A 111,110-nucleotide genomic window follows, 5' to 3' on the forward strand; every position below is an offset into this window, starting at 1 on the left:
CTCGCGCGGTGAGATGCGATCCATTCGGACACATCGTCCGCCTCGTTGCTGCTCGCGCGGCGGTGCCGGCGGCCTGTCGGCGGAGTCGCGGCCATGGCCTGCAGCAGGGCGGCGCGCTGCTGGCGCAGCACGGGCCAGAGTGTGCGAGCCACGTCGGCATGGTCCGAGTCGCCCACATGCACGCTGCTATAGATGCGCACCAGCGCGCGGCAGACCCGCAGATTGGCGACGTCTTCTGACCGCCGCGAACTCGGGCGCCATTCGGTGTTCCTAAATCCCAAGTGCATCTCCATCGAATCCAAAGTGGAGAGTGTCGGCACCGATGCGACAACACGTGTCGCAGCCGTCACCGGGATCTACGGGGATGCAGCATGCGCACATGCGACACACGTTGTCGCATGCGTTCCTAGTATCGGCTGCTTCCAAGCAAGGAGCAGAGCATGAGTACTGAGACCATCAAGGATGTGCACTACCGCATCGTGGGCTACATCGAGACGCGTGCCGATCGCACACAGGTCGCGAAGGACGCGCATTACAGGATCGTGGGCTACTTCGACCCGAGGCGAAACGAAACAAAGGATGCCCACTATCGACTGGTGGGGCGCGGGAACTTTCTGTCTTCTCTGATCACCGCGGCGCATTGATTGCTGATGAAGCGTGCATCTCGGGCGACTAACCCGTGTTCATGGAGTGACCCGATGCTGTGGATCCTTCTCGGCCTGTTCGCACTCGTGTGCCTGAATCGATGGCGACTCACCGTCTTGTGCATTGCCTCCGCCGTGGTCTCGGTGCTTCTCATGGTGTTCGCCTTCCTTATGGCATCGCTGATGCTATTCCTGTATCGTCCTGACGTTCTGCGCGCATGGACCTTGCCGCACCTGTGGTGGGACGACCTCCTGGCGCAGGACAGTTTGCTGGTGCTCTTCGCCGGCGCTCCCTTCCTCGTGGTTGCGGACGTCCTGCGAGCGGTGCTGCACATCCTGTTCCGTCATCCGCATCCACTGCTCTGGACCTGCATGATCTCGGCAGGCGTGCTGGTGGTTCGTCTGTGGTTGAATGCTGCGGCTGCCGTCGCGGCGCGCTCTTCTGAAGACTGACCATGCCCCTTTTTCGCTGTGCTTCCGACGCCGAGTTTGCAGGCGTGAATCTGCCGCGCCCGACCCCGCGTACGCCAGGTAACGTGCCCTATGTCGTAGATAACATCTGGGAGTGGTTGCGGCCGCCCTCCATGCCGTCGCGCCGTTTTGCCATCTATGCCAGTCCCAGTGTCCAGCTCGCCCGGGCGGGCGCAGCGGCGCCTGGTCGCGACATAAGCGCCTTGCGCGTCGGCCGCGTGGTCGCCGTGGGGGCAATACATGCGGTGCAGTGCCCTCAGCAAGATGCACGTGACCATCCGGATGTGCGCGCGATTCCTGAATCAATCCTGAAGTATCTTGGAAGCGCCTGGCCGGCGCTTCCCCCTGAAGCGAAGCTGCCGCTTGGCTTGCTTTTCCTGCCAGGCCTGGGCGCGAGCGAGGTCAACGGTTTCCTCACGAAGGATCCCGTGCTTGCCGCGGCGCTGCATTCCGCCAGCACCTTCTGGTCTGACGTGCGCCCTGTCTCGGTGGAGGATCTGCTCCAGTTCCAGGACGGTGAGGTCTTCTTCTCGGCCTCCGAGGGTTATCGGCTCGAAGAGTGGAACGTGGAGCAGCCGGTGCCTGACCAAAATGCGAAACTCCCCACGGACCACGATCTATGTTGAACGATCCGCCTGAAGGCAGTTGCCCTGATTTCGCCTCTGTCGTCAGGGCTGCTCTGCAAGTGAGCAGTTCCTCGCAAGGGCCCGGCGTGCGTGGCCAATTTCTTCGCGACCTGGACCGTGTCCGCAGGAACCGGGTCTCCAAAATTGACATCCTGGACATGGAAGTGGTGTTTCGCGACGCGCGATCTCCGGTGCTCGGTGTCGGCATTGCCTCAGGCGACGGCAGGTCACTGAGGGCTGCGGAGCAAGTCGTGCGGGCAACCGGCGGCAGATGCGCCGCTCACACACTGATCGTTGTCGCGTTTGCGCCGGGCGACATGCGAAATAGCGAGGGCAAGATGGCAGCCAGACCTATCTATCAGCGTATGGACACGGACTGCTTCGTGTGCGTCGGAGTCATCGAGGACGAGCAGCTTGAGCGCGGCACGATTCGAGTGAGCGCTCTCATTGGCTAGCACCCACATCCGCACCCCGGCAACCGCAGAAAGCACCGCGCTGCCATTGCACACGAGGTCTTTCAGCTTTCGCACCGGTGCGCTCCTTCCGGGACAGAAGCCGGTCGACCTGGTGCAGAAGGTCGCCGATTGCGTCCCGACTGATTCGGGGCGTACTGTGGTCGCCACTGACTAGGGCGTCGTGCTAGAGGACACCCCTGCCTCGCGCTGAGCATCACGGGCCATTCTTCGCTCGCGACCGAATCGGTGGTCGACGAATGGAAAGTCGTCGCTTGCGCAGGAGCTAAAGGCGGGGCTCGAGGGGAACGGGTAGGGCGCCCGGAGCACAGCTGCATCATCGTGCTTTGAGATGATTGGGATCCAGGGCTAACCTCCGAAGTAGGGCCCTCAAGATCCGGCCCGGTTGGTTGATAGGATGTGGAAGCTGCCAAAGTTTCCGGACTCGGTGCACGCAGGCCATAAAAACATGCGGCGAAGGATGTAGCCAGGACGCTACACTCGCCGAGCGTTTTTTGGCGACGTTCGAACCTGATGCAGACGTTTTGCCAGCAAGTCACCAATGGATTCACGACCGGGGAACAAGCCGGGGAACAAAAAATTTCCCGAAGTCAAAAAAGCCAGAATTCATGCGCCTTCCAGGCGATCATTAGGTCGGTTTCACACCCAAAATCGTTAGATAGATCAACGGGTTACGCTCACAAGGCGTGACCCGTTTCTCTTTGCGCGTGACAAATTCGGGGTGTCCGTGACAAACCCGGCCCGAATCAGCCCTTTCCACGCCCCCCAACGCGCGGAACGACAAGGAGTTGAGACTCACTTGCAAGCCCGTTCCTACTGCGTTTGTCGGCTTGCACCGAATCGCTCCTCACCAACAAAGCGCGAAGGTAGTCACCCGAGTCCTTCTTCCAGACTCTTCAAAGAGGTGAAATCATGACGAGCACCATCGGCGGAAACCAAGAGCGCAACGACTGAGCGCTTGCGCGTCGCGCTGTTGCCATGCCCGTATTCATCCCCGAGCCGCGAAACCTGCCTGAGCTTCCGCCGAGCCCCAAGGTCAGCATCGCGATCACCTCGTACAACTACGGCAGCTTCCTGGCCGAGTGCCTGGACAGTTGTCTGGCCCAGACGGTGCGCGCCGACGAGATCGTGGTCGTCGACGACGGATCGACCGACGACACCCAGCGGATCCTGCAGGACTACATGGCGCGCTTCCCGAGCGTCATCGGCATCCACCAGGTCAATCGCGGCATCGTCGGCGCAACCAACACGGCGCTGACGAATTGCACTGGCGATGTAGTCCTCCTTCTCGATGCCGACGACATTCTGCTTCCTCAACGGGTCGAAAAGGTCGTGCGCGCCTTGCGCGAGACCATCGACGGGCATCGGCCGGGGTGGGTGCACCACTATCTGCTGCGCTTCACGCGCGAGCAACCCGAACTGGGGCCGGTGCCGCGCTACGCCGACGCGGCGCCACAAGGCCTGCTCGCTGCCCAGGTGCTCGCCGCCGGCGACAGCCCGGTGGCCACCCCCACCTCCGGGCTCGCCTTCAGGCGCGAACTGCTTGCGGCGATGCTGCCCTTGGACGATGGGCGCCATATGCTGCAGGACCTGCAGCTGCGCACCGGCGCCGCGCTGTTGAGTCCGCTCGCCTGGATTCCCGAGCCGCTGACGCGCTATCGGATCCACGCGACGAACAGAACGGCGGGCCTGATGGTGAATGTCGATCAGATCGGCCGCGCGCGCCGGGGCCATGCCGACCTCGACGCCTGGGTCAGGCGGGTGCTGGACAGGCACCAGCCGGGCCTCACCTCGTCCTTGCCGCCGCTGGACCAGCAGCCAGGCTATCTGTGGTTGTGCTACCTGCACCGCTGGCTGTCCGGGGAACGACGTGACTACGGCCTTCTGCACAAGGTGCTGAAGCACCCGGCCACGCGCCGCGCGTCGAGCCAGCTGCGCCTTTACTACTACAGCGGCCTGGTCTTGCCGAGGCGCGAGTTCGTTGCCTTTTCGGACCTTCTGTTTGGATTCAGCCCCATCAAGTCCTTCCTGCGCAAGGCACTGGGCCGGGCTTGAGCCGGTGGACCTGCCGTCGCCGGCCCTGGTAGAGGATGCCGCGGCAACCCGCTCGTTGCGAGTGGGCCCTCGATGCCTGTGGCCCTTCATCGCGCGACATCGATACGTCGCTTTTGCAGGCACTCCGCGGCACCGTTCGGCCTCCTGGTCGGAAATTGGCTGGCCCGGACATGCCGTGTCCGAACGTGCTGCGCGCTCGCCGGCCCGGAAAAAGACGGACACGGCGCGGGGGACTGAGTAATATCTAAGTTGTAAATTTGTCTTGCAGCTAGGAACCATGATGCTCGACGCCAGCGGAGTCACGTCTTTACGGCTCGCAAGGGTCTTGTTTGGGTTCCTGCTGCTGTGCGTCGCGAGCCTGTTCGCGTCGCCATTTGCTTGTGCGCAAGCCACCGGCGCCTCGCCGGCCCCGGCGCGATCCGGCAGCATCGTCGGCATCGTCGAAGGCGAGGTCTCGCTGATCCGCCAGACCACGCGCTACGCGCTCGCCGAGGGCGTGTTGTTGAATGACCAGGACATCATCGAGACGGCGCCCGGCGCATTCGCCCAGATCGAGCTTCCCGGGGGCGTCCTCGTCGGCATCGGTGAATCCACGCGGCTGATGCTGGCGCCTCGCGTCGGCAAGGGGCTGACGGCGCCGCCGCTTTATCTGCTCGAGGGCTGGCTCAAGACCACCGCCCCCGGCGCCTTCGGCTACATCGGCCCCGGCGTCGAGGTGGCGACGCAGGCCGGCGCTGCCGTCATCCACACCAAGGGGGCGCAGTACGAGTTGTTCGTCGAATCCGGCTCCGCCAGGCTGACGCTGCGCGACGGCTCGCAGACGGTCATGCAACTGGCCGGCGGCGACTTCGCACAGCGGCGCGAAGGCACCACGCCAACGGTCGGGCAGCGTGCCACGCCCGAGTTCGTGAGCAAGGTGCCGAGCCAGTTTCGCGATCAACTGCCCGCGCGTGGCGAGCAGCGCGCCAAGCGCAACGTCGCACCCAAGGCGCGCGGCGAAATCAGCTACGCCGATGTGGCCGCCTGGCTGCGCACCGAACCGGCGCTGCGACTGCCGCTGCTGCCGCTGTGGCAGTCGCGTGCGGCCGACCCGGACTTCCGGGCCGGGGCCAAGGCCGATCTGGCGCAACACCCCGAGTGGGAGCGCTATGCCGACCCCGAGGGGTATGCGCGCCGCCTGGCCGAAGAGGCCGAGCGTCGCCGGGCGCGGGAGGCCGCGGCCGCAGCGGCACGGGCCCGGGCGGCTGCCGCTGCTGCTGCTGCCGCCGCCGCCGCTGCCGCCGCAACCGCACCCGCGCCTGGATCCATCCCCGCAGCCTCGGGCACCAGCACCGGGCGCGGCACGTCTCAGTGAACCGTTCCCTGGCGTGGCGCAACCCAGCGACTACCACGACCAGGACTGGAGAATTTCATGAGCCTTCTACTCAAGTTCAATCTGATCTTTCTGGTTGTCTTCGTCACGGGCGTGGCCGGCACGGGCAAGATTTCCTACGACCTGCTGCAAGGCAACGCCAAGCAGGAAGTGCTCAACCATGCGCGCCTGACCATGGAAAAGGCGATGGCGGTACGCGCCTACACCAATGACCAGATCCGCCCGTTGCTCGAAACGCAGATGAAGTACACCTTCCTGCCCCAGACCGTGCCGGCCTATTCCGCCACTGAAGTCCTGGCGACACTGGCCAAGAGCTTCCCGGACTACACCTACAAGGAAGCGACCCTGAATCCGACCAACCCGCGCGATCGGGCCGTCGATTGGGAAGCCGACATCGTGAATCGCTTTCGCACCCAGGCCGATCAGAAGGAGTTCATTGGCGAGCGCGAGTCGGGTACCGGGCGGGCGCTCTACATCGCACGCCCGATCCGTATCACGAACGCCGCCTGCCTGAGCTGCCACAGCACGGTCGAGGCGGCGCCGCGCACGGTGATCGAGAAGTACGGGCCGGCCAACGGCTTCGGCTGGCATTTGAACGAGGTGATCGGCGCGCAGGTCGTTTCGGTGCCGATGTCGGTGCCGCTGGCGCGCGCCGAACAGACGTTCAAGATCTTCATGACTTCGCTTGTCGGCATTTTCCTGGCCATCGGCATCGTGTTGAACGTGATGCTCTACCTGCTCGTGATCCGGCCGGTGACGGCGCTGTCGAGGGTGGCCAACCGGGTCAGCCTGGGCGAACCCGATGTGCCGGAGTTCGCGACGGATGGTCGTGACGAGATCGGGACCCTGGCGAAATCGTTCACGCGCATGCGCCGCAGCCTCGATCAGGCCATCAAGATGATCGATTCCTGAGGCCCGTACCCGCATGTCGCCGCCCACCCACGTCGGTCCGTACCCGCTCCGCGGCGTGATCGGCTCGGGCGGGATGGGCATCGTGTACCTGGCGCACGATCCGGCGATCGATCGTGCGGTGGCGATCAAGACGATTCACCGCCGCCTGCTCGAATCGGGGGGCGACGACATGAGCGTGGCGGCGCGCTTTCGGGTGGAAGCCAAGGCGGCGGGGCGGCTGACCCACCGCAACATCGTCTCGATCTACCAGTTCGGCGAAGACAACGACTTCGCCTACATCGTGATGGAGTACGTCGCCGGACGCAACCTGCGCGACTATGTCCAGCCACCGCGCAAGCTCGAGGTGCCGCAGGTGCTGTGCGTGATGATGCAACTGCTCGACGGCTTGCACTATGCGCACGAGCGCGGCATCGTGCACCGGGACATCAAGCCGGCGAATCTGCTGATTGCCGATGATGGGCGCCTGAAGATCACCGATTTCGGCATCGCGCGAACCGAATCATCGAATCTGACCCGCGCCAATTCGGTCGTCGGGTCCCCCGGCTACATCGCGCCCGAGCAGTACACCAACCGCGAGATCGACCGCCGCGTCGATGTCTTCTCGGCGGGCGTGCTGCTCTATCGAATGCTGAGCGGGACGACGCCATTCGTCGGCACGGACGACGCGATCATGTACAAGATCGTCTACGAGCCTCACAAGCCGCTGAGCGAAGTGACGAACGACGCCAGCCTCAAGCCGTTCGATGCGGTGCTGGACCGCGCGCTGGCCAAGGATCCGGCGCAGCGCTATCCGAACGCGATGGCGATGCGATCGGCGCTGCAGGCGCTCGCCACCGAGACCTTGCCGGAGGTGCTGCCGGCCGACATCGTGTTGGCGCCTGTCGTCGAGAGCCTCGAGCCGAGCCTGCCCGTCCCGACGCTGCGCCACCTGTCCGACATGCCCGGGCCGAGCGCGCCGATCGTGCCGACGGTGCCCGACACGGAGCGGAACGCCGCGGCGCACCCGAAGTCGCTGCCCGTCACCGTCCCGCCTTCGATTCCCACTCCCACCGGATGGGACACCGCCGCGCTGGCCGAGGTCGAGCGCGAACTGGCCCAGCACGTGGGCGCGGTGGCGCGCGTGATGGTGCGCCGCGCCGCGCGTGGGTTGTCCACGCTGGCGGAAGTGCGCCATGCCGTCGCCAGCGCTATCACCGACATCGAAGCGCGCGAGCGCTTCCTGGCCAGGGCCGGCGTGCCGCCAACCCAGAGTGCGGTGTCGGCAGGACGAGGCTCTGGTTCCCAGGTCTCGAGAGCGGAGGGCGCGGCATCGAGCGGCGTGCCCATGCGCGAAGGCGATGTCGACAAGGCGGCCGCTGCACTCCTTTCCTCGCTCGGGCCGATTGCGCGGGTGGTCGCGAAGCGCTGCGCCGCGAAATCGAACACCCGCGAGCAGTTCGTTGCCAGCGTCATGGAACAGCTCGCGCCCACCGTCGATGCCCGCCGTGTGCAGGCCGACTTGTGGCGAGCCCTGGGTTGATCCGAACGGGCCCACCGTGATCGCGCTGCATGTCATGCGCCGCCCCGGCGCCACCGAGCCCGATGCGACGGCGCTTCCGCTTTCTCCGGAGGGCATCATCATCGGCCGCGCTCCCGAATGCGACCTGGTGCTGGCCGATCCGCTGCGCGGGGTGTCGCGCCAACACGCGCAAGTCGTCATGGCCGGCCAGGACGTGCTCGTGCGCTGCATCAGCGTCACCACCCCCTTGTGGGTGAACGACACGCAGCTCGCCCCGGGTGACCAACTGGGCCTGTCGGTCGGCGACTGCCTGCGCATCGGCGGGTTCGAGCTCGCTGTCGAGTGCATTGCGGCGCCGGCGGCTCCGCGGGCGCGTCTGGATCGCTGGTTCGACCTGGACGGCGCGCTCGATCCGCTCGCCGCGCAATCGCCGCTGCCGGCCCTGGCGCCGGCGCCCGAAGCGGCATCGGCGCCCGAGGCGGTGTCAGCGAGCGCGGTGGTGTCCTGGAAGACGGATCCGCTGGTCGTGCGGACCGGCACGCCGGTGATGCACAGCGCGCCCTCGTTGCCACCGCCTTCGGCGGAGCTGCCGCGGCCCGCCAGCGCAGCGGCTGCCGCATCGACCGCGCCCGCGGGCGGATCGCCGGATCTGGCCGAGCTTGCAGCGGCGTTCGGTCGCGGCGCCGAACTGGGCTGCGCCCAGGTGCCGCCGTTGACGCCGGAGTTGATGGAACACCTGGGCGCACTGCTGCGGGCAACCGCCGAGGGCACGCTCGCGCTGCTGAAAAGCCGCGCGGTCGCGAAACGCCACATGCGCGCCGAGGGCACGGTGATCGCGCCGCGTCAGAACAATCCCCTGAAGTTCTCGCCGGACGCGACCGAAGCCTTGACCCGGATGCTGCAGCGTGTCCCGAGCCCCGGCTTTCTCGACCCCGTGGCGGCGCTGCGCGATGCGAATCGGGACCTGCTGGTCCACCAGGTGGCGATGGTCGCCGGCATGCGCGCGGCGGTGTTCGAGCTCTTCTCCCGCCTGGGGCCCGAGGCCGCCGAGAACGCGGAAGGACCGCCGCGCGATCTTCTTGCGCGCCTTCCCAAGCGCCGCGCCGCGGCCCTCTGGGAGCGCCATCGGCTGCAGCACGCCCACCTGCTCGCGCACCTGGATGACGACTTCGAGACCATCTTCGGACGGGAATTCCTGCGCGCCTACGAAGCCCAGTCGCGCGTGAACGCCGATGCCGATGTCCCACCGCCGGAGCCGCCATGGCCCAACGCGCGTTGAACTACTCGGTCGCCGCGCTGTCGCGAACCGGGCGGCGCGAGTCCAACGAAGACGCCTTCGGCTATTGGCAGGGCGCTGACGCCCTTGTCGCCGTCCTGTGCGACGGTGCGGGTGGACACGGCGGCGGCCAGACGGCCTCGCGCGCGGCCGTGACGCATGTGCTCGAAGCCTTCGCGCTTCGACCCGAGGTCAGCCCGATCGCGCTGAAGCGCCTTGTCCAGGGGGCCAACGACGCGGTGGTCGCGCAGCAGGTCGCGGGCACGACCACGGCCGACATGCGCACCACCATCGTCGTGCTGCTGATCGACCTGCGCAGTGGCGCGGCGATCTGGGCCCATGCCGGCGACTCGCGGCTGTACCGATGGCATGACGCCCGGTTGCTCGGGCGCACGCGCGATCAAAGCCTCGCGCAGAGCTTGCGCGATGCCGGGCTGAACGCGAGCGACGCCGCCCCGGGGCAGCTGACTTCGGCGCTCGGCTCGCCCGAAGGCTTCGACGTCGAGATCCTGGAAACGCCGCAGCTGCTCGCTGCCCGCGACGCCCTGCTGCTGTGCAGCGACGGCCTCTGGTCGGCGTTCGACGATCTGGCGATGGAGCGCAGCCTGGCCGGCTGCAGCGGCATCCAGGCCTGGCTCGATCGACTCGAAGCGGGTGTGCGGCGAGCCGATCGCAGCGACCAGGACAACTATTCCGCGCTCGCGATCTGGTGCGAGCCGGGTTGAACACCGAGCAGTTCGAGCAGAAGTGCCGGCTCCGGCGGCCAGGCCGCGGGCCGCGCAACGACATCGTGTGCGGCGGCGAGCGGCCACCAGAGGCTGGCCGGCGCCGGCGGCCAGGTCGCGGCCGGTTTGAAGTCCTGCTCCGGACGGGGCGGCAAGGCGGCGATCGCGGCCTCGAGCGCCTCGGGCCCTTGTGCGGCTGCGTCGAGCAGCGACGCGAGCCGTGCGGCGCCTTCGCCCGGCGAGGGCGGGGTGTTGAAGCGTTCGGCCAGCGTCAGCGGAAAGGCGCGTCCGACACGATCGTGCGACGCCGTGAAGATTCCGCACCAGATCTCGCCGGACGTCGGCAGCGCCAGATAGCGCCACGGCGCGAAGGTGCTCAGGCGTTCACGCAGCGCGGCGGCGCCCAGCGTCGTCGCGGCGAGGGCGAGGCCGCGTTGCAGCCATCCATCCCAGTCGCTGCGCCAGCGTGCGGGCAGGCCGCGGCCGACGAAGTCGCCACGCGCGGGCAACTTTCCGTACCAGGAGACGCGACGCGAGGGCGACTTCACCATGATGCCTCCGGGCAATGAAAACGTGCCAGTTCCCGGAGGGTCCAGACATCGGCGTCTGGTGTCCCGGCTGCGCTCGCCTCGACGTCGAGGGTGCGGGTGTCGACGACGAAGCTCAGCTGCGCCGGCGCGCCGTGCTCGCCCTTCCAGTCGCCGCGCAGCAGCACCCGGAGCCAGGCGAACGCACCTTCATGGACTTCGGCGCCGACGCCGGTCGGGCCGGGCGGCAGCACGCGCAGCAGCACTTTTTGCGTCGAGGCCGGTCCGGGCCAGACCAGTTCCTTGGTGCGTGGCGGGCCGTTCTCGAAGCGCAAGAGCTGGCCATCGACATCGATGCTGAACTGCAGCAACTCGGCATCCATGTGCCGTGGCGTGATGCGCAGTTTGAGCTCGGGCAGCGGCGCACCCTGGGGAAAGAACAGGCTGCCGATGGCCGCCGCCCGCTCGAATGCGTCCGAATTGCTCGAGGCACTCGAATCGGCCCCTGCGCTGCGCGCCTTCCACGGCCGGGTCGACGTGTCGACTCTTTCGGTCAACTGGTTGCGCCGGAATTCGTCGAACAGGCCACCGGGTCCGAACAGGCGCGCGAAGTCGGACGGCGCCATGTCCCGCGTCGCGGTGGCACTGAACGGAAAGCGCTCGCGCGTCAACGTACTGCAGGCCTGCGCGAGTTCGACCAGCGCGGCGTCGAAGCCCGGCTTGGCGCGGCCGCGCGAGCGGATCAAGGTCCCGAGGTCGGCATAGAGCCTGCGCAGCGGCGCTGGCGCAGCGGCCGCCTCGGTGCGCAAGGTCGCGTCGAGTTCGGCGCGTCGGGTCTCGTCGCGCTTGCCGGCGACCAGGGCGTGAAGGCGGTCGAGCGTTTGCGGTCCGGGACCGGCCGCGTAGTCGCCGAGCGCACCGAAGCGTGCCCGCAGCGTGCCATCGAAGGCGCTCTCGGCGGCGCTTGCGCCTTGTGAGGTCGCGCTGAAGTCGTCGGCCAGGCGTGTCAGGAGGCGGCGCAGCGGCGAATCGGGCGCCGTGAGTTCAGTGGCCTGGCGCGAGGCATCCATTGCGTCACTGCCGGGTGCCAGCACAAGGGCATCGAGTTGGCGCGACCAGGTGGCGATCACGCGTTCGGCCTGGCGCTTGCCGACCTGGGTGGCGATTTCGTCGCGCCAGGCGCGGTCCTTCTGCAGGCGTCGCACTTCGCCGCCGGTGTCGCCGAGCACCCAGTCCGCCTCGTTCGCGAGTTCGTCGAAGGTCGTCTCGAGCGCTGGCGCCAGATTGCGCCGCCAGTCGCTGGCGCTCGAATGCGCCGGCATCGGCCCGGCGCTCGACGCCGCGAACAGAAGGGCACTGGCCGCGCCGAGGCGCGTCGGCATATCCTGCGGCGGCTCGGGATCGGGAACGCGTCGCAGCAGGCGTTCGTGCACGCGTTGCGCCAGCGGCAGCGCCGCGAGGGCGCTGCGCGCCGCGCCCACGCCGGCGTCGTCGGGGCGCATGGCCTCGGGCAGCCCGCTGCGTTCGAGCAGGTTCCCGGCATGGCGCGCCACCTCGCCACGCTCGCCGGCGCCGCTCGCCTGTGCCAGCGTCTGCTCGACCCAGCCGCGCAACTCGCCGCGGTTCAGCCGTGGCGGGTCGGTGAGCATCAGTGCGGTGCGCAGCGCCTCGTAGCGTGTCGCGCTGTCCCCGGCCTCGCGCAGGTCGCGCCGCAATCGCTCGATGAGCAGCGGCGCCAGGCTCCGGTCCAGCATCTCGCGATAGACCTGTTCCGCCGAGCGCGCCAGCCGCGGTCCCTGGAACAGCCCGAAGCCGAAGCCCGCCGGCGGCGCGTCAGGATCGATGCCGTCGTTCGCGGCCAGGTGGTCGAGCACCGAATAGAGCGGCAACACCTGTTCGAGACTGGCCGATTCCAGGGGGCCGATGCGCCGGGTCAACTGCTCGACACGGGTGCGCACGGCGTCGACATAGTCGAGGTTGCGCCGCCAGCTCTGCCACCACAGGGCGGAGGCGGCGAGCAGCGCGGCACCGGCGAAGGCGGCGCCGAACATGCCGAGGCGCCGACGCCGCTGCAGCCGCTGCAGCCGCTGGCCCGCCAGCGGCGCTTCGACGATCACCAGGCGCTTGAGCAGCGCATGCAGGAAGAACGACTTGCCACCGGCATCGGGGCGCGGCAGCGGCTTCAGCGCCAGGCCGTGGCTGCGCGCGAGTTCGCCGATCACCCGGTCGATCGGATTGCCCTCCTGCGTGCCACTCGTCAGCGCGATCGACCGCAGGCGCTGCGCCGGCGCGGCGGCAACGTCGGCGAAGGCCTCGCGCACGAATCCTTCGAGGGGCGCGAGCAGGGTCTTGAACTGTGCCGCGAAGGCGTAGATCGGCAGGCGGCGCTGCGGCATCCGCTCTTGCTGCAGCAACTCGGGCGTGCGTTGCGCCAGGCGCTGCGCGAGGTCGTCGAGGCGTGCGCCGAGATCGGCCGGGAGGCCTGCGACATCGGCGCCGAACACAAGGCCCCAGAGCTGCTCGCGTTGCGCAGCGTCGAGATCGCCGAAAGTCTCGACGAAGCCGGCGAGCAGGTCGGCCTTGGTCACCAGCAGGTAGACCGGAAAGGCGAGATCGAGTTCGCGGCGCAGTTCCGCCAGTCGCGATGCGACGGCTGCCGACTGGCGCGCGAGTTCCGCGCCGCCTTGCAGCAGGTCGGGCACGCTGACGCTGACGATCACGCCGTTGATCGGCTGCACCGGCCGGTGCCGGCGCAGGAGCGCCAGGAACTGCTGCCATTCCCCGGCGTCGGCCACGGCGTCGCTGTCCTGCGTCGTGTAGCGTCCAGCCGTGTCGATGAACACGGCGTCCTCGCTGAACCACCAGTCGCACTGGCGCGTTCCGCCGATACCCGCGAGAGGGTCGCGTCCGAGCTTTTCGGCGAGCGGAAAGCGCAGGCCCGAATGCCATATCGCGGTGGTCTTGCCGCCCCCGGGCGCCCCGATGATGAGGTACCAGGGCAATTGCTGCACCTGTCGCCGGCGCTGCCACCAGCGATGCGCGCCTTGCGCTCCGACACCCTGGCGCAGCAGCGCGAGCGCTTCGCGGAAGCGCTGGCTCAGCTCGACGGTGGCGTCGCCGGATTCGAGGCCCTTCAGCAATTGCTCGTTGCGCCGCCGGGCCAGCCACCCGCGCAGTCCCCGCAGGCCGACCAGCAGGAGCGCCGCCAGCGCCAGCAAGGCCACGCGTGCGCGCGGGCCGTCGAAGGGATGCCAGCTGCCGAAGGCCAGCAGCGGTGCCGCGAACCACAACAAGGCGCCTGCCGCGCCGAGGTTGACGGCGCGTTGCACGAAGCGTGGCGAGGCCGTCATTCCGGGAACAGGACGATCTCGACGCGTCGAAGTGGCGCGCCGGCCGCGGCGTCGACGCGGGCCTCGACCGCCAGCCGCTCATCGCCGAGTTGTGGACGCAGGACGTCGGCGGCGCCGCGCGCCCATTCCATCGCCTGATGCCAGGCCGAGGGCGTGCGCGCCGTCGGGGGATCGCTGCCGTCGGTGTAGCCGACGACGAGCACCTTGCCCGGCATCTTTTTCAGCGCCGAGCCCAGGCGCGTCAACGGGCCGGTGGCGTCGTCAAGCGCGTTGGCGCCGATGACGACCACGCTGCGCAGCGCTTCATCGCGCACCGACAGCCGGCCCGCATCGATGTCGTCGCGCAGGCTCGAGGCCAGCCGCGGCGGCCCCTTCGCGGTGGCCACCACCGGCTGCGCGGCGACGGCGGGTGCCGGTACGAGTCGCTGCAAGGACGCCAGCACGCCGTCGACGCGCGCTGCAAGCTGAAGCTGGCTGGCGGTGTAGATGCCGACGGCAAGCACGCCGAGCAGCAGCACCGCCGGCAACGCGACACGTGACGCCCGCGGTGGGTTGGCCGCAGCGGGCGCGCAGTGCCACGGCGCCACCAGCGCCGGAACCGGGGACGCCTGTTCGAGCGCGAGGTGCACGCGCGTGCGCAGGATTTCATGGTCTCGGCTGTCGGGCGCCATGCCCGCACGCAGCCCGAGACTCAGGCAGGTATGGAAGAGCTCGAGCAGCGCGCGATGCTCGCGCGGCTTTTCGGCCAGCCGCGACAGCAGGCGCAGGAGCTTGTCGCCGCCGTCGGCCTCCCCGTGAAAGCGCTGCAGCAGTCCGCCGGCTCCGGCGCCGAACTGCTCATCGCCCCAGGCGCAGAGCACATAGCTCGCGGCCGCGACGCTGGCCTCATCGACACCTGCGACGCGCGCATTGGCCTCGAAATGGGCCACCGCCGCTGACAGCGTCCGGCGCAATTCGGCCGGATCGACGGGCGCCGAGTCGCGCAGGCGTGACAGCAGGGCAACGAGGGGGAGGGCTTCGACGCGAAGTGCGCGCGCGGCGGCCGGCTCGTCGATGCCGCTGCCCATCACTTGGCCCACCCCAGTTGCAGCCGGCGCGCCTGCGCGTCGAGGCGCGCGCGCGCAAGCGATCCACCCGGCAAGGGCAGGACGGCACGCCACTGAGAGCTCTCGATTTCCCGAAACGCACCGAACACCGCGACGGCACGCGCGTCGCCGCGCAGTTCGAGGTCCAGCTCGCGGGCCTCGCCGGGGCGCAGGAACAGACTCTGGCGCGCAAGCATGTTCGACCCGAGGGTGGCTTCGTCATCGTCGTAGAGGCTGTCGAAGCTCGCCTTCTCGAACCCGCTCGCATCGCTCAGTACATAGACCCGCAGCGCCAACGAGGCCGATGCATCGCGCGCATCGGTGTTCAGGCTGCGTTGCGCCTGCACGAGCAGCTGCAGGTTGCGTTTCGGCCCGGCCAGCGTCGGTGCCGGCGCGGGGTTGAACATGAAATTCACGACCATCGACGTGTTGACCCAGGGGATCTGGCGTTCCTGGGTGTCGCGCAGCACCTTGATGCGAACGGTCTTCATCATCTCCTCGACATCCACCCCCGGGGTCCGCATCTCGGAGGCGAGGTAGCGCGTGTAGATGCTGTTGCCGCCGACCGGGCCGTCCTCGGCGACGCGACCGGGCGCCGCGGAGAAGGCAATGAGGGCACCCGGCGCCGCCATCTCGGCCAGGCCGTTGGCGTTGCGCGAGGCAGCACGGCGTGACGCGAAGGGGTCGTTGCGACAGGCGTCGATGATGAAGATGCGCGCGCGCGGACGCACCCGGTCGACATGCGTGAGCAGCGCCTCCTGCATGTCGATGGCCTCGTCGCGCACTTCGGCCTCGTCGCGCAATGCGATGTCGACCGGCAGCAGGAAGTTGCGCCCGCCGATCTGTATGCCGTGGCCGGCGTAGTAGAAGACCGACGCGACCTGATCGTCGTCCATCCGGCGAGCGAATTCCCGCAGCACGCGCTTGAAGTCGCGGGCATTGAGATTCAGATGCTCGCCGACCTCGAAGTTGAGGCTGCGCAAAGTCTGCGCGACCAGGCGAGCGTCATGCTCGGGATTGTTCAGCGGGATTTCGGGGTACCGGCCGTTGCCGATCACGAGTGCGACACGGCGTTGCCCTGGCGAGTCGACCGGGGCCTGCTGCGCTTGCGCGAGGCCGGCCCGGCTCAAGCCGAAACCGAGGCCAAGGCAGGCGAGCAGGCGACGGCGATTCATGGTGACGGCCGAAAGAATGGATGCTGCGGACCTCGAGGACTCCACGGGCGATCGCATGCCATTCTCGGGCGAGCGCTGCGGCGGCACAAGGGGAGGGCGGGCCGCCGCGATCCGGTCCGCCTCGGGCATTGCGCGGCGAACGCTCAGGCGCCGCGGAACTGCACGCGACGGTTGATGGCCGAGTACGGATCGGTGTCTTCGATCGGCTGGCTGGGGCCGTACCCGACCGTCTTCAGGCGTGCGGCGTCGATGCCGTGTTCGTGAACGAGATAGTCACGCACGGCGCGGGCCCGGTTGCGCGAGAGCTCGAGGTTGTAGGCCGGGCTGCCCTTGGCGTCGGTGTGGCCTTCGACCGTGACGATGCTTCCTGGTGCCAGCAGCTTGATGCCCTTGGCGAGTGCGTCGAGCTGGATCCGTGCGGCCGGAAGGATCTCGGCGGAATCGAAAGCGAACCGTACCGGCAGGGACAGCGCCGAGGCGGGCGCTTTCGAGTCATTGCGCGCGGCACGGGTGGATTCCGAGGGACGTGCCGATGCATTCACCCGGGAGCCCGTCGCCACCGCGGTGGCCTTCGCCGGGGCGGCGGGCGCATCGTCGAGCAGGCGGATCGAACGGGTATTGCCGAGCACGTCCGCCACGTCCTGCGGGAGCACGAGCTGGCCTTCGCGGTAGACCATGACCTTCTCGGCCTTCACGAGGGGGGTGACCAGTGCGGCGGCGATGGCGAGGGCGAGGGTGCTGAGGTAGCGGATCATGGGAGGGCTCCTTGGGTGTGGGGTTCGTCGATGCCCATGGGTTGCGTGCGCCGCCTGCCCGGTTCACTCTTTCTCGACCGAGCCGATGCCGCGGATGGAACGTGTCACCGCCGGGTCGCCGTGGTAGCGCACGTTGCCGACACCGCCAATGCGCACCGCCAGCGTGGTGCTGGCGGCGAGTTGCACTTCACCGTTGCCATCGATGGCCACGTCGGCGCGCTCGCTGGCGAGCCTGGGTGCGGAATAGGTGCCGATGCCGGCGATGGCGAGCTGCTGCGCCGCCACCTTGCCGCCGCCGACGGCGACATCGCCGGCACCGGTGATTCGCACGTCGAGACTGCGCGCGTTGTCCAGGCGCTCGAGGCGGATCGAGCCGCTGCCCGCCAGTACCAGTGCGAGCGTGTCGCTGCGCAGCGGTCCGATGCTGATCTCGCCGGCGGCGCGCGACTCGAAGGCGCGCAAGCTCTGGACGCCGAGTTTCATCCGAATCGGCTGCCTCGTCTCGACCCGACCCGGCCCAAGGCCGATGAGCAGTCGCCGATCGCGGACCTCGGTCGTGATCTTGCGCAGCACCGCAGGCTCGGCCTCCAGGGTCAGCGACTCGCGCAGGCCCTGTTCGATGCGGACGTCGCCGGCGACGGCAAGCACGACCTCGTCGAAGTCGGCGACGCCGCGGGTTTCGGTGGCTGCCCGTGCGGTCCCGGAAGGAGTCGCGGCAAGAAACGCAGCGCAGCTGGCGGCAAGGGCCGCAGCCCGGAGCGACGGCGGTTGCGGGAAGGCTTGGGTGAACCAGTTCATGTCGGGGCTCCAGGTGACGGCGGAATGGGCCTCAGCGCGGCAGCCAGAGGGCGGGCGGGGGCGGGTAGGGGCGCGCCATGCAGGTGGTTCCGCCGAGATCGGCGGTGACGAACAGGGCCCCGCCACGGCGGTCGGTCGCCACCATCCTTGTGCCCTGCCGTGCTTCGGCGCTCAGCGTGACCGGCCCTTCTTCGAACAGCAGCCGGCCGTTCTGCCAGCAGCGGAGCTGGTAGGTGGCGGGTGCCTTGCCGCCCGCTGCCGGCGGCGTTGGCCCCATCGGGGGTGCGACACGGTCGTCGCCACCGATGATGGCCGCGACAGCCGCAGTCGCGCCGCGGGGCCACTGCAGGACGACGCCGGTCACGGCGACGACGGCCACCAGGGAAAGCGCTGCCAGGCGTGCGCCGCGCCGTTCCCGACGATCAGAGAGGAAATCACTTGGCTTGTACATGGAAGTTCTCCTGGGCGAGCGTGCCGCCGCTGGCTTTGTCGAAGGCGGCGCTGATCATCGCGAGCGTGGCGCCGGGCAGGGGTTCGAAGTCGATCCCGACCACCGCCTGGGGCAGCGAGGGCAGCACGTCGCGCGGCGTTGCGAAGCAGGTCACTGTCTCGGGCACGCCCTTCGCATTCATCGAGAGCTGGAAGCGCATCGAGCCGGGCAATGTCAGAGGCTTGGCCGAAGCGATGCGCGAGTCCCGCGTGAACCGGTTGGGGAAGAAGCGGATGACCTTGGCCTCCTCGTCCCGCAGGTAGCAGTAGACGTGGGCATCCTGCGACGGCGCCAGGGAGAGGCTGATCGACTCCCCGGGGGCAAACCGGGTCTGCTGGTTCGGGGCCGAGACGGACAGCTTCAGGGGCGTCGCCGTGGGTGCGGGGGCCGTCGTCGGTGCGGTGGCTTCAGCCGTCCGTGATCCGGGCGGGGTGGCAGGCGTGCCGGGCGCAACGTAGCGTGCCGGTTGTGCCGGGCGCTTGATCTTGCTGTGGTCTGCAGCGAGGAAGGCGCTGAAGAATTTGTCGTCGAGCACTGCCGCGCGGCTCAGGCCGAGCTGCTCGCGATAGTTGGAGATCGCCTCGTCGATGGCAGGATTGAATTCGCCGTCGATCGGGCCGTCGTAGAACCCGCGATGGCGGAGCTGGTTCTGGAAGTAGGCGATCAGCTCGATGCGCGTCGAAGCSATCGCGCTGTACCAATCCAGCAGCTCGAGACGCGTTTCCTCGTTCGCCTTCGGGTCGCTGACGCCCAGGCAGGACCAGTAGGGGGTCTTCGTCAGCTTGCCGATGAGTTCCACCACCGCCAGTTCGACCAGGCCGCGCAGCGCCTGCGAGTTGCCTTCCGAACGTGCCAGGTTCATGCTGTAGTTGATGCCGAACTTCTGGTAGGCGGCATCGCCGTCGATGCCCTTGCCCTGCTTCATGATCACCACGGCATTGCGCGACGTGACCCCCGGCAGCACCCCCATGTCGCTGGTCGACAGCACGCTCAGGTCGAGCGCCAGCATGCTGGTGGACGCGTCTTTGGCAACGCCGAGGTTGAAGTACGGGAAGTAGCCGATGCCCATGTCCTTCTGGTTCTTGATCAGGTTCTCGTCGAACTGCGACACGGAGCCCTTGATGTCGTAGCGCGGAATCGCCTGGTAGACCGCTGTGGTCTGCGCTGCCGACAAGAAGCTGACCACGTTCAATGTGTCCTTGCCGAACGCGACCAGGCGCACCGCGCGGCTGCGCCGCGACATGTCCGACACCGCCGAGATCAGCATGTCACGCGTTCCGGCGTTCAGCTTCTTCGTTTCGTCGTTGATTTCCTCGGTCAGCATCGTCACGTCGTGCACGCCGAAGTCGAGCATCAGCGTGTCCATGCAGCGCAGCGCCTGCGAAAAGCCCGTGATCGAGCGCTGGGGCTTTTGCTCGGGGCCGATGCGGATCTCGGCGGTTTGTTCGATGGTTTGCTGCTTGACCTCGAGCGTCTGGCAGCCGGCGAGTGCCGCGATGGCTGCAAGGGCCAGGAAGCGCACGATACGGGGCGGTTTCATGACATCTCCGTTCTGAGGGATTTCGGGTCACTGGCAACTGCCGCGGCCGACGATGTTGATCGCATTGGGTGCGAACACGAACACCTCGCGCGGAGCGGCTCCGATGCGCCCGCCGGTGTCGATGTTGCCGATGCTCTGGCTCCCGCAGGTGCCCTGGTTCGGGTCCAGGGACTTCCCTTGTTCTTCCGCCTTGCGCTCCTGTGCGCCGATGCGGATCTTCTCCTTCGCGATCTTCGCGCGGAACCGCGAGTCGACCTCCAGCAGTTCCTGCCCCGCGAATGCACTGGCGCATGCGCCCAGCGTGATGGCGACGAGGATGATGCGGGAGGTGCGGGCGAGGGGGGCATTCATGGGGGGTCTCCTTGCTGGAAAGCCGCCAGCGCGGTTGGCGCTGGCGGATGAGCGACGAAAGCGCAGCGCTGGTTACTTGGCGACTCCGATGCTTTGGGCGGCGGTGGACAGGAAGCCGCTTGCGCTGTTGTTCGAGCCGGAGGCGATGACGGTCGAGTTCGTCAGCTTGCCGTTGCCTTGCGCGCCGCCGATCTGCTGGCTGGCCGTGGACAGGAAGCCGGATGCGGTGTTGGTTGCCCCATTGGCGATAACGGTCGAGTTGCTCACCTTGCCGTTGCCCTTGGCGAAGCCCACTTCCTGCGTGGCGGTGCTGAGGAAGCCCGAAGCCCTGTTGTTCAGGTTCGTGCCGATGACCGTGCTGTTGGTGAGCTCGCCGTTGTCCCGTGCACGGCCGACGTCTTGGTTCGCCGTCGACAGGAAGCCCGAGGCGGAGTTGTTGGCGCCGTTGGCGATCACCGTGCTGTTGGTGATCTTGGAGTTCCCCTCGGACACGCCGATGTTCTGACGCGCCGTGGCCAGGAAGCCGGACGAGGTGTTGTTGGCGTTGGTGGACAACACCGTCGAGCCGGCGATTTCGCCGGCCATCGCGCCACCGAAGGCGAAACCGAGGGCGATGACGAGGGATGCTTTGCGAACGATTTGCATGATGATCTCCAGGGAGTGATGACAGGGTTTGAGGTTGGGCTTGCCGAATTGCTTGCCTTCCCGCCCATGGGTTGCGGACCTTCCGGATTCGGTTCAAGGAGATTTCGGGCAAACCCCGCACCGGCGTAGGATCGCCAGCGATGCCCGACAGCGCGCCGCCTGATCCGCCGCCGAACCCCGCACGCCTGACGGGCGTGCGCGGTGCCTTCGACGCGCTGCGCAACTTCGGATTGATGGGTTTCGGCTCGCGCGGTGCGAGCGAATACGACACGTTCACTGCCACCGATGGCCACGTTGTTCCCGTGTGTGTGCTCGGCCGCGGGTCGCCGCTGGTGCTGGTGCACGGCTTCGGATGCACGCATCGCGATTGGCTGCCGGTGGCCCGGAGGCTGGCAAGGCGCCATTGCGTGCTGAGCTGGGACGCACGCGGCCATGGCAGCTGCCGGTCGGCGAGCGGCAGCATCACGCTGGCGCGGCTTGCGAACGACCTGGCCGAGGCACTCGACCACTTCGGGCTGCAGCGCTCGATCCTGGTCGGGCATTCCATGGGCGCGCTGACGTTGATGCAATACCTGCACCTGCATGGCACGCAGCGGGTTGCAGCGGTGGCGCTGGTCGACCAGTCGCCGCGCATCGTGACGGACGACAGCTGGCGACTGGGGCTGTTCGGCGGCTGCAGCGCGGCGATGCTGTCGGGGCTGATCGCCGGCGCGCGCCGGGATTTGGCCGAGATGCTGTTGAACGAGGTCGGAGCACTCGGGGGCGCCTGGTTGCAGCGCCAACTGGCTGTCGAAGCGCCGCTCGGACGGATGCTGCGTCGCCGTCTGGGGCGGATCGATGTCAAGCCGCTGCTCGACCTGGCCGAGTCAATGGCGAAGGCCGACTTCCGCGCTTCGCTGTCGCGCCTCGACGCGCCGCTGTTCGTCGTGCTCGGGGCCCGCAGCCCGCACTACGCCGGTGTGCCGCTCGACGCCTGGTATCGCGACACGGTGAAGCACGCGCAGGTCTCGGTCTATCCGCATGCCGGCCATTCGCCGCATGTCAGTGAGCCACTGCGCTTCGCGCGCGAGCTCGAGCGCTTCATTGAAGACCACGCGTGAGGGGTGGCTCAGCTGCCGCAGCGCCCGTTGGCGTTCGATTTGAAGCAGAAGTCAGCGGTCAGGCTCGAGGACTCCCAGGGTACCTGTACGCGGCCGGTGTCTTCGGCCACACCGATACGCACCCGCTTGAAGAGTTGCTCGATCTGCAGCCCCGGCATCGACATGTTGGCGAGCAGGTGGCGTGCATAGACGCTGTGCTCGCTGCTGGCGCTGTCGAGCGCCACGCCGTTCGGCGCGGTCGAAAAGGCCACGAGCGTGCCCACCGGCGCATCGAGCGATGCCAGGCCGCCCGGCGTCGCGCCGCGGAATTTCAGGCGCCGTCCATCGGGACCCACGATGACGCCGCCGGCGAACGGGTTCACTCGGCAGGCATCGAGCACCACGATGTTGGCCCCGGTGCCGATCGCACTGAGTCGGTCGACGAACTCGCCGACGTCCGCGCTCTGCCGCTGGATGTCATCTTCGGACTGCGGGTCGGCATCGATCGGCACGAGGTAGTTGCGACCCTTCACCTGAACCCCATGGCCGGCATAGAACACCACGCGAACCGCCGCCTTGGGCGCACGGATCGAAAACTCGCGCAGCGATTCGATCAGTTCCGGCAGTCGCGTGTTCTGACGCAGGGTCACCTCGTAGCCCAGGCCGCGCAGCGCCGCCGCGACGGCGATGGCGTCGCCCGGCGGGTTCTTCAGCGGTGCAGTGCGGTAGGCGCCGTTGCCGATCACCAATGCGATGCGCGACCCGGCGGCGCTGGCGTCGGCCGGGGCGCTCATGGCGGGACCGAAGGGCAGGGCTGCGGCACCCAGTGCGCCGCGCAGCAGCAGACGACGGGTCAGCAGTGCGGCCATGTCGGCTACTCCCGGGGCGGCACGCCGGCTGCGAGCGAGGCGGCCTGAACGATCGGGGCGGCCTTGACCTGTGCGAGCGCCGCCGCTTCGCTGCCGGCCGGTACGCGCAGGTAGTAGTCGCCGAGTTGGCCAGGGCCGCCGGCCAGTTCGCCGTGAACCTGGACCACCAGCATGCGGATGTCGCTCTCCTTGGCGTCGGGCGCGAAGCTGATCTTCAGCATCGGGCCCTCTTCGACCCGAACCGCGTGCAGCGCGCGGATTTCGTCGGCGCTCTCGCGAGCGCTGCCGAGCATGTTCACGATGACGCCACCTTGCACTGCCATGACCGCCAGCGCGGCCAGCGCGTAGCTCGGGCGCATGCCGAAGTTGCCGAAAAAGGCGCCGATGCGTTCGGCCAGGGTCGGACGGTCGCCCTGGATCAGGCGCATGGTGCGGGCCAGGCCGATCGTTGCCGGCACGGCCGGGGCGTTTTCCTGCACGCGCGCCTGCAATGAGCGATACCAGTCCAGCTCGCTGCGGGACTCGGGATGCTGTGCCATGTAGGCCTCGACCCAGGCGCGGTCTTCGGCGCCCAGCGAGCCGTTGGCATACCAGGGGAGGAGTTCTTCGAAGCGTTCTTTCATGATGATCATTCCTGCACGGGACATGCCGTGTCAGCCCCTTGGTTGCACGAGCCCGGCGGACGGTTCAAATTAATTCGCGCAATTGCCAAATACGCCACGAGCATCTTCAGGATGCAAGAGCGCCCCTGGCGTCAGGGGCACTCCCCTCGCTGCGCAGCAGCGACTGCAGGCAATTCTTGATCTTCTGGCGGGCGTGGAACAGGCGCGTCTTGACGGTGCCCTCGGGGCAGTTCTGTACCTCCGCCACGTCAGCCAGGCTCATGCCCTCGTAGAACACCAGGTGCAGGCATTCGCGATGCTCGTCCGACAGCTTGCCCATGCAATGTTGCACGCCTTCACGCCGTTGCTTGCCAGCCAACTCCGCGTAGCCGTCAGGCGTGTCGGAGGCGGTGGTCTCGGCGATGTCGTCGAGATCGCCATGCACCTCGTCAGGCCGCCGCGCACGGTAGACCATCAGCGCCTTTCTGCGCGCAATCCCGATGAGCCAGGTGGAGAACTGAGAATCGCCGCGAAAGCGATCGGGGTGGCGCCAGACCTCGTAGAACGAGTCCGCCAGGACTTCCTCGGCTCGCGCGTGGTCGCTCAGCATGTTGAGGACATACGCGTACACCTTGCGGCTGAACGCCTTGTACAGCTGACGAAACGCTTCCTGGTCTTCGCGGCCGATGCGTGCCAGCAGCTTGTTGACCTCGTCGTTGTCCATGCGGGCGGGAGCGGTGCGGTGGCGGTGACGAAATATAACGCGCCAAATATCTGTCAGGTATGAGAAAAGTCGAGTGCCTGTGGGTCGCCGGGCTATCCCTCAACGCCTGTCGGGTTTGACGAGGATCACAGCAGGAATTAGGGAAAACCCTTATTCTTCAGGTTTCTCCAAAAACTGACATGACACTCCTCTACCGTGCGTTCACCGCGCTCGCATCGCTGCAACGACGCTTCCCGAACTCGCGCGAGGCCGAAGAAACCTATCTCGCCGGGGCGGTCGACATCTATGACCTCGAGCGCCGGATGCGACAACTCGACAAGCGCGACACCCAGCAGCCGTTCCATCTTCGGCATTCGGCCTGAGGGGCGACGCCCCGCCGGTCTCGAAGGCCGGACTATGTGGCGCCCACCACCTTCTCGACGCGCCGCGCCAGTCCGTCAAGCCCGTCGAGTGCCCGAAACCGCTCGTCTGCTTGCGCGTCCGGCCGGTCCGAGCCCAGGTAATCCGAGAGGCTTTCCAGGCAGCGCCGCTCCATGACCGGAAACGCGAGGCGCCGTGCCGATTCCACGGCCCGACGCAGCATCGCTTCGGTCACCGCCGGGTCGTCCGCCAGCTCCGCGTTGACCAGGGCGGCAATCCGCAGCACCTCGGGCTCGAGCCATCGGCTGCCCTCGGGCACCAGTGCGAGCGCTCGGCTTGCCGATGCCTGCGCCTGCTGCAGCCGGCCGAGGCGCCGCTGCGCATCCGCGAGGTTGGCATAGTGGCCCGCGAGGGCGAGATGGAACGACACCGCTTCGAAGGCCGCGACCGCCTGCTCGATCGCCGCAATGCCTTGCGCCAGGTGCCCGCTCTGGCACAGCGCCCAGCCGAAGAAACCCATGCCGTGGGCGCGAAAGCCCGCCAATCGATGTTGTTCCGCGAGCTGCAGCAGCCGGCGCGCTTCCCGGCGCATGGGCTCGGTCGCCTCGCAAAGGCCGAAGACCCATCCGCCCACGTACACCAGGGGGATGGCGGTCGAATGCGGATGCCGCAGCGCGTCGGCGGTACGCAGGGCGTCGACGCCCACGGCGAGCGCGGCATCGACCTCGCCGAGGCAGAACAGCGTCAGGCTCAGCAATGACTTGCTGTGAACTTCGGTGTTCTGGCCGAACATGCGCGTCGTCGCCGCATCGCGCTCGGGCGAGTAGAGCGCCAGCGAGGCTTCGATCTGCGCCCGTGCTTCGATGCCCTTGCCCTGTGACAGCAACGCCATGCCGAGCATGCGATGGCCGATCACCCGGCCGGACTCGAAGCCGTTGCGCTCCGACAGCGACAGGAACATGCCGGCGAGACGCTCGGCCTCCTCGCCCTTGCCGCAGCAGTTCACGTAGGTGAATTCGCCGAAGGCGAACGGAAAGACCAGCGGCGTGGCATCGCCCTGCGCACACAGCTGCAAGCCGCGTTCGCAGCAGGCGTGCAATGCTGTCGACGTCGCGCTCTGCGTCGCAAGCACCGACCCCATCATCGAGACCTGCAGGTTGAGTTCGAGCTGCCTTCGCTGCTTGGGGTCGTCGATCTCCGCCAGCAAGCCGAGGCCCTTTTGCAGGTGGTCGACCGCCTCGACGTGCGCCGAATTGGTGGCGGCCTTGACACCGGCCTGCAGCCACGCCTCGATGGCCTGCGGCGTGCGGCCGGCCTCCGTCAGGTGGTGCGCCATCACCTCCGGCAAGACCGGCAGCGAGGACTCCCGTTGGCGCATGACGTCGACGATGCGGCCATGGACCGCGCGCCGCTCGGTCTGCACCATCGACTCGTAGGCCATGCGCTGCAGCAGCGAATGACGGAACTCGTATTGAATCTCCGCGCCGTGGCGCTTCGGCCAGAGTATCTCGGCCGCGACCAGCACTTCGAGCGGCTTGGCGACCTGCGTCGCGTCCTCTTCGAGCACCGCCAGCAGAAAGTCGGGCACGAAAGACCGGCCGATGCATGCAGCTGCCTGCACGATGCGGCGTCCGCCGGGCAGTCGGTCGAGCTGCTCCGACAGCAACTCGGCGAGCATCAAGGGCACGCCGCCGAGCCGCCGGTTTCGGAGGCTCCCATGCACGCGCTCGTCGAGCAGGCCCATGACCAGTTGCTCCACGAAAAGCGGCACGCCTTCGGCAGCCTCCACCGCCTGGTCGAGGATGTCGGCCGTCAGCACTTCCGCGCCTGGAATCGAGCGTGCGATCTCCAGGCAATGGCGATCGTCCATCTGCTCGAGCTGGACAACCTCGTCCGTCTCCGGCAGCGCAGGGCCCGGCGGAAACGATCGCATCGTCAGCAATACAAGGATGGTCTCGTTCTTGACCGCAGCGAGCAGTTCCTGCAAGACCTCCGCCGACGACGGATCCAGCCAATGCATGTCCTCGATCCACAACACGGTCGGTTGGCCGCCGGCCAGCTTCTTGAAGTAGTCGACGATGAACTCGGCTTGCCGGCGCCTGAAGAGTTGCGGCGTCGGGGTTGGCGTGGCGGCGGGATCGACCGCGCCCAGGCCGAGCAGCGCCAGCATCAGCTCGCGGTGCCCGGTCTCGTTCGCGCCGACCTCGTCGAGCAGCCGCGACACCTTGAGCGACGCCTCGGCCGGGCTGTCCTCCGTCGACAGCCCGGCGCGGGCCCAGAAGAAGTTGGTGAAGGTGTAGAGCGGCGTTCTGGTGAAGATCTCGTGGCAGCCGGCCTTGAGCACCTGGGCCTCCGCGAACTCGGGCCGGTTCAGCAATTCGAGCACCAGTCGCGTCTTGCCGGCGCCGGCTTCGGCCACCACTGCGACGGTCTGGCTGCGCGGTGCCGTGGTGGCCGCCATCCACCGCGCCAGCAGCCGCTCGATCGAACCCTGCCTGCCGACCATGCGCGTGGCGCCGCGCTGAAAGCCGAGTGCGGCGCGCCGCGCACCGGGCATCAGGTTGCGCACGCTGAAGACGTTGACTTCGCGCGACAGCCCCTTGTAGTGCCGCGTGCCCAGCGCCTCGATGTCCATCAGGCCGTCGACCAGGTCGAGCGTGTCGCCGCTGATGAGAATGCCGCCGGGCGGGGCATCGGTCTGCAGACGGGCCGCCAGGTTCGCGGCCTCGCCGACGATGCCCGGCATGCTGGCACCCGCGCTCATCAGCTCGTGTGCGACGACCACCAGCCCGGAGTGGATGCCGATTCGCGCATTGAAGGCCGGGACCGTGTGGCCCTTGACCGTGGTGTCCATGAGGCGCAGTTGCCGCAGCAACTCGAGCGCCGCGCGCACGGCGCGTTCGGCGTCGCGTTCGTGCGCGCGTGGGTAGCCGAAATAGACCAGCACGCCATCGCCGATGAAGCGCGCGACGAAGCCGCCATAGCGCTCCATCGTCGCCAGCGCCAGCATCTGGTAGCGGCGCTGGAGGCTGCCGAGGTCTTCAGGGTCCAGTGTTTCGGACAGCTCCGTGTAGCCGATCAGATCAATGAAGGCGATCGTGAGGAATCGGCGTTCGGCGCTCTCGCGCCCGGGCTCCATCGTGTCCGTGGCAAGCATTGGATGTGCCTTCCGAACTCCGTCAAGTTGGATTTTTCGATGCGCAAGCGTATCATTTGTGAGAACTTTCGTGCGCAATTTGCCAATTGCTGTCAGGCATAGGCGGATTGTTCTAAGAACCACGGAGGAGGAATGATCCGCTTCGCCATTGCACCGTCAGGCGCGGGATGACTGCGCCGTCGCGAGACCGCGTCTCCTCCAGGCGAAAGGCGCTGGTGGTCTGCACGCACTTGCGCCCGAGTCGCGACAAGCGGCGATCCAACTACTACATGCAGCCGATCACGGGCCTTCACATCGGCTCGCTGATCGACCCCGGACGCTTTGACGTCCGGCTGCACCACGAAGACTGGCACGGCCCCTTCGAGCCTCGCGACTGCGGTGGCTACGACATCGTCTTCCTCACCGGCCTGCAACCCGACTTCGACCGGATGCGCCAGCTCGCCTACTTCTTTCGCTCGGCCGGCGCCATCGTCGTCGGGGGCGGCAGCATCTGCAGCAACTTTCCGGAGTTCGCGACACGTTTCTTCGACGTCGTGTGCGCCGGTGGCGTCGACACCGTTCCGGAGGTCGTCGAGGGCTTCCTGCGCGGCTCGCTCAAGCCGATCTATCGCTCCGCAGCGGCGAAGATCTCTTCGTACCGGGTGGACTACGGCCTCTTCCTGCGCAGCGGCATCAGCCCGATGCTCCACCTCATCGAATCGTCGCGTGGCTGCAGCTTCAAGTGCAGCTTCTGCGTGATGCCGAACGAGGTCGGCGCCCATGCGACCTACAGCCTCGATCACTTCGCGGATGCGCTCGAGAGCACGCTGGCGGCGAGCGCGCGCTGGAGCTTCAGGCGCTGGTACCCGCTGGTCATGCTGCTCGACAACAACTTCTCCGACGATGCCGCGCACATGCTGCGCGTGGCGAAGCTGCTCGGCTCGCATCCGAAGGTGCGCGGCTGGGCGGCCCTCGTGACGCAGAACATCCTGCACGATCGCGAACTCATCGTGCACCTTGCCAGGTCGAATTGCATCCTGCTCTTTGCTGGCGTCGAGTCGCTCGACCGCGAGATGCTCGCCCGCTACAACAAGAAGCAGAACCTCGGCCGGCGCTACAACGTCATCGAGGACATCGCCTTTGCCGAGTCGCAGGGCATCGCGATCTGCTACGGCTACATGTTCGACCAGCGCCACCAGACCGCGGCCGAGATGGAGCGGCAGATCGACGCCCTCGCGCGCAACCCTCTGATGCCGATGCCGGTGTACCTGAGTCTGGTCGCGCCGCTGGCTGGCACCGCGAGCTTCTGGGATGACCTGCGCATGGGGCATCTCGCGCCGAACCTGCGCCTGCGCGACCTCGATGGCGAGACCATCGGCCACAAGCAACTGGCCGACGACCGGGACGCGGTCGTGGACTTCATCGAGCGAATGTTCAGGCGACCGTGGACGGTGGTGTCGCGCATGCGCATCCTGGTGAAGACGCTGCGCCGCATCGTGCGCGCGGGGTCGTTCAATCCCGTGCGGTGGTACGTGATCGCGTCGGCCAACTTCCATTGCTTCATCTGGTCGAGCGCCACGCCGACCCGGCCGCGTACGTATCTTGCGGGCACGGACATGCTCGATCCACAGTACTTCGAGCGGCCGGACGATCTCACGGAAGAGGACCGGGTGCGCTATTTCGACCCGGTGGTCCTGACGGACGCGCAGGGCGGTCCCGCGGAGTGGCTCAAGCCGTATGTGCCCACCAACGTTCGGCACACCGTGCATCCCATCGTGGCGGACGTGGAAGGAGCGACGCGATGACCTACCTGGAGGCCCGGGACCAAGCCCAACTGAAGGAACTCGAACGCGCCGTCTCCGAATTCATCCGGCTGCGGAATCAATACGCTTCGCCGGAGAAGCGAAAGACGGTGATCCTGTTCCCGGGTGGTTGCGGTTCGGAACTGAAGCGATCGCGCGCTGCCTATTCGGGCGGGGCGAGCCCGGACCCGACGCTGTTCCAGACCGTCTGCCTCAACATCTACACCCTCATCGGCGCTGCGCTGATGCTGAAGATGAAGCGCGACGCTGCAGGCCATTGGGTCGACGCGGACCGGCACATCGTGATCGCCGGCGGATCGGTCCAGGCATTCGGCTACACGCCGTACGACTCGTTTGCCGATTGGTGCGCCCAGCGCGGCATCGACGTCTTCTTCTACGGGTACGACTGGCGGCGGCCGATCCCGGAAGTCAGCGATTTCTTTGCGAAGAAGTTCCTGCCGTCCTTCTGCAAGCGGTTGCGCGATGAGTACAAGGTGGATCCACTCGCGCAGATGACGCTGATCGGTCATTGCCTGGGCGGCATGCTCGTCAACTGGATCCTGCGCAAACACCCCAAGGCGCTGCCCGAACCGAACAAGGCGATCACCGTCGCGACGCCGTTCTACGGCTATTCGGGGCAGATCGGTCGCTGGTTCGTCGGAGAACCACTGCTGAATCATCTGGGCCAGGATGAAATGGTCCGCGTCATCTCGTCGTTCCCGGCGCTTTACACCGTCAACCTGCTGGAGGAAAGGATCTACCTCGCGAACGCGTGCGCCTTCAAGGACGACGCCTATCCGCTTGCGGCCTATCCATGCGTCGATTCAAAGACGAAAAAGCCGGCGGACCCTTATCGCCCTGTCGAGGTCCCGCCCAATTTCCGGTATCCGCAAGCCGAGATCACGGGCTTCTGCCGCACGGAACTCGAAGCAGCGAGACAGGTAGCCGAGACGTTGACCGGCCCGCTCGACAAGGCGCTGTCTTCCAGGTTCTACAACATCAGGGGCGTACGCCCGAAGAACCGGACCCGTACCCCTTTCACCTGGGACTGGATCACTCGCGAGTTCGATCCGGCGAAGAACGTGTCACCGATCCACCTGGGGCTGCGTGTTCCCGGGGACGATACGCAGCCGGCGTGGACGACGCGACTGCTCCGGACTTGTACGTCTAGATCTGGCGCCGCATCCTGATCGCCTTGCAGAAGCCTCCTGCTGCACCCCGCGGCCAGAAAGGAAAGCGATGAACTACGAGACCAATCGCGACCTCGAGCAGCTCAGGATGCTCGACCACCTGATCGATGATTTCGTCGACCGCTACTTTCTGATCGGCGGGCCCGCCAACGGCCAGCGGCACACCGTGTTCCTCTTCCCGGGCGGCCTCGGCAGCCAGCTCAAGCGCGCCACCAAGCCCTATGTGCAAGGCGGACCGTCGAACCAGACCTTTGCCTACGAGAGGAAGTGGCTCGACATCTGGAGCATGATGGGCACCGTGCTGGAAGTCGAGATGGTCAAGGTGGGCGGCAAGCATCGTGACAAGGGAAACCGCTTCGTCCTCGCGGATGGGCCGGTCAAGGTCGCAGGCCGCACGCCCTACGACGGCTTCACGGCCTGGTGCGAGGCGAAAAAGATCGACTACTTCGTCTTCGGCTGGGATTGGCGCCGTACCACCAACGACATCGGCAAGTTCTTCGTCAAGAAGTTCCTGCCGTATTTCCAGGAGCGGGTGAAGGACGAATGCAACAACGCCGACGTGCTGCAGGACTACTCGCTCGTCGGGCACAGCGCCGGCGGCATGATCGTCAACTGGATCCTGCGCAAGCACGACACGCCGGCCCTGAGGGCGGCAGTGACCGTGGCCACCCCGTTCTACGGCTATGGCGGCCAGATCCATCGCTTCTTCGAAGGCGAGCCGCTGCTGGCGCTGCTCGACCAGAAGAAGGTTCGCAAGGTACTGACGTCGATGCCGGCGCTCTACGCCTTTCAGTTCCTCGACGCCAAGAAGACCTTTGCGAAGTACGGGGCGGCGCTGGCCGCCGATCCGAACTTTCCGTTGGCGGCATATCCCAGCACCGACATGAACACGGGGGATGTCGCCGATCCCTACTACCCGCTGACCAACGGCGCCTTGCATCGCTATCCCACTCCGAGCCAGACGGGGTTCGACCTCGCGGAAGTGAAGAAGGCGAGGAAGCTCGTCCAGCTTCTCGCCTCGGACCTCGACCCCCTGATCGCGGGCAAGTTCTTCAACATCCGTTGCGTGAGCGGGCCGCAGAACACCCTCGGCAGCACCACCTGGCAATGGGTGCCACCGATCGCACCGAGTCCCATCGGAAACGTAGCCCAGGTGCCGGGAGACGACACGCAACCCGCATGGACCGCGCGACACATCGGGCTGGCCGCTTCGAACCCTGCCAACGTGATGACGCTGGCCGGCTTCAACCTCGGACACCTCCTCACCATGAGCCAGCCGCAGACCATCGCCGCCGTTGCGACCGCGCTCAACCTCTAGGGGACTGCCATGGCCAAGAGAATCTCCCCGACAGACATTGAAGTCGTCAGTTCCGCCGAGACGCTGAGGTTCGTCAGGGATCTTCAGAAGGATTTCGCCAACAAGGCCCGGACACCCAAGCTCAGGAGGCGGATGCGCGAAAGACTGGCGAAAGCGGGCGACGAGAAGCTGGTCGGTATCGGGTTCCGGATTCTCGCGGACCTGCTGCGGCCGCCGCAGGAGGAGCCGCGCCGCCGGAAAACCAAGCCATCCAAGCCATGAGTGCCGGACCGGAACCCGCCTGGGCGACCGACGGCATCGCGCCGATGGAGCGGCCGGGCTGGGCGAGCCGTCTCTTCATGCGCGTGGTCGCGTTGGCCGAATCCCTCAATCGGCGGCAGGCGATCCTGGGCAATCGCCGCATCTTCGATACGACGGATTTTCCATGGGCTGCCGAACTCGAGCGGGACTGGCGATCGGTGCGAGCCGAACTCGACGTCGTGATGGCGCGCAAGCGCGAGCTGCCGAACGTCCAGGACATCAGCGTCGATGCGGCATCGATCAACGACGACGATCGCTGGAAGGTCTTCGTCTTCACGGCCTATGGCGTCCGTTCCCCGCGCAATTGCGCTCGGTGCCCCGAGACCTGGCGGCTGGTGCAACGTATCCCGGGCCTGCAGACGGCGATGTTCTCGGTGTTCGAGCCGGGCAAGCACACGCCGCCGCATCGCGGGCCATACAACGGCGTACTCCGGCTGCACCTCGGGCTTGTCGTTCCCGAGCCGCGCGAGCGCAGCGCGATCCGGATCGATCAGGCGCTGCAGCACTGGGAAGAGGGCCGGACGCTGATCTTCGACGACGCCTACGAGCACGAAGCCTGGAACCACACGGCGCAATCGCGGGTCGTGCTGTTCGTGGATTTCGTCAAGCCGCTGCGTTTCCCCGCCCGGGCGCTGAATGCCCTGCTGCTCAGGCTCGCGGTGTTCACGCCGTTCCTGCGCGAGGGCGAGGCGAATCTCAGGCGCTGGGAGGAACGCTTCTATCGATAGGCCGGTGCCGCCCGCTGTCGACGAAGCGGCGATGGTGGCGATGCGGCAGATTGTCGAAGCGCATCAGCATCGGGAAGTCGGCGGTGTCGAAGTCCGGGTCGAAGCCGGGCGGACCCAGCACCTCGGCGCCGCATCGAAGGTAGCCCTTGATCAACGGCGGCAGCGCGGCATCGATGGCATCGCACGAGGCCGGCAAGGTCGCAGGATGAAGCGGCACCGCGCGCCGCTCGACCGGTGCGAGATGGTGCAGGGACACATGGCGCCAGACGCTGGCGGCGCGGTGCCCGCCATCCGAGGCCGACACGCTCGCGCAACCGAAAGCGATGTCGAGGCGGTGGCGAACCATGAAGTCGCCCAGGGCGGCCCACAACGACAGGATCGTCCCGCCGGTCCGCCATGCCGGATCCACGCACGATCGGCCCAGTTCGGCCATGCGCCTGCGCAAGGGCCGCAACCGTGCCAGGTCGAACTCGGTTTCGCTGTAGTACCCGCCAGCGCGCAGCGCGGCTTCCGGGGTGAGGACGCGGTAAGTGCCGACGACGCGCGGCGGGGCACCGTCGTTCGCCGCGTGCGCGCGAATCAGCAGATGGGCGCAGAAGTCGTCGAAGCGGTCGATGTCGTGGCCTTCGAGCGTGGCGCGTCCCGGCGCCAGGCGCGCGCCCATCTCTCCGGCAAAGATCCTGAAACGCAAACGCTGCGCCTCGCGAACCTCGTCGACGCTCGTCGCCCAGGTTGCCGCCAGCTTGACCCCGGCGCGTCCGGTTGAAATGCGATCGACGGTCTCACGCATGTTGGCCTCCGAATCTTCATGATCGAATCAGCGCTGCGTAGGCGGCAAGATTGACTGCGGCAAGCAGGAGCGCCAGGGAAGCTTGAGCGCCGCGCGGCAATCCATTCGCATGAACCAGGCGCCCGACATGGTGGTCGATGAACCCCCCCTCGTAGGTCGACTCTCCGGCCGCGCGCCGAATCTTGAGTTCGAGCAGCGTCAACGGACATGCCCATCCGGTGACGCCCACCGTCACCGACCAGGCCAGCAGCGGCAGATGGACCCAGGCCAGGCGGGGCCAGAGCCATGCGAATGCACAACCAGTCAACGCGAATGCCGTGACCAGTCCGTGGACCACCAGTACGACGTCCGCGAAGATGGTTTTTGGCATTTGCGACGTTCTAACGGATTCAGGCATTTTTGACCAATCCGCGGCGCGATACGGGACATCGCCTCTGCCGCTACAGTCATGGTCCACCCGCGTACGACCCCATCACCTTCGGACAAAGCATGAGCGCAGACCCGGTTGACTGGACCCAGAACGCCCAGGTGGGCGCCATGGCCTACCTTCTTCATACCCTGCTGCAGGAAGCCGAGCGGCAGAACCGCGGCTTCATCGACAAGGTCATCGAGGGCGCCGTCGACGACCACAAGGGCATCCCAGCGGGTACCCCCAACAAGCCCTTCGTCGACGCCGTCTTCGCCGAGACCCTCCAGATCCTCAGGCGATCGCAGGCCTCGACCCAACTCCCCGAACTGCCCGAACTGCCCCCGGCGCCGCGGCCGCGCGAGCTCGGCGCGCCGGCGCCGGTCAGCGACGACTGGCTGCAGTGGATCGCCGAGAACCGCCTGCGCGAATGCACGCCCGACTCGATGCTCTCGACGATGACGGCCGCCGGAATCGATGCGGTGCAATCGAAGGCGGCCATCGCCCGGATCGAGACCGATCCGGCCTTTCGCGCCGCCCGCCGCATGCAGAAGGTCGAGCGCAAGCTCGAATCTGTGGTCGCGAACCTGCAGAAGCTATGGGCGTCGTCGCCACGCTACGGCGTGGTCGAGAAGCGCAAGTCGCCGTCGCGCGACGAGTTCGTCGAGCGCTACGTGCGGGGCTGCCGTCCGGTGGTCCTGACCGACGTCACCAAGGACTGGGGCGCCATGAAGCGCTGGTCGCCCGAGGACCTGAAGCGGCGTTTCGGCCATCTGGACGTCGAGATCCAGGACGGCCGCGATGCCGATCCGAACTACGAGGAGAACAAGCTCGCGCATCGCAAGATCGTGCAGCTGGGTCCGTTCGTCGACCGGGTGCTCGCCGGAGGGCCGACCAACGACTACTACCTGACGGCCAACAACGAGGCCTTGCGCAGCCCCGGGTTTGCGCCGCTGCTGGAAGACATCGGCCGCCTGCCGCCCGCCTGCGACCGCTCGCAGCTCGGCCACCGCTCGTCGTTCTGGTTCGGGCCGGCCGGCACCACGACGCCCTTGCACCACGACACCCTGATGCTGTTCCACACGCAGGTGGTCGGACGCAAGCGCTGGCGCCTCGTGTCGCCCCTGGAGACCCCGAAGGTCTACAACTACAACGGCGTCTTCAGCCCGGTCGACGTCGACAACCCGGACCTCGCCCGCTATCCGCTCTTCGGCGAGGTGACGGTGCTGGACGTGATCGTGGAGCCCGGCGAGACGATGTTCCTGCCGCTCGCCTGGTGGCACCAGGTGCTGTCGATGGACATCAGCCTGTCCTTCTCATACTCCAACCTCGACCTGCCGAACGATTTCGTCTACCAGAACCCCGACATCGGGAATTGGTAACAATCGAGCGTCGGCGAGCGGAAAAACGATGCCGCCGCGCCACGCCACGCCCCTGGTTTGAAACCTAATTTCTGACCGGAACTGGTATCAGTCAGTAATCTTCGGTAAAGTCTATTTATGCACCTCCTGCGACAACCAGGGAGGGACTTCCGGGGCGGCATGCCGTTCTCTCGTTCGCCTGTCGTGCATGAACCTGCCTGCGCGGCGCCTTGCGGACTGCGGGATCGGGCCAGTGCCGCCGCGGCTGCTCCCGAGGCCCTTTGCACCGATCCGGGCGATCTCGTCGCGCGTGCCTATGCGCTGCTCGAGCAAGAGGCGCAAGCCTGGCAGCAACGACAGCGGGCCGACCTGTTGCCGGGGGGTGGACGTTGATTTGCCCCTCGTGCGCTTTCGCCAATTCCGAGAGTGCGCGCTTTTGCGGCGGCTGCGGGGTGCTTCTGGACTTCGCCGTCCAGCGCGCCGATGGCGAGCGGCGCCAGATCACGGTGCTGACCTGCGACGTCGTCGGATCGACCGCGCTATCGCAGACGCTCGACCCCGAAGACCTGCATGAAATGCTGGGCGACTTCCAGCGGGTCTGCCAGGAGACGGCCGAACGGTACGACGGCTACATCTCCCAGTTCCTGGGCGATGGCGTCCAGATCTATTTCGGCTTTCCACGGGCGCACGAGGACGACGCCCGACGGGCCGTCAGCTGCGGCCTCGAAATCCTCCAGGGCACCGAGCAACTGAACCAGGCCTCGGCGCGGCCTTCGGGCGCCAGGCTGAGGATCCGGGTCGGTGCCGACACCGGGCGCGTCGTGGTCAGTCCGGTCGGCACCGGTGCCCGGCGCGAGAACATCGCGATGGGCGACGCGCCCAACATCGCATCGCGGGTGCAGGCGCTCGCGGAGCCCGACACGCTGTGGGTCACCGAAGCCACCTGGCGCATCGCCCACGAGCATTTCCAGGGCGAGCCGCGGGGCGAATTCGAGCTCAAGGGCGTGGCTTCGGCGGTCCGCCTCTGGCGCGTGACACGCGCCGACGGCGTCGTCCCGGGCCTGGAGCGGGTCGACCTGCTGACCCTCTACGTCGGCCGGGCGCACGAGCATGCGCTCTTGGCGGCGCACTGGACGGCGGCGCGATCCGGTGCGGCGCGCTTCGTCACCGTGCGCGGCGAGCCGGGGATCGGCAAGTCGCGGCTGGTCGCCGAGTTCAGGGGCCAGGTGGCGAGCGCGGACACCACCGTGCTCGCCGTGCGCTGCACCCAGTTCGCGAAGAACAGCGCGTTCCTGCCGGTCATCGAACTGCTGGAGCGCGTGCTGGGCCTGGTCGGTGCCACCGAGCCGCAGGAGCGCCTCGGCCGCATCGACCAGCAGTTGGCGGCACTGGGGATCAGGGCCCCCGATGCGGCACCGCTGCTGGCGGCGCTGCTGTCGATACCGGTCGCCGAGCGCTATCCCTCCGTGGAGCTGTCGCCCACTCGCCGCCGCGTGCGCACCATCGAGACGCTGGTCGCCATCATCGAGGCCATCGCATCGCGCAACCCGACCATCCTGGTGGCGGAGGACCTGCATTGGGCCGATCCGTCCACGCTCGAAGTGCTCGAAGCGCTGGTGTCGCGCGCGCGCCGGTTGCCGCTGCTCGGTCTCTTCACGGCCCGGCCCGAGTTCGACGCGGCATGGCCGGACGACGAGGCGACGCCGCTGGTCGAGGTGTCGCGCCTCGACCATGCCGAGGTCGAGGCGGTGGTTCGCCATGTCGCCCACGGCAAGCCGGTGCCGGGCGACGTGATCCGCGAGATCACCCAGCGCTGCGACGGCGTGCCGCTGTTCATCGAGGAGGTGGCGCGGGCGGTGATCGAGGCGGGCGTGCTGCAGGAGAACGAATATTCCTGGGCGCTCACGGGCGCGCTGCCGTCGGACCTGATCCCGGCCAGCGTCGACGCGTCTCTGATGGCGCGCATCGACCGGCTCGGCGAAGCGCGCGGCACCGCGCAGCTCGCGGCCACGATCGGGCGCGAGTTCACCTACGCGCAGCTGCGCGCCGTCAGCGAGCGCAGCGACAAGGACCTGGCGGACGACCTCCAGCGCATCCTGTCCGCGGGCCTGGCCTGGCAGGTGTCCGCCGCTGCCCCGACCACCTTCGTCTTCAAGCACGCGCTGGTCCAGACGGCGGCCTACGAGTCGCTGCTGCGCTCGACGCGCCAGCGCTTCCACGAACGGATCGCAAGGGTGCTGCTGTCCGATTTCGGCGGCGAAGTGGCGCTGCGCCCGGAGATCGTCGCGCGCCACCTGTCGGGTGCCGGCCATCACGCGGAAAGCAGCGACCACTGGTTCGCCGCCGGGCAACGGGCGCTGACGCGCATGGCCATCCCCGAGGCGCATGGGCACTTCACGCGGGCGCTCGAAGGCCTGGCCAAGCTGCCGACCTCGGACGAGGTGCTGACCAAGGAGCTCGAGCTCCAGATCGCGATCGCGCCGACGCTGATGACGCTCTATGGCTGGGCCTCGCCGACGGTGGCGCTGGCGTGCGAGCGGGCGCGCAGCCTGAGCCATCTGCTGCAGCGGCCCGACCGGCTCTATGAGCCGATCTGGGGGCTGTGGACGAATCTCTTCGTCGGTGGCCAGCTGGACCGGGCGCTCGACACGGCGAACGAGGCGCTGTCGATGGCGCTGGCCAGCGGCGTCCCGATGCTGGAGGTGACCGGCCGCCATGCGGTCGCCTACACGCACTACTACCGCGGGGAGTGGGCCGAGTGCATCGCGCATGCGCAAGCCGGCATCGCGCTCTACGCGCTGGAGCAGGAGCGCACGCTCACCAACACCTTCCAGATCAGCTCCACGGTCAACATGGTCGCCGGACTCGCCAGCAGCCTGTGGATGATGGGCCACCAGGACCAGGGTCTGGCGGAGCTCGACCACATGATCGCGATGGCGCGCGACCTGGACCACCCGTCGGCATTGAGCAATGCACTCGGCGTCGCCTGCTACATGTTGACCTTCCACCACGACCCGCAGCGCATGCTCGGCCACGCCTCGGAGGTCAAGAGCTTCGCCCGCGCGGAAGGGTGGGAGCTCTGGTATGCCGTCGGCGTCATGAGCAGCGGGTGGGCCCGCCTGCGCCTCGGCGACCGCAGCGACGGCCTGAGGGAACTGTTCGAAGGCGTGGCGCTGTTCCGGGCCACGCGCTCCGACCTCATGGGGCCGACGGTGGCCGTGATCCATGCCGAAGGCCTGCGGGCGGCCGGCCGCGACGACGAGGCGCTCGAGATGCTCGCGGCCACGGCCGAGACGGCCCGCCGCGGCCATGTCGGCGTGCTGCTGCCGGACGTCTTCCGGCTGATGGGCGAGATCCACCTGCAGGCCGGCGCGCTGCCGCAGGCGGAGGCGGCCTTCGACCAGGCCCTGGCGACCGCCCGGGCCCAGCAGGCCTTGTCGCTCGAACTGCGCGCCGCGATGTCGCGCCAGGCGCTGCTCGCGCGCACCGGCCGCGCGGCCGAGGGTCTGGCGCTCGTCAGGCGCTGCTACGAGCGATTCAGCGACAGCTTCGATCAACCCGAGTTGCGCGCCGCCCGCGCCTTGCTCGAAGGCGGCGGGCGCTAGATGAAGCCGGCACCGGCCCCGGTGGCGTTCGACGCTTTGCGCCCGGAGGTGGAGGCCGGCACGCCGCTCGATGTCTGGTGGCAGGTCTCGCCGGCCCATCCGAGCCATAGCTTGGTGGTCGAGCGGCGCGTCAATGGGGTGCAGCGGCCCTCGCTGCGGGCCTGGCCCGATGGCCGCCAGGCCGACGCCGGCGCCCAGCGCTTCCGGGCCCAGCTGCCGCCCTGCGAAGCCGGCGACCGGGTGGACTACGCACCGATCCTCTATCGGGCCGCCCAGGTGGTGGCCGAACTCCCGGTCCGCAGCGTGCTCGGCGTGCCGGCCGCCGCCCCGGCCGGCGCCGCGCCGCCTGCGCCGCTRCCGGCCACGGGCACCGTGCCGCGCTACGACTGGGGCACGGACTTCCTGGGTGCCTTCACCGTCCAGCTGGCGAAGCCGCCGGAGTCCTTCGGGCCGGCACCCGACGGGCTGCACATCACCTTCTACATCGCCTCGGGCGAGATCCACGGGCCGAAGATCAACGCCAGGATCCGCGGCGAGGGCGGCGACTGGATGCTGGTGCGCCGCGACGGCGTGGGCGTCGCCGACGTCCGCATCACCTACGAGACCGACGACGGTGCGCTGCTGCTGTCGCGCTACTACGGCATCTTCGACCTCGGGCCGGACGGCTACGAGCGCGCGCTGCGCAACGACTACGACCCGCTGCCGCCGCTGGTGCTGGCGCCGCAGTTCGTCACTTCGCACCCCGATTGGCTGTGGCTGAACCGGCTGCAGTGCATCGCGGTCGGCCGGGTGACGATGGCCGACCTGCTGGTTCGGTTCGATCTTTATGCGATTCGAGTCGGGCAGCCGCTGCCGTCCTCGGGGCTGCCGCGCGCCCCCGAGGGTGGCCGCGGCGCTTCCTGAGCGGAACGGGTTATCGAGGTCAAACACACAAAAGAGGAGTTGAGATGGCGGACAACAACCAGCAGGTTCCATGGACCGACGAGCAGTGGGCGCGGGTGCGCAAGGTGATCCAGGAGGAGGCGGCGAGGGCGCGGGTTGCGGCCAACTTCCTGCCCCTGGTGGGGCCCTTGCCGGCCAGCACCGACTACGTGGCGAACGACACGATCAGCTACGGGAGCGGGGAGGGGGCGAGGCTCCAGATCCAGGACAGGACGACGATCCAGCTGCCGACGCTGCAGGTGCGGGTGTTCCTGCGCGGCGCGCAGATGGCGGACCCCGACATGGACAGCGCGCTGCAGCTCTTCCGGCGGGCGGCCAACATGCTGGCGCGGCTGGAGGACAGCGTGGTGTTCACCGGGCTGGCAAAGGAGAGCGCGCGGCCCTGGAACGCGCCTCCGGTGGCGCAGGTGCTTGGCGGCGAGTACACCAGGGGCCTGGTGCAGGCCAATGGCGACCGGTCGCGCGACGTTGAGCGAGACCCTTCGGAAAGCCTGGGCAACCGTCTGGTGACTGCCGTGTCCGCGTGCATTGGCGATCTCGAGGCGGCGGCTCATTTCGGCCCCTTTGCCGTCGTCTTCGGCCATGATTTCTTCACCGCGGTGCAGTCGCCCGACAAGTCATCGCTGGTGCTGCCGCAGGACCGCATCATTCCGTTCCTCGGCGGCGGGCCGTTGCTGCGCTCGTCCACGCTGCCCAAGGACGCCGGCGTGGTGGTTGCGCTGGGCGCGGCGCCGGTCGAACTGGTCGTGGCGACCGACGTGTCGCTCAATTTCCTCCAGGTCACGGCGGATCCGCAATTCGTCTTCCGGGTCTACGAGAAGCTGGTCCTGCGGATCAAGGAGGAAGCGGCCATCAAGGTCATCAGGGTCAAGGGAGACAAGACCCCCTACAAACCAGGAGAGGTCGGCGAGAAGCCGAAGGATTCGGACACCAACAAGACCTCCTGAGATGAAGCCTGCAAGGGTCGTCATCCTCGGCGGTGGCGTGGCGGGCATGAGCGCCGCCCATGAGCTGATCGAGCGCGGCTTCGAGGTGGTCGTGCTCGAGCGCCGCGACATCGCCGGCGGCAAGGCGCGCAGCATCCCGGTGAGCGACAACGAGGACGGCGGCGCCGGCCACGAACTGGCCGACCGCGGCGTCGCCGCCATCGAACACCAGCTGCCGGGCGAGCATGGCTTTCGCTTCTTTCCGGGCTTCTACAAGCACGTGGTCGACACCATGCGGCGCATCCCGTCCTTCGACGGCCGGCCGGTGGCGGACCATCTGGTGGCGACCACGCGGGTCGGCTTCACGCAGTACGACCAGCCGGCCTTCGAGGTGCCGGCCAACTTTCCGCAGACACCCGGCGACGCCGGCACGGTGCTGCGCGACATCCTGCTCGCCTTCGGTCCGGTGACCGGTCTCACGCCCGACGACCTGGCCTTCTTCGGCTCCCGGATCTGGCAGATCCTGACCTCGTGCGAGCAGCGCCGGCTCGACGAGTACGAGAGCATCAGCTGGTGGGATTTCATCGGCGCCGAAGGGCGCTCGCCGGCCTACCAGAAGTTCCTCGGCGACGGCATCACGCGCTCGCTGGTGGCGGCCAAGGCGCGGCGGGCCAGCGCGCGCACCATCGGCGACATCTTCGCGCAGCTGATGCTGACGATCGTCAATCCGACCGGCGGCTCGACCGACCGGGTGCTCGACGGCCCGACCAACCTGATCTGGATCGATCCGTGGCTGAGCTGGCTGCAGGCGCGCGGCGTGCAGTACCACTTCAATGCCGAGGTCGAGCAGATCCTGTGCGCCGGCGACAAGGTGAGCGGCATCGTGGTGATGGAGCAAGGGGTGCGCACCGTGGTGCAGGGCGATCACTACATCGCCGCCGTGCCGCTCGAGCGCATGGCGGTGCTGGTCAACGACGACCTGCTGGCTGCCGACCCGTCGCTGGCCAACCTGGGCACGCTGGCACCCAATGTCGAATGGATGAACGGCGTGCAGTACTACCTGTACCGCGACGTGCCCGAGGTGCATGGGCACGTGATCCACATCGACTCCGAATGGGCCCTGACCAGCATCTCGCAGTTTCCTTTCTGGCGCAGCGTGGTGCCGACGATGCTGGCCTGCGGCGAGGTCAAGGACATCATCTCGGTCGATGTCTCCGACTGGACCGCGCCGGGCCCGGACGGGCGGCCGGCGATGCAGTGCTCGCGCGACGAGGTCGCGCGCGAGACCTGGCGGCAACTCAAGCGCTCGCTCAACGCCACGCAGGAAATCCTGCGCGACGAGGACCTGCATTCCTGGTTCCTCGACTCCGACACCGCGCCCGATCCCACCCGTCCCGGCTTCCTCGCGAACGCCGAGCCGCTGCTGGTGAACCTGGTCAATACCTGGGCGTTGCGGCCCGAGGCGGCGACCGCTGTGTCGAACCTCTTCCTGGCGTCCGACTACGTGCGCACGCACACCGACCTGGCGACGATGGAGGGGGCCAACGAGGCGGCGCGGCGGGCGGTGAACGCGCTGCTCGACGCAGCGGCATTCGCCGGCCCGCGCTGCGAGGTCTGGCCGCTGCAGGAAGTCGAGGTGCTGACGCCCTGGCGGCTGCACGACGCGGCGCGCCACCGGGCCGGCCAGCCGTGGGACCCTTCGCTGACCCAGGTGGCGCTGCAGGCGCTGGGCGCGGCATCGCCGCTGCTCGACCAGGTGCGCCCGCTGATGGCGGCGATCAGCCCCTATGCGTCGCCGGTGGCCGATGCGCTGGATGCGATGGACCAGGCGATCGACGGTGCCGGCACCGGGCTCGGTGCCGATCCCGCGGTGCGCCATGGCTCCGCCTACGTGCCGACGCCCCTGGACAACGTGCTGCGGGTCACCGATCGCGTGCCCGGCATCGGCGGCGTCACGGGGCCGGGCGGCTTCGTCGAACGGATGGCGTGGTACCGCGGCATGGTCACCCAGACGCTCGAGTCCGGCGTGCCCGACTGGGAGCCGCAGACCCACCTCTACGCGCTGGTGAAGGACTTCATGTCGCGCTCGGGCAAGGGCTTGCGGCCCGCCCTGTGCCTGGCGACGACGCGCGCGCTGGGCGGTCGGGTCGAGCACGCGCTGCCCGCCGCGGCCGGCATCGAGATGCTGCACAACGCCTTCCTGGTCCACGACGACATCGAGGACGGCAGCGAGTTCCGGCGCGGCGTGCCCACCATGCACCGGCGCGCCGGCATTCCGCTGGCCGTGAACACGGGCGACGCGATGAACGCGCTGGCCATGCGGCTGGTGCGCCGCAGCGGCGAGTTCCTTGGGCCGGCCGGCGCGCTGCGCATCCTCGACGAGATCGACCACATGCTGATGGAGACGCTCGAAGGCCAGGCGATGGAACTGGGCTGGGTGCGCGACAACGACCTCTCGGTCGGCACCGACGACTACCTGCGTCTGGCATTGAAGAAGACGGCCTGGTACAGCTTCATCCATCCCTTGCGGATCGGCGCGCTGGTGGCCAACCCCGAGGACCCGGATCTCGGCCGCTTCGATCGCTTCGGCTATCTGCTGGGCCTGGCCTTCCAGATCACGGACGACGTGCTCAACCTGAGCGGCGACGAGGCGCGCTATGGCAAGGAGATCGACGGCGACCTGTGGGAGGGCAAGCGCACGCTGGTGCTGACGCATGCGCTGTCCCACGCGAGCCGGGCCGAACGCGACTGGATGGGCAACTTCCTGTCGCGTCCGCGCGAACGCCGGCTGCCGCGCGAAGTGTTCCGCATGCACGACATCGTGGCGGGCACCGGCAGCATCGACTGGGCGCGGCAATCGGCGCTGGCGCTGGCCGACGCGGCGGCCAAGGAGTTCGACCTGTCGGCCTTCGCAGGGGTTGCTCCAAGCCCGGACCTGGACTGGCTGCGGGCCAGCGTGGGCTACCTGGTGCAGCGCGACTCCTAGCGCGGCGGCCCTGCGGCGCTCATTCCCGGCTCATTCTTGGCGCCTAGAGTGCGTGCAAGCCCTCCGTGGCGCCGCGTCGGCGTGCACGGGGCAGGGCCTGAAGGAGAGTTGCATGCATGCTTTGATCAAGGGTCTCGCCGTGGGCGTCTTCGGCGCCATCGCCACGCTCGGCGCGCTCAGCGCCAACGCCCAGTCGGATGGATCGGACTACCACCCGCTGCAGATGAACTCGCCCGCCAAACCGGAGGTCGACGCCGACGCGATCGCAGCATCGCATGCACAGGGCACCGAGGCCATCGGCCAGTCGACCGCCGCGCCGATGGTGAACTCGCAGGGCGTGTCGCGCGAAGCGGTCTACCGTGAAGCCGTCGCGGCCTCGCATGGGACCGGCACCGAGGCGATCGGCCAGTCGACCGGCATGGCCGGCATCACCGGCGGCGTCCCGCACTGAAGGCCGGGCTCAGAGGGCTTCGGCGAGCGCATCGACGGCGCCGAAGTCCGCCGGCGCGAGCAGCACCGCCACTTCGGGCCGCAGCGCGTAACGCGCCAGGGCCTTGGCCTCGATGAGGCCGAAGTTCGCCTGGCAGGCGGAGATCAGGCTGGCTTCATTCGTCTCGGCGCCGAAGCGCTCGCACAGGGCGCGTTCCGAGATGCGGGCGATGATGCGAGGTCCGTCAAAACCATCAGGATAGATCGCGAACCTGACGGTGCCCGAATCGGGGCAATGGATCGCTTCGCAGTTCATCGGGGGCTCCTTGTTGTTTGCTGCATATTGGACGCGAGCGCGACGAAAGAAAGTCCCGGCGAACTTCGCCTTGCGAAGACGGAAGGCGCCTACAACGCGAGCAGGTCAGCGCAGGGTGCCGTTCAGGTAGGGCTCGGGGTCGACCGCCACGCCCTGCTTGCGGATCTCGAAGTGCAGTTTCACGCGATCGGCGTCGCTGTTGCCGATCTCCGCGATCTTCTGGCCCTGGCGCACCACGTCTTTCTCCTTGACCAGGATGGTCTTGGCGTTGGCGTAGGCGGTCAGGAAGGTGTCGTTGTGCTGGACGATGACCATGTTGCCGTAGCCCCGCAGTTCGCCGCCCACGTACACGACCCGGCCGTCGGCCGCGGCGACCACCGGGTCGCCCAGGTTGCCCGCGATGTCCATGCCCTTGTTGCGGGTGCCGTCGAAGCCGGACAGGGTGCGCCCGGGCGCCGGGCGGATGAAGATGGCCTGCGGCTTCGGCGCCGGCGGCGTCGCGGCGGGCGGCGCCGCCTGGCCCGAGGGCGGCAACGGGTAGAAGGGCGGGCTCGTGCTCTGCGGCGGGGTCGAACAGGCCGTCAAGGCGGCGATCGCGGCGACGCCGGCCGCGATGGCGGTGGCGCGAGAAAGTGAATTCTGGATGTGCATGGCTTGGATGGAACGTGATCGCGGCGAAGGGTTCCCTGGCGCGTGGCCGGACCGCAGTTTTAGCATGCGGCGGCCGGGGCAGGTGAGACCATGCGTTGCAGCAGCGGCTGGCGCGCCAGGACCGCTGCGCGCGGGCCGGCGTCGACCACCTTGCCGGCCTCCATGAGCACCACCGTGTCGAAGCGCTCCAGCAGGCTGAGGCGGTGGATCGACGCGATCATGCAGGCGTCGGGAAAGGCGGCCGCGATGCGTTCGAGCACCCTCGCTTCTGTGGCCGCGTCCAGCGCGCTGGTCGGTTCGTCGAGCAGCAGCAGGGAACTGCCCCGGGCCGCCAGCACGCCGCGCGCAAGGCACAGGCGCTGGCGCTGGCCGCCCGACAGGTTGAAGCCGCGCTCCGACAGCGGCGTGTCGAGGTCGCCGTGCGTGGCCTGCAGCACCTCGTCGAAGGTGCTGGCGTGCATCGCCGCGCGCAGCGCGTCGTCGCTCGCCGGCTGGCCGAAGCCGAGGTTCTCGCGCACGCTGGCCTCGAACACCTCGGTCTCTTGCGGGATCAGCGTCGCCAGGCTGCGCAGCCGCGGCCATGGCTGCGGCTGGCCGTCGATCGCCAGCGTGCCCTGCTGCGGCGCATAGAGGCCGGCCAGCACCCGCAGTAGCGTGCTCTTGCCGCCGCCGCTCGGGCCGACCAGCGCGATGCGCTGGCCGCGGCCGAGTGCCAGCGAGACGTCGTGCAGCCCGCTGCGCGCGGGCTCTGCCGTGGCCGCCGGCGTGCCGCGCGGGTCGTAGCGCCAGACCAGGTGCTCGACCGCGATCGTGCGCCAGGCGGCATCGCTGTCGATGGCTTCCTCGGCCAGGTCCCGCACCCGCGAGGGCGCCTGCCAGATCGGTGCGGYACTGGTGTAGTCGGTGTGCATGCGGGCGAAGAACTGGAAGTTGGCGGCCATCGAGGAGACCACGCTCGCGGCCTGCTGGGCGTACTGGTAGATCATGAACACCCCGCCCAGCAGCACCGCCTGGCCCGGCGCCCGCGACTGCCAGACGTAGACCACCACCAGCCCCCAGGTCAGCGCCAGGCCGAGGATGTCGACCGCGAACCACTTGCCTTCGTTGAGCACCACGGTGCGCTTCAGCGGCACCGAGATCGCGGCCATGCGCCGGCCCAGCAGCAGGCGCGATGGGGCCGACAGGCGCAGGCCGATCACGGTCGCGGCGTTGCCGAGGAAGTCGAGCAGGGCGGCCACGTAGCGGCGGTCGGCGTCGTTCTCGGCGCGGGCCAGCCGCATCAGCGCCTGGTCGAAACGCAGCACCAGGATGGCGATCACCACGTAGCCGGTGATGGCGATCGCGCCGCTGGCGCGCGACAACAGGGTCAGGGCCACCAGCGGCCCGATGAAGTTGACGATGTTCGTGAGGTAGACGAACTGGTTCTGCGCGAAGTCCGACAGGGCCTTGCTGGCCTGGTGCACGCGGTGCTGCATCTCGCCCGAATGGTGGCCGTCCTGCCAGGCCAGCGGGGCGGCGGCGATCCGGGCATAGAGCGTGTCGGCCAGGCGTTCGCGCACCCGCAGGCCGACGTTGCGTTCGAGGATCCGGCCCGGCCCGTGCACCAGCCAGGAGGCGACGTAGACCGCCGTGAGCGCCCCGATCCAGCGGCCGGAGCCGGCGAAGTCGCCGGTCTGCAGCGCGTTGATGGCTTGGGCCGCCAGCCAGGGCATCGTGAGCCGCAGCAGCTGCGAGCCGGTCAGCAGCGCGGTCGCGGCCAGCAGTTGCGGCCGGGCGCCTTCGGCGTAGTGCCAGAGCGCACCGTAGAGGGCGCGAATGGCATTGCCGGGGGCGTTGTCGCTCATCCGCCGGCGCCTCGCACTACTTCATCGGGATCGGCGTTGCCCGATCGATGGCCACCGCGGTGACGCTGTTCTTCGGCGAGCCATCGACCAGCAGGTCGGAATAGGTCAGGTAGACCAGCGTGTTGCGCTTGCTGTCGACCAGCCGCACCACGCGCAGCCGCTTGAACAGGATCGACAGCCGCTCGCTGTAGACCTCCTCGCGCTTGGGCAGCGGCTGCGTCACGCTTACCGGGCCCACCTGCCGGCAGGCGATCGAGGCCTCGGACTTGTCCTCGGCCAGGCCGAGCGCGCCGGAGACGCCACCGGTCTTGGCGCGCGAGACATAGCAGGTCACGCCGTTGACCTTGGGGTCGTCGTAGGCCTCGACCACGATCTTGTGGTCGGGGCCGATGAGTTTGAAGGCGGTGTCGACCTCGCCCACCGGCTCGGCCGGAGCGCGCGCCGCCGCCGTCATCGCCAGGCCGAGCAGCAGGGCCGGCATCCAGCCGCGGCGCGTCGTCATGCGATGTCCACCGTGTGGACGCGATCGAAGCTGCCCCGGCGGCGGTCCTCGAAGTAGCGCTGAAGCGCCTCGCGCACGGTGCGGAAGGCGATCTCCTCCCACGGGATCTCTTCTTCGGTGAAGAGCCGGGCCTCGATGGTCTCGTGGCCCGGGTCGAAGCGCTCGCTCAGCAGCCGCGCCCGATAGAACAGGTGGACCTGGCCGACCCGCACCACGCTCATCACGGCGAACAGGCCCTCCATCTCGTACTCGGCGCCGGCTTCTTCGTCGGTCTCGCGCGCCGCCCCCTGTTCGGTGGTCTCGCCGAGTTCCATGAAGCCGGCCGGCAGGGTCCACTTGCCCCAGCGCGGCTCGATGTTGCGCTTGCACAGCAGCACCCGATCGCCGAGGACCGGGATCGTGCCGACCACGTTGAGCGGGTTCTCGTAGTGGACCGTGCTGCAGGCCGGGCAGATCGCGCGCTCCTTGGTGTCGCCATCGTCCGGCAGACGGTAGACGACGGCGGTGCCGCAGTTCTTGCAGTGCTTGATGGGGACGCGCAGGATCATGGGCGTGGCTAGACGATCTGGACGGTCAGCGACGGCAGGCCGGTGATCTCGCCGACCAGCGTATCGCCGGCGACCACCGCCGCCACGCCCTCGGGCGTGCCGGTGAAGATCAGGTCGCCGGGCTGCAGTTCCCAGGCCGCCGACAGGTGTTCGATGGTCTCGGCCAGGTTCCAGATCAGTTTGCTCACGTTGCTGCGCTGGCGGTCGGTGCCGCCGACCTGCACCGAGATCTCGGCGTGCTCGATGTCGCCGGCCTGGGCCGCCGGCACGATCGGGCCGATCGGCGCGCTCTGCTCGAAGCTCTTGCCGATGTCCCAGGGCCGGCCCTGCTTCTTCATGTCGTTCTGCAGGTCGCGGCGCGTCATGTCGAGGCCGACGGCATAGCCGTAGATGTGCTTCATCGCGTCCGCGGCGGCGATGTTCCGGCCGCCGGTGCCGATGGCCGCGACCAGCTCGATCTCGTGGTGCAGGTTCTTGGTCAGCGTGGGGTAGTCCATGCGGCCGGTCGCACCGGCGTCGACCACCACCACGGCATCGGCCGGCTTCATGAAGAAGAAGGGCGGTTCGCGCCCGGTGAAACCCATTTCCTTGGCATGCTCTTCGTAGTTGCGGCCGACGCAGTAGATGCGGTGGACCGGAAAACGCGCGGCCTGGCCGACCACCGGGATCGACACGACCGGATGGGGGGTGAAAACAAACTCGGCAGTCATGGGGAAAGCGTCCTTTTTCAGCGAAACGGGAAGTGTGCCAGAGGGCAGCGCCGGTTGTCCGCGGTGGGACTGGGGGCAGGCGGCACGGCTATGCTTGCCGGATGATGAAGCTGCACAACTATTTCCGCTCCTCCGCGTCCTTCCGGGTGCGCATCGCGCTGAACCTCAAGGGCCTCGACTACGAGTACATCCCGGTGCACATCGCCCGCGGCGAGCACAAGACCGGCCCGTTCGCGGCGATCTCGCCCGACATGCTGGTGCCCCTGCTCGAGGACGACGGCGAGCGCTTCACGCAGTCGATGGCGATCATCGAATACCTGGACGAAATCCAGCCCGAGCCGCCGCTGCTGCCGCACGACCCGGTCGGCCGGGCCCGCGTCCGGGCGCTGTCGGAGTCGATCGCCTGCGAGATCCATCCGCTCAACAACCTGCGCGTGCTCAAGTACCTGGTGCGCGAACTCAAGCTCGACGACGACGCCAAGAACGGCTGGTACCGCCACTGGGTGCGCGAAGGCATGCTGGCCTTCGAGCGCCAGCTGGCCCTGCACCCCGCGAGCACCTACTGCTTCGGCGACACCCCCACCATGGCCGACTGCTGCCTGGTGCCGCAGGTCTTCAACGGCCAGCGCTTCGACTGCGACTTCAGCGGCCTGCCGCGCACCATGGCGGCCTTCGAGGCCTGCATGCAGCTCGATGCCTTCCAGCGGGCCCAGCCTTCGCGCTGTCCCGACGCCGAAGCGTGAGCATGTCCGATTGGCTGGTGCCCGACTGGCCTCTGCCCGCCGGCGTGCGGGCGCTCTGCACCACGCGCGAGGGCGGGGTCTCGGCGGGTGCCTGCCAGAGCCTCAACCTGGGCGACCATGTCGGCGACGATCCGGCCAGCGTGCGGACCAACCGGGCCCGGCTCGAGGCAGCGCTCGGCGCGCACCCGGTGTTCCTGCAGCAGGTGCACGGTACCGAGTTGCTAACGCTCGACGGCCGGACGGCCGACGGCGCTGCCGCCGACGCCTGCACCACGGTCGAGCCCGGCGTCGCCTGCACGATCATGGTCGCCGATTGCCTGCCGGTGCTGTTCACCGATGCGGCGGGCCGTCGCGTGGCGGCCGCGCATGCGGGCTGGCGCGGACTGGCCGCGGGAGTGCTCGAACGGACGGTCGCCGCCTTCGAGGGCGAGGGCGGCGCGCCGGCGCTCATGGCCTGGCTCGGGCCCTGCATCGGCCCGGACGCCTTCGAGGTCGGCGATGACGTGCGCGCGGCCTTCGTCGCCGGTTCACCGGCGGGGAGCCGGTGCTTCCGCCCCGCCGGAACCCCGGGCAAGTGGATGGCCGACCTGGCCGGCCTTGCGCGCCAGCGGCTGCAGGCGGCCGGCGTCGCGCGGCTTCACGGCAACGACGGCAGCGAAGCCTGGTGCACGGTGCACAACCCGTTACGTTTTTTCTCGCACCGGCGCGACCGGGCCAGCGGCCGCTTCGCCGCCTGCATCTGGCGCCTCTGAATGGCCCCTGGCTGCCTCTGCGTGCGCTCGTACGGCTGCCTCTCCCTCGGCCGCCTCGCGGGCCTTGAGCGCCCTGCGACGGGCCGGCGTAGCCATCAGGTAAACCACCAGTGCCACCGGCAAAAGGCCGTAGAGTACAAAGGTAACGATCGCGCCGAGCACGGTGCCGGTGGTGTTGGTGGCTTCCGCAACGGCCATCATCAGGGCCACGTAGAGCCAGGCGATCACGACGAGGTGCATAGATGATGTTTTCAGGCAGGTATGGCGGGCCGCGCTGGTGGGGCCCTGGCGAATACAGCATACTCAAAACCCGTATGCACGAGGCGAGGCAGAAGGAGACATCATGAAACACGCACAGGCCACCGGGGCCGAGACTTTCGCGCCCTTCCAGCAGGCGCTCACGCAGGGGTGGGAAAAAGCCCTCGAGTCCTTCCAGTCGCTCGGTGCCCAGGGCACGGCCTCGGCCGGCGCCCCCTGGGGCCAGATGCCCAAGCTGTCGTTCTCGGGCGAGAAGCTGCGCCAGCTGCAGGAGCAGTACGTCAGCGAAGCCAGCGCGCTCTGGCAGAACGGCTTCGCGGCCCAGGCCGGCGCCGACAAGCGCTTCGCCGGCGCGGCCTGGGGCGGCAATCCGGTCTCGTCTTTCTCGGCCGCCATCTACCTGCTGAACGCCCGCACCCTCATGGGCATGGCGGACGCGGTCGAAGCCGACGCCAAGACCCGCTCGCGCCTTCGCTTCGCGGTCGAGCAATGGATGGCGGCTTCGGCGCCGAGCAACTACCTGGCCTTCAACGCCGAAGCCCAGAAGAAGGCGCTCGAGACCCAGGGGGAGAGCATCGCCAAGGGCATTCAGAACCTGCTGCACGACCTGCAGCAGGGCCATGTCAGCATGACCGACGAAAGCGCCTTCGAGGTCGGCCGCAACGTCGGCACCACCGAAGGCGCGGTGGTGTTCGAGAACGACCTGTTCCAGCTGCTCGAATACAAGCCGCTGACCGCCAAGGTCTACGAGCGGCCGCTGCTGCTGGTGCCGCCGTGCATCAACAAGTTCTACATCCTCGACCTGCAGCCCGAGAATTCGCTGATCCGCTATGCGGTCGAGCAGGGGCACCGCGTCTTCGTCGTGAGCTGGCGCAACCCCGATGCGTCCATGGCGCACTACACCTGGGACCAGTACATCGAGGACGCCGCCATCAAGGCGATCCATGTCACCCAGGAGATCACCGGCCAGGACAAGGCGGGCGGCAAGATCGACACCCTCGGCTTCTGCGTCGGCGGCACCATCCTGAGCACCGCGCTGGCCGTGCTGGCGGCGCGCGGCGAGCAGCCGGCGGCCTCGGTCACCTTGCTGACCACCCTGCTCAACTTCACCGACACCGGGGTGCTCGACATCTTCATCGACGAGAACTTCGTCAAGTTCCGCGAAATGCAGATGGGGCAGGGCGGGCTGCTGCAGGGCGGCGAGCTGGCCTCCACCTTCAGCTTCCTGCGGCCCAACGACCTGGTCTGGAACTACGTGGTGGGCAACTACCTGAAGGGCGAGACGCCTCCGCCCTTCGACCTGCTCTACTGGAACAGCGACGCCACCAACCTGCCGGGGCCGATGTACTGCTGGTACTTGCGCAACACCTACCACGAGAACAAGCTCGCGGTGCCGGGCGCGCTCACGGTGGCGGGCGAGCAGGTCGACCTCGGCGCCATCGAGGCGCCGGTCTACATCTACGGCTCGCGCGAGGACCACATCGTGCCGATCGGCGGCGCCTATGCCTCGACCCAGGTGCTCAAGGGCAAGAAGCGCTTCGTCATGGGCGCCTCGGGCCACATCGCCGGCGTGATCAATCCGCCGGCGAAGAAAAAGCGCAGCCACTGGATCCGCGCCGACGGCAAGCTGCCGGCGACGCAGGCCGAGTGGCTGGCCGGCGCGACCGAGCATCCCGGCAGCTGGTGGACCGACTGGTCCGACTGGCTGAAGACCCACGCGGGCAAGCAGATCGCTGCCCCCAAGGCTTATGGCAAAGGCAGCGCCTACAAGGCGAGCGAGCCGGCGCCGGGCCGCTATGTCAAGGCGAAAGCCTGACCCTCACTTTTCCCGTCATATTTCAATCCACGCATCGGAGCACACCATGGAAGACATCGTCATCGTTTCAGCCGCACGTACCGCCGTGGGCAAATTCGGCGGATCGCTGGGCAGCATCCCGGCCACCGAACTCGGTGCCATCGTGATCAAGGAATTGCTGGCGCGCGCCAAGGTCGGCAGCGACCAGATCGGCGAAGTCATCATGGGCCAGGTGCTGACCGCGGGCAGCGGCCAGAATCCGGCGCGTCAGGCGCTGCTCAAGAGCGGCATCGCCAAGGAGACGCCGGCGCTGACCATCAACGCCGTCTGCGGCTCGGGCCTCAAGGCCGTGATGCTGGCGGCGCAGGCCGTGGCCACGGGCGACAGCGAGATCGTGATCGCCGGCGGCCAGGAGAGCATGAGCATGGCGCCGCACGTGCTGCCGAACTCGCGCAACGGCCAGCGCATGGGCGACTGGAAGCTGGTCGACTCGATGATCATCGACGGCCTGTGGGACGTCTACAACCAGTACCACATGGGCATCACGGCCGAGAACGTGGCCAAGAAGTACGACATCAGCCGTGCCGCGCAGGACGAGCTCGCGCTCGGCAGCCAGACCAAGGCCGCGGCGGCGCAGGACGCCGGCAAGTTCAAGGACGAGATCGTCGCCGTCAACATTCCGCAGAAGAAGGGCGACCCGATCGTCTTCGACAAGGACGAGTTCATCAACCGCAAGAGCACGGCCGAAGGCCTGGCTGCGCTGCGCCCGGCCTTCGACAAGGCCGGCGGCGTGACGGCCGGCAATGCCTCGGGCCTGAACGACGGCGCCGCCGCCGTGATGGTCATGACCGCCAAGAAGGCGGCCGCGCTGGGCCTGAAGCCGCTGGGCCGCATCGCCAGCTATGCCAGCACCGGCCTCGACCCGGCCTTCATGGGCATGGGCCCGGTGCCGGCGTCGCAGAAGGCGCTGCAGCGCGCCGGCTGGAAGCCGCAGGACCTCGACGTGCTCGAGATCAACGAGGCCTTCGCGGCCCAGGCCTGCGCGGTGAACCGCGAGATGGGCTGGGACATCAACAAGGTCAACGTGAACGGCGGTGCGATCGCCATCGGCCATCCGATCGGCGCGTCCGGCTGCCGCATCCTGGTGACGCTGCTGCACGAGATGCAGCGGCAGAACGCCAAGAAGGGCATCGCCTCGCTGTGCATCGGCGGCGGCATGGGCGTGGCCCTGACGATCGAGCGCTGAGCGTCTTGGACGACGCGCAGCTCTTTCGCCAGATCCGCGACGAGCTGTTCGTCGCCGCGGTGGGCGACGTGCTGGACACCATGGGTTTCCAGCACCAGTTCCTGCCGGCCGGCATCGCGCCGCTCGAGAAATCGATGCGCATCGTCGGCCGTGCCATGCCGGTGCTCGAGGCCGATGTCGTCAACGACGGCACGCGCTCGGCCGGGCCCCTGTCGGGCAAGCCCTTCGGCCTGATGCTGGAGGCGCTCGACGACCTGAAGCCGGGCGAGATCTACATCGCCACCGGTGCCTCGCTGCGCTATGCCCTGTGGGGCGGCCTGATGTCGACCCGGGCGCAGCACCTGAAGGCGGCCGGTGCCATCCTGGACGGCTACGTGCGGGACGCCGGCGAGATCGAGCGGCTCGGCTTCGACGTCTTCTGCCGCGGCACCTATGCGCAGGACCAGGGCGTGCGCGGCCAGGTCATCGACTACCGCTGCACGATCGAGATCGAGGGCGTGCGCATCGCGCCCGGTGACCTGCTGTTCGGCGACCGCGAGGGCGTGCTGGTGATCCCGCGCGCGGTCGAGCGCGAGGCGGTGGCCAAGGCCCTGGACAAGGTCCGCACCGAAAACAAGGTGGCCGACGCGATCCGCGGCGGCATGAGCGCCTGCGAGGCGCTGGCGACTTTCGGCGTGATGTGAGCGCCGGGCAGGGTGCGATCTGCGCATTCCTGCACAGGGTTTCCGAAAACCGAAGCCCGCCTTCCGAATTCGCCGATTGCGCGATCCCGGCGCAGCACCGACCATGCCCGTTCCACTCGGGAGACAACATGGAAACAAAGCTGAAGGCGCTGACCGGCGTCATCCTGGGCGCTGCCCTGGCCACCCTCCAGGCACCGGCCGCCGCGCAGGCCCCCTGGCCCGACAAGCCCGTCACGATGGTGGTGCCCTATTCGGCCGGCGGGCCCACCGACGTGGTCGCGCGCATGCTGGCGATCCCCATGGGCAAGTCGCTGGGCCAGACCGTCATCGTCGAGAACACGGTCGGCGCCGGCGGCACCATCGCGCCCGCGCGCGTGGCGCGGGCGGCACCGAACGGCTACACCATCCTGATCCATCACATGGGCATGGCGACCGCGCCGGCGCTCTACAAGAAGCTGTCGTACGACCCGCTGAAGGATTTCGAGTACGTCGGGCAGGTGCTCGACGTGCCGATGACGCTGCTGTCGCGCAAGGACTTTCCGGCCAACAACTTTCAGGAACTGCTGGCCTACGTCAAGGCCAACAAGGACAAGGTGTCGCTCGCCAACGCCGGCATCGGCGCGGTCTCGCAGCTCTGCGGCCTGCTGTTCACGAGCCAGATCGGGGTCGAGCTGACCACCGTGCCCTACAAGGGCGCCGGGCCGGCGCTCAACGACCTGATGGGCGGCCAGGTCGACCTGCTGTGCGACCAGACCACGCAAACCGCCCCGGTGATCAAGGAGGGCAACCGGGTCAAGGTGTTCGGCGTGACCACGCCCCAGCGCCTGTCGAGCCTGCCGAACATCCCGACGCTCGACGAGCAGGGCCTGAAGGGCTTCGACGTACGCGTCTGGCACGGCGTCTATGCGCCGAAGGGCACGCCGCCGGCGGTGATCGACAAGATCAATGCCGCGCTGCGCGTGGCGCTGCAGGACCCGGTGGTCAAGCAGCGCCTGGCCGACTTGAGCTCGGAGATCGTGCCGATGGACAAGGTCACGCCCGAGGCGCTGCGCAGCCATCTGACGGCCGAGGTCGCCAAGTGGGGCAAGGTGATCCGGGCCGCGGGCATCCAGGGGGAGTGATCAGTCCCCGAGTTCGATCATGACCGGCTGATGGTCGGAGGCCTGCGTCTGCAGGTCGACCTCGACCTTGCGCACCCGCGGCGCCAGCGAATCGCTCACGAAGACGAAGTCGCAGGCGACCGGGTCGGGCCCATAAGTGCGGTCGAAGAGGCGGAAGGTCGGGTCCTGCGGCCGCTCCGGGTGGGCCAGCGGCCAGGCATCCTGCAGGCGTCTTGCGGGCGTGCCCCCGGCCGGCAGCGCCGGGTCGACGAAGGCCTGCACGATCTCGTCGTAGGCCGGGTCGCTCGCCGCCATGTTGAAGTCGCCGCACAGGATCGCCTGCGGCGTGTGCGTCTTTGCTTGGAAAGGCGAGACTTCGCGCGGGTCGACGGGTGGCGCCGCGGCCTGCTCGCAGGCCTCCAGATGCAGCGCGCGCAAAGCCCGGGCCTGGGCCAGGCGCTGGCTCGGCGAGTAGTACTCCAGGTGGGTGGTCATCACGCGCAGCGAGCCGAGCTCGGGGCTGGCGAGCGTGACCACGGTGCACATGCGCGGCATGCTGGTCACGGTCGGGTCGGCCGGCCACGGCAGGGGGTGATGCTGGACGCGGGACACCGGCAGCCGGGTGGCGATCAGGTTGCCGAATCGCATCGGCCGGCCGTCGGCGCCGAACTCGTCGACCGCGGCGCCGAAGAACAGCCGGAAGCCCGGCAGCAGGGCCTGCAGTTCGGCCGGCTGGTCGCCGGGCTGGCCCGGCATGCCGTCGAAGCCCGAGGCGATCTCCTGCAGGCACAGCACGTCGAAGTCGGCCATGGCGCGCGCGCCGTCGACGATCCGCCGCGGACTGACGGCGTCGTCGAGGCCGCGGCACCATTGGGTGTTCCAGGTCACGAGTTTCATGGCGTTCCCATCAGCGTTGATGAGGGCGTTTTATCAGGTTGCTCCGACCCTGTTGCTGCTTGCGGCTGGGCATCGGCAGCATCGCCTCGCGCAGCCCCTCGATCGTCGAGCCGGCGCTGGCGACGAATTTCTCGAGGGCCGGACTGGTGCGGGCCGGATTCCAGACCAGCAAGGCCGGCGTGATGGCCGAGGCGCCGGTGAACGGCACGAAGCGGACGTTGTCGACGCGCGACCGCGCGAGCGAGCGCGGCACCAGCGACACCCCCAGCCCTTCGGCCACCATCGCCACGATGGTGAGCCACTGGCGCGCGGCATGGACCGTCTTCGGATGGACGCCGGCGCGGCTGAAGATGGCGATCACGTTGTCGTAGTTCGCCGGCGACACGTCGCGCGAGAACATCACGAAGCGCTCTTCGCACAGGTCGCCGAGATCGACTGCCTCCGCGCCGGCGTAGCGGTGGGCGGCCGGGAGGCAGAGCACGAACTCGTCGTCGACCAGCGGCAGCGAGCGCAGCTGGGGCGGGACCACGAAGGCATTGAGGAAGCCCGCATCGAGCTGGCCGTGCAGCAGGCCCTGGAGCTGCTCCGCGGTCGACATCTCGTGCAGGATCAGTTCGATGCCGTGGGCGTCGGTGTCGAAGCGTTGCACGATGGCCGGCACGCCGCGGTAGACCAGGGAGCCGGCCATTCCGACGTCGAGCCGGCCGCGGCTGCCGCTGGCCACGGCCAGGGCGATCGACGAAGCCCGCGCGACGCGATCCAGGATCTGGCGGGCTTCCTCGAGGAAGGCGGAGCCGGCCGGCGTCAGTTCGACGTGCTTGCTGCTGCGCAGCAGCAGCCGCACGCCCAGCTCTTCCTCCAGCGCCTTGATCGCCAGGCTCAAGGGCGGCTGGGTGATCGCCAGCCGGTCGGCGGCGCGTCCGAAATGGAGTTCTTCGGCCAGCACGGCAAAGTACCGGAGGGAATTCAGCTTCATCCGCAACGATTCTAGAAATGAATCGATCCAGCCACAATGTGAATTGGACGCAAATGATCATCGTCTCCAAGATCCGGGACGTCGCAATCCAGACGACGGACCTACAGGAGACAACCGCATGCATCCATTTCAACGGGCCCTGGCGCTGCTGGCCCTCGTCGGCTCGACGCTTGCCGCCGCGCAGGACTATCCCGCGGCGCCGATCACGATGGTGGTGCCGTTCGCGGCCGGCAGCGGCACGGACGCCGTCGCGCGCATCGTGGCGAAGCGGCTGGGCGAGCGGCTCAGGCAGCCGGTGCTGGTGGACAACAAGGCGGGCGCCAGTGCCCAGATCGGCGCCCAGTACGTCGCCAAGGCCAAGCCCGACGGCTACACGCTGTTCATGACGACGAACACTTCGCATTCGGCCAACCCGGCACTGTTCGCCAACCTGAAGTACGACCCGATCAAGGACTTCACGCCGATCGCCCGCGTGGGCGAGCTGCCCTTCGCGGTGGTCGTGGGTTCGAAGCTGCCCGTGAACAGCATGAAGGAGCTGATCGACTACGCCAAGGCGAACCCGGGCAAGCTCTCCTATGCGACGCCGAACAGCACCTCGCTGGCGGCCGCCGAGACCATCAAGCGGATCGCCGGCATCGACATGCTCGGCATACCCTACAAGTCCAGCCCGCAGGCCTTGACGGATCTGATGGGCGGGCAGGTGCAGATGTATGTCGCCGACCTCGGCTCCAGCATGTCGATGATCAAGGCGGGCAGCGTCCGGGCGCTGGCGGTGACGACCAGGGGGCCGGTCAAGTCGCTGCCCGGCGTGGCGCCCGTGGCCGACACGGTCAAGGGCTTCGACCTGACCTCCTGGAACGGCGTCCTCGGGCCGGCCGGCATGCCCCGGCCCGTCGTGGAGCGGCTGGACGCCGAGCTCCGGCAGGTGCTGGCCGAAAAGGAAGTGCAGGACCAGCTCGCGCAGCTCGGCTTCGAAGTCTGGCCCAGCAGCGGCCCGGACGATTTCGCGAAGTACGTGGCCGACCAGCTCGCGCACTGGACCGCGCTGATCAAGCAGGCCGGCATCCGCCAGGAATAGCCATGAAGCAGCAAGCAGATCGCGCGCGCCGCGGCCCGCTCTCGGGTGTGCGCGTGCTCGACATGACTTCGGTGGTCATGGGGCCGTATGCGACCCAGATCCTGGCCGAACTGGGCGCCGACGTCATCAAGGTGGAGAGCCGCGAGGGCGACAACATGCGCCACGTCGGGCCCATGAAGAATCCCGGCATGGGGCACATCTTCCTGCACGCCAATGCAGGCAAGCGCAGCATCGCCCTCGACCTGAAAGCCGACGATGGGCGCGAGGCGGTGCTGAAGCTCGCCGAGGGCTGCGACGTGCTCGTCAGCAACGTGCGGCCGAAGGCGATGGCACGCCTGGGCCTGCACTACGAAGCCGTCAAGGAGCGCAGTCCGCGGATCATCTACGTGAACTGCTGCGGCTTCGACCAGGACGGGCCCGATGCGGCGCGGCCGGCCTATGACGACCTGATCCAGGGCGCCACGGGCGTGCCGTGGCTCATGCAGCAGTACGGCGCGCCCGAGCCGATCTATGCGCCGACGACGCTCTGCGATCGCGTCACCGGCCTGCATGCGGTCTACGCCGTCACCGCGGCGCTGTATGCGCGCAGCCAGACGGGGCAGGGGCAAGCGGTGAGCGTGCCCATGTTCGAGTCGATGTCGCAGTTCATCCTGGGCGACCACATGGCCGGACTGAGCTTCGATCCGCCGCGGGGCGAGCCCGGCTATGCACGGCTGCTGACTCCCCACAGGAAGCCGTACGCCACGCGGGATGGGCGCCTGTGCGTGCTGATCTACAACGACAAGCACTGGCGCAGCTTCTTCGAGGCCATCGGGGAGAGCGACGGCCTCGGGGCCGATCCGCGCTTCGCGACGCACGGCGCGCGCGCGGCCCACATCGACGCCGTCTATGCCGAGGTCTCGCGGATCATGCGCAGGCGCACAACGGCCGAGTGGCGGGCGCTGCTCGATGCGGCCGACGTTCCCAACATGCCGATGAACAGCCCGGCCGACCTGCTGGCGAACGCCCAGCTGCGTGCGACCGGATTCCTGCGCCAGACCCTGCATCCGACGGAGGGGCTGCTGCACGTGATGGCGCCGCCGACGAAGTGGTCCGCGACCCCTCCCGAGCGCGAGCCCGCGCCCGCGCCGCGCCTGGGGGAGCACACCGTCGAACTGCTGCGCGAGGCCGGCTATTCGGATACCGCTGTCCGCGGCCTCCTGGCCAGCGGCGCCTGCACGGCGCCGAGCACCTGATCATGAATCCGATCATGAAACCGAAGTACCTGGTCCGCAGCCAGGACGTCCCGAGCTACCGGCCCGCCAATCACCACCACACGAGCAATCAGCGCCTCATCGGCCCGGAAACCACGGGCGCACGCCAGATGGAGGTGGTGCTCGGCACCTTGCAGAAGGGCGGCGGCGCATTGCCGCACGCGCACCCGGGCGTCGAGCAGGCCTGCCACCTGCTGGAGGGCACGGCACATGTGGAGGTGGCGGGCGAAGCCTTCGACATGGCAGCCGGCGACACCTGCTTCTTTCCGGCCGACGCCATGCACGTCTTTCAGGTGACGAGCGACACCCCGGTCAAGCTGCTGGTGATCTACAGCCCGCCCTACGCAGAGTCGCCGGAAAAGCTTCGCCGGCCCGCCTACGATTGAATCAGGAGACCTCCATGAACTTCAGCCTCACACCGGAGCAGGAACAGATCCGCAACGCCATCGAAAAGGTCTGCGCGCCTTTCGATGCCGACTATTGGCTGCGCAAGGATCGCGAGGGCGGCTTTCCGGCCGACTTCCACAGTGCGCTCGCCGAGTCGGGCTGGCTCGGCATCGCGATGCCGCAAGAGCATGGCGGCGCGGGGCTCGGCATCAGCGACGCGGCACTGATGATGCACACCATCTCCGCGACCGGCGCCGGCTTGTCGGGTGCGTCCGCGGTCCACATGAACATCTTCGGTCTGCATCCCGTGGTCGTCTTCGGGACGGACGAGCAGAAGCGGCGCTGGCTGCCGCCGCTGATCCAGGGCAAGGACCGCGCATGCTTCGGCGTGACCGAGCCGAACACCGGCCTGAACACCCTCAAGCTGAAGACACGGGCTGTCCGCGAAGGCGACCACTACGTGGTGCACGGGCAGAAGGTCTGGATCAGCACGGCCCAGGTCGCGAACAAGATCCTGCTGCTGGCGCGCACCACGCCGGTCGAGGACTGCACGGGCACCGAGGGCCTGAGCCTCTTCTACACGGACCTGGACCGCTCGAAGGTCGAGGTCCGCGAGATCGAGAAGCTGGGCCGCAAGTGCGTCGATTCGAACCAGGTCTTCATCGACGGCCTTCGGATCCCGGTCGAGGACCGGGTGGGCGAGGAAGGCAAGGGATTCAGCTACATCCTGCATGGCCTGAACCCCGAGCGCATCCTGATCGCGTCGGAGGCGATCGGCCTGGGCCGCGCCGCGCTGGAGCGCGCCGCCAACTATGCCAACGAGCGCGAAGTGTTCGGCCGCCCGATCGGCATGAACCAGGCGATCCAGCATCCGCTGGCGAGGTCGTGGATGGAACTCGAGGCGGCGCACCTGATGGTGCAGAAGGCCGCCTGGCTCTACGACCAGCAGCTGCCCTGCGGCGCCGAGGCCAACAGCGCGAAGTTCCTCGCTGCGGAAGCCTGCTATGGCGCCTGCGAGAACGCGATCCTGACGCACGGCGGCATGGGCTACGCGAAGGAGTACCACGTCGAACGCTACCTGCGCGAAGCCTGGATCCCGCGCCTGGCGCCCGTGAGTCCGCAGCTGATCCTCTGCTTCATCGCCGAGAAGGTGCTCGGCCTGCCGAAGTCCTATTGAGCTTTCACTTGATGCCGGCGCGCATGAAGCTCTGCACGAACTGCCGCTGGAACAGCAGGAAAGCGATCAGCAGCGGCGCCGAAGTCATCAAGGTGGCGGCCGTGATGACCGACCAGTCGACGCCCTGGTCGACCGACGAGAACACCTGCAGGCCCACGGTCAGCGGCCGCGCGTTGACGCTGTTGGTGATGATCAGCGGCCAGAGGAAATTGTTCCAGTGGAAGCTCACCGACACCAGCGCGAAGGCGGTGTAGACCGGCCTGGCGAGCGGCACGTAGACGCGCCACAGCGTCTGCAGCGCGCTGGCGCCCTCGACCCGCGCGGCCTCGTCGAGCTCCTTCGGAATGCCCATGAAGGTCTGGCGCAACAGGAAGATCGCGAAGGCCGAGGCGAAGTAGGGCAGGCCGATGGCCAGCAGCGTGTCGACCAGGCCGAGCTTCGCCATGGTCTTGTAGTTCTCGACCAGCAGGATGTCCGGCATGATCATCAACTGCACCAGCACCAGGGCGAAGGCGACGCCGCGGCCCTTGAAGCGGTAGCGCGCGAAGGCATAGGCCGCAAGCGTGCCCAGCACCAGTTGCACCACCAGCACCATCGCCACCAGCAAGGTGGTGTTGAGGAAGTAGCGCGCGAACGGCGCGGCCTCCCAGGCGCGGCGGAAGTTGTCCAGCGTGAGCGGCGCCGCGAGCGCGAAGCGGGTCGAGAATTCGGCCGGGTGGAAGGCGGTCCAGACCGCGTAGGCCAGCGGCAGGATCCACAGCAGCGCGAGCAGCCAGGCGGCCAACGTGTCGAGCAGCGTGGGCTCGTTGTAGGCCAGGCGTTGGGCCGACGCGCTCATTTGTAGTGCACCTTGCGGTCGAGCACGAAGAACTGGAACAGCGCGATGCCCGCCAGCACCACCACCAGCACCACGGTGATCGCCGAGGCGTAGGCCGTGTCCCAGAAGCTGAAGCCCACTTCGTACAGGTGGTAGAGCAGCAGGATCGAGGCGTTGTCGGGCCCGCCGCGGGTCAGCACGAACAGGTGGTCGACCATCCGGAAGGCGTTGATGAAGGCATTGACCAGCACGAACAGCGTGGTCGGCATCAAGAGCGGCCATTGCACCCGGCGGAAGAAATACCAGCGCGAGGCGCCTTCGATCGCCGCAGCCTCGCGCAGGCTCGGATTGAGGCTCTGCAGCGCCGCCAGGTAGAAGATCATGAAGAAGCCGGCCTCTTTCCAGATCGCCACCAGCGTGACCGCGCCGAGTGCCGTCGCCGGGCTGCCGAGCCAGTTGTGCGAGGGCAGGCCCAGCGCGCCGGTGATCTGCTCGAGCAGGCCATACTGCGGCGTGTAGAAAAACAGCCAGATGTTGGCCACCGCGATCATCGGCAGCACCGTCGGCGTGAAGTAGGCCATGCGCAGGAAGGCGCGGCCCGCGATGCGCTCGTTGACCCACAGCGCCATCACCAGCGCCAGCGCTATCGACATCGGAATGGTCGCGCCCGCGAACCAGAGGTTGTTGCGCACCGCCTTCCAGAACACCGGGTCGCCGACCATGACCTGGTAGTTCTCGAGCCCGACCCAGACGCCGGCGCGGCTGCCCTTGGGCGTCGAGTAGAAGCTGTCGACCAGCGTCGAGACCGCCGGCCAGTGCGTGAACGCGACCAGCAGCACCAGCGCCGGCAACAGCAGCAGCCAGGCGTGCGCCGCCTCGCGGGCGGTGCTGCTGCCGGCGGTGGTGCCTTGCCTCACTTGGACGCGCGCAGGATCCGGTCGGCCTCGCGCTGCGCGTCCTGCATCGCCTGCGCCGGCGTCTTGCTGCCGGTCAGCGCGGCCTGCAGGCCATCGTTGAGCGCCTTGGTCACGCGCTGGTTGTCGTGGGTGGAGAACTCGGCGACCGACACCGGCAGCTGGTCGCGCGCCACCAGTGCGGCGGGGAAGTCGCGGCCGTACTTGCGCAGCGTGTCGGTCTCGTAGGCGGCCGGCGAGACGGCGACGTAGCCGGTGTCCATGCTCCATTGCGCAGCCCGCTCGGGCTGGGTGATCCACTTGACGAACTTGAAGGCGGCATCCTGCTGCGCCGGCGTCGACTTCTTGAATATGTAGAAGTTGCCGCCGCCGGTGGGCGAGCCCTTGCGCTTGTTGCCCGGGATCATGCCGACGCCGAAGTCGAACTTGGCGTTGGCCTTGATGTTGGTCAGGTTGCCGGTGGTGGTGTAGATGATGGCGGCCTTCTTCTCGAAGAAGTCCTTGGGCGTGGTGCCCCACTCGACCACGCCGGGCGGGTGGATGCCGGCCTTGCCGAGGTCGACCCAGTACTGCAGGGCCTCGATCACCTTCGGATCGTCGAACTTCACGGCGGTGCCAGCCTCGTTGGCGAGGATGGCGTCGTTCGGCGTCGTCAGGGTCTGGAACAGCCAGTAGGGGAAGCCGCTCGACGGGATCTGCACCCCCCATTGCGCGACCTTGCCGCCGGCGTCCTTCCTGGTCAGCTTGGTGGCGGCGTCTTTCAGCTCGGCCCAGGTGGCCGGCGGCTTGTTCGGGTCGAGCCCGGCTTCCTTGAACAGCTCCTTGTTCCAGTACATGACCACGGTCGAGCGCTGGAACGGAATGCCCCAGGTTTTGCCGCCGGTCTGGCTGTTCATCATGAAGGCCTTGTAGAAGCCGCCCAGCCAGGCCTTGTCCTCGGCCGTCTTCACGAAGTCGTCGAAGGGGACGATCGCCTCCTCGTCGATCAGCGTGAACATGTCGGTCGACAGCAGCACCGAGGTGACCGGCGGCGTGCCCGACTTGTGCGCGGTCAGGGCCTTGACGATGGTCTCCTGGTAGGTGCCGGCGTAGATCGGCGAGACCTTCACGCCCGGGTTCTCCTTCATGAAGCCGGCGGCGAAGCCGTCGATGGTCTTGGCGATCGGGCCGCCGACCGCGACCGGGTAGTAGAACTGGAGTTCCACCGGCGCCTGGGCGTACACGAGGCCGGTGCCGGCGGCGAACAGGCCGCCGGCGGCCAGCAGGGGCAGGGCCAGGCCCCGGACGAAAGTCTTGCGTTTCATGGTCTTCTTCCTCGGGAGTGAAATCAATCGATGCGGTGGCCGGCGGCATCGAAGCCGTGGCTGTCTTCGGGCGCCCAGTACAGGCCGACCTGGTCGCCCGGCGCGGCCTCGCAGCCGCCCGCCGTGCGCACCAGCAGCACCTGGCTGCCGATCGCGCAGCGCAGCACCAGGTCGGCGCCCAGGTATTCGAGGCCCCGGACCGTGGCGGGGATGCCGCGCGGAGCGAGCGCGATGGCTTCCGGCCGGACGCCGAGCATCGCGGCGTCATGGCCGGTGGCGACCTCGCTGCCGGCGATGCAGCCGCCTTCCAGCGCCACCAGGTTCATGGCCGGGGTGCCGATGAAGCGGGCCGCGAAGGTGGTGGCGGGGCGGGCGTAGAGCGTGCGCGGCAGGCCGGCCTGCTCGATGCGGCCGCGATTCAGCAGAACCACCTGGTCGGCCATGCTCATGGCCTCGGTCTGGTCGTGGGTGACGTAGACCACCGTCAGCCCAAGCTGGCGCTGCAGCTCGCGCAGCTCGCGCCGCATGTCCTGGCGCAATTGGGCGTCCAGGTTGGACAGCGGTTCATCCATGAGACAGACCTTGGCCTGCGCCACCAGCGCCCGGCCCAGGGCCACCCGCTGCTGCTGGCCGCCCGAGAGCTGCGAGGGCTTGCGATCGAGCAGGGCGTCGAGGCCCAGCAGGGCGGCGACCTCGCGCAGCCGGCGCGCGCTTTCGGCCGCCGGCGTCTTTCGCACCGACAGGCCGAAGCCGATGTTGTCGGCCACGCTCAGGTGCGGGAAGAGGGCGTAGTTCTGGAACACCATCGCGATCCCGCGCTGGGCCGGCGGCAGGGCGGTGACGTCGCGGCCGTCGATGACCACCCGGCCTTCGGTGGCGGTTTCCAGCCCGGCCAGGATCCGCAGCGTGGTCGACTTGCCGCAGCCGGACGGGCCGAGCAGCACGCAGAATGAGCCGGGTTCGATTTGCAGGTTGACCGACTGCAGGGCGGTGGCGTCGCCCCATGATTTGGCGATGTCGATCAGCTCGATTGAGGACATCGACTCAGTATATGGACGGCTTGTGACACCCGGTTGCATTGAGGGGTCAGTGTTTTCCTCATCGGGCGGGCTCCAAAAACTTCGATAAAGTGGTCAACGCCTGTTCAGGCTCGCAAATACCAAGGAAACTTCATGAGCAAAAAAGTCGCATACGTCACCGGGGGCATGGGGGGCATCGGAACGGCCATTTGCCAGCGCCTGGCCAAGGACGGTTTCACCGTCATCGCCGGCTGCGGCCCCACCCGCGATCACGCCAAATGGCTGGCGGAGCAGAAGGCCGAGGGCTACGAGTTCCATGCCTCGGTCGGCAACGTCGGAGACTGGCAGTCCACCGTCGAGGCCTTCACCAAGGCCAAGGCCGAGCACGGCAGCATCGACGTCCTGGTCAACAACGCGGGTATCACGCGCGACCGGATGTTCCTCAAGATGACACCGGAAGACTGGAGCTCGGTGATCGAGACCAACCTCAACAGCATGTTCAACGTCACCAAGCAGGTGGTCGGCGACATGGTCGAAAAGGGCTGGGGCCGGATCATCAACATCAGCTCTGTCAACGGCGCCAAGGGGCAGGCCGGGCAGACCAACTATTCGGCCGCCAAGGCTGGCATGCACGGCTTCACGATGGCGCTGGCACAGGAGCTCGCCGCCAAGGGCGTGACCGTCAACACCGTCAGCCCGGGCTACATCGGTACCGACATGGTGAAGGCGATCCGCCAGGAAGTGCTCGACAAGATCGTCGGCACGATCCCGGTCAAACGCCTCGGCGAGCCGAGCGAGATCGCCTCCATCATCGCGTGGCTGGCGACCGACGAAGGCGGGTATTCCACCGGGGCCGACTTCTCGGTCAATGGTGGGCTCCACATGCACTGAGGCGCCGCCACGGAAGACGCTGCGAAAAAACCCGCCACGGCGGGTTTTTTCATGTGCGCGGCGCGTGCGCCGGTTCCTGTCTCCCATTCCAAACACACCACATCTGGAGATCACCGCATGACACCCACACCGATGCCAGCCACCCTGCCAGCGAAACCCCCCATCTACAAGTCCCTCTATGTCCAGGTCATCACCGCGGTGATCATCGGCGTGCTGCTCGGCCACTTCTACCCCGCGCTCGGCGAATCGATGAAGCCGCTGGGCGACGGCTTCATCAAGCTGATCAAGATGATGATCGCGCCGATCATCTTCTGTACCGTGGTGGTCGGCATCGCGGGCATGGAGGACATGAAGAAGGTCGGCAAGACCGGCGGCCTGGCGCTGCTGTACTTCGAGATCGTGAGCAGCATCGCGCTGGTGGTCGGGCTGGTGCTGGTCAACCTGCTCAAGCCGGGTGCCGGCATGAACATCGATCCGGCGTCGCTGGACACCCGGGCGCTGGCCGCCTACACCGGGCCGGGCAAGATGGAGGGCACGGTCGACTTCCTGATGCACGTCATCCCGAACACCCTGGTCGATGCCTTCGCCAAGGGCGAGATCCTGCAGGTGCTGCTGATCGCGGTGCTGTTCGGCTTCGCGCTGCACCGCTTCGGCGGCCGCGGCACGCTGGTGTTCGATGTCATCGAGAAGGGCTCGCACGTGCTCTTCGTGATCGTCAACTACATCATGAAGCTGGCGCCGATCGGTGCCTTCGGCGCCATGGCCTTCACGATCGGCAAGTACGGCATCGGCTCGCTGTTCTCCCTCGGCAAGCTGATGGGCACCTTCTACCTGACCTGCCTGCTGTTCATCTTCGTGGTGCTCGGCACGATCGCCCGGCTGCACGGATTCAGCATCTGGAAGTTCATCAAGTACATCAAGGAAGAACTGCTGATCGTGCTGGGCACCTCGTCGTCCGAGTCGGTGCTGCCGCGGATGATGGAGAAGTTGGAGAACCTGGGCGCCAACAAGACCACCGTCGGCCTGGTGATCCCGACCGGCTACTCGTTCAATCTCGACGGCACCTCGATCTATCTGACGATGGCGGCAGTTTTCATCGCCCAGGCGACCAACACGCCGATGACGCTGATGCAGGAGATCACGCTGCTCGGTGTGCTGCTGCTGACTTCGAAGGGCGCCGCGGGCGTGACCGGCAGCGGCTTCATCGTGCTGGCGGCCACGCTGTCGGCGGTCGGCCATGTGCCGGTGGCGGGCCTGGCGCTGATTCTCGGCATCGACCGCTTCATGTCCGAGGCACGGGCGCTGACCAACCTGATCGGCAATGGCGTCGCCACCCTGGTGGTCGCCAAGTGGACCGACGCGCTGGACATGGAGCGCCTGCAGGCCGGGCTCAACAACGAGACCTGGATCGAGGCCCAGGAGCCCGAGGTGCTGATCAACGCCCGTACGGAAAAGATGGCCTCGTGACCTTGCCGGGGTGTCGTTCTTGCAGAATGCAAGTCGATGCCCCACAGCGTTTCACTGATCAACACCATCGCCGCCGGCCTCGGCCTGGCGCTGGTGCTCGGCTTCCTGGCGACGCGGCTGCGGCTGCCGGCGCTGGTCGGCTACCTGCTGGCGGGCGTGATCATCGGGCCGTTCACCCCGGGTTTCGTCGCCGACGCCGGCATCGCCGCCCAGCTCGCCGAGATCGGCGTGATGCTGCTGATGTTCGGCGTCGGCCTTCATTTCTCGCTCGACGACCTGCTGGCCGTGCGCAAGGTCGCGCTGCCGGGCGCGCTGGTGCAGATGGCGGTGGCGACGCTGTTCGGTGCCGGGCTCGCCAGCTGGTGGGGCTGGAGTCCGGGCGGGGCGCTGGTGTTCGGGCTGGCGCTCTCGGTGGCCAGCACGGTGGTGCTGCTGCGCGCGCTCGAGAGCCTGGGCATCCTGGAGACCTTCACCGGCCGGATCGCGGTCGGCTGGCTGGTGGTGGAAGACCTGGCGATGGTGCTGGTGCTGGTGCTGCTGCCGCCGCTCGCGGGCGCGCTGGACGGTGCCGCGCCGGTCGACACCGGCGCGCCGGTCTGGCAGACGCTGGGCCTCACGCTGCTGCAGGTCGGCGGCTTCGTGCTGCTGATGCTGGTGGTCGGCCGGCGGCTGTTCCCGTGGATCCTGTGGCAGGTGGCGCGCACCAACTCGCGCGAGCTCTTCACGCTCTGCGTGGTGGCGGCCGCGGTCAGCATCGCCTTCGCCTCGGCGGCGCTGTTCGGCGTCTCGTTCGCGCTGGGCGCCTTCTTCGCCGGCGTGGTGATGCGCGAGTCCGAGTTCAGCCACCGCGCCGCCCAGGAGTCGCTGCCGCTGCGCGATGCCTTCGCGGTGCTGTTCTTCGTCTCGGTCGGCATGCTGTTCGACCCGGCGGTGCTGATCGAGCGGCCGTTGCAGGTGCTGGCGGTGGTGCTGGTGATCGTGGTCGGCAAGTCGGTCGCGGCCTGTGCCCTGGTGCTGCTGCTGCGCTACCCGCTGGGCACCGCGCTCACGGTCAGCGCCAGCCTGGCCCAGATCGGCGAGTTCTCCTTCATCCTGGCGGCGCTCGGCGGCTCGCTCGGGCTGCTGCCGCCCGAGGGCCAGAGCCTGCTGCTGGCCGGGGCGCTGATCTCGATCGCCAGCAATCCGCTCTGGTTCAGCCTGATCGGGCCGGTGCAGCAGTGGCTGCACGCGCATTCGTCCTTCGCGCGCGGGCTGGCGTCGCGCGACGATCCGCTGGCCGAACTGCCGATGCACACCGAGGCCAGGTACCTCTCGCGCCAGGTGGTGCTGGTGGGCTACGGCCGCGTCGGCCGGCGCATCGCGGCCGCGCTGGCGGCGCACGACATTCCGTTCGTGGTGGCCGAGCAGAACCGCGCCATCGTGGAGCAGCTGCGCGGCGAGGGCATGGCGGCGGTGTGGGGCGATGCGGCCGATCCCGCGGTGCTGATCCAGGCCCACATCGCGCGCGCCCGGGTGCTGGTGATCGCCACCGCGGATGCGATCAACGTGCGTCAGATGATCGAGGCGGCGCGGACCCTGAATCCGTCGATCGAGACCGTGATCCGAAGCCACAACGAGGACGAGGCACGCCTCCTGACCCAGCAGGACGCGGTCACGGTCTGCCTGGGCGAGCAGGAACTGGCGCAGGCGATGGCCCGCACCGTGCTGCTGCGCGCGGCCGGCACCTGAGCTCGCGGCGCCGCCTTCAGTTCAGAGATCCTCGATCACCAGCATCCGGTAGCGCTGGGCGATCGAGAACGTCACCATGCGCACATGCTCCATCAAGCGGTTCGCGGCGGCCTCGTCGCGAGTCTTGACCAAGAGCGCCGTGTGCCCTTCGCGCGCCAGCTTGGTGTAGGCGCGGACCGTGGCGGCGTCGGTGCCGGCCGAGGGCAGCGGGCTGTCGCCATCGCGGACGGTGGGCGTGATCTGCTCCAGCACGACGTGCGGCGGAATCAGGTAGATCTCGTCGCCGCTGAAACCGTTCTCGAGCAGCCGATGGCCCACGACGCTGGCGTCCGTTGCATCCGGAAACATTACGAAGGTATGACCGGTAGGGTAAAAGGCGCCGCCCACGGCCGCGGTCATGTGGGGGTCCAGGGTGAAGTGCTTCATGTCTCCTCCTTGCGGGTTGGACGCTTCAGCTTAGGTCGCCTGCGCAGGGAGGCATGTAGGCGAAGCCCCCTGGCTCAAGTTGCAATCCGCATACAAATACGCATTTGGCGCACAGAGTGCTTGCGTTTTTAATTACTAGTAGTCACATTTGCAACGATTCGTGAAATTGTGACTAGGCGTTGTCGATGGGGCTGCATAGGATCGATTCGTCCGATCCCCAAGCCCTCCCAACTCCATGCCCCAATTGCGGAATATCGCGCTGACCGTGCAAGAACTCGAAGAGGGCGAGTTCTATTGGGTGTTGCTGGAAGCCAGCGACTACGTGATGGATGAAGCACTTCCCTATCTGCCCATCGAGGCGGCCATGGACCCGCACTCGACCTATGCCAATGCCCTGGTGGCCGGTGTGGCGGCGGTCCGGAAGATGTTCGGCAAGGCGGGGCCGCGCTCTTGAGCGCCGCGGCCCCCGGATCGGGAGCGACCATGCAGAAAATTGGCGCGGCGTTGGCCGCCGGCGGCGCGGGCCTGGCGGTCGTGGCGTGGTTCTACCGGCCGTCGACCTCGGCCGAATGGGCGGCCTGGGTGCAGACCGTGGGCGTGCTGCTGGCGATCGCCTGGGCGGCGCGGCTGCAGCTCCAGGGCTCCCGGCAAGGGCTTCGGCAGGCCGCCCAGGTGGCGGTCATGTTCGCCAACAACATGCACTGGGTGTTCCGCGAGCTCAACGATGCCTGCGTGAAGCGCAGCTGGGCCGACTACGCGGTGCACCGGCGCGTCCTCGAGGAGATCCTGGCCCAGGGGCGGGAGGTCACCTTGCAACTGCTGGACGGACGCTCGCTGGCGATGGTGAGCAGCCTGCGCAGCATCGCCGTCGAGGCACTGGAAATCACCGAGGCCCATACCGCCGCCGGCAGCTGGCCGCAGCTGCAGCTTTATTTCGACCGCCGGCTGCCGAGCATCGCGGCCTGGCTGTCGGCCACCGGCCATCCGCCGGAAAGCAGCGGGCCGACGGACTATGCGGGGCTGCGGACTTCGTTCGGGCCCATCGGCGGGTCGTGAGCGCCTACGCGGCGCGGTTGCGAAACGACGGGCGCAGCGCCGCATAGAGCGCCTGAAAGCGGCCGTGCCGCGAGGCCAGCGCGTCTTGCGGCGGGCGGGACGGTTCGAAGCGCCGGCGCGTCTCGGGCCGCCGGCAGACCTCCGCTTCCGAGCCGCCATCGGCCAGCCATGCGAGCCGTGCAGCGCCCAAGGCGCCACCGGCTTCGCTGCCCTCGCAGAGCGCCAGCGGCACATCGAGCACGTCGGCCAGCAGCTGGGCCCACCAGGCGCTGCGCGCGCCGCCGCCGACCAGCACCAGCTCGCCGACGGGCCGGGCGAGCGTGTCCAGCCCGTCGCGCAGCCCGAAGCTCACGCCCTCGACCACCGCATAGGCGATTTGCGCCGGCCCGTGCGCGTGCGTCAGCCCGAACAGCACGCCCTGGGCCCCGGGGTCGTTGTGCGGCGAACGCTCGCCCGACAGGTAGGGCAGGAACAGCGGCGCGCCGTGGCGGCCATCGGCGTCGAGGGTCGCGGCGGCGGCGAGCAGCGCGGGCGCGTCGCCGAGCCCGAAGCAGCGCGCCGCCCAATCCACCGCGCTGGTGGCCGACAGCATCACCGACATCTGGTGCCAGCGGCCCGGCAGCGCATGGCAGAACGCGTGCACGGCGCGGGCCGGGTCTGGCGCGAAACGCTCGCCGCTGACGAAGATGACGCCCGAGGTGCCGAGGGAGACGAAGCCCTGGCCGGCGCCGACCAGGCCCATGCCGACGGCGCTGGCCGCGTTGTCGCCGGCGCCGCCGGCGATCGGGATGCCGGCCGGCAAACCCCAGCGCGCCGCCGGTCCGGCCGCGAGATGGCCCGCCACCGCGCTGCCCTCGACCAATTCGGGCATCTGCCGGCGCGTCAGCCCGCAGCTGGCCAGCAGGCCGTCGGACCAGTCGCGCGCGCCGACGTCGAGCCACAGCGTGCCCGAGGCGTCCGACATGTCGCTGGCCCGCGCACCGCTCAGCATGAAGCGCAGCCAGTCCTTCGGCAACAGCACGCAGGCGGTGCGGGCGAACAGCTCCGGTTCGTGGGCGCGCATCCAGAGCAGCTTGGGCGCGGTGAAGCCCGGCATGGCGAGGTTGCCGGCGATGGCGGCCAGGCGAGGGACCCGGGCGGTCAGTTCGTCGCACTCGGCGGCGCTGCGGCCATCGTTCCAGAGGATGGCCGGGCGCAGCACCTGGCCGTCGGCATCGAGCGCGACCGCCCCGTGCATCTGGCCCGACAGGCCGATGGCGCGCACCGTGGCCAACGCGCCGGCATCGGTCGCGCGCAGCGAAGCCATCGCGGCCTCGAGCGCGGCCCACCACTGCGCGGGGTCCTGCTCGGACCACTGCGGCGCCGGCCGGCTGACCGTCAGCGGGGCGCGTGCCAGGGCGACGATCCGGTGCTCGCGGTCCAGCAGCAGTGCCTTCAGCTCCGTGGTCCCGAGATCGAGCCCGAGGTACATGCGCGGCCCTATCCGGCCAGGCTGCCGAAGCGGCTGTCGCTCTGCCGGCGGAATTCGGTCGGCGTCATGCCCTTGATCTCGAGGAAGCGGCGGTTGAAGTTGGCGACGTTGTTGAAGCCGACCTGGTAGCAGATGTCGGTCACGTAGTGGTCGGTCTGCATCAGCAGGTGGCAGGCGCTGTTGATGCGCACCCGGTTGACGAAATCGGTGAAGCTGTTGCCGGTCGAGCGCTTGAAGAAGCGGCTGAAGCGGCTCTCGCTCATGCCGAGCTCGCCCGCGATGTCCGCCATCGCCACCGGCTCGGCGAGGTTCGAGGTGATGCGGTTGACGATGGCGTTGACCTGGTCGACCTCGGTGTCGCCTTCGACACCCTGCATCTGCACGTTCGACAGCAGCCGGTAGTCGCTGCAGCGCGCCAGTTCGCACAGGTAGTCCAGGAACAGCGCCAGCCGGTGCAGGCCGCGGGCGGCCTTGATCGCGTCCCAGTGCGCCAGCGCGCGCTCCTCGAAGCCGAAGAACTCGATGCCGTGGCGGGCCCGCCCGAGCAGTTGCAGCGCCTCGCGCAACTCGGGGATCTCGGCCGCCGCGCGCTCGATCGGATCGTGGCGGAACTGGATCACGCGGTCGCGGCCGGTGGCGCCGCCCTCGGGGATGTCCAGCGAGATCCAGTTGTGCGGCAGGCGCGGCCCGCACAGCACCAGGTGGCCGGGGTGGAAGGGCCCGATCCAGTCGCCGACGAAGGCCCGGCCCGAGGTCTCGGTGATGAGGTGCAGTTCGTACTCTTCGTGGAAGTGCCAGCGCACCAGCGGGCTCGGGAAGCCGTGGGCCAGGCAGCGCACCAGGCCCGCGTCTTCGGGCGCCTCGTAGCCCAGCGACGGCGAACGTGTGATGTCGCGCTCGAGTTCGGGTTTGCGATCGCGGGGCAGATGGCGTTGGCGCGGCGATGTCATGGCGTGGTCCTTTCCCCTGAACCTTCAGCTCATGACATTACCACCGTCGACATTGAGCGTCTGCGCCGTGATGTAGCGCGCCTCGTCGCTGGCCAGGAACACCGCCACGCCGGCGATGTCGGCCGGCGTTCCCATCCGGCCGAGCGGAACCTCGCGCCCGACCCGCTGCTTCTTTTCCCCCGGGCGCAGGCCTTCGTGCTTCGCGAACAGGGCGTCGACCTGGTTCCACATCGGCGTGTCCACCACGCCCGGCGCGATGGCGTTGACCCGGATGCCGTGCGGCGCCATCGCCAGCGCGGCGCTCTGCGTGTAGCTGATGACCGCCGCCTTGGTCGCGCAGTAGTGCGACACCAGCGCCTCGCCGCGGCGGCCGGCCTGCGAGGCCATGTTGATGACCGAGCCGCCCGCGACGCCGGCATCCACCATGTGCTGCAGCACGCGCTGCATCACGAAGAACATGCCCTTGACGTTGACCGCGAACAGGCGGTCGAAGGAGGCCGCGTCGCTCTCGAGCAGCGGCGCCATGTCGAACAGCGCCGCGTTGTTGACCAGGGTGTGGATGTCGCCGTGCGCCGCCCGCGCCGCGTAGAGCATGCCGCCCACCGATGCGCTGTCGCTGACGTCCGCCGCCACGTAGGCGGCCGCGTCGGGGTGCCGGCGCCGCAACTGCGCCACGCCATCGGCCGGGGTGTCGGCACGGTCGGCCAGTGTGCAGACGGCGCCTGCGGCGAGGCAGGCCTCTGCGATCGCGAGCCCGATCCCGCCGCCGGCACCGGTGATCAGCACATGGCGCTGCGCCAGACGGCCGGTCATGGCCGTGCTCCGGCGATGAAGCGCTGCACCCGCAGGTCGGCGTCCCGCAGCGCATCGACCAGCCGGGCGTCGCCGGCGGCGTCGCCCCACAGGCCGCGGTCGGCGCCCAGCGCCGCCACCGGATCGGCGGCCGCGCAGATCGCATGGGCGAGCGCCTCGTCCATGCCCTGGTCCTGGTATGCGTAGGGCAGCGTGCCCTGGTGCCAGCGCTGCAGGAAGGCCAGGAACAGGGCCGGCAGCAGGGCGACGCTGGCGATGGGCTCGCCGCGCGACAGCCGCTCGCGCACGGTCGGCGCGATGAAGCCCGGGATCTTCGAGAAGCCGTCCATCGCCACCCGCTGGTTGGTGTCGCGGATCGCAGGATTGCCGAAGCGCTCGAGCACCACGTCGCGATAGGCCGGCAGGTCGACCGGGCTCGGCTGCCCCGGGCGGTCGAGGCAGGGGATGACATCGTCCGTGACGTAGTCGAAGGCCATGCGCCGGATCGTCGCGTCCTGCGTGCCTTCATGGATGTAGTTCAGCCCGGCCAGGGTGCCGGCCCAGGCGATGCAGCTGTGGCTGGCGTTGAGGATCCGGATCTTCGCCTCCTCGTAGGGCGAGACCGAATCGACCAGCTGCACGCCGACCTTTTCCCATGCGGGCCGGCCGTGGATGAAGCGGTCCTCGATCACCCACTGGATGAAGCTCTCGCCGGTGACCGGCGCGGCGTCGTCCCAGCCGGTGGCGGCGCGCACCCGCTGGTGCAGCTCGGGCGGCGGGCGCGGCGTGATCCGGTCGACCATCGCGTTCGGCGTGCTGGTGTGGGCGTGCGCCCAGGCCAGCAGATCGGTCTCGCCGGCGGCCTCGATGAACGCGCTCAAGCCGCGCTGGAAGCGATCGCCGTTGTGGCGCAGGTTGTCGCAGTTCAGCAGCGTCACCGGCCCGCCATCGGTGGCCCGGCGCGCGCGCAGGATGGCGCAGACCGCGCCGTAGATGGTGCTGCCGGCGAGCCCTTCGCGGGCCCGGTCGAGGTCGCGCGCCAGGTCGGGCGCCGCGACATCGAGCCGGTCGTGCGGGTCGAGGTAGTAGCCGGCCTCGGTCACGGTGAACGAGACGATCCGGGTGCGGGGATCGGCGCCGCGGGCGATCACCGCCGCCAGGCTCGGGTCGTAGGGCAGCACCTCGCGGATCGCCTCGATGCGCTGGTAGCGGTAGGCGCCGGCCGGCGACACCGTTTCCAGCGTGTAGCGGCCGTCTTGTGCGCGCAGGGCGGCTTCGACCTCGGCCATGTCAGGCCGCAGGTTGGCGCCGCTGATCGACCAGCGGGTGTCGCCGGCATCGATCAGCGCTTGCAGATACACCGCCTGGTGGGCCCGGTGGAAGGAGCCGAGCCCGAGGTGGAGCACCACCAAGTCGGCAGGGGCAGGGGAGTTCATGGCGCGAGCGGGTTCAGGCCGCGACCGTGCGGCCTTCGCGGTTGAAGAAATGAAGCACGGCAGGGTCCAGTTCGACGCTCACCGCGTCGCCGGCCTGCAAGTCGGTGCGCTCGTTCTGGCGCGCCACCAGCGGCACGCCGCCGACATCGATGTGGATCAGCGTGTCGGCGCCCAGTGCTTCGATCAGCTCGACGCGGGCCGGTGCGCCGATGCCTTGCCCCTGGTGCACGCGCAGCGCCTCCGGGCGCACGCCGAGAAAGCCGTCGGCCGGCAGCCGGCCGCCGGTCTGGGCCGAGAAGCTGGGGATCGCCTTGGCCTCGACCATGTTCATCGACGGCATGCCGATGAACTGGGCGACGAACTGGTTGGCCGGGCGGTCGTAGAGTTCCATCGGCGTGCCGACCTGCTCGATCAGGCCGTCGCGCAGCACCACCACGCGGTCGGCCAGCGTCATCGCCTCGACCTGGTCGTGCGTCACGTAGATGCTGGTGGCCCCGAGCGCGCGGTGCAGCTTGTGGATCTCGACCCGGGTGTTGCCGCGCAGCGCGGCGTCGAGGTTGGACAGCGGTTCGTCGAACAGGAACACTTTCGGCGCCCGCACGATCGCGCGGCCGATCGCCACTCGCTGGCGTTGGCCGCCCGACAGTTCCTTCGGCGTGCGGGCCAGGTACTGCGTGAGGTTGAGCGTCTTCGCCGCGTAGTCCACCTTGCTCTTGATCACGTCCTTCGACACCCCCGCGAGCTTGAGCGCGAAGGACATGTTGTCGAACACGCTCATGTGCGGATAGAGCGCATAGCTCTGGAACACCATCGCCAGGTCGCGCTTGCCCGAGGGCGTTTGCGTGATGTCCTTGCCGTCGAGCAGGAGCCGGCCGCTGGTGATCGATTCGAGCCCCGCGATCAGCCGCAGCAAGGTCGACTTGCCGCAGCCCGAGGGGCCGACGAAGACGATGAACTCGCCCTTGTCGATCTCCAGGTTCACGCCCTTGATCACGTGCGTGTCGCCGAAGCTCTTCTGGATGTTGTCGAGTTGGAGGTAGGCCATGTGGGTGTCCTCTCTGAAGTTCGTTACTTGACCGCACCGAAGGTGAGGCCCTGCACCAGTTGCTTCTGGCTGAACCAGCCGAAGACCACGATCGGTGCGATCGCCATCACCGAGGCGGCCGACAGCTTGGCCCAGAAGAGGCCTTCGGGGCTCGAGTACGAGGCGATCATGGTCGCCAGCGTGCCGGCCTTCGCGGAGCTGAGGTTGAGCGCCCAGAAGGCCTCGTTCCAGCTCAGGATCAGGCACAGCAGGCCGGTAGAGGCGAGCCCGCCGATCGACAGCGGCAGCACCACGTGCCGGAACTCGGTCCACAGGTTCGCGCCGTCCATGCGCGCGGCCTCGAGGATCTCGGGCGGGATGTCCTTGTAGCTCGTGTAGAGCATCCACACCATGATCGGCAGGTTCGACAGCGTGAAGACCACGGTGAGCGCCGTGCGCGTGTCGAGCAGGCCGGCGGTCTGCGCGATCACGTAGATCGGCACCAGTGCGCCGACCGCCGGCATCATCTTGGTGGAGAGCATCCACATCAGGATGTCGCGCGTGCGCTTCGTGCGGAAGAAGGCCATCGAGTACGCGGCTGGTGCTGCGATCGCGAGGCCGATGATCGTGGAGCCGATGCTCGTGATCAGCGAGTTCCGCGCGAACAGCAGATAGTCGCTGCGGCGCTGCACCTCGGTGAAGTTCTCCAGCGTGGGCTCGAAGAAGAAGAGCGGCGGCACGTGGATCGCCTGCAGCTCGGTCTTGAACGAGGTCAGCACCAGCCAGCCTAGCGGAAAGAACAGCAGCAGGGTGACGATCCACGCACCGACGGCGCGCAGGATCAGGGGGAGTCGGCGTTCGTCCATGGCGTTCGTCCCTTCAGTCGAGGTTCTTGCCGATGATGCGGATCAGGAAGGCCGCCACGATGTTGGCCAGCACCACCGCGAACAGCGCGCCCGCCGATGCGACACCGACGTCGAAGTTCATCAGCGACTGCTTGAAGATCATGTACGTGAGGTTCGTGCTCTCGTTGCCCGGGCCGCCGGCGGTCGTGATCGCGATCTCGGCGAACACGGAGAGCAGGAAGATCATCTCGATCATGATCACCACCGCCATCGGCCGTCCGAGGTGCGGCAGCGTGAGGTAGCCGAAGCGCTGGACGGCAGTCGCGCCGTCCATGCGCGCGGCCTCCATCTGCTCGCGGTCGAGCGATTGCAGCGAGGTGATGAAGATCAGGCAGGCGAAGGGCAGCCACTGCCACGCGACCATGATGATCACGGAGAACAGCGGCAGGTCCGTGAGCCAGTCGACCGGCTCGGCCCCGAAGGCCCGCCAGAGGTCGGCCAGCACGCCATAGATCGGGTTCATCATCATGTGCTTCCACAGCAGCGCGTTCACCGTGGGCATCACGAAGAAGGGCGAGATCAGCAGCACGCGCACGATGCCGCGGCCCGGGAAGGGCTCGTTCACCAGCAGCGCCAGCCCCACGCCCAGCACCACCGTGATGACGATCACGCTGCCGATCAGCACCAGCGTGTTCCACACGGCGGGCCAGAAGTCCGGGTCGGTGACGAAGTAGTGGAAGTTCTCGATCCCGTTGAACGTGCGCTCGCCGGGCTGCATCAGGTTGTAGTTGACGAACGAGAAGTAGATCGACATCAACAGCGGCGCCAGCATCCAGAGGACCAGGACCGCCACGGCCGGTGCCATCAATGCGCGGGGAAGCAGGCGGCTCGCGGCGGCCTCCTTTCGAGCGGACCGGGCGCCGCCGTGGAGCCAGCCTTGCGGGTCCGCCGGCGGTGTCTCCGGGACGGGAGTTGGGAGATGCGACACGGCGAAATGTCCGGTGTCGGGCTACTTGTAGTACCCGGCCTTCTTCATCTCGCGCTCGGCGGTGGTCTGCGAGGTCTTCAAGGCCTGGTCGACCGTCACCTTGCCCGAGAGCGCCGCGCTCATCTGCTGGCCCACGGCCACGCCGATGGCCTGGAATTCCGGAATGGCCGCGTACTGCACGCCGACGTACGGCGACTTGGGCAGCGTGCTGTCGTTCGGGTTCGCGGTGTCGATGGCCTTCTTCTCGGCCTCGGCGAAGCGTGCGGCCTTGACGAACTCCGGCGTGGCATAGGTCGACTTGCGCGTGCCCGTTGGGACCGAGCCCCAGCCTTCTTCCTTCGCGACCAGCTTGATGTAGTCCTTCGAGGTCGCCCACTTGATGAAAGTCTGCGCCGCGTCGACCTTCTGCGAGCCGGCCGGAATCGCGAGCGCCCAGGCCCACAGCCAGTTGGCGCCCTTCGGCGTGACCGCGGTCGGGGCCTGCGCGAACGCCACCTTGTCGGCCACCTTCGACTGCTTGGGATCGCTCACGAACGAGGCCGCGATGGTGGCATCGACCCACATCCCGCACTTGCCTTCGTTGAAGAGCGCGAGGTTCTCGTTGAAGCTGTTGGCCGACGCGCCGGGCGGGCCGTAGGCCTTCATCAGATCGACGTAGAAGCTGATCGCGTCATGCCAGGGCTTGGTGTCGATCTGCGGCTTCCAGCTGGTGTCGAACCACTGGCCGCCGTTGGTGTTGACCATGGTCGTGAGGAGCGCCATGTTGTCGCCCCAGCCCGGCTTGCCGCGCAGGCAGATGCCGTAGACACCGGCCTTCGGGTCGTGGATCTTGCCCGCGAGCTCCTTCACCTGCACCCAGGTCGGCTGGTCGGGCATCTTGAAGCCGACCTTGTCCGCGAGGTCCTTGCGGTACATGAGCATCGAGCTTTCGCCGTAGAAGGGCGCGGCGTAGAGCTTGCCGTCGGCCGAGAGGCCGTTGCGCATCGCCGGCAGCAGGTCGTCGACGTCATACGCCGCGTCGGTCGCGATCGGGTTGAGCCAGCCCTTCTTGGCCCAGATCGGCGTCTCGTACATGCCGATGGTCATGACGTCGAACTGGCCGCCCTTGGTGGCGATGTCGGTCGTCACGCGCTGGCGCAGAGTGCCTTCTTCCAGCGTGACCCACTTGAGCTTGATGTCGGGGTTGGCCTGCTCGAAGAACTTGCCGAGCTTCTGCATCTCGATCATGTGGCCGTTGTTCACGGTCGCGATCACGAGCTCGGTTGCGGCATGGGCCAAGCCCGCACCGGCCATTGCGAGCGCCAGGCCCGCCTTCAGAAAACGCTTCATGAATGTCTCCTTGTGATCGACGACGCGGGTCGCCGTGCGCCGATTGTGGAGACGCGAATTTCCGGGTTTGGTACTTCCTTTGCCCCGGCTGATACTTGGATGCACCGATCATCTCGGTGTCATCCCTAATCCCGCAACCAGGGATGTGCAGGGGGACTTGCTTTGGCGGACTCAGGCGGTCTGCAGCAGCGCTTCGCGGTCGCCCAGCCGGCTGCTCCAGGCGGCAAGGGCCAGGGCGCCGAGCGAGATGGCCGCGCCGGCCCAGGGCAGGCCGGCCAGCGGCGCGCCCGCGGCCAGCATGCCGCTGCCGATCCAGGCGCCGGCGGCGTTGCCGAGATTGAACGCGCCCTGGTTCAGGGTCGAGGCGAGGTTCGGCGCCGCGCTCGCCTGCTGCACGATCAGCGTCTGCAGCAAGGGCACCAGTGCGAACGAGAGCGTGGTCCACAGCAGCATCAGTAGCACCGTCGGCGCCTTCAGCGGCAGCGCGAAATGCAGCAGCCCCAGCACCAACGCGTTGAGCCCCAGCACCCCCAGCATCGAGGGCACCAGCCGCCGGTCGCCGAGGCGGCCGCCGATGGTGCTGCCGATCGTCAGCCCGACGCCCAGCAGCAGCAGGACCGGTGCCACGGCCGCGTTCGAGAAGCCGCTGACCTGAGTCAGCAGCGGCGCGATGAAGGTGAAGACGCAGAACAGGCTGGCCGAGGTCAGGGCGCTGGTGGCGAGCGCGAGCAGCACGCGGCGATCGGCCAGCACGCTGAATTCGCGGAGGATATTGCCCCGCTGCATCTCGATCTGCCGCGGCAGCAACGCGACCAGGGCGGCGACGGCGCCCAGCGCAATCACCACGATCGCGGCGAAGGTCATCCGCCATCCGAAGTGCTCGCCGATGATCCGGCCCATCGGCACGCCGAGCACGTTGGCCAGCGTGAGGCCGGTGAACATCAGCGCGATCGCCTGCGAGCGGCGGTTGGGCGGCACCAGTCCTGCGGCGACCACCGATCCGATGCCGAAGAAGGTGCCATGGGCCAGGGCAGTGATGACACGGGCGGCCATCAGCAGTCCGTAGTCCGGTGCCAGCGCGCACAGCAGGTTGCCCAGCACGAACAGGCAGGCCAGCGCGACCAGCGTGGCCTTGCGCGGCAGCCGTGCCGTCGCCACTGCGAACACCGGCGCTCCGACCACCACGCCCATCGCATAGCCGGTCACCAGCAGGCCGGCCTGCGACAGCGTGACGCCGAGGTCCAGGGCCATGTCGGGCAGCAGGCCCATCACCACGAACTCGCTGGTGCCGATGGCGAAGGCGGCGGCGGCGAGGGCGAGCAGGGCCACGGGCATGCGCGGCGACGCGCGCTGCGAGGAAGGAGCTGTCATCAGGGGGGGGTCGAGGGTTAACCCTTATTATCTCGAAGCGCTGCCGCGGGCGGCGGCGAAAGGGCTTTCCGCCTGAATTCGGTGCCGTAATACAACAGGCCGACCCCCCCGAAGCCGGCGCCCAGGGCGCACAGCGCGCCCCATCCGTGGAAGGTGTAGACCGCCGCCGCCAGCGCCGAAGCCACCGCGGCGCAGAGGAAGATGAAGGTCAGGAACAGCCCGTTGAGCCGGCCTCGCAGTTCCGGCGCCATGATGTAGAGGCTGCGCAGACTCAGCACGTTGCACAGCTGGACCGCGCCGTCGAGCAGCACCGCGGCAGCCACCAGCGCCGCCATCGAATGAAAGCGGAAGCCGAGCGCGGCAACACCGAACGAGAGCAGGGCGACGCCGATGGCCGCGCCCGTGGCGGGTTGCGTGTGTCCCCGGTCGGCCAGCCGGCCGGCCCAGGGGGCGACCAGCGCACCGGCCGCTCCGGCCAGCGCGAACAAGGCGATGCCGCCCTGGCCGAGGCCGAACTCGTGCGCCAGCGCCAGCGGCACGGCGGTCCAGAAGGCCTGGAAAGCCGAGAAGAGCAATCCTTGGTAGAGCGCTCGCCGGCGCAGCAGGGGTGTGCGCCGGACGATGCCCGGCAGCGAGGCGAGGGTGCGGGCATATCCGATCGAGCCATGGGGATGGCGCCGGGGCAGGGCCCGCCAGAGCACCCCGGCCAGCACGGCCATCAGCAGCGCCGAGACCGCGAACACCGCCCGCCAGCCGAAGGCCGAGGCCACCAGGCTGGAGAACGGGCGGGCCAGCATGATTCCGGCCAGCAGCCCGGCCATGATGTTGCCGACCACCTTGCCCCGTGTCGCGTCGGCCACCAGGTGCGAGGCCAGGGGCACCAGCACCTGGGCCGCGACGGCGCAGGTGCCGACCAGGAAGGAGGCCGCCAGAAAGGCGACGGCCGAGTTCGACAAGGCGATCCCGACCAGGCCCACGACCGCGCCGGCCATCGCGGCCAGGATCAGCCGGCGGTTTTCCACCACGTCGGCCAGCGGCACCAGGAAGAGCAGCCCGGCGCCGTAGCCGAGCTGGGTCAGCGTCATGATCAGCCCGGCCAGGCCGGCGTGCATCTGCAGCGTGGCCGCGATGGGGCCGATCAGCGGCTGGGCGAAGTAGATGTTGGCGACGCACAGCCCGCAGGCCACCGCGAACAGCAGCGTGAGTCCGGTCGAGAGCGCGGCAGGCACGGCGGGAGCCTGCGGCCCGGCATGGCCGGGGGCTGGGTGAGAGGGCACGGGGGAGCGGAAGGTGAAGGGTTAACCCTGGATTCGCACCATAGCATTTCCGCCGAAGGCCTGCAGGCGGGCGCTTCGAGCGCGCGGCATAGAGCGAATGGCGCATGGATTCCGCATCCGCGGCGGACCAGACTGACCGCCGGGCATCTCCGAGAAAAGGACGCAGCATGGCGAAGAACATCGTTTTTTGTGCCGACGGCACCTGGAAGGGCCTGGGCCATTCCCAGGGCGATGGCGACGAGCTGCAGGCCGACGCCACCAACGTGCTGCGACTGTTCGCGGCCCTCGCCGGCGCGGTCACGCCCGACTCGCTGCGCAAGCAGGACGAACAGGAAAAAGTCGCGCTCGGTCCCGACGGCGGCGCCACCCAGGTCGCCAAGTACCTGCATGGCGTGGGCGATTCGGGCAATGCGATCCGCAAGATCCTGGGGGGCGTCTTCGGCGAGGGCTTCATCGAGCGGATCGTGCGCGGCTACACCTTCGTGTCCCGCAACTACCAGCCCGGCGACCGCATCTACCTGGCCGGCTTCAGCCGCGGAGCCTACACGGTGCGCGCCCTGGGCGGCATGATCGCCGCGATGGGCCTGCTGCCGCCGGACGCGATGCGCGCGGACGACGGCAGCTACGACGCCGCCAAGGCCTATGGCCTCGGCATCCATGTCTGGGCCGAGTACCGGCGGCGGGCGGGCAAGGCGAGCACCCTGCTGGGCTACCTGGAGGAATTCAAGTCGCGCCGCATCGACCCGGCGCGGCTGGTGCAGGGTGTCGGCATCGAGGCCATCGGCGTCTGGGACACGGTCGGCTCGCTGGGCGTGCCGCTGTACGACCCGGCCGACGCGAAGAAGATCGACGTCTTCGAGTTCGCCGACCGGGCGTTGTCGCCGAAGGTGCGCAGCGGCTTCCATGCCATCGCCATCGACGAGCAGCGGGGCGATTTCGAACCGACCCTGTGGGACGCCAGGGACGGCGTCCACCAGCGCTGGTTCTGCGGTGCGCACGCGGATGTCGGCGGCGGCTACCCGACGCAGGACCTGTCGGGCTTCGCGCTCGACTGGATGATCGGCCACTTCAGGGACGGCGGCGTGGCGATCTCGCCGCAGTACCAGGCGGTGAAAGCTGGCAACTTCGGGCCGGTCCATACACCGTACAAGGACCCGCCCTTCGCCCTGCTGCCTCACGGGCCGCGGAAGATCCCGCAGGATGCGCTGTTCCATCCGAGCGTGCAGGTCTACCTGGACGGTTTCGCGGGCTACCAGCCGCAGGGACTGGCGGCGCTGTTGCAGGGGCGCCGGCTGGATCCGGGCCTGCTGCGGGCTTAGGGTGGCAAAATTCGGCACTCCGTCCGCCGCCCAGGGCGAGCCAAGTCCCACTTCGAATCCGGAACGCCTCCTTGACTGCACCGAAGATCCTGTCCGTCGCTCCGATGATGGATTGGACCGACCGCCACTGCCGCTACTTCCATCGCCTGCTGACCCGCCGCGCCTTGCTCTACACCGAGATGGTGACCACCGGCGCGCTGATCCATGGCGACGTGCCGCGCCACCTGCGCTTCAACGCCGAGGAGCACCCGGTGGCGCTGCAGCTTGGCGGCAGCGAGCCCGCCGACCTCGCCCACTGCGCGAAGCTGGGCGAGGCCTGGGGCTACGACGAGATCAACATCAACTGCGGCTGCCCGAGCGAGCGGGTGCAGCGCGGCGCCTTCGGGGCCTGCCTCATGAACGAGCCGCAGCTGGTGGCCGACTGCGTGAAGGCGATGGTCGACGTGGTCGACGTCCCGGTCACGGTCAAGCACCGCATCGGCATCGACAAGATCGAGAGCTATGAATTCGTGCGCGACTTCGTCGGCCGGGTCAGCGAGGCCGGTTGCAGCACCTTCATCGTCCATGCCCGCAACGCCTGGCTCAAGGGCCTGTCGCCGAAACAGAACCGCGAGGTGCCGCCGCTGCGCTACGAGCTGGTGCACCGGCTCAAGCACGACTTCCCGGCGCTCTCCTTCTCGATCAACGGCGGCTTCGCCGACACGGCGCAGATGCAGGCGCACCTGCGCCTGCTCGACGGCGTGATGATCGGCCGCGAGGCCTACCACAACCCCTGGAGCCTGTCCGAGTGGGATGCGGTGTTCTACGGCGAGCCGCCCTCGACGCTGACGCGCGAAGCGGTCGAGCTGCAGATGTGCGACTACATGGCCCGCGAGGCCGCCGAGCATGGCACGCCCTGGTCCAATATCGCGCGCCACATGCTCGGCCTGCGCAACGGCCTGGCAGGCGCCCGCCGCTGGCGCCAGGTGTGGAGCGACCACAAGCTCAAGACGCTGCCGCCGCACGAAGTGATGGACATCGCGCACGAAACGGTCGCCGCCGCCCAGTGACCTCCGGCCGGCGAAACCCGGCCGCGTTCGACGAACTCAATTCGCCGCCTGCAGTCCGTTGCGGAAGTGCTCCTGCGTCCGGGCCATCGCGGCGTCCGGGTCGCGCGCCGTGATCGCCGCCATGATCGCCCGGTGCTCGTTCAGCGACTCGTCGATCCGCCCCGCCTTCAGCAGCGAGTTGTGCCGGTTCAGCTTCATCACCTTGCGCAGGTCGGCCACCATCTGGTCGCGCCAGCGGTTGTTGGCGATCGCCAGCAGCCGCATGTGAAAGCGCTCGTTCAGCGCAAAGAAATGCTCGCGGTCGACATGCCCGGGCTTGGCGGCCGCCTCGAGTTCGGCGTGCAGCCGCTCGAGCTCGGCCAGCTCGGCCTCGCTGGCGTGCCCGGCCACGACGCCGGCCGCATCGCTCTCGAGCAGGCTCAGCAGGTGGTAGACGTCCGCCAGGTCCTTTTCCGATACCTCGGTGACGTAGGCGCCGCGCCGCACCTTCATCGTCACCAGCCCCTCGGCGGCCAGCACTTTCAGCGCCTCGCGGAGCGGCGTCCGGCTGATTCCGTATTCCTCGGCCAGCCGGAGTTCGTCGATCCAGCTCCCGGGTTCGAGCTCGCGGCTGAAGATGCGCTGGCGCAGCAGCTCTGCCACTTCTTCATAGAGGGCGCGCGGGGTGAGGGTGACGGCGGACATGCCTGAAATGTACCGCAAAGCGGCGACTTGAATTAATAATTATGAATAAGGTACACTCGCTGGCGTTGCGCTGCGACTGCGCAGACACTCGTCCCCGAACCTTTGCATGACCTCCTAAGCGGCGCCCATGAGCAAATCCGACTACACCTTCTCGCCTGCGACCCTCGAAGCCTGGACCAAGGCGGCCGCCAAGTCCGCCCCCGGCGGCAACCTCGAAGCGCTCAACTGGGTCACGCCGGACGGCATCACGGTCAAGCCGCTCTACACCGCGGCCGATCTCCAGGGCCTCCGGTACACCGACACCTTGCCCGGCTTCGAGCCCTACCTGCGCGGCCCCCAGGCCACCATGTACGCGGTGCGGCCATGGACCATCCGCCAATACGCCGGCTTCTCGACCGCCGAGGAATCGAACGCCTTCTACCGCAAGGCCTTGGCGGCAGGCGGGCAGGGCGTATCTGTCGCCTTCGACCTCGCCACCCACCGCGGCTACGACAGCGACCATCCGCGGGTGACGGGCGACGTCGGCAAGGCCGGCGTGGCGATCGACTCGGTCGAGGACATGAAGATCCTGTTCGACCAGATCCCGCTCGACAAGGTCAGCGTCTCGATGACCATGAACGGCGCGGTGCTGCCGGTGCTGGCGGGCTATGTGGTCGCGGCCGAAGAGCAGGGCGTGGCCCAGGACCAGCTGAGCGGAACCATCCAGAACGACATCCTCAAGGAGTTCATGGTCCGCAACACCTACATCTTTCCGCCGGCGCCGAGCATGCGGATCATTGGCGACATCATCGAGTACACGGCGCAGAAGATGCCGAAGTTCAACTCGATCTCGATCAGTGGCTACCACATGCAGGAGGCCGGCGCCAACCAGGCGCTCGAACTGGCCTTCACCCTGGCCGACGGCAAGGAATACGTGAAGACCGCGCTGGCCAAGGGCCTGGACGTCGACGGCTTCGCGGGCCGGCTCAGCTTCTTCTGGGCCATCGGCATGAACTTCTACCTTGAAGTCGCCAAGATGCGCGCGGCGCGCCTGCTGTGGTGCCGGATCATGAAGGAGTTCGAGCCGAAGAACCCCAAGAGCCTGATGCTGCGCACGCACTGCCAGACCTCCGGCTGGTCGCTGACCGAGCAGGACCCCTACAACAACGTGGTGCGCACCACCATCGAGGCCATGGCCGCGGTCTTCGGCGGCACCCAGAGCCTGCACACCAACGCACTCGACGAGGCGATCGCGCTGCCGACCGAGTTCAGCTCGCGCATCGCGCGCAACACCCAGCTCATCATCCAGGAAGAGACCCACATCACCAGCGTGATCGACCCCTGGGCCGGCAGCTACATGATGGAAAAGCTGACGCAGGACATGGCCGATGCGGCCTGGGCGATCATCGAGGAAGTCGAGGCCATGGGCGGCATGACCAAGGCCGTCGACAGCGGCTGGGCCAAGCTCAAGATCGAGGCCGCGGCGGCCGACAAGCAGGCGCGCATCGATTCGGGCCGCGACGTCATCGTCGGCGTCAACAAGTACAAGCTCAAGACCGAAGACACCCACGACATCCTGCAGATCGACAACGTCAAGGTACGCGATGGCCAGATCGCCAAGCTCAAGGCCATCCGCGAGCAGCGCGACAGCGCCGCCGTGCAGGCCGCCCTCGACGCGCTCACCGCCGCCGCGGAAAGCGGCGAAGGCAACCTGCTCGAACTGAGCATCAATGCGGTGCGCCTGCGCGCCACCGTCGGCGAGATCAGCGACGCGCTCGAGAAGATCTACGGCCGTCACCGCGCCGACACGCAGAAAGTCACCGGCGTCTATGCCGCCGCCTACGACTCGGCCGAAGGCTGGGAGGCGCTGCAGCACGAGATCGCGGCGTTCGCCGAGGAACAGGGCCGGCGCCCGCGCGTGATGATCTCCAAGCTCGGCCAGGACGGCCACGACCGCGGCGCCAAGGTCGTCGCCACCGCCTTCGCCGACCTGGGCTTCGACGTCGACATGGGCCCGCTGTTCCAGACCCCCGAGGAATGCGCGCGCCAGGCGATCGAGAACGACGTCCATGCCGTGGGCGTCAGCACCCTCGCCGCCGGCCACAAGACACTGGTGCCGGCGATCATCGCCGAGCTCAGGAAGCAGGGCGCCGACGACATCATCGTCTTCGTCGGCGGCGTGATTCCGCGCCAGGACTACGACTTTCTCTACGAGGCCGGCGTCAAGGGCATCTACGGTCCCGGCACGCCGATCCCGGCGAGCGCCAAGGACGTGCTCGAGCAGATTCGCGCGGCGGTTGCAGCCTGACGATGCCGCCCGCCAAGACACCGGTCACGGTGGACGCCCTGCTGGCCGACGACGGCCCGCCGCAGCGCCGCGCGATCGCCAAGGCGATCACGCTGCTCGAGTCGACCCGTGCCGACCATCGCGCGCAGGCCGACGAACTGCTCACTGCCCTGCTGCCGCACACCGGGAAATCGTTCCGGCTCGGCATCTCGGGCGTGCCGGGTGTCGGCAAGTCGACCTTCATCGAAACCCTCGGGTTGTTCCTGATCGGACTGGGGCACCGGGTGGCCGTCCTCACCATCGATCCGTCGTCCACCGTCTCGGGCGGTTCCATCCTCGGCGACAAGACGCGCATGGAGCACCTGTCGGTGCATGAGCGCGCCTATATCCGGCCCAGCCCCTCGAGCGGGACCCTCGGCGGGGTGGCCGAGAAGACGCGCGAGGCGATGCTGGTCTGCGAGGCGGCCGGCTACGACATCGTGATCCTCGAGACCGTCGGCGTCGGCCAGAGCGAGACCGCAGTCTCGGGCATGACCGACATGTTCGTGCTGCTGCAGTTGCCCAACGCCGGCGACGACCTGCAGGCGATCAAGAAGGGCGTGATGGAGCTGGCCGACCTGGTGGTGATCAACAAGGCCGACATCGACAAGGATGCGGCCACCCGCGCCCAGGCCCAGATCACCTCCGCGCTGCGCCTGTTCGGCCACCATGGCAATCCCGCGCATGCCCAGGCCATCCACGCCGCCCACGCGACGCCCGGCTCGCCCGAGGCCGAAGTGCGCTTCTGGCTGCCCCGCGTGATCCAGCTCAGTGCCCTGCTGGGCACCGGCGTGGATGCCTTCTGGGACGCGGTGCTGCAGTTCAAGTCGCTGCAGGCGGCCAATGGCCGCTTCGCCAGTCGGCGCGAGAAGCAGGCACTGGCCTGGATGTGGGAGCGCATCGACGCCGGCCTCAAGCAAGCCTTCCGCCACCATCCCCAGGTGCGCGAGCTGCTGCCCCAGGCAGTGGCCCAGGTGGCGGCCGGCCGGCTGCCGGCCTCGACGGCTGCGCGCCAACTGCTCGCCGCCCAGGCCGGACAGGCGTAGCCTTCGGCCATCCCTTTCAAAAAAGATCAACTCCTACGACGGAACGTCATGAAAGAAATCCTCGAACAACTCGAAAATCGCCGCGCCCAGGCGCGGCTCGGCGGTGGCCAGAAGCGCATCGACGCCCAGCATGCCAAGGGCAAGCTGACGGCGCGCGAGCGCATCGCGCTGCTGCTCGACGACAACACCTTCGAAGAATGGGACATGTTCGTCGAGCACCGCTCGAGCGACTTCGGCATGGCCGACAACAAGATCCCGGGCGACGGCGTGGTCACCGGCTACGGCATGATCAACGGCCGCCTGGTGTTCGTCTTCAGCCAGGACTTCACGGTCTTCGGCGGCGCGCTCAGCGAAGCCCACGCCGAGAAGATCTGCAAGGTGATGGACCAGGCCATGAAGGTCGGCGCGCCGGTGATCGGTCTCAACGATTCGGGCGGCGCCCGCATCCAGGAGGGCGTGGCGTCGCTCGGCGGCTATGCCGAAGTGTTCCAGCGCAACGTGATGGCTTCGGGCGTGGTGCCGCAGATCAGCATGATCATGGGCCCCTGCGCCGGCGGTGCCGTCTATTCGCCGGCCATGACCGATTTCATCTTCATGGTGAAGGACAGCAGCTACATGTTCGTCACCGGCCCCGAGGTGGTGAAGACCGTGACCCACGAGGACGTCACCGCCGAAGAACTCGGCGGCGCCTCGACCCACACCACCAAGAGCGGTGTCGCCGACATGGCGTTCGAGAACGACGTCGAGGCGCTGATGATGCTGCGCCGGCTCTACAACTACCTGCCGCTCAACAACCGCGAGAAAGCGCCGGTGCGGCCCAGCGGCGACCCGGCCGAGCGCGCCGACCTGTCGCTCGACACCCTGGTGCCCGACAACCCCAACAAGCCCTACGACATGAAGGAGCTGATCGTGAAGGTGGTCGACGACGGCGACTTCTTCGAGCTCCAGCCCGACTACGCGAAGAACATCGTCATCGGCTTCGCCCGCATGGAGGGCCAGAGCATCGGCATCGTCGCCAACCAGCCGCTGGTGCTGGCGGGCTGCCTGGACATCAAGTCGTCGATCAAGGCGGCGCGCTTCGTGCGCTTCTGCGACGCCTTCAACATCCCGGTCGTGACCTTCGTCGACGTGCCCGGCTTCATGCCCGGCACCAGCCAGGAGTACGGCGGCATCATCAAGCACGGCGCCAAGCTGCTCTACGCCTACGCCGAGTGCACGGTGCCGAAGATCACCGTCATCACGCGCAAGGCCTACGGCGGCGCCTACGACGTGATGGCCTCGAAGCACCTGCGCGGCGACGTCAACCTGGCCTGGCCGCGCGCCGAGATCGCGGTGATGGGGGCCAAGGGCGCGGTCGAGATCATCTTCCGCGAAGACAAGAACGACCCCGAGAAGCTCGCCGCGCGCGAGGCCGAATACAAGGCGCGCTTCGCCAACCCGTACGTGGCCGGCACGCGCGGCTACATCGACGACGTGATCCTGCCGAGCGAGACCCGCAAGCGGATCTGCCGCAGCCTGGTGATGCTGCGCGAGAAGAAACTCGAAAACCCGTGGCGCAAGCACGGCAACATTCCGCTCTGAGACCGGAGAACAACAACATGTTCAAGAAAATCCTGATTGCGAATCGTGGCGAAATCGCTTGCCGCGTCATCAAGACGGCGAAGAAGATGGGCATCCTCACCGTCGCCGTCTATTCCGATGCCGACAAGGACGCGCGCCATGTCGAACTGGCCGACGAGGCGGTGCACATCGGCGGCTCGGCCAGCCGCGACAGCTACCTGCAGGCCGATCGCATCATCGCCGCCTGCAAGGCGAGCGGCGCCGAGGCCGTGCACCCTGGCTACGGCTTCCTGTCCGAGAACGAGGCCTTCGCGCGCAAGGTCGAGGAGGAGGGCATCGTCTTCATCGGCCCGAAGCACTATTCGATCGCCGCGATGGGCGACAAGATCGCCTCGAAGAAGCTCGCCAACGAAGCCAAGGTCAACACCATTCCCGGCTGGAACGACGCCATCGAGAGCGCCGAGCGCGCGGTGCAGATCGCCAAGGACATCGGCTACCCGGTGATGATCAAGGCGTCGGCCGGCGGCGGCGGCAAGGGCCTGCGCGTGGCCTTCAATGACAAGGAAGCTTTCGAGGGCTTCACCTCGTGCCGCAACGAGGCCCGCAACAGCTTCGGCGACGACCGTGTCTTCATCGAGAAGTTCGTCGAGGAGCCGCGACACATCGAGATCCAGGTGCTGGGCGACGCGCACGGCAACGTGATCTACCTGAACGAGCGCGAATGCTCGATCCAGCGCCGCCACCAGAAGGTGATCGAGGAAGCGCCGTCGCCCTTCATCAGCGACGCCACGCGCAAGGCGATGGGCGAGCAGGCCGTGGCGCTGGCCAAGGCCGTGAAGTACCAGAGCGCGGGCACGGTGGAGTTCGTGGTCGGCAAGGACCAGAGCTTCTACTTCCTGGAAATGAACACCCGGCTGCAGGTCGAGCACCCGGTGACCGAGGCGATCACCGGCCTGGACCTGGTCGAGCTGATGATCCGCGTCGCCGCCGGCGAGAAACTGCCGCTGGCGCAGAAGGACGTCAAGCGCGAGGGCTGGGCGATCGAATGCCGCATCAACGCCGAGGACCCGTTCCGCAACTTCCTGCCCTCGACCGGCCGGCTGGTGCGCTTCCAGCCCCCGAAGGAGACCATGTTCTCCGCCGACACCGAGCACCTGTACGGCGTGCGGGTCGACACCGGCGTCTACGACGGCGGCGAGATTCCGATGTTCTACGACTCGATGATCGCCAAGCTGATCGTCCATGGCCGCGACCGCGCCCACGCCATCGCGCTGATGCGCGAGGCGCTCAACGGCTTCGTGATCCGCGGCATCAGCAGCAACATCCCCTTCCAGGCGGCGCTGCTGGCCCATCCCAAGTTCGTCAGCGGCGACTTCAACACCGGCTTCATCGCCGAGCACTACGGCAAGGGCTTCCATGCCGAGGACGTGCCGCACGACGATCCCGATTTCCTGGTCGCGCTGGCGGCCTTCGTGCATCGACGCTACCGGGCGCGCGCGTCGGGCATCAGCGGCCAGCTCGACGGACACGGCGTGAAGGTCGGCGAACAGTTCGTCGTGGTCGTGCTGGACGCGCGGGGCCAGCATGTCCACAAGTCGGTGTCGGTCACCGACTTCCATGGCCAGACCGGCTCCAGCGCGGTGACGGTCGGCAGCAACAGCTACAAGATCGACAGCCGCGCCCAGCTCGGGAACATCCGGGTCGATGGCCTGGTCAACGGCCGCACCTTCACCGCGCAGGTCGAGCGCGGCGCGGGCAAGAATCCGCTGGCATTGCGGGTGTCGCACAACGGCACGCAGATCGAGGCGATGGTGCTGTCGCCGCTGGGCGCGCAGCTGCTCTCGCTGATGCCCTACAAGGCGCCGCCGGACCTGAGCAAGTTCCTGATGTCGCCGATGCCTGGCCTCCTGGTCGAAGTCTCGGTCCAGCCTGGCCAGCAAGTGCAGGCCGGCGAGAAGCTCGCCGTCATCGAGGCGATGAAGATGGAGAACGTGCTGTTCGCGACGCAGGACGGCGTGGTCGGCCACATCGCGGCGGCCAGGGGCGAATCGCTGGCGGTCGACCAGATCATCATGGAGTTTGCATAGATGGGGGCCAACGACCTGTCGACGGCCAAGGCCGTCACCCTGCATCGCCCGCCGCCGCCGCCGCTGGCGCCGGCGGGGCCATGGTCGGTGGAGGCCGTGCAGGCCCTGCTCGACAAGCCCTTCAACGACCTGCTGTTCGAGGCCCAGGCGGTGCACCGCGCCCATTTCCCCGACGGCGACATCGAGCTCGCCACGCTGCTGTCGGTGAAGACCGGCGGCTGTCCCGAGAACTGCGGCTATTGCCCGCAGTCGGCCGAGTTCGACACCGGCGTCAAGGCGCAGAAGCTGATGGAAGTCGACGAGGTGCTGCGCGCCGCCCAGGCCGCCAGGGACGCCGGCGCCACGCGCTTCTGCATGGGCGCCGCCTGGCGCGCGCCCAAGGATCGCGACGTCGAGAAGATCGCGGTGCTGGTCGAGGCCGTCAAGGGCCTGGGCCTGCAGACCTGTGCCACGCTCGGCATGCTCGAGCCGCAGCATGCGCTGCAGCTCAAGGCGGCCGGGCTCGACTACTACAACCACAACCTCGACACGGCGCCCGAGTACTACACCGACATCGTCGACACCCGCACCTACCAGGACCGGCTCGATACGCTGGCCCACGTGCGCGCCGCCGGCATCAGCGTCTGCTGCGGCGGCATCGTCGGCATGGGCGAGGCGCCGGTGCACCGGGCGGGCCTGATCGCCCAGCTCGCCAACCTCGATCCGTATCCGGAATCGGTGCCGATCAACAGCCTGGTGCGCGTGCCCGGCACGCCGCTGGCCGACGCGCCGCCCATCGATCCGCTGGACTTCGTCCGCATGATCGCCGTCGCCCGCATCACGATGCCGAAGGCACGCGTGCGGCTGTCCGCGGGTCGCCAGCAACTCGGCGATGCGGTGCAGGCGCTGTGCTTCCTGGCCGGGGCCAATTCGATCTTCTACGGCGACAAGCTGCTGGTCACGGGCAACCCCGATGTCGAGGCCGACGTCCAGCTGCTGGCCAGGCTGGGCCTCAAGGCCCGTTCGACCACCGAACAAGGAGCATGCGCATGACGCGTCCATTCAAGGTGCTGGGCATCCAGCAGATCGCGATCGGCGGGCCGGACAAGACCCGGCTGCAGAAGCTGTGGGTCGACATGCTGGGCCTGGAGGTCACCGGCACCTTCAAGAGCGAGCGCGAGAACGTCGACGAAGACATCTGCGCGATCGGCAGCGGCCCCTTCAAGGTCGAGGTCGACCTGATGCAGCCACTCGACCCCGAGAAGAAGCCGGCGGTCCACACCACGCCGCTGAATCACGTCGGCCTGTGGATCGACGACCTGCCCAAGGCCGTCGAATGGCTCACGGCCCAGGGCGTTCGCTTCGCGCCCGGCGGCATCCGCAAGGGCGCGGCCGGTTTCGACATCTGCTTCTTGCATCCGAAGAGCAACGACGAATTCCCGATTGCGGGCGAGGGCGTCCTCATCGAAATGGTGCAGGCTCCCCCGGAGGTAGTGACCGCCTTCGCGGCGTTGTCCGGCGGCTGACGCCCTGGCCGGGAGCGAGCAACACCTACCCGGGGCGTCGCCAGATCGCCAGCGTGGCGGCCAGCAGCCACATGCCGACTGCACAGCCGCGGTTGAGCGCGCGCAGGCTGCGCTGCGAAAGCCAGCGGACGGCCTGGGTGCCGGCGGTGGCATAGCTCAGCATCACCAGCGTGTCGATGCAGACGAAGATGACGCCCAGCACCAGGTACTGGGGCCCCTGCGGATGGGCGATGTCGACGAACTGAGGCAGGAAGGCCGCGAAGAAAAGCAGCGACTTCGGATTCGACAGCGCCACCGCCAGGCTGCGCAGCAGCGCCAGCCGGCCGCGCAGCGGCGGGTCCGCCGACACGGCCAGCGCCGCGCCGACATCCGCCGGCGGCGTGCGCCAGAGCTTGACGCCGAGCCAGACCAGGTAGAGCACGCCGGCGACGCGAATCGCATTGAAGAGCCATTCGGACGCCGCCAGCAGCGAGCCCAGTCCCAGCGCCACCGTCGTGATCACGACGCAACTGCCGATCGACGCCCCGGCGATGCCCCAGGCGGCCGCGCGCATGCCGCCCGAGATGCCGTTGGAGAGCGCCAGCAGCATGGTCGGCCCCGGCGTGATGGCGAGCGCGACAGAGGCCAGCGCGTAGAGCAGCAGGGTGTCGAGGCTCATGGCGCGCGGCGCTGGCTGGCGGCGGCACGGGCCCGCGCCAGCGCTGCCTCGATGATCGAGCGCTTGCGGTCGGCCGCCTCGGGTGCCGCGGCCGGCGCCTCGCTCTGAGGCACGGCCGAAGCCGCGCCTGAGGGCTGCCGGGCGGCGTGCGACGCGTAGCGCGCACGCGCGTGGTCGGCCTGCGTCTGCGACCAGGCCTGCCATCCGGTGCGGCCCGGCGTGACCGTCTCCAGCGAGATGCAGTCGACCGGGCAGGCGGGAATGCACAGCTCGCAGCCCGTGCAATGGGCGTCGATGACGGTGTGCATGCGCTTGTGGATGCCGACGATGGCATCGGTGGGGCAGGCATCGAGGCACAGTGTGCAGCCGATGCACCAGGCCTCGTCGATGACCGCCAGGGTGCGCGGCAGCTCGATGCCGAACTGCGGGTCGAGGGCCCGGGCGGGCCGGCCGGTCAGGGCGGACAGCCGCTGCACGCCCTCGGCGCCTCCGGGCGGGCATTGGTTGATGTCGGCCTGGCCGGCCGCGATGGCTTCGGCGTAGCCGGCGCAGTCGGGGTAGCCGCAACGGGTGCACTGCGTCTGCGGCAGGGCGGCCAGCAGGGCGGCAGCGCGCGGGTTCACGGCCTCAGGCGGATTTGCGCGCCACCCGCTTCGTCTGCGTGGCGGGCGCCTTCTTGCGTGCTGCGGCGGTGGCGGGCTCGGCGCTGCGCGTCGCCTTCCTTGCCGTTGCCGGCCGCACCATGTCTTCGGCGACCGGCACCGGCGGCCCCGCGCGCTTCTGGGGCTTGTCGTGCTGGGCAATGAAGGCCTGGACTTCAGGGTAGACCAGTTCGCGCCAGCGGCGACCGCTGAAGATGCCGTAGTGGCCCGCGCCCTTGACCTCGTAGTGGTGCTGCTCGCTGTCGATGACGCCGGTGCAGAGGTCGTGCGCCGCGCGCGTCTGGCCGGAGCCCGAGATGTCGTCCAGCTCGCCTTCGATCGTCAAGAGGCCGATGCCTCGAATGTCCTGCGGGCGCACCAGTTCGCGCTCGCCCTGGGGGTTGGTCACCTGCCAGGTGCCGTTCACCAGGTCGAACTGCTGGAACACGGTGCGGATGGTGTCCAGGTAGTAGTCGGCGTCCATGTCGAGCACGGCGTTGTACTCGTCGTAGAACTTGCGGTGCGCCTCGGCGCTCGCGTCATCGCCCTTGATCAGGTTCTTGAAGTAGTCGTAGTGGCTGCTGGCATGGTTTTCCGGGTTCATCGCGACGAAGCCGGTGTGCTGCAGGAAGCCCGGATAGACGCGGCGTCCGGTACCCGGGAAGCCGTCCGGCACGCGGTAGATGACGTTGTTTTCGAACCACTCGAAGCTCTTGTTCATCGCCAGGTTGTTGACCGCGGTCGGCGACTTGCGGGCGTCGATCGGACCGCCCATCATGGTCATCGACAGCGGAATCTGCTCGCCGCGGCTGGCCATCAGCGACACCGCCGCCAGCACCGGCACCGTCGGCTGGCAGACGCTGATGACATGGCAGTTGCCGTATTCGGTCTGCAGGTAGCGGATGAACTCCTCGACGTAGTTGACGTAGTCGTCGAGACGGAACTTGCCTTCGGACAGCGGCACCAGCCGGGCGTTGGTCCAGTCGGTGATGTAGACCTTGTGGCCCTGCAGCAGGGCGCGCACCGTGTCGCGCAGCAAGGTCGCATAGTGGCCCGACAGCGGCGCCACCACCAGCACCACCGGCTGGCTCTTGAGCGTCTTCAGGGTTTCCGGCTGGTCGGTGAAGCGCTTGAAGCGGCGCAGCTTGCAGAACGGCTTCTCGAGTTCGACGCTTTCATGGATCACCACGTCGTGGCCATCGACCTTGACGGTCTTGATGCCGAATTCCGGCTTTTCGTAGTCCTTGCCCAGTCGGTACAGGAGGTCGTAGCCGGCCGCGATGCGCTGTGCCAGCGGCGCCTGTCCGAATGCCGCGCTTTGGCCGTAGAGTTTGGAAGCGGCCTGTGCGAAGTCGGCGAACGGCTCCATGAGGGAGCGCTGCGCTTCGTAGAGTTGGTAAAGCATCGGGAGCCTGAAAGTTGTTGCAATGCAATATATCAGCAGCTCCCCCTCCAAAATAGAGGGGGCGCCCCACTCGGGGGCGCCTGTGTGACATCTTCACGGCAACGGCGCCGGCAGGGCGCCACGAACGGCCGGAACCGCCGTCAGAGCACCTTGGCGATGCTCTCGCAGACGTAGTCGATGTTCTTGCTGTTGAGCGCCGCCACGCACATCCGGCCGGTGTCGGTGCCGTAGACCCCGAACTCCTCGCGCAGGCGCACCATCTGGTCCTTGGTCAGGCCCGAATAGCTGAACATCCCGATCTGCGAGGTGATGAAGCCCATGTCCTGCTTCACGCCGGCGGCCTTCAGGCCGTCGACCAGCTTCTGGCGCATGGCCTTGATTCGCACGCGCATTTCGGCCAGTTCGGCCTCCCAGACGGCGCGCCGTGCCGGGTCGTTGAGGACGGCCGCCACCACCGCGCCGCCGTGGATCGGCGGGTTGCTGTAGTTGGTGCGGATCGCGATCTTGAGCTGCGACAGCACGCGGGCGGCCTCTTCCTTGTTCTCGCACAGCACCGACAGGGCGCCCACGCGCTCGCCGTACAGGCTGAAGCTCTTCGAGAAGGAGGTCGAGACGAAGAAGGTCAGGCCGGCCTGGACGAACTTGCCGATCACGGCGCCGTCTTCCTGGATGCCGTGGCCGAAGCCCTGGTAGGCCATGTCGAGGAAGGGGGTCAGGCCGCCGGCCTTGACCGCAGCGATGACCTGGTCCCACTGCGCGGGCGTGATGTCGTAGCCGGTCGGGTTGTGGCAGCAGGCGTGCAGCACGACGATGGTGCCGGCCGGCGCTGCCTTGAGCGCCGCCAGCATGCCTTCGAAGTCGATGCCGCGCTTGGCGGCGTCGTAGTAGGGGTAGCTCTCGACCGTGAAACCGGCGTTGGTGAACAGCGCGCGGTGGTTTTCCCAGCTCGGGTCGCTGATCAGCACCTTGGCCTCGGGCGACAGCTTCTTGAGGAAGTCGGCGCCGACCTTCAGGCCGCCGGTGCCGCCGATGGCCTGGATGGTGGCGACGCGGCCGGATTTCACGGGTTCGCTGTCGGCGCCGAAAACCAGGCCCTTGACCGCATTGTCGTAGGCGGCGATGCCGTCGATCGGCAGGTAGCCGCGGGCGCTGGGCGCCTTCATCATGTCTTCTTCCGCGGCCTGCACGCACTTCAGGAGCGGCAGCTTGCCGTTGTCGTCGTAGTACACGCCCACGCCGAGATTGACCTTTTTCGGATTGCCGTCGGCTGCGTATTGCTCGTTGAGGCCCAGGATCGGGTCGCGAGGCGCCATTTCGACGGCGGTGAACATTGACATGGAAAGTCCTTTGGATGAGCGGTTCACGTGAAGCCGGGTCCTGCGTTACGCTGCCCGGTCAGCTTGAATTTTACCGGCCACGCCACCAGCTTCAGCCGTCCACGCCATGCCAGAAACCTCAGAAGTCATTCCCGAACCGCAACATGCCGACCCGGTGGGGCCGCACAAGCCGGGCGAATTCGTCAGCTTTCCCGGGTCGCCGTTCGAGCTTTTCCAGCCCTATCCGCCGGCCGGCGACCAGCCGAAGGCGATCGCGGGGCTGGTCGAGGGCGTGCAGGACGGCGAGGTGTTCCAGACCCTGCTGGGCGTGACCGGTTCCGGCAAGACCTTCACCATGGCCAACGTGATCGCCCGCCTGGGCCGCCCGGCGATCGTCTTCGCGCCCAACAAGACCCTGGCGGCGCAGCTCTACAGCGAATTCCGCGAGTTCTTCCCGAAAAACGCGGTCGAGTACTTCGTCAGCTACTACGACTACTACCAGCCCGAGGCCTATGTGCCCCAGCGCGACCTGTTCATCGAGAAGGACAGCTCGATCAACGAGCACATCGAGCAGATGCGGCTGTCGGCCACCAAGAGCGTGCTGGAGCGGCGCGACACGGTCATCGTGGCGACCGTGAGCGCGATCTACGGCATCGGCACGCCCGAGGACTACACGCAGATGCGCTTCATCATGCGCCAGGGCGACAAGATCGGTCAGCGCGACGTGATCGGCCGGCTGATCCGCATGCAGTACACGCGCAACGAGCAGGATTTCTCGCGCGGCACCTTCCGGGTGCGCGGCGACACCATCGACGTCTTCCCGGCCGAGCACAGCGAACTGGCGATCCGCATCGAGCTGTTCGACGACGAGATCGAGTCGCTGCAGCTGTTCGACCCGCTCACCGGCCGTATCCGGCAGAAGATCCCGCGCTTCACGGTCTATCCGTCGAGCCACTACGTGACGCCGCGCGACAAGGTGCTCAGCGCGGTCGAGACCATCAAGCTCGAGCTCGACGAGCGGCTCAAGTTCTTCGTCGCCGAGGGCAAGCTGGTGGAGGCGCAGCGCATCGAGCAGCGCACCCGTTTCGACCTCGAGATGCTGGCCGAGATCGGGCACTGCAAGGGGATCGAGAACTACACCCGGCATCTCTCGGGCGCCGCGCCCGGCGAGCCGCCGGCCACGCTGACCGACTACCTGCCGAAGGACGCCCTGATGTTCCTCGACGAGAGCCACCAGATGATCGGCCAGCTTGGCGGCATGTACAACGGCGACCGGGCGCGCAAGACCACGCTGGTCGAGTACGGCTTCCGGCTGCCGTCGGCGCTGGACAACCGCCCCCTCAAGTTCGAGGAGTTCGAGACCCGGATGCGGCAGTGCATCTTCGTCTCGGCCACCCCGGCGCAGTACGAGAAAGACAACGCCGGCAACGTGGTGGAGCAACTGGTGCGCCCCACCGGCCTGATCGACCCCGAGGTCGAGGTCCGCCCCGCCACCCACCAGGTCGACGACGTGCTGCAGGAGATCCGCCTGCGGGTCGACAAGAACGAGCGGGTGCTGATCACCACCTTGACCAAGCGCATGGCCGAGCAGCTGACCGACTACCTGAGCGACAACGGCGTCAAGGTGCGCTACCTGCACAGCGACATCGACACGGTCGAGCGGGTCGAGATCCTGCGCGACCTCCGATTGGGCAGCTTCGACGTGCTGGTCGGCATCAACCTGCTGCGCGAAGGCCTGGACATCCCCGAGGTCTCGCTGGTGGCGATCCTCGATGCCGACAAGGAAGGCTTCCTGCGCGCTGAGCGCTCCCTGATCCAGACCATCGGCCGCGCCGCGCGCAACCTGAACGGCAAGGCGATCCTGTACGCCGACCGGATGACGGATTCGATGAAGAAGGCGATCGGCGAGACCGAGCGGCGCCGGGCCCGCCAGATCGCCTACAACGAGGCCCACGGCATCACGCCGCGCAGCATCGTGAAACAGGTGCGCGACCTGATCGACGGCGTCTACAGCGAGAAATCGGGCAAGGAGGCGGCCAAGCGCGAACTGGAGCGCGCCAAGGTCGAGGACATGTCCGAAAAGGACGTGGCGCGCGAGATCAAGCGGCTCGAGAAGCTCATGCTGGAGCACGCCCGAAACCTCGAGTTCGAGAAGGCGGCGAGGGTGCGCGACCAGCTGGCGGAACTCCGGGAGCAGGCTTTCGGGGCTTCCGGGCACGACAACATTGCCCTCTGAGACCTTGCGGGACAGACCAACAAACTGCGAAGCAGTTTTTGCTCTGTCCCCAACTGACCAGGTCTCCCCGGCCGCCACCGGGTTTACCCCAGCAGCCCGCAGGGGCTTCTGCTATACTTGACCGAAATACTCAAGAACAAAAGAACTTCGCGATGAAGGGCGACTCCAACCTTTCGGTTCACCGATCGGACCCGGGTCGTGCAGGGCGGAGACGACGTCACCGCAGCCCCGGGGGTTCGGTGTCCTTTCCACGGTAAGCACTCAAGGAGCTTGCGATGCGTCTCACTACCAAAGGCCGCTTTGCGGTTACGGCCATGATCGATCTGGCACTGCGCCAGAACACCGGTCCGGTCACGCTGGCCGCGATCAGCCAACGGCAGCAGATTTCGCTGTCCTATCTGGAGCAGCTGTTCGGCAAGCTGCGCCGCCATGAACTGGTGGAGTCCACCCGCGGCCCCGGCGGCGGCTATTCGCTCGGCCGCAAGGCGGCCGACATCACGGTGGCCGACATCATCGTCTCGGTCGACGAGCCGATCGACGCCACCCAATGCGGCGGCAAGGAAAACTGCCTCGGCGAGGCCGGACGCTGCATGACGCACGAACTGTGGGCTTCGCTGAACCAGCGGATGGTCGAGTTCCTCGACTCCGTCACCTTGCAGAAGCTGGTCGACGACCAGATCGCCAAGGGCGTGCAGATCGAGAACAAGCCGGCCGTCAAGCGGGCGATCTCGGCCCAGCCGGTGGTCAAGCCGATCCGCGTCAATGCACCGAACTCGGTGTTCGCACTGGGCAACGCCTTCGCCAAATCCTGATCCGGCGGCGCCTTCGGGCGCCTCGGTTGAAACACCACACACAACGATCAACCCCACGCCAGCCTGAGCCAGCCATGGACGTCACCCCCCATTTCCCCATCTACCTCGACTACGGCGCCACCACGCCAGTGGATCCGCGCGTCGTCGACGCCATGATTCCCTGGTTGCGCGAGCATTTCGGCAATCCGGCGTCGCGCAGCCACGCCTGGGGCTGGGAGGCCGAGGAGGCCGTCGAAAAGGCGCGTGGCGAGGTGGCCGACCTGATCGGTGCCGATCCGCGCGAGATCGTCTGGACCTCCGGCGCCACCGAGTCGAACAACCTCGCCCTGAAGGGCGCGGCGCATTTCTACAAGGGCAAGGGCAAGCACCTCATCACGGTCAAGACCGAGCACAAGGCGGTGCTCGACACGATGCGCGAACTCGAGCGCCAGGGCTTCGAAGTGACTTACCTGGACGTCCAGGAAGACGGCCTGCTCGACCTCGAGGCGTTCAAGGCCGCGATCCGTCCCGACACCATCCTGGCGAGCGTGATGTTCGTCAACAACGAGATCGGCGTGATCCAGGACGTGGTCGCGCTGGGCAACATCTGCCGCGAGAAGGGCGTGATCTTCCACGTCGACGCGGCGCAGGCCACGGGCAAGGTCGAGATCGACGTCAAGACGCTGCCGATCGACCTCATGAGCCTGGCTTCGCACAAGACCTACGGCCCCAAGGGCATCGGCGCGCTGTACGTGCGGCGCAAGCCGCGCGTGCGGCTCGAGGCCCAGATGCACGGCGGCGGCCACGAGCGCGGCATGCGCTCGGGCACCCTGCCGACGCACCAGATCGTCGGCATGGGCGAGGCTTTCCGCCTGGCCAAGCTCGAGATGAAGGAAGACATCGCCAAGGCCACCGCGCTGCAGAAGCGGCTGCTCGACGGCCTGAAGGACGTCGAGCAGGTCTTCATCAACGGCAATCTCGAACACCGGGTGCCGCACAACCTGAACATCAGCTTCAACTACGTCGAAGGCGAGTCGCTGATCATGGGCATCAAGGGCCTGGCGGTGTCCAGCGGCTCGGCCTGCACGTCGGCCAGCCTGGAGCCCAGCTACGTGCTGCGTGCACTCGGCCGCAGCGACGAACTGGCCCACAGCAGCCTGCGCATGRCCATCGGCCGTTTCACGACCGAAGAAGAAATCGACTACGCGATCTCGACCATCAGGCACAACGTCGCCAAGCTGCGCGAACTCAGCCCGCTGTGGGAGATGTTCAAGGACGGCATCGACATCAGCACGATCCAGTGGTCGGCTCACTGAAAATTCAAAGAGGTACCCCATGGCTTACTCATCCAAGGTCATTGACCACTACGAAAATCCCCGCAACGTCGGCTCCTTCGAAAAGGGCGACGACTCGGTCGGCACCGGCATGGTCGGCGCGCCGGCCTGCGGCGACGTCATGAAGCTGCAGATCAAGGTCAACCCCGAGACCGGCGTGATCGAAGACGCGCGCTTCAAGACCTACGGCTGCGGCTCGGCGATCGCCTCGTCGTCGCTCGTGACCGAGTGGGTCAAGGGCAAGACGCTCGACGAAGCGGCGGCGCTCAAGAATTCGCAGATCGCCGAAGAACTGGCGCTGCCGCCGGTCAAGATCCACTGCTCGATCCTGGCCGAAGACGCGATCAAGGCGGCTGTCAGCGACTACAAGGCCAAACACGGCGTCGCGGCCGCGGCGGCGGAATCCGTTCACTGACATGGCTGTGACCCTGACCGAATCGGCCGCGCGCCACGTCTCCCGCTACCTCGGCAAACGAGGCAAGGGCGTGGGCGTGCGGCTGGGCGTCAAGACCACCGGCTGCTCGGGCCTGGCCTACAAGCTCGAGTACGTGGACGAATTCGCGCCCGAAGACGTGGTGTTCGAGGACCATGGCATCAAGGTGCTGGTCGACCCGAAGAGCCTGGCCTATATCGACGGCACGCAGCTCGACTTCGTGCGCGAGGGCCTCAACGAGGGCTTCAAGTTCAACAACCCGAACGAACGCGACCGTTGCGGCTGCGGCGAGAGTTTTCGCATCTGAGCCCCCGCGTGCGATGCACCCAAGCCGCCCACAGCCATGTGTCGGCGGCTTTTTAACGAGATGAGCCTCCACGATCGGCACTTCGTGTCCTCTCTGCCCCCCGAGGGGGCGCAGGCTGGCCTTGGGGCGGCCCGGCGCCCAGCCTTATGAACCTAAACGACACCGATTTCGTGCTTTTCGGCGTGCCTGCCACCTTCGCGCAGGACCGCGGCGCGCTCGACGCCCGCTGGAAGGAACTGCAGYGCGAGGCCCACCCCGACCGCTTCGCGGCGCAGGGCGGCGCGGCGCAGCGGCTGGCGATGCAGTGGTCGGTGCGCATCAACGAGGCCTACCAGCGGCTCAAGAATCCGATCAAGCGGGCCACCTACCTGTGCCAGCTGAACGGCGCGCCGATCCAGGCCGAGACCAACACGGCGATGCCGGCCGCCTTCCTGATGCAGCAGATGGCGTGGCGCGAGGAGCTCGACGACGCCCAGGATGCGGCCGCGTTCGAGAAGCTGCGCGCGGAAGTCGAAGCGGCCCGCGCGCGCGCGCTGTCTTCTCTCGACTGGCTGATCGACGAGAAGGGCGACTACGCAGAAGCGGCACGCCAAGTGAGAGCCCTCATGTTCATCGAGCGCTTTGCCGAGGACATCGAGGCCAAGGTCGACCAATAGAGAAAATAGCGCGATGGCATTGCTCCAGATTTCAGAACCGGGCCAGGCGCCCGATCCGCACCAGCGTCGCATCGCGGTCGGCATCGACCTCGGCACCACCCATTCGCTCGTCGCGGCGGTCCGCAACGGCGTCGCCGAATGCCTGCCCGACGCCGAAGGCCGCGTGCTGCTGCCCTCCGCCGTGCGCTACGTCGACGCCGAGCGCCGGCAGATCGGCTTCGACGCGCTGGCGGCGCGGGCGAGCGATCCGTCCAACGTCATCACCTCGGTCAAGCGGCTGATGGGCCGCGGCCTGGCGGACATCGCCAACCGCGAGGCGATGGCCTACCACCTGGCGGGCGACGGCGGGATGGTCAAGGTCCAGACGGCGGCCGGCGAGAAGTCGCCGACCGAAGTCAGCGCCGAGATCCTGGCGACCCTGCGCTACCGGGCCGAGGACACCTTCGACGACGACCTCCATGGCGCCGTGATCACGGTGCCGGCCTACTTCGACGAAGGCCAGCGCCAGGCCACCAAGGATGCGGCGCAGCTTGCCGGCCTCCACGTCCTGCGGCTCATCAGCGAGCCGACCGCGGCTGCGATCGCCTACGGGCTGGACAATGCCAGCGAAGGCGTCTACGCCGTCTATGACCTCGGCGGCGGCACCTTCGACATCTCGATCCTGCGGCTCACGCAAGGCGTGTTCGAAGTCATCGCCACCGGCGGCGATTCGGCGCTGGGCGGCGACGACTACGACCATGCACTGGCCGGCCTCGTGCTGTCGCAGTGCGGCCTCGAGGCGCACAGCGACGCCGATCGGGCGGCCCTGCTGGTCGCCGCCCGGACCACCAAGGAGGCCCTCTCGGAGGCGCCATCCGCGCTTTTCGTTGCCCACTTGGCGGATGGCGACATCCGGGTCGACGTGTCGCGCGAGCAGTTCGAAGCTGCCACCGCCGCGCTGACCGCGCGCACCATCGCGGCCGTTCGGCGCGTGCTGCGCGATGCACGGCTGGCGCCCGGCGAACTGCAGGGCATCGTGCTGGTCGGCGGCGCCACGCGCATGCCGCAGGTCCGCCGTGCGGTGGCCGATTGCCTCGGCCGCGAGCCGCTGACCAACCTGGACCCGGACCAGGTCGTGGCGCTGGGCGCCGCGATCCAGGCCAACCAGCTGGCCGGCAACGGCGGCGCCGACGACCTGCTGCTGCTCGACGTGATTCCGCTTTCGCTCGGCATCGAGACCATGGGCGGCCTGGTCGAGCGGATCGTGCCGCGCAACCAGACCATCCCGACCGCGATGGCGCAGGACTTCACCACCTACAAGGACGGCCAGACGGCGCTGGCGCTGCACGTGGTGCAGGGCGAGCGCGACCTGGTCGCCGACTGCCGCAGCCTGGCGCGCTTCGAGCTGCGCGGCATCCCGCCGATGGCCGCCGGCGCGGCGCGCATCCGGGTCACCTTCACCGTCGATGCCGACGGCCTGCTCAGCGTGAGCGCGAAGGAGCAGGGCAGCGGCGTCGAGGCCAGCGTCGCGGTCAAGCCTTCCTACGGGCTGTCGGACGAACAGATCGCGGCCATGCTGAAGGACAGCTTCGCGACCGCGCAGCAGGACATGCAGGCCCGCGCGCTGGTCGAGGCACGCGTCGATGCCGACCGCATGCTGATGGCGACGCAGAGCGCGCTGGACGCCGACGCCTCGCTGCTGTCGGCCGAGGAGCACGCCGCGATCGAGCAGCTGATGGCCGCGCTGCGCAGTGCGCGCTCGGCCGACGATGCTGCCGTGGTCGAGGCCGCCACCAAGGCGCTGGCCGACGGCACCGAAGCCTTCGCGGCCGCTCGAATGAATGCCGGCATCGCGCGTGCGCTCTCCGGCCGACAGATCGAATCCCTCTAGAACATGCCCACGATCAAGATCCTTCCCCATTCCGAGTACTGCCCGCAAGGCGCCGAGATCACGGCGCCGGCCGGCACCTCGATCTGCGAGGCCATGCTGGAGAACCACATCAACATCGAGCATGCCTGCGAGATGAGCTGCGCCTGCACCACTTGCCACGTGATCGTCCGCAAGGGCATCGAGTCGCTGAACGAGGCGGAAGAGGGCGAAGAAGACCTGCTCGACCGCGCCTGGGGTCTGGAGCCGCAATCGCGCCTGAGCTGCCAGGCGATACTCGCCCAGACCGACTTGACGGTCGAGATCCCGAAGTACTCGATCAACCACGCCAAAGAAAACCACTGATGTCCAGGCTCATCGTTCTAGACACCGAGACCACCGGCCTGTCGGCCGAGAACGGCGACCGCATCATTGAACTGGGATGCGTGGAGCTGTTCAATCGCAAGCTGACCGGCAACGACCTGCACATCTACTTCAATCCCGAGCGCGAGAGCCACGAGGACGCGCTGAAGGTGCACGGCCTGACCACCGATTTCCTGCGCGACAAGCCGAAGTTCGCGACCTTGGCGCAGGATGTCGTCGACTACCTGCGCGACGCCGAGCTGATCATCCACAACGCGGCCTTCGACGTCGGCTTCCTCAACAAGGAACTCGAACTCGCCGGCCTGCCGCCGCTCGCCAGCTTCGTCGGCGAGGTGACCGACACGCTCGCCATGGCCAAGGCGGTCTATCCGGGCAAGCGCAACTCGCTCGATGCGCTGTGCGATCGCTTCGGGGTCGACCGGTCGAACCGCACCTTCCACGGCGCCAAGCTCGACGCCCAGCTGCTGGCCGACGTCTACATCAACCTCACACGCGGACAGGATGCGCTGCTGATCGACGTCGCGTCGAACGAGCCCGCGCACGGTGCGGTGGTGACGATCGACCTGAGCGCCTTCGAGCTGCCGGTGCTGGTCGCGACCGAGCACGAACTCGCCGCCCACGAAGAGGTTTTGGTGCAGCTCGACAAGTCCAGCAACGGCCGAACGCTTTTTCGCCAGACGGCCGAAAAAGCTGTGGCATAATCGCAGGCTTCGCATCGCACGGTGCGAAAGACATCCAGAAGGTATCCAAAAAGATACCTAAAGGTGTGCGGCCAGATTCACTCTGACGCCGTGTACCGGGGGCGGTTAGCTCAGGGGTAGAGCACAGCATTCACACTGCTGGGGTCGGAGGTTCGAAGCCTCCACCGCCCACCAATCACTTTTTTCATCGTCGGCATCCCGCGCGCTAAGCTTGGCGTATGGACGAATTCGATTGCGCCGTCATCGGCGCCGGCGTGGTGGGTCTGGCCGTGGCGCGCGCGCTGGCCTTGCAGGGACGCGAGGTCATCGTGCTCGAATCCGAGGGCGCGATCGGCACCGGCACCAGTTCGCGCAACAGCGAGGTGATCCACGCCGGCATCTACTATCCCCAGGGCTCCCTGAAGGCGCAGTTGTGCGTCGAGGGCAAGCAGCGTCTGTACGCGTACGCCGAAGACCGCGGGCTTCCGCATCGGCGCTGCGGCAAGCTGATCGTCGCCACTAGCGAAGCGCAGGTCGGGCAGCTCGAGGCGATCGCCGCCAAGGCGCGCGCCAACGGCGTCGACGATCTCGTGCTGCTCTCGCGCACGCAGGCCAGGGCGATGGAGCCGGCGCTCGAATGCCTGGCGGCCCTCCATTCGCCGAGCACCGGCATCGTCGACAGCCACGCGCTGATGCTGAGCCTGCAGGGCGACCTCGAGCATGCCGGCGGCGTGCTGGCGCTGAAGTCCGGTGTCGTCGGCGCCGAGTGCGGCGGCGCCGGCATCGTGCTGAAGGCTTCCGACGGCACGGCCCTGCGCTGCAACAGCGTGGTCAATGCGGCCGGTCTGGCCGCGCCGCTGCTGGCCCGGCAGTTCGACGGCCTGCCTGCGGCCGCGGTGCCGGGGGCCTGGTTCGCCAAGGGCAGCTATTTCACGCTCGCCGGCCGGGCGCCGTTCAGCCGCCTGATCTATCCGGTGCCCGAGGCCGCGGGACTGGGCGTGCACCTGACCCTCGATCTCGGCGGCCAGGCCAAGTTCGGCCCGGACGTGCAGTGGGTGGCATCGCCCGACGACCTGGTGGTGGACCCGGCGCGCGGCGAGGGCTTCTATGCCGAGGTACGCAAGTACTGGCCGGCGCTGCCGGACGGCGCGCTGGTGCCGGGCTATGCCGGCATTCGGCCCAAGATATCCGGCCCCGGGGACGCCGCGGCCGACTTCATGATCCAGGGCCCGGCGGCGCACGGCGTGCCCGGGCTGGTCAACCTGTTCGGGATCGAGTCGCCGGGGCTCACCAGCAGCCTGGCGATCGGCCGCTTCGTCGGTGATCTGCTGTCGTAGAGCCGCGCGGGCATGTACCATGGAACGGCGTGCCGTTTTGTCGGCGCGGTGTCGCCGGCGCGGTGCCGGCGTGAATGAGGAGGACCTTTTTCGATGACTGCTTCCACCAACCTCGAAGCCGCGGCCAACGCCGTGGCCGAAGACATCGCCAGCGACGTGCGCGGCGTGCTCGCCAGCAAGGACCTCGATTCCGTGCCGCACATCAAGGCACTGCGCCAGCGCATCGACAGCAAGCTGGCGATCGCGCGCGAACTGGCGGCCGAGAAGAGCCGCATCGCCGCGCAGAAGGCCCGTGAAGCCGCCAATACGGCCAATGCCTACGCGCATGACGAACCGTGGCAAATTGCCGGCGCCGCGCTGGCCGTGGGTGTGCTGGTGGGCCTGCTGCTTGGGCGCCGCTGATCAACGCCCCAGGGGCGCGGCGGAGTTCGGAGGATGAGCCTCAGCGCCCTGTTCGGAATCAAGTCCCGCCTGCGGCGCCTGCGCATCCTGGCCGGTGAAGGGGCGCTGGCCGCCAGTGATCGCGCCCAACTCCTGCGGCTGGCCTGGGACGAGGAGAAGCAGCGCCTGCGGCTGATGCTCGGCCTCGGGGTGGCGGTCGCCGGGCTGACCACCGTCGTCATCGCGTTGCTGTCGGTGGCGATCGTGGTGCATTTCTGGGACACGCCGTATCGCGCCACGGTGGCCTGGGTGCTGGCGCTGGCGTGGGGTGGGCTCTGGATCGCGGCCGTGCTGCTGCTCATGGGCACGCTGCGCAAGTCCTCGGCCCTCGATTCGGCGCGCCTGACCTTCGAACGCGATCTGGACTGGTTCCACCACCGCTTCGGTGCCGATCAGGACGAAGATGACGCGCAAGCGCTTTCGCTCACCAGCGAGCAGTTGCTGGCCCGTATCGAGYGCCAGCGCGAGCGCATCGCCACGCTCGAGGCGGCCGCCAGCGGCGCCGGCGAAGCGCCGAGCCAGCCCGAAACCGCCTCGGCCGCGGCTCTGCGCATCGCGCGCGAACATCCGATCGCCACCGGGGTTGCGACCGCCACGGTGATCGCCGTGCTGGGTCCGCGTCGCCTGGTCCGATGGGCGACGGTGATCGCCCCGGTGCTCTGGCGGATGCGCGGCTGAAGCCTGGGCGGGCTCGATCTGTCCCGCGCGTCTCAGCCTTTGCTTGCGCGCAGGGCCTGGGCGGCCTGGCGCACCAGCGCCGGGCCGCGGTAGATGAGCCCGGTGTAGATCTGCACCAGGTCGGCGCCGGCCTCGACCTTGGCCAGGGCGTCCGCCGCGCTCAGCACGCCGCCTGCGCCGATGATCGGAAAGCCCTTGCCGAGCGTCGCGCGCAGTTGGCCGATCACCCGGTTGCTGGCTTCGCGCACGGGTGCACCCGACAGGCCGCCGGCTTCCTCGGCATGGGGCAGGCCCGCCACGGCGTCGCGTGCCAGCGTGGTGTTGGTGGCGATGACGCCGTCCATCCGGTGGCGCAGCAGCGTCGCGGCGATCACCTTGACCTGCGCCTCGTCGAGGTCGGGCGCAATTTTCACGAACAGTGGCACCCGCTTGCCCTGGCGCGCCGCCAGCGCTTCGCGCTTGTCGGCCACGGCACCGAGCAGGCCGTCGAGTGCCTCGTCGCTTTGCAGCGAGCGCAGGTTGGCGGTGTTGGGGCTCGAGATGTTGATCGCGACATAGTCGGCGTGCGGGTAGACCCCATCGAGGCAGACCAGGTAGTCGTCGACCGCGCGCTCGATCGGGGTGGCGGCGTTCTTGCCGATGTTGAGCCCCAGCAGCATCGGCGGCCTCGATGTGTCGCGCCGGAAGCGGGCCCGCTGCACGTTGGCGATGAAGGCCTCGAGGCCTTCGTTGTTGAAGCCGAGACGGTTGATGAGCGCGTCGCGCTGCGGCAGGCGAAAGATCCGCGGCTTCGCATTGCCCGGCTGCGGCTTGGGCGTGACCGTCCCGACTTCGACGAAGCCGAAGCCCATGGCGCCGAAGGCGTCGATGCAGCGGGCGTTCTTGTCGAGGCCCGCCGCTAGGCCGACCCGGTTCGGGAACGACAGCCCCGCCAGGGTGATCCGATCGGCCACGCGCGGCGCCGCGTAGGCGCAGGCCAGCGGCGTGTTCTGGGTCCGCGCCAGCGCGTCCAGGGTCAGCTCGTGAGCCCGTTCGGCGTCGAATCCGAAAAGGAAGGGGCGGGCAAGCGCGTAAAGAGAGGAGGGCAACGGCAGGAGCATCGGATAATTCTCGGCTTCAGACTTCAATCAGCCCAGGATTCTCCCCGATGACTTCCTCCGCACCCGCTCCCGTCCTGACGCAGGACGAACTCAAGGCACTGGTCGGCCGCGCCGCGCTGGACTACGTGCCCAAGGGCGAGATCATCGGCGTCGGCACCGGCTCGACCGTGAACAAGTTCATCGAGGCGCTGGCCGGCGTCAAGGACCAGATCCGGGGGGCGGTGTCGAGTTCGGTGGCCTCGACCGAGCGGCTGCGGGCCTTGGGCATCGAGGTGTTCGACAGCAATGCCGTCGACGAACTGGCGGTCTACATCGACGGGGCCGACGAGATCGATGGCCGCGGCTACATGATCAAGGGCGGCGGCGCCGCGCTCACGCGCGAGAAGATCGTGGCGGCGCAGTCGAAGCGCTTCGTCTGCATCGCCGATGCCTCCAAGCTGGTGAACACGCTGGGCGCCTTCCCGCTGCCGGTCGAAGTCATCCCGATGGCGGCCCGGCGCATCATGCGGCAGTTCTCGCGGCTGGGCGGCCTGGCGCAGGTGCGCGAGAAGGACGGCGCCCCGCTGGTGACCGACAACGGCCAGCACATCGTCGACGTGACCGGCCTGCGGATCACCGATCCGCTCGGCTTCGAGAACGAGGTGAACCGGTGGCCCGGCGTGGTCGAGGTCGGCGTGTTCGCCCACCAGCGTGCCAGCGTCTGCCTGCTGGCGACGCCCTCGGGCGTGCGCACGATGACCTTCGGCTGAGGGAACTCCAGAGGCTGCTAGAACCGGATTCCGGCCGGATTGCTCGGCGTCGGGCCGCTGGCCGCAGCCGGCAGGTCGGCCGCCGGCGAAGGCGCCGGTGCCGCGGCGGCCGGCGCGGGCTCTGCCGCGGGTTGCTGCGCCACCAGCGGCTGGGCCGGAGCATTGCGCCAGCCGGCCGGCAATTGCGAGCTCTTGGGATAGCCGGCCGCATCCAGGTACTG

The 111,110-nt window shown here is 68.0% G+C and carries 107 protein-coding genes and 1 tRNA gene (2 of these 108 cut by a window edge); 60 read left to right on the forward strand and 48 right to left on the reverse strand.

Annotation, left to right across the window (positions count from 1 at the left end):
- Positions 1 to 293, reverse strand: partial view of an AAA family ATPase gene (locus AC1DF3_RS14015; protein ID WP_478139945.1) — the 5' end (the start) only. The gene continues 1,987 nt to the left of window position 1, outside the view; only the first 293 of its 2,280 coding nucleotides appear in the window; its start codon is at positions 291 to 293; its stop codon lies beyond the left edge, outside the window.
- A gap of 147 nt (positions 294 to 440) precedes the next feature.
- On the opposite strand from AC1DF3_RS14015, the gene AC1DF3_RS14020 reads away from it, so the two are divergent.
- From AC1DF3_RS14020 to AC1DF3_RS14065, 10 genes are all read left to right on the forward strand, one after another.
- Positions 441 to 644 carry a hypothetical protein gene (locus AC1DF3_RS14020; RefSeq protein ID WP_478139946.1) on the forward strand — a complete coding sequence of 68 codons (204 nt, stop codon included), beginning with the start codon at positions 441 to 443 and terminating at the stop codon, positions 642 to 644.
- 54 nt (positions 645 to 698) lie between these two features.
- Complete coding sequence (locus tag AC1DF3_RS14025; RefSeq protein WP_478139947.1) at positions 699 to 1,097, forward strand: hypothetical protein; 399 nt, start codon at positions 699 to 701, stop codon at positions 1,095 to 1,097.
- Positions 1,098 to 1,099: 2 nt separating this feature from the next.
- Complete coding sequence (locus AC1DF3_RS14030; RefSeq protein ID WP_478139948.1) at positions 1,100 to 1,741, forward strand: hypothetical protein; 642 nt, start codon at positions 1,100 to 1,102, stop codon at positions 1,739 to 1,741.
- A complete protein-coding gene (locus AC1DF3_RS14035) occupies positions 1,735 to 2,196 on the forward strand; it encodes a hypothetical protein (protein WP_478139949.1) in 462 nt (153 codons plus the stop codon). Before AC1DF3_RS14030 ends, AC1DF3_RS14035 begins: the two co-directional genes overlap by 7 nt.
- A gap of 996 nt (positions 2,197 to 3,192) precedes the next feature.
- Entirely contained in the window at positions 3,193 to 4,269 is a 1,077-nt protein-coding gene (locus AC1DF3_RS14040) for a glycosyltransferase family 2 protein (protein WP_478139950.1), read from the forward strand.
- A gap of 277 nt (positions 4,270 to 4,546) precedes the next feature.
- On the forward strand, positions 4,547 to 5,623 hold the full coding sequence (locus tag AC1DF3_RS14045; protein WP_478139951.1) for a FecR family protein: 1,077 nt from the start codon (positions 4,547 to 4,549) through the stop codon (positions 5,621 to 5,623).
- Between the two features lie 57 nt (positions 5,624 to 5,680).
- Positions 5,681 to 6,553: a Tll0287-like domain-containing protein gene (locus AC1DF3_RS14050; RefSeq protein ID WP_286532833.1), complete on the forward strand. Its 873-nt coding sequence runs from the start codon at positions 5,681 to 5,683 to the stop codon at positions 6,551 to 6,553.
- Positions 6,554 to 6,566: 13 nt separating this feature from the next.
- Entirely contained in the window at positions 6,567 to 8,072 is a 1,506-nt protein-coding gene (locus AC1DF3_RS14055) for a serine/threonine-protein kinase (protein ID WP_478139952.1), read from the forward strand.
- Between the two features lie 16 nt (positions 8,073 to 8,088).
- The gene (gene tagH / locus AC1DF3_RS14060; protein WP_478139953.1) at positions 8,089 to 9,330 is read left to right on the forward strand and encodes a type VI secretion system-associated FHA domain protein TagH; all 1,242 of its coding nucleotides are present in this window, start codon (positions 8,089 to 8,091) and stop codon (positions 9,328 to 9,330) included.
- Positions 9,312 to 10,052 (forward strand): PP2C family protein-serine/threonine phosphatase, encoded by a 741-nt coding sequence (locus AC1DF3_RS14065; RefSeq protein ID WP_478139954.1) that lies wholly within the window; start codon positions 9,312 to 9,314, stop codon positions 10,050 to 10,052. Before tagH ends, AC1DF3_RS14065 begins: the two co-directional genes overlap by 19 nt.
- Here the strand turns inward: AC1DF3_RS14065 and tagF are convergent.
- The 10 genes from tagF to AC1DF3_RS14115 form a co-directional block, all read right to left on the reverse strand.
- Positions 10,016 to 10,603 carry a type VI secretion system-associated protein TagF gene (gene tagF / locus AC1DF3_RS14070; protein ID WP_478139955.1) on the reverse strand — a complete coding sequence of 196 codons (588 nt, stop codon included), beginning with the start codon at positions 10,601 to 10,603 and terminating at the stop codon, positions 10,016 to 10,018. The two genes, AC1DF3_RS14065 and tagF, sit on opposite strands and share 37 nt — an antisense overlap.
- The gene (gene tssM / locus AC1DF3_RS14075; protein WP_478139956.1) at positions 10,597 to 13,929 is read right to left on the reverse strand and encodes a type VI secretion system membrane subunit TssM; all 3,333 of its coding nucleotides are present in this window, start codon (positions 13,927 to 13,929) and stop codon (positions 10,597 to 10,599) included. Before tssM ends, tagF begins: the two co-directional genes overlap by 7 nt.
- Positions 13,926 to 14,996, reverse strand: a complete 1,071-nt coding sequence (locus tag AC1DF3_RS14080) for a DotU/TssL family secretion system protein (RefSeq protein ID WP_286532845.1) — start codon at positions 14,994 to 14,996, stop codon at positions 13,926 to 13,928. Before AC1DF3_RS14080 ends, tssM begins: the two co-directional genes overlap by 4 nt.
- Positions 14,996 to 16,318, reverse strand: coding sequence for a type VI secretion system lipoprotein TssJ (gene tssJ / locus AC1DF3_RS14085; protein WP_478139957.1), 1,323 nt, complete (start codon positions 16,316 to 16,318; stop codon positions 14,996 to 14,998). The genes AC1DF3_RS14080 and tssJ overlap by 1 nt, the downstream gene beginning before the upstream one ends.
- A 14-nt stretch (positions 16,319 to 16,332) precedes the next feature.
- Positions 16,333 to 16,944 (reverse strand): OmpA family protein, encoded by a 612-nt coding sequence (locus AC1DF3_RS14090; RefSeq protein WP_286532850.1) that lies wholly within the window; start codon positions 16,942 to 16,944, stop codon positions 16,333 to 16,335.
- Between the two features lie 63 nt (positions 16,945 to 17,007).
- Positions 17,008 to 17,742, reverse strand: coding sequence for a GIN domain-containing protein (locus AC1DF3_RS14095; RefSeq protein ID WP_478139958.1), 735 nt, complete (start codon positions 17,740 to 17,742; stop codon positions 17,008 to 17,010).
- A 31-nt stretch (positions 17,743 to 17,773) separates the two neighbouring features.
- Positions 17,774 to 18,193, reverse strand: a complete 420-nt coding sequence (locus AC1DF3_RS14100; protein WP_478139959.1) for a hypothetical protein — start codon at positions 18,191 to 18,193, stop codon at positions 17,774 to 17,776.
- Positions 18,177 to 19,772, reverse strand: a complete 1,596-nt coding sequence (locus tag AC1DF3_RS14105; protein WP_478139960.1) for a DUF4384 domain-containing protein — start codon at positions 19,770 to 19,772, stop codon at positions 18,177 to 18,179. The genes AC1DF3_RS14100 and AC1DF3_RS14105 overlap by 17 nt, the downstream gene beginning before the upstream one ends.
- Before the next feature lie 27 nt (positions 19,773 to 19,799).
- Positions 19,800 to 20,123 carry a hypothetical protein gene (locus AC1DF3_RS14110; RefSeq protein ID WP_478139961.1) on the reverse strand — a complete coding sequence of 108 codons (324 nt, stop codon included), beginning with the start codon at positions 20,121 to 20,123 and terminating at the stop codon, positions 19,800 to 19,802.
- Positions 20,124 to 20,195: 72 nt separating this feature from the next.
- On the reverse strand, positions 20,196 to 20,768 hold the full coding sequence (locus tag AC1DF3_RS14115) for a hypothetical protein (RefSeq protein WP_478139962.1): 573 nt from the start codon (positions 20,766 to 20,768) through the stop codon (positions 20,196 to 20,198).
- Positions 20,769 to 20,908: 140 nt separating this feature from the next.
- Between AC1DF3_RS14115 and AC1DF3_RS14120 the strand changes: the two genes are divergently transcribed.
- Positions 20,909 to 21,868: an alpha/beta fold hydrolase gene (locus tag AC1DF3_RS14120; RefSeq protein ID WP_478139963.1), complete on the forward strand. Its 960-nt coding sequence runs from the start codon at positions 20,909 to 20,911 to the stop codon at positions 21,866 to 21,868.
- A gap of 8 nt (positions 21,869 to 21,876) precedes the next feature.
- Here the strand turns inward: AC1DF3_RS14120 and AC1DF3_RS14125 are convergent, their stop codons facing one another.
- From AC1DF3_RS14125 to AC1DF3_RS14135, 3 genes are all read right to left on the reverse strand, one after another.
- Positions 21,877 to 22,716 carry a caspase family protein gene (locus AC1DF3_RS14125; protein WP_286532862.1) on the reverse strand — a complete coding sequence of 280 codons (840 nt, stop codon included), beginning with the start codon at positions 22,714 to 22,716 and terminating at the stop codon, positions 21,877 to 21,879.
- A 5-nt stretch (positions 22,717 to 22,721) separates the two neighbouring features.
- Positions 22,722 to 23,339: an anti-sigma factor family protein gene (locus tag AC1DF3_RS14130; RefSeq protein ID WP_286532866.1), complete on the reverse strand. Its 618-nt coding sequence runs from the start codon at positions 23,337 to 23,339 to the stop codon at positions 22,722 to 22,724.
- Positions 23,340 to 23,445: 106 nt separating this feature from the next.
- Positions 23,446 to 24,042 (reverse strand): RNA polymerase sigma factor, encoded by a 597-nt coding sequence (locus AC1DF3_RS14135; protein ID WP_286532868.1) that lies wholly within the window; start codon positions 24,040 to 24,042, stop codon positions 23,446 to 23,448.
- Between the two features lie 179 nt (positions 24,043 to 24,221).
- Here AC1DF3_RS14135 and AC1DF3_RS14140 point away from each other — a divergent pair, with 179 nt between their 5' ends.
- A complete protein-coding gene (locus AC1DF3_RS14140) occupies positions 24,222 to 24,404 on the forward strand; it encodes a DUF3563 family protein (protein ID WP_286524307.1) in 183 nt (60 codons plus the stop codon).
- Between the two features lie 32 nt (positions 24,405 to 24,436).
- On the opposite strand, the gene AC1DF3_RS14145 is transcribed toward AC1DF3_RS14140, so the two are convergent.
- Complete coding sequence (locus AC1DF3_RS14145; protein WP_478139964.1) at positions 24,437 to 27,559, reverse strand: ATP-binding protein; 3,123 nt, start codon at positions 27,557 to 27,559, stop codon at positions 24,437 to 24,439.
- A 269-nt stretch (positions 27,560 to 27,828) separates the two neighbouring features.
- On the opposite strand from AC1DF3_RS14145, the gene AC1DF3_RS14150 reads away from it, so the two are divergent.
- The 5 genes from AC1DF3_RS14150 to AC1DF3_RS14170 are packed head-to-tail and all read left to right on the forward strand — an operon-like array spanning position 27,829 to position 32,876.
- A complete protein-coding gene (locus AC1DF3_RS14150; RefSeq protein WP_478139965.1) occupies positions 27,829 to 29,343 on the forward strand; it encodes a B12-binding domain-containing radical SAM protein in 1,515 nt (504 codons plus the stop codon).
- The gene (locus AC1DF3_RS14155) at positions 29,340 to 30,530 is read left to right on the forward strand and encodes a hypothetical protein (protein ID WP_478139966.1); all 1,191 of its coding nucleotides are present in this window, start codon (positions 29,340 to 29,342) and stop codon (positions 30,528 to 30,530) included. Before AC1DF3_RS14150 ends, AC1DF3_RS14155 begins: the two co-directional genes overlap by 4 nt.
- A 49-nt stretch (positions 30,531 to 30,579) precedes the next feature.
- Complete coding sequence (locus AC1DF3_RS14160) at positions 30,580 to 31,848, forward strand: hypothetical protein (RefSeq protein WP_478139967.1); 1,269 nt, start codon at positions 30,580 to 30,582, stop codon at positions 31,846 to 31,848.
- A gap of 9 nt (positions 31,849 to 31,857) precedes the next feature.
- Positions 31,858 to 32,109, forward strand: coding sequence for a hypothetical protein (locus tag AC1DF3_RS14165; RefSeq protein ID WP_286532875.1), 252 nt, complete (start codon positions 31,858 to 31,860; stop codon positions 32,107 to 32,109).
- Positions 32,106 to 32,876 (forward strand): aspartyl/asparaginyl beta-hydroxylase domain-containing protein, encoded by a 771-nt coding sequence (locus AC1DF3_RS14170; RefSeq protein WP_286532876.1) that lies wholly within the window; start codon positions 32,106 to 32,108, stop codon positions 32,874 to 32,876. The genes AC1DF3_RS14165 and AC1DF3_RS14170 overlap by 4 nt, the downstream gene beginning before the upstream one ends.
- Here AC1DF3_RS14170 and AC1DF3_RS14175 read toward each other — a convergent pair.
- Both AC1DF3_RS14175 and AC1DF3_RS14180 read right to left on the reverse strand, forming a co-directional pair.
- Positions 32,845 to 33,666: a GNAT family N-acetyltransferase gene (locus AC1DF3_RS14175; protein WP_286532877.1), complete on the reverse strand. Its 822-nt coding sequence runs from the start codon at positions 33,664 to 33,666 to the stop codon at positions 32,845 to 32,847. The genes AC1DF3_RS14170 and AC1DF3_RS14175 overlap by 32 nt on opposite strands.
- A 16-nt stretch (positions 33,667 to 33,682) precedes the next feature.
- A complete protein-coding gene (locus AC1DF3_RS14180; RefSeq protein WP_286532878.1) occupies positions 33,683 to 34,036 on the reverse strand; it encodes a DUF2784 domain-containing protein in 354 nt (117 codons plus the stop codon).
- Positions 34,037 to 34,155: 119 nt separating this feature from the next.
- Here AC1DF3_RS14180 and AC1DF3_RS14185 point away from each other — a divergent pair, with 119 nt between their 5' ends.
- The 6 genes from AC1DF3_RS14185 to AC1DF3_RS14210 all read left to right on the forward strand — a co-directional run bounded on the left by AC1DF3_RS14185 (position 34,156) and on the right by AC1DF3_RS14210 (position 44,343).
- Positions 34,156 to 35,454, forward strand: coding sequence for a cupin-like domain-containing protein (locus tag AC1DF3_RS14185; RefSeq protein WP_286532879.1), 1,299 nt, complete (start codon positions 34,156 to 34,158; stop codon positions 35,452 to 35,454).
- Positions 35,455 to 35,885: 431 nt separating this feature from the next.
- Complete coding sequence (locus AC1DF3_RS14190) at positions 35,886 to 39,038, forward strand: AAA family ATPase (protein ID WP_286532880.1); 3,153 nt, start codon at positions 35,886 to 35,888, stop codon at positions 39,036 to 39,038.
- Positions 39,039 to 39,941: a DUF3237 domain-containing protein gene (locus AC1DF3_RS14195; RefSeq protein WP_478139968.1), complete on the forward strand. Its 903-nt coding sequence runs from the start codon at positions 39,039 to 39,041 to the stop codon at positions 39,939 to 39,941.
- 44 nt (positions 39,942 to 39,985) lie between these two features.
- Complete coding sequence (locus tag AC1DF3_RS14200) at positions 39,986 to 40,927, forward strand: encapsulin (RefSeq protein WP_286532882.1); 942 nt, start codon at positions 39,986 to 39,988, stop codon at positions 40,925 to 40,927.
- Between the two features lies 1 nt (position 40,928).
- Positions 40,929 to 43,892 carry an FAD-dependent oxidoreductase gene (locus AC1DF3_RS14205; protein ID WP_478139969.1) on the forward strand — a complete coding sequence of 988 codons (2,964 nt, stop codon included), beginning with the start codon at positions 40,929 to 40,931 and terminating at the stop codon, positions 43,890 to 43,892.
- 112 nt (positions 43,893 to 44,004) lie between these two features.
- Positions 44,005 to 44,343 (forward strand): hypothetical protein, encoded by a 339-nt coding sequence (locus AC1DF3_RS14210; protein ID WP_286524294.1) that lies wholly within the window; start codon positions 44,005 to 44,007, stop codon positions 44,341 to 44,343.
- A 9-nt stretch (positions 44,344 to 44,352) separates the two neighbouring features.
- On the opposite strand, the gene AC1DF3_RS14215 is transcribed toward AC1DF3_RS14210, so the two are convergent.
- The 6 genes from AC1DF3_RS14215 to AC1DF3_RS14240 form a co-directional block, all read right to left on the reverse strand.
- Positions 44,353 to 44,637 (reverse strand): hypothetical protein, encoded by a 285-nt coding sequence (locus AC1DF3_RS14215; RefSeq protein WP_286532884.1) that lies wholly within the window; start codon positions 44,635 to 44,637, stop codon positions 44,353 to 44,355.
- Positions 44,638 to 44,742: 105 nt separating this feature from the next.
- Positions 44,743 to 45,288 carry a murein hydrolase activator EnvC family protein gene (locus AC1DF3_RS14220; RefSeq protein ID WP_286532885.1) on the reverse strand — a complete coding sequence of 182 codons (546 nt, stop codon included), beginning with the start codon at positions 45,286 to 45,288 and terminating at the stop codon, positions 44,743 to 44,745.
- Positions 45,289 to 45,347: 59 nt separating this feature from the next.
- Positions 45,348 to 47,132, reverse strand: coding sequence for an ABC transporter ATP-binding protein (locus AC1DF3_RS14225; RefSeq protein ID WP_478139970.1), 1,785 nt, complete (start codon positions 47,130 to 47,132; stop codon positions 45,348 to 45,350).
- A gap of 16 nt (positions 47,133 to 47,148) precedes the next feature.
- Positions 47,149 to 47,613 (reverse strand): CreA family protein, encoded by a 465-nt coding sequence (locus tag AC1DF3_RS14230; protein ID WP_286533112.1) that lies wholly within the window; start codon positions 47,611 to 47,613, stop codon positions 47,149 to 47,151.
- Between the two features lie 17 nt (positions 47,614 to 47,630).
- Positions 47,631 to 48,182: an NUDIX hydrolase gene (locus tag AC1DF3_RS14235; protein WP_286524285.1), complete on the reverse strand. Its 552-nt coding sequence runs from the start codon at positions 48,180 to 48,182 to the stop codon at positions 47,631 to 47,633.
- An 8-nt stretch (positions 48,183 to 48,190) separates the two neighbouring features.
- On the reverse strand, positions 48,191 to 48,892 hold the full coding sequence (locus AC1DF3_RS14240) for a fumarylacetoacetate hydrolase family protein (protein ID WP_286524283.1): 702 nt from the start codon (positions 48,890 to 48,892) through the stop codon (positions 48,191 to 48,193).
- Between the two features lie 104 nt (positions 48,893 to 48,996).
- On the opposite strand from AC1DF3_RS14240, the gene maiA reads away from it, so the two are divergent.
- The gene (gene maiA / locus AC1DF3_RS14245; RefSeq protein WP_286524864.1) at positions 48,997 to 49,635 is read left to right on the forward strand and encodes a maleylacetoacetate isomerase; all 639 of its coding nucleotides are present in this window, start codon (positions 48,997 to 48,999) and stop codon (positions 49,633 to 49,635) included.
- A 2-nt stretch (positions 49,636 to 49,637) separates the two neighbouring features.
- Positions 49,638 to 50,387, forward strand: coding sequence for a peptidoglycan editing factor PgeF (gene pgeF, locus AC1DF3_RS14250; RefSeq protein WP_478139971.1), 750 nt, complete (start codon positions 49,638 to 49,640; stop codon positions 50,385 to 50,387).
- On the opposite strand, the gene AC1DF3_RS14255 is transcribed toward pgeF, so the two are convergent.
- Positions 50,319 to 50,627 (reverse strand): hypothetical protein, encoded by a 309-nt coding sequence (locus tag AC1DF3_RS14255; protein ID WP_478139972.1) that lies wholly within the window; start codon positions 50,625 to 50,627, stop codon positions 50,319 to 50,321. The genes pgeF and AC1DF3_RS14255 overlap by 69 nt on opposite strands.
- A 103-nt stretch (positions 50,628 to 50,730) precedes the next feature.
- Here AC1DF3_RS14255 and AC1DF3_RS14260 point away from each other — a divergent pair, with 103 nt between their 5' ends.
- The 4 genes from AC1DF3_RS14260 (at position 50,731) to AC1DF3_RS14275 (ending at position 55,490) form a co-directional block, all read left to right on the forward strand.
- Entirely contained in the window at positions 50,731 to 52,461 is a 1,731-nt protein-coding gene (locus AC1DF3_RS14260) for a PHA/PHB synthase family protein (RefSeq protein ID WP_478139973.1), read from the forward strand.
- A gap of 46 nt (positions 52,462 to 52,507) precedes the next feature.
- Entirely contained in the window at positions 52,508 to 53,686 is a 1,179-nt protein-coding gene (locus tag AC1DF3_RS14265; protein WP_286532890.1) for an acetyl-CoA C-acetyltransferase, read from the forward strand.
- A gap of 5 nt (positions 53,687 to 53,691) precedes the next feature.
- Positions 53,692 to 54,369, forward strand: a complete 678-nt coding sequence (locus AC1DF3_RS14270) for an RraA family protein (protein WP_286532891.1) — start codon at positions 53,692 to 53,694, stop codon at positions 54,367 to 54,369.
- 128 nt (positions 54,370 to 54,497) lie between these two features.
- A complete protein-coding gene (locus AC1DF3_RS14275) occupies positions 54,498 to 55,490 on the forward strand; it encodes a tripartite tricarboxylate transporter substrate-binding protein (protein ID WP_478139974.1) in 993 nt (330 codons plus the stop codon).
- Here AC1DF3_RS14275 and AC1DF3_RS14280 read toward each other — a convergent pair whose 3' ends face one another.
- Entirely contained in the window at positions 55,491 to 56,366 is an 876-nt protein-coding gene (locus AC1DF3_RS14280) for an endonuclease/exonuclease/phosphatase family protein (RefSeq protein ID WP_478139975.1), read from the reverse strand.
- Positions 56,367 to 56,376: 10 nt separating this feature from the next.
- The gene (locus AC1DF3_RS14285) at positions 56,377 to 57,342 is read right to left on the reverse strand and encodes a LysR family transcriptional regulator (protein ID WP_478139976.1); all 966 of its coding nucleotides are present in this window, start codon (positions 57,340 to 57,342) and stop codon (positions 56,377 to 56,379) included.
- Positions 57,343 to 57,460: 118 nt separating this feature from the next.
- On the opposite strand from AC1DF3_RS14285, the gene AC1DF3_RS14290 reads away from it, so the two are divergent.
- The 4 genes from AC1DF3_RS14290 to AC1DF3_RS14305 are packed head-to-tail and all read left to right on the forward strand — an operon-like array spanning position 57,461 to position 61,237.
- Entirely contained in the window at positions 57,461 to 58,420 is a 960-nt protein-coding gene (locus AC1DF3_RS14290; RefSeq protein ID WP_478139977.1) for a Bug family tripartite tricarboxylate transporter substrate binding protein, read from the forward strand.
- A 2-nt stretch (positions 58,421 to 58,422) separates the two neighbouring features.
- A complete protein-coding gene (locus AC1DF3_RS14295) occupies positions 58,423 to 59,655 on the forward strand; it encodes a CaiB/BaiF CoA transferase family protein (protein ID WP_478139978.1) in 1,233 nt (410 codons plus the stop codon).
- Positions 59,656 to 59,669: 14 nt separating this feature from the next.
- A complete protein-coding gene (locus AC1DF3_RS14300; RefSeq protein WP_478139979.1) occupies positions 59,670 to 60,059 on the forward strand; it encodes a cupin domain-containing protein in 390 nt (129 codons plus the stop codon).
- A 14-nt stretch (positions 60,060 to 60,073) separates the two neighbouring features.
- Entirely contained in the window at positions 60,074 to 61,237 is a 1,164-nt protein-coding gene (locus tag AC1DF3_RS14305) for an acyl-CoA dehydrogenase family protein (protein ID WP_286532898.1), read from the forward strand.
- Positions 61,238 to 61,241: 4 nt separating this feature from the next.
- Here the strand turns inward: AC1DF3_RS14305 and AC1DF3_RS14310 are convergent, their stop codons facing one another.
- From AC1DF3_RS14310 to AC1DF3_RS14325, 4 genes are read right to left on the reverse strand one after another with little or no spacing between them, the layout of a single operon-like run.
- Positions 61,242 to 62,075, reverse strand: coding sequence for a carbohydrate ABC transporter permease (locus AC1DF3_RS14310; RefSeq protein WP_478139980.1), 834 nt, complete (start codon positions 62,073 to 62,075; stop codon positions 61,242 to 61,244).
- Positions 62,072 to 62,971, reverse strand: coding sequence for a carbohydrate ABC transporter permease (locus AC1DF3_RS14315; RefSeq protein ID WP_286532899.1), 900 nt, complete (start codon positions 62,969 to 62,971; stop codon positions 62,072 to 62,074). Before AC1DF3_RS14315 ends, AC1DF3_RS14310 begins: the two co-directional genes overlap by 4 nt.
- Entirely contained in the window at positions 62,968 to 64,272 is a 1,305-nt protein-coding gene (locus AC1DF3_RS14320) for an ABC transporter substrate-binding protein (RefSeq protein ID WP_478139981.1), read from the reverse strand. Before AC1DF3_RS14320 ends, AC1DF3_RS14315 begins: the two co-directional genes overlap by 4 nt.
- Before the next feature lie 23 nt (positions 64,273 to 64,295).
- Positions 64,296 to 65,312, reverse strand: coding sequence for an ABC transporter ATP-binding protein (locus AC1DF3_RS14325; protein WP_286532902.1), 1,017 nt, complete (start codon positions 65,310 to 65,312; stop codon positions 64,296 to 64,298).
- A gap of 132 nt (positions 65,313 to 65,444) precedes the next feature.
- Between AC1DF3_RS14325 and phbB the strand changes: the two genes are divergently transcribed.
- The 3 genes from phbB to AC1DF3_RS14340 all read left to right on the forward strand — a co-directional run bounded on the left by phbB (position 65,445) and on the right by AC1DF3_RS14340 (position 69,377).
- Positions 65,445 to 66,182 carry an acetoacetyl-CoA reductase gene (phbB, locus tag AC1DF3_RS14330; RefSeq protein WP_286367376.1) on the forward strand — a complete coding sequence of 246 codons (738 nt, stop codon included), beginning with the start codon at positions 65,445 to 65,447 and terminating at the stop codon, positions 66,180 to 66,182.
- A 117-nt stretch (positions 66,183 to 66,299) separates the two neighbouring features.
- Positions 66,300 to 67,649 (forward strand): dicarboxylate/amino acid:cation symporter, encoded by a 1,350-nt coding sequence (locus AC1DF3_RS14335; RefSeq protein WP_286532904.1) that lies wholly within the window; start codon positions 66,300 to 66,302, stop codon positions 67,647 to 67,649.
- Positions 67,650 to 67,685: 36 nt separating this feature from the next.
- Positions 67,686 to 69,377 carry a cation:proton antiporter domain-containing protein gene (locus AC1DF3_RS14340; RefSeq protein WP_286532906.1) on the forward strand — a complete coding sequence of 564 codons (1,692 nt, stop codon included), beginning with the start codon at positions 67,686 to 67,688 and terminating at the stop codon, positions 69,375 to 69,377.
- A gap of 21 nt (positions 69,378 to 69,398) precedes the next feature.
- Here the strand turns inward: AC1DF3_RS14340 and AC1DF3_RS14345 are convergent, their stop codons facing one another.
- The gene (locus AC1DF3_RS14345) at positions 69,399 to 69,803 is read right to left on the reverse strand and encodes a hypothetical protein (protein ID WP_286532908.1); all 405 of its coding nucleotides are present in this window, start codon (positions 69,801 to 69,803) and stop codon (positions 69,399 to 69,401) included.
- Between the two features lie 235 nt (positions 69,804 to 70,038).
- Between AC1DF3_RS14345 and AC1DF3_RS14350 the strand changes: the two genes are divergently transcribed.
- Both AC1DF3_RS14350 and AC1DF3_RS14355 read left to right on the forward strand, forming a co-directional pair.
- Positions 70,039 to 70,257 (forward strand): hypothetical protein, encoded by a 219-nt coding sequence (locus tag AC1DF3_RS14350; protein WP_286532910.1) that lies wholly within the window; start codon positions 70,039 to 70,041, stop codon positions 70,255 to 70,257.
- 29 nt (positions 70,258 to 70,286) lie between these two features.
- Positions 70,287 to 70,859, forward strand: coding sequence for a hypothetical protein (locus AC1DF3_RS14355; protein ID WP_286532912.1), 573 nt, complete (start codon positions 70,287 to 70,289; stop codon positions 70,857 to 70,859).
- Between the two features lie 4 nt (positions 70,860 to 70,863).
- On the opposite strand, the gene xylB is transcribed toward AC1DF3_RS14355, so the two are convergent.
- The 10 genes from xylB to AC1DF3_RS14405 form a co-directional block, all read right to left on the reverse strand.
- Positions 70,864 to 72,330: a xylulokinase gene (gene xylB / locus AC1DF3_RS14360; RefSeq protein ID WP_478139982.1), complete on the reverse strand. Its 1,467-nt coding sequence runs from the start codon at positions 72,328 to 72,330 to the stop codon at positions 70,864 to 70,866.
- A gap of 8 nt (positions 72,331 to 72,338) precedes the next feature.
- On the reverse strand, positions 72,339 to 73,280 hold the full coding sequence (locus AC1DF3_RS14365; protein WP_286532915.1) for an AraC family transcriptional regulator: 942 nt from the start codon (positions 73,278 to 73,280) through the stop codon (positions 72,339 to 72,341).
- A gap of 24 nt (positions 73,281 to 73,304) precedes the next feature.
- Positions 73,305 to 74,093 carry an L-iditol 2-dehydrogenase gene (locus AC1DF3_RS14370; protein ID WP_478139983.1) on the reverse strand — a complete coding sequence of 263 codons (789 nt, stop codon included), beginning with the start codon at positions 74,091 to 74,093 and terminating at the stop codon, positions 73,305 to 73,307.
- Complete coding sequence (dalD, locus tag AC1DF3_RS14375) at positions 74,090 to 75,508, reverse strand: D-arabinitol 4-dehydrogenase (RefSeq protein WP_286532919.1); 1,419 nt, start codon at positions 75,506 to 75,508, stop codon at positions 74,090 to 74,092. Before dalD ends, AC1DF3_RS14370 begins: the two co-directional genes overlap by 4 nt.
- Positions 75,509 to 75,521: 13 nt before the next feature.
- A complete protein-coding gene (locus tag AC1DF3_RS14380) occupies positions 75,522 to 76,553 on the reverse strand; it encodes an ABC transporter ATP-binding protein (RefSeq protein ID WP_286532923.1) in 1,032 nt (343 codons plus the stop codon).
- A gap of 23 nt (positions 76,554 to 76,576) precedes the next feature.
- Positions 76,577 to 77,398, reverse strand: coding sequence for a carbohydrate ABC transporter permease (locus AC1DF3_RS14385; protein WP_286532926.1), 822 nt, complete (start codon positions 77,396 to 77,398; stop codon positions 76,577 to 76,579).
- 13 nt (positions 77,399 to 77,411) lie between these two features.
- Positions 77,412 to 78,365: a carbohydrate ABC transporter permease gene (locus AC1DF3_RS14390; RefSeq protein ID WP_478139984.1), complete on the reverse strand. Its 954-nt coding sequence runs from the start codon at positions 78,363 to 78,365 to the stop codon at positions 77,412 to 77,414.
- Between the two features lie 21 nt (positions 78,366 to 78,386).
- Entirely contained in the window at positions 78,387 to 79,694 is a 1,308-nt protein-coding gene (locus AC1DF3_RS14395; protein WP_286532929.1) for an ABC transporter substrate-binding protein, read from the reverse strand.
- Between the two features lie 171 nt (positions 79,695 to 79,865).
- Positions 79,866 to 81,029 (reverse strand): MFS transporter, encoded by a 1,164-nt coding sequence (locus AC1DF3_RS14400; protein WP_286533115.1) that lies wholly within the window; start codon positions 81,027 to 81,029, stop codon positions 79,866 to 79,868.
- Between the two features lie 53 nt (positions 81,030 to 81,082).
- Positions 81,083 to 82,294: an MFS transporter gene (locus AC1DF3_RS14405; RefSeq protein ID WP_478139985.1), complete on the reverse strand. Its 1,212-nt coding sequence runs from the start codon at positions 82,292 to 82,294 to the stop codon at positions 81,083 to 81,085.
- A gap of 215 nt (positions 82,295 to 82,509) precedes the next feature.
- On the opposite strand from AC1DF3_RS14405, the gene AC1DF3_RS14410 reads away from it, so the two are divergent.
- Positions 82,510 to 83,661, forward strand: a complete 1,152-nt coding sequence (locus AC1DF3_RS14410; RefSeq protein ID WP_286532934.1) for a DUF2235 domain-containing protein — start codon at positions 82,510 to 82,512, stop codon at positions 83,659 to 83,661.
- 71 nt (positions 83,662 to 83,732) lie between these two features.
- Positions 83,733 to 84,710: a tRNA dihydrouridine(20/20a) synthase DusA gene (gene dusA, locus AC1DF3_RS14415; RefSeq protein ID WP_478139986.1), complete on the forward strand. Its 978-nt coding sequence runs from the start codon at positions 83,733 to 83,735 to the stop codon at positions 84,708 to 84,710.
- Positions 84,711 to 84,746: 36 nt separating this feature from the next.
- Here the strand turns inward: dusA and AC1DF3_RS14420 are convergent, their stop codons facing one another.
- Positions 84,747 to 85,394, reverse strand: a complete 648-nt coding sequence (locus AC1DF3_RS14420; protein ID WP_286532937.1) for a GntR family transcriptional regulator — start codon at positions 85,392 to 85,394, stop codon at positions 84,747 to 84,749.
- Positions 85,395 to 85,521: 127 nt separating this feature from the next.
- Here AC1DF3_RS14420 and scpA point away from each other — a divergent pair, with 127 nt between their 5' ends.
- Genes scpA through AC1DF3_RS14450 form a run of 6 tightly spaced genes read left to right on the forward strand, consistent with a single transcriptional unit; the run spans position 85,522 to position 93,897 of the window.
- Positions 85,522 to 87,681 (forward strand): methylmalonyl-CoA mutase, encoded by a 2,160-nt coding sequence (gene scpA, locus AC1DF3_RS14425; protein ID WP_286532939.1) that lies wholly within the window; start codon positions 85,522 to 85,524, stop codon positions 87,679 to 87,681.
- Positions 87,682 to 87,683: 2 nt separating this feature from the next.
- Positions 87,684 to 88,745 carry a methylmalonyl Co-A mutase-associated GTPase MeaB gene (gene meaB, locus AC1DF3_RS14430; protein ID WP_478139987.1) on the forward strand — a complete coding sequence of 354 codons (1,062 nt, stop codon included), beginning with the start codon at positions 87,684 to 87,686 and terminating at the stop codon, positions 88,743 to 88,745.
- A 48-nt stretch (positions 88,746 to 88,793) separates the two neighbouring features.
- A complete protein-coding gene (locus AC1DF3_RS14435; RefSeq protein WP_286532943.1) occupies positions 88,794 to 90,326 on the forward strand; it encodes an acyl-CoA carboxylase subunit beta in 1,533 nt (510 codons plus the stop codon).
- Positions 90,327 to 90,343: 17 nt separating this feature from the next.
- Entirely contained in the window at positions 90,344 to 92,392 is a 2,049-nt protein-coding gene (locus AC1DF3_RS14440; protein WP_478139988.1) for an acetyl-CoA carboxylase biotin carboxylase subunit, read from the forward strand.
- Complete coding sequence (bioB, locus tag AC1DF3_RS14445) at positions 92,393 to 93,424, forward strand: biotin synthase BioB (protein ID WP_478139989.1); 1,032 nt, start codon at positions 92,393 to 92,395, stop codon at positions 93,422 to 93,424.
- Positions 93,421 to 93,897 (forward strand): VOC family protein, encoded by a 477-nt coding sequence (locus AC1DF3_RS14450; RefSeq protein ID WP_286532948.1) that lies wholly within the window; start codon positions 93,421 to 93,423, stop codon positions 93,895 to 93,897. The genes bioB and AC1DF3_RS14450 overlap by 4 nt, the downstream gene beginning before the upstream one ends.
- Positions 93,898 to 93,922: 25 nt before the next feature.
- Here the strand turns inward: AC1DF3_RS14450 and AC1DF3_RS14455 are convergent, their stop codons facing one another.
- The 4 genes from AC1DF3_RS14455 to AC1DF3_RS14470 form a co-directional block, all read right to left on the reverse strand.
- Positions 93,923 to 94,555: a LysE family translocator gene (locus AC1DF3_RS14455; RefSeq protein WP_286532950.1), complete on the reverse strand. Its 633-nt coding sequence runs from the start codon at positions 94,553 to 94,555 to the stop codon at positions 93,923 to 93,925.
- Positions 94,552 to 95,178: an RnfABCDGE type electron transport complex subunit B gene (locus AC1DF3_RS14460; protein WP_478139990.1), complete on the reverse strand. Its 627-nt coding sequence runs from the start codon at positions 95,176 to 95,178 to the stop codon at positions 94,552 to 94,554. The genes AC1DF3_RS14455 and AC1DF3_RS14460 overlap by 4 nt, the downstream gene beginning before the upstream one ends.
- Positions 95,179 to 95,182: 4 nt before the next feature.
- Entirely contained in the window at positions 95,183 to 96,601 is a 1,419-nt protein-coding gene (locus AC1DF3_RS14465; protein WP_286532953.1) for a polyhydroxyalkanoate depolymerase, read from the reverse strand.
- A gap of 140 nt (positions 96,602 to 96,741) precedes the next feature.
- Positions 96,742 to 97,938, reverse strand: coding sequence for an amino acid aminotransferase (locus tag AC1DF3_RS14470; RefSeq protein ID WP_478139991.1), 1,197 nt, complete (start codon positions 97,936 to 97,938; stop codon positions 96,742 to 96,744).
- Positions 97,939 to 98,044: 106 nt separating this feature from the next.
- Between AC1DF3_RS14470 and uvrB the strand changes: the two genes are divergently transcribed.
- The 13 genes from uvrB to AC1DF3_RS14535 all read left to right on the forward strand — a co-directional run bounded on the left by uvrB (position 98,045) and on the right by AC1DF3_RS14535 (position 109,040).
- On the forward strand, positions 98,045 to 100,153 hold the full coding sequence (gene uvrB / locus AC1DF3_RS14475; RefSeq protein ID WP_478139992.1) for an excinuclease ABC subunit UvrB: 2,109 nt from the start codon (positions 98,045 to 98,047) through the stop codon (positions 100,151 to 100,153).
- Between the two features lie 275 nt (positions 100,154 to 100,428).
- A complete protein-coding gene (iscR, locus tag AC1DF3_RS14480) occupies positions 100,429 to 100,965 on the forward strand; it encodes a Fe-S cluster assembly transcriptional regulator IscR (RefSeq protein WP_158720462.1) in 537 nt (178 codons plus the stop codon).
- Between the two features lie 74 nt (positions 100,966 to 101,039).
- Positions 101,040 to 102,260: an IscS subfamily cysteine desulfurase gene (locus AC1DF3_RS14485; protein ID WP_478139993.1), complete on the forward strand. Its 1,221-nt coding sequence runs from the start codon at positions 101,040 to 101,042 to the stop codon at positions 102,258 to 102,260.
- Positions 102,261 to 102,279: 19 nt separating this feature from the next.
- The gene (gene iscU, locus AC1DF3_RS14490) at positions 102,280 to 102,693 is read left to right on the forward strand and encodes a Fe-S cluster assembly scaffold IscU (protein WP_286532960.1); all 414 of its coding nucleotides are present in this window, start codon (positions 102,280 to 102,282) and stop codon (positions 102,691 to 102,693) included.
- Between the two features lies 1 nt (position 102,694).
- Positions 102,695 to 103,018 carry an iron-sulfur cluster assembly protein IscA gene (gene iscA, locus AC1DF3_RS14495; protein WP_286507593.1) on the forward strand — a complete coding sequence of 108 codons (324 nt, stop codon included), beginning with the start codon at positions 102,695 to 102,697 and terminating at the stop codon, positions 103,016 to 103,018.
- Between the two features lie 146 nt (positions 103,019 to 103,164).
- Entirely contained in the window at positions 103,165 to 103,674 is a 510-nt protein-coding gene (gene hscB / locus AC1DF3_RS14500) for a Fe-S protein assembly co-chaperone HscB (RefSeq protein WP_478139994.1), read from the forward strand.
- A 13-nt stretch (positions 103,675 to 103,687) separates the two neighbouring features.
- A complete protein-coding gene (gene hscA / locus AC1DF3_RS14505) occupies positions 103,688 to 105,544 on the forward strand; it encodes a Fe-S protein assembly chaperone HscA (protein ID WP_478139995.1) in 1,857 nt (618 codons plus the stop codon).
- Positions 105,545 to 105,547: 3 nt separating this feature from the next.
- A complete protein-coding gene (gene fdx, locus AC1DF3_RS14510; RefSeq protein WP_286524177.1) occupies positions 105,548 to 105,886 on the forward strand; it encodes an ISC system 2Fe-2S type ferredoxin in 339 nt (112 codons plus the stop codon).
- Complete coding sequence (gene dnaQ, locus AC1DF3_RS14515) at positions 105,886 to 106,605, forward strand: DNA polymerase III subunit epsilon (RefSeq protein WP_286532967.1); 720 nt, start codon at positions 105,886 to 105,888, stop codon at positions 106,603 to 106,605. The genes fdx and dnaQ overlap by 1 nt, the downstream gene beginning before the upstream one ends.
- Positions 106,606 to 106,704: 99 nt before the next feature.
- Positions 106,705 to 106,779, forward strand: a tRNA-Val gene (locus AC1DF3_RS14520).
- Positions 106,780 to 106,823: 44 nt separating this feature from the next.
- Complete coding sequence (locus tag AC1DF3_RS14525; RefSeq protein WP_286532970.1) at positions 106,824 to 107,921, forward strand: NAD(P)/FAD-dependent oxidoreductase; 1,098 nt, start codon at positions 106,824 to 106,826, stop codon at positions 107,919 to 107,921.
- 93 nt (positions 107,922 to 108,014) lie between these two features.
- Positions 108,015 to 108,323 carry a glycine zipper domain-containing protein gene (locus AC1DF3_RS14530; protein ID WP_286524169.1) on the forward strand — a complete coding sequence of 103 codons (309 nt, stop codon included), beginning with the start codon at positions 108,015 to 108,017 and terminating at the stop codon, positions 108,321 to 108,323.
- Between the two features lie 33 nt (positions 108,324 to 108,356).
- The gene (locus tag AC1DF3_RS14535) at positions 108,357 to 109,040 is read left to right on the forward strand and encodes a phage holin family protein (RefSeq protein WP_478139996.1); all 684 of its coding nucleotides are present in this window, start codon (positions 108,357 to 108,359) and stop codon (positions 109,038 to 109,040) included.
- A gap of 32 nt (positions 109,041 to 109,072) precedes the next feature.
- On the opposite strand, the gene AC1DF3_RS14540 is transcribed toward AC1DF3_RS14535, so the two are convergent.
- A complete protein-coding gene (locus AC1DF3_RS14540; protein WP_286532974.1) occupies positions 109,073 to 110,140 on the reverse strand; it encodes a quinone-dependent dihydroorotate dehydrogenase in 1,068 nt (355 codons plus the stop codon).
- 47 nt (positions 110,141 to 110,187) lie between these two features.
- Between AC1DF3_RS14540 and rpiA the strand changes: the two genes are divergently transcribed.
- Positions 110,188 to 110,889: a ribose-5-phosphate isomerase RpiA gene (gene rpiA / locus AC1DF3_RS14545; RefSeq protein WP_286532976.1), complete on the forward strand. Its 702-nt coding sequence runs from the start codon at positions 110,188 to 110,190 to the stop codon at positions 110,887 to 110,889.
- A 17-nt stretch (positions 110,890 to 110,906) separates the two neighbouring features.
- On the opposite strand, the gene AC1DF3_RS14550 is transcribed toward rpiA, so the two are convergent.
- On the reverse strand, positions 110,907 to 111,110 hold the 3' end of the coding sequence (locus tag AC1DF3_RS14550; protein ID WP_478139997.1) for a glutaredoxin family protein. Its footprint extends 429 nt past the window's final position; only the last 204 of its 633 coding nucleotides appear in the window; its start codon lies off the right edge, out of view; it ends in the stop codon at positions 110,907 to 110,909.

The sequence above is a fragment of the Variovorax sp. 10N432 genome, assembly GCF_056394465.1.

What these genes read in the sequence shown, in the direction of transcription:
- AC1DF3_RS14400 (WP_286533115.1), bottom strand. Translation starts at nt 81,029, where the DNA reads ATGCCCGTGGCCCTGCTCGCCCTCGCCGCCGCCGCCTTCGCCATCGGC.
- AC1DF3_RS14180 (WP_286532878.1), bottom strand. Translation starts at nt 34,036, where the DNA reads ATGCCAAAAACCATCTTCGCGGACGTCGTACTGGTGGTCCACGGACTG.
- AC1DF3_RS14340 (WP_286532906.1), top strand. Translation starts at nt 67,686, where the DNA reads ATGCCCCACAGCGTTTCACTGATCAACACCATCGCCGCCGGCCTCGGC.
- AC1DF3_RS14440 (WP_478139988.1), top strand. Translation starts at nt 90,344, where the DNA reads ATGTTCAAGAAAATCCTGATTGCGAATCGTGGCGAAATCGCTTGCCGC.
- AC1DF3_RS14300 (WP_478139979.1), top strand. Translation starts at nt 59,670, where the DNA reads ATGAAACCGAAGTACCTGGTCCGCAGCCAGGACGTCCCGAGCTACCGG.
- xylB (WP_478139982.1), bottom strand. Translation starts at nt 72,330, where the DNA reads ATGTACCTCGGGCTCGATCTCGGGACCACGGAGCTGAAGGCACTGCTG.
- AC1DF3_RS14130 (WP_286532866.1), bottom strand. Translation starts at nt 23,339, where the DNA reads ATGAAAGAACGCTTCGAAGAACTCCTCCCCTGGTATGCCAACGGCTCG.
- AC1DF3_RS14525 (WP_286532970.1), top strand. Translation starts at nt 106,824, where the DNA reads ATGGACGAATTCGATTGCGCCGTCATCGGCGCCGGCGTGGTGGGTCTG.
- AC1DF3_RS14335 (WP_286532904.1), top strand. Translation starts at nt 66,300, where the DNA reads ATGACACCCACACCGATGCCAGCCACCCTGCCAGCGAAACCCCCCATC.
- dalD (WP_286532919.1), bottom strand. Translation starts at nt 75,508, where the DNA reads ATGAACTCCCCTGCCCCTGCCGACTTGGTGGTGCTCCACCTCGGGCTC.
- AC1DF3_RS14165 (WP_286532875.1), top strand. Translation starts at nt 31,858, where the DNA reads ATGGCCAAGAGAATCTCCCCGACAGACATTGAAGTCGTCAGTTCCGCC.
- AC1DF3_RS14150 (WP_478139965.1), top strand. Translation starts at nt 27,829, where the DNA reads ATGCAGCCGATCACGGGCCTTCACATCGGCTCGCTGATCGACCCCGGA.
- AC1DF3_RS14055 (WP_478139952.1), top strand. Translation starts at nt 6,567, where the DNA reads ATGTCGCCGCCCACCCACGTCGGTCCGTACCCGCTCCGCGGCGTGATC.
- AC1DF3_RS14255 (WP_478139972.1), bottom strand. Translation starts at nt 50,627, where the DNA reads ATGCACCTCGTCGTGATCGCCTGGCTCTACGTGGCCCTGATGATGGCC.
- AC1DF3_RS14215 (WP_286532884.1), bottom strand. Translation starts at nt 44,637, where the DNA reads ATGAACTGCGAAGCGATCCATTGCCCCGATTCGGGCACCGTCAGGTTC.
- dnaQ (WP_286532967.1), top strand. Translation starts at nt 105,886, where the DNA reads ATGTCCAGGCTCATCGTTCTAGACACCGAGACCACCGGCCTGTCGGCC.
- AC1DF3_RS14325 (WP_286532902.1), bottom strand. Translation starts at nt 65,312, where the DNA reads ATGTCCTCAATCGAGCTGATCGACATCGCCAAATCATGGGGCGACGCC.
- AC1DF3_RS14095 (WP_478139958.1), bottom strand. Translation starts at nt 17,742, where the DNA reads ATGAACTGGTTCACCCAAGCCTTCCCGCAACCGCCGTCGCTCCGGGCT.
- fdx (WP_286524177.1), top strand. Translation starts at nt 105,548, where the DNA reads ATGCCCACGATCAAGATCCTTCCCCATTCCGAGTACTGCCCGCAAGGC.
- AC1DF3_RS14045 (WP_478139951.1), top strand. Translation starts at nt 4,547, where the DNA reads ATGATGCTCGACGCCAGCGGAGTCACGTCTTTACGGCTCGCAAGGGTC.
- AC1DF3_RS14175 (WP_286532877.1), bottom strand. Translation starts at nt 33,666, where the DNA reads ATGCGTGAGACCGTCGATCGCATTTCAACCGGACGCGCCGGGGTCAAG.
- AC1DF3_RS14115 (WP_478139962.1), bottom strand. Translation starts at nt 20,768, where the DNA reads ATGCAAATCGTTCGCAAAGCATCCCTCGTCATCGCCCTCGGTTTCGCC.
- AC1DF3_RS14275 (WP_478139974.1), top strand. Translation starts at nt 54,498, where the DNA reads ATGGAAACAAAGCTGAAGGCGCTGACCGGCGTCATCCTGGGCGCTGCC.
- AC1DF3_RS14455 (WP_286532950.1), bottom strand. Translation starts at nt 94,555, where the DNA reads ATGAGCCTCGACACCCTGCTGCTCTACGCGCTGGCCTCTGTCGCGCTC.
- AC1DF3_RS14285 (WP_478139976.1), bottom strand. Translation starts at nt 57,342, where the DNA reads ATGAAGCTGAATTCCCTCCGGTACTTTGCCGTGCTGGCCGAAGAACTC.
- rpiA (WP_286532976.1), top strand. Translation starts at nt 110,188, where the DNA reads ATGACTTCCTCCGCACCCGCTCCCGTCCTGACGCAGGACGAACTCAAG.
- bioB (WP_478139989.1), top strand. Translation starts at nt 92,393, where the DNA reads ATGGGGGCCAACGACCTGTCGACGGCCAAGGCCGTCACCCTGCATCGC.
- AC1DF3_RS14355 (WP_286532912.1), top strand. Translation starts at nt 70,287, where the DNA reads ATGCAGAAAATTGGCGCGGCGTTGGCCGCCGGCGGCGCGGGCCTGGCG.
- AC1DF3_RS14280 (WP_478139975.1), bottom strand. Translation starts at nt 56,366, where the DNA reads ATGAAACTCGTGACCTGGAACACCCAATGGTGCCGCGGCCTCGACGAC.
- AC1DF3_RS14030 (WP_478139948.1), top strand. Translation starts at nt 1,100, where the DNA reads ATGCCCCTTTTTCGCTGTGCTTCCGACGCCGAGTTTGCAGGCGTGAAT.
- AC1DF3_RS14465 (WP_286532953.1), bottom strand. Translation starts at nt 96,601, where the DNA reads ATGCTTTACCAACTCTACGAAGCGCAGCGCTCCCTCATGGAGCCGTTC.
- AC1DF3_RS14145 (WP_478139964.1), bottom strand. Translation starts at nt 27,559, where the DNA reads ATGCTTGCCACGGACACGATGGAGCCCGGGCGCGAGAGCGCCGAACGC.
- tssM (WP_478139956.1), bottom strand. Translation starts at nt 13,929, where the DNA reads ATGACGGCCTCGCCACGCTTCGTGCAACGCGCCGTCAACCTCGGCGCG.
- AC1DF3_RS14290 (WP_478139977.1), top strand. Translation starts at nt 57,461, where the DNA reads ATGCATCCATTTCAACGGGCCCTGGCGCTGCTGGCCCTCGTCGGCTCG.
- AC1DF3_RS14530 (WP_286524169.1), top strand. Translation starts at nt 108,015, where the DNA reads ATGACTGCTTCCACCAACCTCGAAGCCGCGGCCAACGCCGTGGCCGAA.
- AC1DF3_RS14090 (WP_286532850.1), bottom strand. Translation starts at nt 16,944, where the DNA reads ATGATCCGCTACCTCAGCACCCTCGCCCTCGCCATCGCCGCCGCACTG.
- iscA (WP_286507593.1), top strand. Translation starts at nt 102,695, where the DNA reads ATGGCTGTGACCCTGACCGAATCGGCCGCGCGCCACGTCTCCCGCTAC.
- AC1DF3_RS14350 (WP_286532910.1), top strand. Translation starts at nt 70,039, where the DNA reads ATGCCCCAATTGCGGAATATCGCGCTGACCGTGCAAGAACTCGAAGAG.
- AC1DF3_RS14385 (WP_286532926.1), bottom strand. Translation starts at nt 77,398, where the DNA reads ATGGACGAACGCCGACTCCCCCTGATCCTGCGCGCCGTCGGTGCGTGG.
- AC1DF3_RS14205 (WP_478139969.1), top strand. Translation starts at nt 40,929, where the DNA reads ATGAAGCCTGCAAGGGTCGTCATCCTCGGCGGTGGCGTGGCGGGCATG.
- AC1DF3_RS14100 (WP_478139959.1), bottom strand. Translation starts at nt 18,193, where the DNA reads ATGTACAAGCCAAGTGATTTCCTCTCTGATCGTCGGGAACGGCGCGGC.
- iscU (WP_286532960.1), top strand. Translation starts at nt 102,280, where the DNA reads ATGGCTTACTCATCCAAGGTCATTGACCACTACGAAAATCCCCGCAAC.
- AC1DF3_RS14220 (WP_286532885.1), bottom strand. Translation starts at nt 45,288, where the DNA reads ATGCACATCCAGAATTCACTTTCTCGCGCCACCGCCATCGCGGCCGGC.
- pgeF (WP_478139971.1), top strand. Translation starts at nt 49,638, where the DNA reads ATGTCCGATTGGCTGGTGCCCGACTGGCCTCTGCCCGCCGGCGTGCGG.
- AC1DF3_RS14110 (WP_478139961.1), bottom strand. Translation starts at nt 20,123, where the DNA reads ATGAATGCCCCCCTCGCCCGCACCTCCCGCATCATCCTCGTCGCCATC.
- AC1DF3_RS14135 (WP_286532868.1), bottom strand. Translation starts at nt 24,042, where the DNA reads ATGGACAACGACGAGGTCAACAAGCTGCTGGCACGCATCGGCCGCGAA.
- AC1DF3_RS14370 (WP_478139983.1), bottom strand. Translation starts at nt 74,093, where the DNA reads ATGACCGGCCGTCTGGCGCAGCGCCATGTGCTGATCACCGGTGCCGGC.
- hscA (WP_478139995.1), top strand. Translation starts at nt 103,688, where the DNA reads ATGGCATTGCTCCAGATTTCAGAACCGGGCCAGGCGCCCGATCCGCAC.
- AC1DF3_RS14185 (WP_286532879.1), top strand. Translation starts at nt 34,156, where the DNA reads ATGAGCGCAGACCCGGTTGACTGGACCCAGAACGCCCAGGTGGGCGCC.
- AC1DF3_RS14320 (WP_478139981.1), bottom strand. Translation starts at nt 64,272, where the DNA reads ATGAAACGCAAGACTTTCGTCCGGGGCCTGGCCCTGCCCCTGCTGGCC.
- AC1DF3_RS14305 (WP_286532898.1), top strand. Translation starts at nt 60,074, where the DNA reads ATGAACTTCAGCCTCACACCGGAGCAGGAACAGATCCGCAACGCCATC.
- AC1DF3_RS14080 (WP_286532845.1), bottom strand. Translation starts at nt 14,996, where the DNA reads ATGGGCAGCGGCATCGACGAGCCGGCCGCCGCGCGCGCACTTCGCGTC.
- AC1DF3_RS14040 (WP_478139950.1), top strand. Translation starts at nt 3,193, where the DNA reads ATGCCCGTATTCATCCCCGAGCCGCGAAACCTGCCTGAGCTTCCGCCG.
- AC1DF3_RS14025 (WP_478139947.1), top strand. Translation starts at nt 699, where the DNA reads ATGCTGTGGATCCTTCTCGGCCTGTTCGCACTCGTGTGCCTGAATCGA.
- iscR (WP_158720462.1), top strand. Translation starts at nt 100,429, where the DNA reads ATGCGTCTCACTACCAAAGGCCGCTTTGCGGTTACGGCCATGATCGAT.
- AC1DF3_RS14395 (WP_286532929.1), bottom strand. Translation starts at nt 79,694, where the DNA reads ATGAAGCGTTTTCTGAAGGCGGGCCTGGCGCTCGCAATGGCCGGTGCG.
- AC1DF3_RS14240 (WP_286524283.1), bottom strand. Translation starts at nt 48,892, where the DNA reads ATGACTGCCGAGTTTGTTTTCACCCCCCATCCGGTCGTGTCGATCCCG.
- AC1DF3_RS14020 (WP_478139946.1), top strand. Translation starts at nt 441, where the DNA reads ATGAGTACTGAGACCATCAAGGATGTGCACTACCGCATCGTGGGCTAC.
- phbB (WP_286367376.1), top strand. Translation starts at nt 65,445, where the DNA reads ATGAGCAAAAAAGTCGCATACGTCACCGGGGGCATGGGGGGCATCGGA.
- meaB (WP_478139987.1), top strand. Translation starts at nt 87,684, where the DNA reads ATGCCGCCCGCCAAGACACCGGTCACGGTGGACGCCCTGCTGGCCGAC.
- AC1DF3_RS14380 (WP_286532923.1), bottom strand. Translation starts at nt 76,553, where the DNA reads ATGGCCTACCTCCAACTCGACAACATCCAGAAGAGCTTCGGCGACACG.
- uvrB (WP_478139992.1), top strand. Translation starts at nt 98,045, where the DNA reads ATGCCAGAAACCTCAGAAGTCATTCCCGAACCGCAACATGCCGACCCG.
- AC1DF3_RS14470 (WP_478139991.1), bottom strand. Translation starts at nt 97,938, where the DNA reads ATGTCAATGTTCACCGCCGTCGAAATGGCGCCTCGCGACCCGATCCTG.
- AC1DF3_RS14410 (WP_286532934.1), top strand. Translation starts at nt 82,510, where the DNA reads ATGGCGAAGAACATCGTTTTTTGTGCCGACGGCACCTGGAAGGGCCTG.
- AC1DF3_RS14260 (WP_478139973.1), top strand. Translation starts at nt 50,731, where the DNA reads ATGAAACACGCACAGGCCACCGGGGCCGAGACTTTCGCGCCCTTCCAG.
- tagF (WP_478139955.1), bottom strand. Translation starts at nt 10,603, where the DNA reads ATGGTGAAGTCGCCCTCGCGTCGCGTCTCCTGGTACGGAAAGTTGCCC.
- AC1DF3_RS14235 (WP_286524285.1), bottom strand. Translation starts at nt 48,182, where the DNA reads ATGATCCTGCGCGTCCCCATCAAGCACTGCAAGAACTGCGGCACCGCC.
- AC1DF3_RS14435 (WP_286532943.1), top strand. Translation starts at nt 88,794, where the DNA reads ATGAAAGAAATCCTCGAACAACTCGAAAATCGCCGCGCCCAGGCGCGG.
- scpA (WP_286532939.1), top strand. Translation starts at nt 85,522, where the DNA reads ATGAGCAAATCCGACTACACCTTCTCGCCTGCGACCCTCGAAGCCTGG.
- AC1DF3_RS14230 (WP_286533112.1), bottom strand. Translation starts at nt 47,613, where the DNA reads ATGCCGGCCCTGCTGCTCGGCCTGGCGATGACGGCGGCGGCGCGCGCT.
- AC1DF3_RS14120 (WP_478139963.1), top strand. Translation starts at nt 20,909, where the DNA reads ATGCCCGACAGCGCGCCGCCTGATCCGCCGCCGAACCCCGCACGCCTG.
- AC1DF3_RS14160 (WP_478139967.1), top strand. Translation starts at nt 30,580, where the DNA reads ATGAACTACGAGACCAATCGCGACCTCGAGCAGCTCAGGATGCTCGAC.
- AC1DF3_RS14140 (WP_286524307.1), top strand. Translation starts at nt 24,222, where the DNA reads ATGACACTCCTCTACCGTGCGTTCACCGCGCTCGCATCGCTGCAACGA.
- tssJ (WP_478139957.1), bottom strand. Translation starts at nt 16,318, where the DNA reads ATGCCCGAGGCGGACCGGATCGCGGCGGCCCGCCCTCCCCTTGTGCCG.
- AC1DF3_RS14200 (WP_286532882.1), top strand. Translation starts at nt 39,986, where the DNA reads ATGGCGGACAACAACCAGCAGGTTCCATGGACCGACGAGCAGTGGGCG.
- AC1DF3_RS14450 (WP_286532948.1), top strand. Translation starts at nt 93,421, where the DNA reads ATGACGCGTCCATTCAAGGTGCTGGGCATCCAGCAGATCGCGATCGGC.
- AC1DF3_RS14420 (WP_286532937.1), bottom strand. Translation starts at nt 85,394, where the DNA reads ATGTCCGCCGTCACCCTCACCCCGCGCGCCCTCTATGAAGAAGTGGCA.
- AC1DF3_RS14265 (WP_286532890.1), top strand. Translation starts at nt 52,508, where the DNA reads ATGGAAGACATCGTCATCGTTTCAGCCGCACGTACCGCCGTGGGCAAA.
- AC1DF3_RS14050 (WP_286532833.1), top strand. Translation starts at nt 5,681, where the DNA reads ATGAGCCTTCTACTCAAGTTCAATCTGATCTTTCTGGTTGTCTTCGTC.
- AC1DF3_RS14365 (WP_286532915.1), bottom strand. Translation starts at nt 73,280, where the DNA reads ATGACATCGCCGCGCCAACGCCATCTGCCCCGCGATCGCAAACCCGAA.
- AC1DF3_RS14295 (WP_478139978.1), top strand. Translation starts at nt 58,423, where the DNA reads ATGAAGCAGCAAGCAGATCGCGCGCGCCGCGGCCCGCTCTCGGGTGTG.
- AC1DF3_RS14155 (WP_478139966.1), top strand. Translation starts at nt 29,340, where the DNA reads ATGACCTACCTGGAGGCCCGGGACCAAGCCCAACTGAAGGAACTCGAA.
- AC1DF3_RS14345 (WP_286532908.1), bottom strand. Translation starts at nt 69,803, where the DNA reads ATGAAGCACTTCACCCTGGACCCCCACATGACCGCGGCCGTGGGCGGC.
- AC1DF3_RS14035 (WP_478139949.1), top strand. Translation starts at nt 1,735, where the DNA reads ATGTTGAACGATCCGCCTGAAGGCAGTTGCCCTGATTTCGCCTCTGTC.
- AC1DF3_RS14210 (WP_286524294.1), top strand. Translation starts at nt 44,005, where the DNA reads ATGCATGCTTTGATCAAGGGTCTCGCCGTGGGCGTCTTCGGCGCCATC.
- AC1DF3_RS14170 (WP_286532876.1), top strand. Translation starts at nt 32,106, where the DNA reads ATGAGTGCCGGACCGGAACCCGCCTGGGCGACCGACGGCATCGCGCCG.
- AC1DF3_RS14065 (WP_478139954.1), top strand. Translation starts at nt 9,312, where the DNA reads ATGGCCCAACGCGCGTTGAACTACTCGGTCGCCGCGCTGTCGCGAACC.
- AC1DF3_RS14125 (WP_286532862.1), bottom strand. Translation starts at nt 22,716, where the DNA reads ATGGCCGCACTGCTGACCCGTCGTCTGCTGCTGCGCGGCGCACTGGGT.
- AC1DF3_RS14310 (WP_478139980.1), bottom strand. Translation starts at nt 62,075, where the DNA reads ATGAGCGCGTCGGCCCAACGCCTGGCCTACAACGAGCCCACGCTGCTC.
- maiA (WP_286524864.1), top strand. Translation starts at nt 48,997, where the DNA reads ATGAAGCTGCACAACTATTTCCGCTCCTCCGCGTCCTTCCGGGTGCGC.
- AC1DF3_RS14540 (WP_286532974.1), bottom strand. Translation starts at nt 110,140, where the DNA reads ATGCTCCTGCCGTTGCCCTCCTCTCTTTACGCGCTTGCCCGCCCCTTC.